Annotated in this window: 111 protein-coding genes, 3 tRNA genes and 1 riboswitch (2 of these 115 running past the window's edge); of the genes, 52 read left to right on the forward strand and 62 right to left on the reverse strand. The window is 43.1% G+C overall.

The features are described 5' to 3' along the window. Together EMP01_RS05205 and EMP01_RS05210 are read left to right on the forward strand one after the other, a co-directional pair. A protein-coding gene (locus EMP01_RS05205; protein WP_129020409.1) for a cob(I)yrinic acid a,c-diamide adenosyltransferase crosses the window boundary here: on the forward strand, positions 1–367 show its 3' portion. The gene continues 200 nt to the left of window position 1, outside the view; only the last 367 of its 567 coding nucleotides appear in the window; its start codon lies beyond the left edge, outside the window; its stop codon occupies positions 365–367. Between the two features lie 193 nt (positions 368–560). Continuing rightward, positions 561–1,487, forward strand: a complete 927-nt coding sequence (locus EMP01_RS05210; protein ID WP_129020410.1) for a hypothetical protein — start codon at positions 561–563, stop codon at positions 1,485–1,487. 244 nt (positions 1,488–1,731) lie between these two features. Here EMP01_RS05210 and fabD read toward each other — a convergent pair whose 3' ends face one another. Then, positions 1,732–2,613 carry an ACP S-malonyltransferase gene (gene fabD, locus EMP01_RS05215; protein ID WP_129020411.1) on the reverse strand — a complete coding sequence of 294 codons (882 nt, stop codon included), beginning with the start codon at positions 2,611–2,613 and terminating at the stop codon, positions 1,732–1,734. A gap of 29 nt (positions 2,614–2,642) precedes the next feature. Then, on the reverse strand, positions 2,643–4,001 hold the full coding sequence (locus EMP01_RS05220) for an FAD-dependent oxidoreductase (protein WP_129020412.1): 1,359 nt from the start codon (positions 3,999–4,001) through the stop codon (positions 2,643–2,645). A 186-nt stretch (positions 4,002–4,187) separates the two neighbouring features. Here EMP01_RS05220 and EMP01_RS05225 point away from each other — a divergent pair, with 186 nt between their 5' ends. Beyond that, positions 4,188–5,384 carry a sialidase family protein gene (locus EMP01_RS05225; protein WP_129020413.1) on the forward strand — a complete coding sequence of 399 codons (1,197 nt, stop codon included), beginning with the start codon at positions 4,188–4,190 and terminating at the stop codon, positions 5,382–5,384. Here EMP01_RS05225 and EMP01_RS05230 read toward each other — a convergent pair. From EMP01_RS05230 to EMP01_RS05240, 3 genes are read right to left on the reverse strand one after another with little or no spacing between them, the layout of a single operon-like run. Further along, positions 5,381–5,965, reverse strand: a complete 585-nt coding sequence (locus EMP01_RS05230; protein ID WP_129020414.1) for a HutD/Ves family protein — start codon at positions 5,963–5,965, stop codon at positions 5,381–5,383. The genes EMP01_RS05225 and EMP01_RS05230 overlap by 4 nt on opposite strands. 4 nt (positions 5,966–5,969) lie before the next feature. Further along, entirely contained in the window at positions 5,970–6,632 is a 663-nt protein-coding gene (locus EMP01_RS05235; protein ID WP_129020415.1) for an NAD-dependent epimerase/dehydratase family protein, read from the reverse strand. Between the two features lie 41 nt (positions 6,633–6,673). Then, positions 6,674–7,108: a GNAT family N-acetyltransferase gene (locus tag EMP01_RS05240; protein ID WP_129020416.1), complete on the reverse strand. Its 435-nt coding sequence runs from the start codon at positions 7,106–7,108 to the stop codon at positions 6,674–6,676. 80 nt (positions 7,109–7,188) lie between these two features. Next, positions 7,189–7,286: riboswitch (TPP riboswitch) on the forward strand. Positions 7,287–7,353: 67 nt separating this feature from the next. On the opposite strand from EMP01_RS05240, the gene thiS reads away from it, so the two are divergent. The 8 genes from thiS to EMP01_RS05280 all read left to right on the forward strand — a co-directional run bounded on the left by thiS (position 7,354) and on the right by EMP01_RS05280 (position 13,533). Continuing rightward, the gene (gene thiS, locus EMP01_RS05245) at positions 7,354–7,557 is read left to right on the forward strand and encodes a sulfur carrier protein ThiS (RefSeq protein ID WP_129020417.1); all 204 of its coding nucleotides are present in this window, start codon (positions 7,354–7,356) and stop codon (positions 7,555–7,557) included. A gap of 46 nt (positions 7,558–7,603) precedes the next feature. After that, a complete protein-coding gene (gene thiC, locus EMP01_RS05250; protein ID WP_129020418.1) occupies positions 7,604–9,421 on the forward strand; it encodes a phosphomethylpyrimidine synthase ThiC in 1,818 nt (605 codons plus the stop codon). A 12-nt stretch (positions 9,422–9,433) separates the two neighbouring features. After that, a complete protein-coding gene (locus EMP01_RS05255) occupies positions 9,434–10,021 on the forward strand; it encodes a thiamine phosphate synthase (protein ID WP_129020419.1) in 588 nt (195 codons plus the stop codon). Positions 10,022–10,023: 2 nt separating this feature from the next. After that, the gene (thiE, locus tag EMP01_RS05260; protein ID WP_129020420.1) at positions 10,024–10,650 is read left to right on the forward strand and encodes a thiamine phosphate synthase; all 627 of its coding nucleotides are present in this window, start codon (positions 10,024–10,026) and stop codon (positions 10,648–10,650) included. Beyond that, entirely contained in the window at positions 10,638–11,405 is a 768-nt protein-coding gene (locus tag EMP01_RS05265) for a thiazole synthase (RefSeq protein WP_129020421.1), read from the forward strand. Before thiE ends, EMP01_RS05265 begins: the two co-directional genes overlap by 13 nt. Positions 11,406–11,408: 3 nt before the next feature. After that, positions 11,409–12,527, forward strand: coding sequence for a 2-iminoacetate synthase ThiH (thiH, locus tag EMP01_RS05270; protein WP_129020422.1), 1,119 nt, complete (start codon positions 11,409–11,411; stop codon positions 12,525–12,527). Positions 12,528–12,539: 12 nt separating this feature from the next. Next, positions 12,540–13,259 (forward strand): HesA/MoeB/ThiF family protein, encoded by a 720-nt coding sequence (locus EMP01_RS05275; RefSeq protein ID WP_129020423.1) that lies wholly within the window; start codon positions 12,540–12,542, stop codon positions 13,257–13,259. A 67-nt stretch (positions 13,260–13,326) separates the two neighbouring features. After that, entirely contained in the window at positions 13,327–13,533 is a 207-nt protein-coding gene (locus EMP01_RS05280; RefSeq protein ID WP_129020424.1) for a hypothetical protein, read from the forward strand. A 55-nt stretch (positions 13,534–13,588) separates the two neighbouring features. On the opposite strand, the gene EMP01_RS05285 is transcribed toward EMP01_RS05280, so the two are convergent. Then, entirely contained in the window at positions 13,589–14,599 is a 1,011-nt protein-coding gene (locus EMP01_RS05285) for a helix-turn-helix transcriptional regulator (RefSeq protein ID WP_129020425.1), read from the reverse strand. Positions 14,600–14,697: 98 nt separating this feature from the next. Further along, positions 14,698–15,882: a TlpA disulfide reductase family protein gene (locus EMP01_RS05290; RefSeq protein ID WP_129020426.1), complete on the reverse strand. Its 1,185-nt coding sequence runs from the start codon at positions 15,880–15,882 to the stop codon at positions 14,698–14,700. A gap of 220 nt (positions 15,883–16,102) precedes the next feature. On the opposite strand from EMP01_RS05290, the gene EMP01_RS05295 reads away from it, so the two are divergent. Both EMP01_RS05295 and EMP01_RS05300 read left to right on the forward strand, forming a co-directional pair. Further along, positions 16,103–16,597 carry a DinB family protein gene (locus tag EMP01_RS05295; RefSeq protein ID WP_129020427.1) on the forward strand — a complete coding sequence of 165 codons (495 nt, stop codon included), beginning with the start codon at positions 16,103–16,105 and terminating at the stop codon, positions 16,595–16,597. Positions 16,598–16,639: 42 nt separating this feature from the next. Then, positions 16,640–17,491, forward strand: coding sequence for a VOC family protein (locus EMP01_RS05300; protein ID WP_129020428.1), 852 nt, complete (start codon positions 16,640–16,642; stop codon positions 17,489–17,491). A gap of 17 nt (positions 17,492–17,508) precedes the next feature. On the opposite strand, the gene EMP01_RS05305 is transcribed toward EMP01_RS05300, so the two are convergent. The 5 genes from EMP01_RS05305 to EMP01_RS05325 all read right to left on the reverse strand — a co-directional run bounded on the left by EMP01_RS05305 (position 17,509) and on the right by EMP01_RS05325 (position 25,314). Beyond that, positions 17,509–18,807 (reverse strand): chloride channel protein, encoded by a 1,299-nt coding sequence (locus tag EMP01_RS05305; RefSeq protein WP_129020429.1) that lies wholly within the window; start codon positions 18,805–18,807, stop codon positions 17,509–17,511. A gap of 169 nt (positions 18,808–18,976) precedes the next feature. Further along, on the reverse strand, positions 18,977–20,413 hold the full coding sequence (locus EMP01_RS05310) for a TolC family protein (RefSeq protein ID WP_129020430.1): 1,437 nt from the start codon (positions 20,411–20,413) through the stop codon (positions 18,977–18,979). Continuing rightward, positions 20,406–23,654, reverse strand: coding sequence for an efflux RND transporter permease subunit (locus EMP01_RS05315; protein WP_129020431.1), 3,249 nt, complete (start codon positions 23,652–23,654; stop codon positions 20,406–20,408). The genes EMP01_RS05310 and EMP01_RS05315 overlap by 8 nt, the downstream gene beginning before the upstream one ends. Before the next feature lie 25 nt (positions 23,655–23,679). After that, the gene (locus EMP01_RS05320; protein ID WP_129020432.1) at positions 23,680–24,762 is read right to left on the reverse strand and encodes an efflux RND transporter periplasmic adaptor subunit; all 1,083 of its coding nucleotides are present in this window, start codon (positions 24,760–24,762) and stop codon (positions 23,680–23,682) included. A gap of 135 nt (positions 24,763–24,897) precedes the next feature. Next, positions 24,898–25,314 carry a hypothetical protein gene (locus EMP01_RS05325; RefSeq protein WP_129020433.1) on the reverse strand — a complete coding sequence of 139 codons (417 nt, stop codon included), beginning with the start codon at positions 25,312–25,314 and terminating at the stop codon, positions 24,898–24,900. 230 nt (positions 25,315–25,544) lie between these two features. On the opposite strand from EMP01_RS05325, the gene EMP01_RS05330 reads away from it, so the two are divergent. Further along, entirely contained in the window at positions 25,545–27,137 is a 1,593-nt protein-coding gene (locus EMP01_RS05330; RefSeq protein ID WP_129020434.1) for a helix-turn-helix domain-containing protein, read from the forward strand. Between the two features lie 4 nt (positions 27,138–27,141). On the opposite strand, the gene EMP01_RS05335 is transcribed toward EMP01_RS05330, so the two are convergent. The 3 genes from EMP01_RS05335 to EMP01_RS05345 all read right to left on the reverse strand — a co-directional run bounded on the left by EMP01_RS05335 (position 27,142) and on the right by EMP01_RS05345 (position 30,304). Continuing rightward, positions 27,142–27,765, reverse strand: coding sequence for an HPP family protein (locus tag EMP01_RS05335; RefSeq protein ID WP_129020435.1), 624 nt, complete (start codon positions 27,763–27,765; stop codon positions 27,142–27,144). Between the two features lie 84 nt (positions 27,766–27,849). Continuing rightward, a complete protein-coding gene (locus EMP01_RS05340) occupies positions 27,850–29,178 on the reverse strand; it encodes an MFS transporter (RefSeq protein ID WP_161971227.1) in 1,329 nt (442 codons plus the stop codon). A gap of 118 nt (positions 29,179–29,296) precedes the next feature. Continuing rightward, positions 29,297–30,304: a bestrophin family protein gene (locus EMP01_RS05345; RefSeq protein WP_129020437.1), complete on the reverse strand. Its 1,008-nt coding sequence runs from the start codon at positions 30,302–30,304 to the stop codon at positions 29,297–29,299. A gap of 632 nt (positions 30,305–30,936) precedes the next feature. Between EMP01_RS05345 and EMP01_RS05350 the strand changes: the two genes are divergently transcribed. From EMP01_RS05350 to EMP01_RS05365, 4 genes are all read left to right on the forward strand, one after another. Next, positions 30,937–31,149: a hypothetical protein gene (locus tag EMP01_RS05350; RefSeq protein WP_129020438.1), complete on the forward strand. Its 213-nt coding sequence runs from the start codon at positions 30,937–30,939 to the stop codon at positions 31,147–31,149. 671 nt (positions 31,150–31,820) lie between these two features. Further along, complete coding sequence (locus EMP01_RS05355; protein ID WP_129020439.1) at positions 31,821–36,110, forward strand: T9SS type A sorting domain-containing protein; 4,290 nt, start codon at positions 31,821–31,823, stop codon at positions 36,108–36,110. Positions 36,111–36,534: 424 nt separating this feature from the next. Beyond that, positions 36,535–37,722 (forward strand): exosporium glycoprotein BclB-related protein, encoded by a 1,188-nt coding sequence (locus tag EMP01_RS15775; protein WP_129020440.1) that lies wholly within the window; start codon positions 36,535–36,537, stop codon positions 37,720–37,722. Positions 37,723–37,759: 37 nt separating this feature from the next. Further along, positions 37,760–38,536 (forward strand): T9SS type A sorting domain-containing protein, encoded by a 777-nt coding sequence (locus EMP01_RS05365; protein WP_129020441.1) that lies wholly within the window; start codon positions 37,760–37,762, stop codon positions 38,534–38,536. 86 nt (positions 38,537–38,622) lie between these two features. On the opposite strand, the gene EMP01_RS05370 is transcribed toward EMP01_RS05365, so the two are convergent. Both EMP01_RS05370 and EMP01_RS05375 read right to left on the reverse strand, forming a co-directional pair. Further along, positions 38,623–39,603: a T9SS type A sorting domain-containing protein gene (locus tag EMP01_RS05370; protein WP_129020442.1), complete on the reverse strand. Its 981-nt coding sequence runs from the start codon at positions 39,601–39,603 to the stop codon at positions 38,623–38,625. A 24-nt stretch (positions 39,604–39,627) separates the two neighbouring features. Beyond that, positions 39,628–40,371 carry a hypothetical protein gene (locus EMP01_RS05375; RefSeq protein WP_129020443.1) on the reverse strand — a complete coding sequence of 248 codons (744 nt, stop codon included), beginning with the start codon at positions 40,369–40,371 and terminating at the stop codon, positions 39,628–39,630. 439 nt (positions 40,372–40,810) lie between these two features. On the opposite strand from EMP01_RS05375, the gene EMP01_RS05385 reads away from it, so the two are divergent. The 4 genes from EMP01_RS05385 to EMP01_RS05400 all read left to right on the forward strand — a co-directional run bounded on the left by EMP01_RS05385 (position 40,811) and on the right by EMP01_RS05400 (position 44,507). Next, positions 40,811–41,314 (forward strand): hypothetical protein, encoded by a 504-nt coding sequence (locus tag EMP01_RS05385; protein ID WP_129020444.1) that lies wholly within the window; start codon positions 40,811–40,813, stop codon positions 41,312–41,314. Next, positions 41,314–42,498 (forward strand): hypothetical protein, encoded by a 1,185-nt coding sequence (locus EMP01_RS05390; RefSeq protein WP_129020445.1) that lies wholly within the window; start codon positions 41,314–41,316, stop codon positions 42,496–42,498. The genes EMP01_RS05385 and EMP01_RS05390 overlap by 1 nt, the downstream gene beginning before the upstream one ends. A 6-nt stretch (positions 42,499–42,504) precedes the next feature. After that, positions 42,505–42,915 carry a hypothetical protein gene (locus EMP01_RS05395; RefSeq protein ID WP_129020446.1) on the forward strand — a complete coding sequence of 137 codons (411 nt, stop codon included), beginning with the start codon at positions 42,505–42,507 and terminating at the stop codon, positions 42,913–42,915. Between the two features lie 68 nt (positions 42,916–42,983). Further along, positions 42,984–44,507, forward strand: coding sequence for a lipopolysaccharide biosynthesis protein (locus tag EMP01_RS05400; RefSeq protein WP_129020447.1), 1,524 nt, complete (start codon positions 42,984–42,986; stop codon positions 44,505–44,507). 57 nt (positions 44,508–44,564) lie between these two features. On the opposite strand, the gene EMP01_RS05405 is transcribed toward EMP01_RS05400, so the two are convergent. Together EMP01_RS05405 and EMP01_RS05410 are read right to left on the reverse strand one after the other, a co-directional pair. Then, positions 44,565–45,452 (reverse strand): pentapeptide repeat-containing protein, encoded by an 888-nt coding sequence (locus EMP01_RS05405; protein ID WP_129020448.1) that lies wholly within the window; start codon positions 45,450–45,452, stop codon positions 44,565–44,567. A gap of 322 nt (positions 45,453–45,774) precedes the next feature. Then, a complete protein-coding gene (locus tag EMP01_RS05410) occupies positions 45,775–46,272 on the reverse strand; it encodes a MepB family protein (protein ID WP_129020449.1) in 498 nt (165 codons plus the stop codon). A gap of 232 nt (positions 46,273–46,504) precedes the next feature. Here EMP01_RS05410 and EMP01_RS05415 point away from each other — a divergent pair, with 232 nt between their 5' ends. Continuing rightward, entirely contained in the window at positions 46,505–47,290 is a 786-nt protein-coding gene (locus EMP01_RS05415; protein ID WP_129020450.1) for a PhzF family phenazine biosynthesis protein, read from the forward strand. A 5-nt stretch (positions 47,291–47,295) separates the two neighbouring features. Here EMP01_RS05415 and EMP01_RS05420 read toward each other — a convergent pair whose 3' ends face one another. From EMP01_RS05420 to EMP01_RS05430, 3 genes are all read right to left on the reverse strand, one after another. Further along, the gene (locus tag EMP01_RS05420) at positions 47,296–47,805 is read right to left on the reverse strand and encodes an ATP/GTP-binding protein (RefSeq protein WP_129020451.1); all 510 of its coding nucleotides are present in this window, start codon (positions 47,803–47,805) and stop codon (positions 47,296–47,298) included. A gap of 69 nt (positions 47,806–47,874) precedes the next feature. Further along, a tRNA-Lys gene (locus tag EMP01_RS05425) sits at positions 47,875–47,947 on the reverse strand. Between the two features lie 39 nt (positions 47,948–47,986). Further along, positions 47,987–48,059: transfer RNA gene (locus EMP01_RS05430), tRNA-Lys, on the reverse strand. Positions 48,060–48,244: 185 nt separating this feature from the next. Here EMP01_RS05430 and EMP01_RS05435 point away from each other — a divergent pair. After that, complete coding sequence (locus tag EMP01_RS05435) at positions 48,245–48,880, forward strand: MBL fold metallo-hydrolase (RefSeq protein WP_129020452.1); 636 nt, start codon at positions 48,245–48,247, stop codon at positions 48,878–48,880. A 30-nt stretch (positions 48,881–48,910) separates the two neighbouring features. Here EMP01_RS05435 and EMP01_RS05440 read toward each other — a convergent pair whose 3' ends face one another. Next, positions 48,911–49,384, reverse strand: a complete 474-nt coding sequence (locus tag EMP01_RS05440; RefSeq protein ID WP_129020453.1) for a ribonuclease H-like YkuK family protein — start codon at positions 49,382–49,384, stop codon at positions 48,911–48,913. Between the two features lie 180 nt (positions 49,385–49,564). On the opposite strand from EMP01_RS05440, the gene scpB reads away from it, so the two are divergent. The 3 genes from scpB to EMP01_RS05455 all read left to right on the forward strand — a co-directional run bounded on the left by scpB (position 49,565) and on the right by EMP01_RS05455 (position 51,803). Further along, positions 49,565–50,203 carry an SMC-Scp complex subunit ScpB gene (gene scpB / locus EMP01_RS05445; RefSeq protein ID WP_129020454.1) on the forward strand — a complete coding sequence of 213 codons (639 nt, stop codon included), beginning with the start codon at positions 49,565–49,567 and terminating at the stop codon, positions 50,201–50,203. Between the two features lie 137 nt (positions 50,204–50,340). Continuing rightward, positions 50,341–51,093: an MlaE family ABC transporter permease gene (locus tag EMP01_RS05450; RefSeq protein ID WP_129020455.1), complete on the forward strand. Its 753-nt coding sequence runs from the start codon at positions 50,341–50,343 to the stop codon at positions 51,091–51,093. 74 nt (positions 51,094–51,167) lie between these two features. Beyond that, on the forward strand, positions 51,168–51,803 hold the full coding sequence (locus EMP01_RS05455; RefSeq protein ID WP_129020456.1) for a hypothetical protein: 636 nt from the start codon (positions 51,168–51,170) through the stop codon (positions 51,801–51,803). A gap of 168 nt (positions 51,804–51,971) precedes the next feature. Here the strand turns inward: EMP01_RS05455 and EMP01_RS05460 are convergent, their stop codons facing one another. Both EMP01_RS05460 and EMP01_RS05465 read right to left on the reverse strand, forming a co-directional pair. Continuing rightward, complete coding sequence (locus EMP01_RS05460; RefSeq protein ID WP_129020457.1) at positions 51,972–53,351, reverse strand: trigger factor; 1,380 nt, start codon at positions 53,349–53,351, stop codon at positions 51,972–51,974. A gap of 73 nt (positions 53,352–53,424) precedes the next feature. After that, a tRNA-Leu gene (locus EMP01_RS05465) sits at positions 53,425–53,506 on the reverse strand. Positions 53,507–53,688: 182 nt separating this feature from the next. On the opposite strand from EMP01_RS05465, the gene EMP01_RS05470 reads away from it, so the two are divergent. Both EMP01_RS05470 and EMP01_RS05475 read left to right on the forward strand, forming a co-directional pair. Next, positions 53,689–54,192 (forward strand): hypothetical protein, encoded by a 504-nt coding sequence (locus EMP01_RS05470; protein ID WP_161971228.1) that lies wholly within the window; start codon positions 53,689–53,691, stop codon positions 54,190–54,192. Positions 54,193–54,257: 65 nt separating this feature from the next. Further along, a complete protein-coding gene (locus tag EMP01_RS05475; RefSeq protein ID WP_129020459.1) occupies positions 54,258–54,914 on the forward strand; it encodes a carboxypeptidase-like regulatory domain-containing protein in 657 nt (218 codons plus the stop codon). On the opposite strand, the gene ruvB is transcribed toward EMP01_RS05475, so the two are convergent. Next, positions 54,915–55,943, reverse strand: a complete 1,029-nt coding sequence (gene ruvB, locus EMP01_RS05480; protein ID WP_129020460.1) for a Holliday junction branch migration DNA helicase RuvB — start codon at positions 55,941–55,943, stop codon at positions 54,915–54,917. Positions 55,944–56,036: 93 nt separating this feature from the next. Here ruvB and EMP01_RS05485 point away from each other — a divergent pair, with 93 nt between their 5' ends. Continuing rightward, on the forward strand, positions 56,037–56,501 hold the full coding sequence (locus EMP01_RS05485; protein ID WP_237559477.1) for a regulatory protein RecX: 465 nt from the start codon (positions 56,037–56,039) through the stop codon (positions 56,499–56,501). An 8-nt stretch (positions 56,502–56,509) separates the two neighbouring features. Here the strand turns inward: EMP01_RS05485 and EMP01_RS05490 are convergent, their stop codons facing one another. After that, positions 56,510–56,944 (reverse strand): DUF983 domain-containing protein, encoded by a 435-nt coding sequence (locus tag EMP01_RS05490; RefSeq protein ID WP_129020461.1) that lies wholly within the window; start codon positions 56,942–56,944, stop codon positions 56,510–56,512. An 88-nt stretch (positions 56,945–57,032) separates the two neighbouring features. Continuing rightward, on the reverse strand, positions 57,033–57,920 hold the full coding sequence (locus EMP01_RS05495) for an AraC family transcriptional regulator (protein ID WP_129020462.1): 888 nt from the start codon (positions 57,918–57,920) through the stop codon (positions 57,033–57,035). Positions 57,921–58,106: 186 nt separating this feature from the next. On the opposite strand from EMP01_RS05495, the gene apaG reads away from it, so the two are divergent. Beyond that, entirely contained in the window at positions 58,107–58,493 is a 387-nt protein-coding gene (apaG, locus tag EMP01_RS05500; protein ID WP_129020463.1) for a Co2+/Mg2+ efflux protein ApaG, read from the forward strand. A gap of 2 nt (positions 58,494–58,495) precedes the next feature. Here the strand turns inward: apaG and EMP01_RS05505 are convergent, their stop codons facing one another. The 6 genes from EMP01_RS05505 to EMP01_RS05530 all read right to left on the reverse strand — a co-directional run bounded on the left by EMP01_RS05505 (position 58,496) and on the right by EMP01_RS05530 (position 63,785). Further along, a complete protein-coding gene (locus tag EMP01_RS05505; protein ID WP_129020464.1) occupies positions 58,496–58,969 on the reverse strand; it encodes a 23S rRNA (pseudouridine(1915)-N(3))-methyltransferase RlmH in 474 nt (157 codons plus the stop codon). A gap of 21 nt (positions 58,970–58,990) precedes the next feature. Continuing rightward, positions 58,991–59,755, reverse strand: coding sequence for a L,D-transpeptidase family protein (locus EMP01_RS05510; RefSeq protein ID WP_161971229.1), 765 nt, complete (start codon positions 59,753–59,755; stop codon positions 58,991–58,993). 124 nt (positions 59,756–59,879) lie between these two features. Then, positions 59,880–62,144 carry a reprolysin-like metallopeptidase gene (locus EMP01_RS05515; RefSeq protein ID WP_129020466.1) on the reverse strand — a complete coding sequence of 755 codons (2,265 nt, stop codon included), beginning with the start codon at positions 62,142–62,144 and terminating at the stop codon, positions 59,880–59,882. Between the two features lie 131 nt (positions 62,145–62,275). Continuing rightward, entirely contained in the window at positions 62,276–62,674 is a 399-nt protein-coding gene (locus EMP01_RS05520) for an RNA-binding S4 domain-containing protein (RefSeq protein ID WP_129020467.1), read from the reverse strand. A gap of 135 nt (positions 62,675–62,809) precedes the next feature. Then, entirely contained in the window at positions 62,810–63,208 is a 399-nt protein-coding gene (locus EMP01_RS05525; RefSeq protein ID WP_129020468.1) for a DUF3276 family protein, read from the reverse strand. Positions 63,209–63,302: 94 nt separating this feature from the next. Further along, on the reverse strand, positions 63,303–63,785 hold the full coding sequence (locus EMP01_RS05530; protein WP_237559478.1) for a low molecular weight protein-tyrosine-phosphatase: 483 nt from the start codon (positions 63,783–63,785) through the stop codon (positions 63,303–63,305). Between the two features lie 120 nt (positions 63,786–63,905). Between EMP01_RS05530 and EMP01_RS05535 the strand changes: the two genes are divergently transcribed. From EMP01_RS05535 to EMP01_RS05555, 5 genes are all read left to right on the forward strand, one after another. Then, entirely contained in the window at positions 63,906–65,810 is a 1,905-nt protein-coding gene (locus tag EMP01_RS05535; protein ID WP_129020469.1) for a polysaccharide biosynthesis protein, read from the forward strand. 96 nt (positions 65,811–65,906) lie between these two features. After that, on the forward strand, positions 65,907–66,629 hold the full coding sequence (locus EMP01_RS05540) for an outer membrane beta-barrel protein (protein WP_129020470.1): 723 nt from the start codon (positions 65,907–65,909) through the stop codon (positions 66,627–66,629). Between the two features lie 120 nt (positions 66,630–66,749). After that, on the forward strand, positions 66,750–67,502 hold the full coding sequence (locus tag EMP01_RS05545; protein ID WP_129020471.1) for an isoprenyl transferase: 753 nt from the start codon (positions 66,750–66,752) through the stop codon (positions 67,500–67,502). Positions 67,503–67,551: 49 nt separating this feature from the next. Then, positions 67,552–70,290, forward strand: a complete 2,739-nt coding sequence (locus EMP01_RS05550; RefSeq protein ID WP_129020472.1) for a BamA/OMP85 family outer membrane protein — start codon at positions 67,552–67,554, stop codon at positions 70,288–70,290. A gap of 117 nt (positions 70,291–70,407) precedes the next feature. Next, positions 70,408–71,274, forward strand: coding sequence for a class D beta-lactamase (locus EMP01_RS05555; RefSeq protein WP_129020473.1), 867 nt, complete (start codon positions 70,408–70,410; stop codon positions 71,272–71,274). A 242-nt stretch (positions 71,275–71,516) separates the two neighbouring features. Here the strand turns inward: EMP01_RS05555 and EMP01_RS05560 are convergent, their stop codons facing one another. Next, a complete protein-coding gene (locus EMP01_RS05560; RefSeq protein ID WP_129020474.1) occupies positions 71,517–72,578 on the reverse strand; it encodes a ligand-binding sensor domain-containing protein in 1,062 nt (353 codons plus the stop codon). Between the two features lie 174 nt (positions 72,579–72,752). On the opposite strand from EMP01_RS05560, the gene EMP01_RS05565 reads away from it, so the two are divergent. Then, positions 72,753–72,974 (forward strand): hypothetical protein, encoded by a 222-nt coding sequence (locus EMP01_RS05565; RefSeq protein ID WP_129020475.1) that lies wholly within the window; start codon positions 72,753–72,755, stop codon positions 72,972–72,974. A gap of 60 nt (positions 72,975–73,034) precedes the next feature. Here the strand turns inward: EMP01_RS05565 and EMP01_RS05570 are convergent, their stop codons facing one another. Further along, the gene (locus tag EMP01_RS05570) at positions 73,035–73,322 is read right to left on the reverse strand and encodes a hypothetical protein (protein WP_129020476.1); all 288 of its coding nucleotides are present in this window, start codon (positions 73,320–73,322) and stop codon (positions 73,035–73,037) included. Positions 73,323–73,719: 397 nt separating this feature from the next. Then, a complete protein-coding gene (locus tag EMP01_RS05575) occupies positions 73,720–74,235 on the reverse strand; it encodes a hypothetical protein (RefSeq protein ID WP_129020477.1) in 516 nt (171 codons plus the stop codon). Positions 74,236–74,404: 169 nt separating this feature from the next. On the opposite strand from EMP01_RS05575, the gene EMP01_RS05580 reads away from it, so the two are divergent. Genes EMP01_RS05580 through EMP01_RS05590 form a run of 3 tightly spaced genes read left to right on the forward strand, consistent with a single transcriptional unit; the run spans position 74,405 to position 76,231 of the window. Next, complete coding sequence (locus EMP01_RS05580) at positions 74,405–75,322, forward strand: STAS domain-containing protein (protein WP_161971230.1); 918 nt, start codon at positions 74,405–74,407, stop codon at positions 75,320–75,322. Positions 75,323–75,351: 29 nt separating this feature from the next. Continuing rightward, positions 75,352–75,705, forward strand: a complete 354-nt coding sequence (locus EMP01_RS05585) for an STAS-like domain-containing protein (RefSeq protein WP_129020479.1) — start codon at positions 75,352–75,354, stop codon at positions 75,703–75,705. Beyond that, positions 75,692–76,231, forward strand: coding sequence for a hypothetical protein (locus EMP01_RS05590; RefSeq protein ID WP_129020480.1), 540 nt, complete (start codon positions 75,692–75,694; stop codon positions 76,229–76,231). The genes EMP01_RS05585 and EMP01_RS05590 overlap by 14 nt, the downstream gene beginning before the upstream one ends. 135 nt (positions 76,232–76,366) lie before the next feature. Here the strand turns inward: EMP01_RS05590 and EMP01_RS05595 are convergent, their stop codons facing one another. The 5 genes from EMP01_RS05595 to EMP01_RS05610 all read right to left on the reverse strand — a co-directional run bounded on the left by EMP01_RS05595 (position 76,367) and on the right by EMP01_RS05610 (position 79,410). Beyond that, complete coding sequence (locus EMP01_RS05595) at positions 76,367–76,924, reverse strand: DUF6705 family protein (protein WP_129020481.1); 558 nt, start codon at positions 76,922–76,924, stop codon at positions 76,367–76,369. A 14-nt stretch (positions 76,925–76,938) separates the two neighbouring features. After that, on the reverse strand, positions 76,939–78,216 hold the full coding sequence (locus EMP01_RS05600) for a hypothetical protein (protein ID WP_129020482.1): 1,278 nt from the start codon (positions 78,214–78,216) through the stop codon (positions 76,939–76,941). Positions 78,217–78,314: 98 nt separating this feature from the next. Further along, on the reverse strand, positions 78,315–78,476 hold the full coding sequence (locus EMP01_RS15505; RefSeq protein WP_161971231.1) for a hypothetical protein: 162 nt from the start codon (positions 78,474–78,476) through the stop codon (positions 78,315–78,317). 94 nt (positions 78,477–78,570) lie between these two features. After that, positions 78,571–78,924 carry a hypothetical protein gene (locus EMP01_RS05605; RefSeq protein ID WP_129020483.1) on the reverse strand — a complete coding sequence of 118 codons (354 nt, stop codon included), beginning with the start codon at positions 78,922–78,924 and terminating at the stop codon, positions 78,571–78,573. Between the two features lie 54 nt (positions 78,925–78,978). Next, a complete protein-coding gene (locus EMP01_RS05610; RefSeq protein WP_129020484.1) occupies positions 78,979–79,410 on the reverse strand; it encodes a hypothetical protein in 432 nt (143 codons plus the stop codon). Between the two features lie 692 nt (positions 79,411–80,102). On the opposite strand from EMP01_RS05610, the gene EMP01_RS05615 reads away from it, so the two are divergent. The 6 genes from EMP01_RS05615 (at position 80,103) to EMP01_RS15510 (ending at position 84,023) form a co-directional block, all read left to right on the forward strand. Beyond that, entirely contained in the window at positions 80,103–81,272 is a 1,170-nt protein-coding gene (locus EMP01_RS05615) for a zinc ribbon domain-containing protein (RefSeq protein ID WP_129020485.1), read from the forward strand. Then, positions 81,269–82,012: a hypothetical protein gene (locus EMP01_RS05620; RefSeq protein ID WP_129020486.1), complete on the forward strand. Its 744-nt coding sequence runs from the start codon at positions 81,269–81,271 to the stop codon at positions 82,010–82,012. Before EMP01_RS05615 ends, EMP01_RS05620 begins: the two co-directional genes overlap by 4 nt. A gap of 103 nt (positions 82,013–82,115) precedes the next feature. After that, on the forward strand, positions 82,116–83,066 hold the full coding sequence (locus tag EMP01_RS05625) for an IS1595 family transposase (protein ID WP_129020487.1): 951 nt from the start codon (positions 82,116–82,118) through the stop codon (positions 83,064–83,066). 97 nt (positions 83,067–83,163) lie between these two features. Further along, positions 83,164–83,532, forward strand: a complete 369-nt coding sequence (locus EMP01_RS05630; protein ID WP_129020488.1) for a hypothetical protein — start codon at positions 83,164–83,166, stop codon at positions 83,530–83,532. 19 nt (positions 83,533–83,551) lie between these two features. Then, positions 83,552–83,842, forward strand: coding sequence for a hypothetical protein (locus EMP01_RS05635; RefSeq protein ID WP_129020489.1), 291 nt, complete (start codon positions 83,552–83,554; stop codon positions 83,840–83,842). A gap of 16 nt (positions 83,843–83,858) precedes the next feature. After that, entirely contained in the window at positions 83,859–84,023 is a 165-nt protein-coding gene (locus tag EMP01_RS15510) for a hypothetical protein (protein ID WP_161971232.1), read from the forward strand. Positions 84,024–84,091: 68 nt separating this feature from the next. Here EMP01_RS15510 and msrB read toward each other — a convergent pair whose 3' ends face one another. Next, positions 84,092–84,523, reverse strand: a complete 432-nt coding sequence (gene msrB / locus EMP01_RS05640) for a peptide-methionine (R)-S-oxide reductase MsrB (protein ID WP_237559479.1) — start codon at positions 84,521–84,523, stop codon at positions 84,092–84,094. 245 nt (positions 84,524–84,768) lie between these two features. On the opposite strand from msrB, the gene dnaE reads away from it, so the two are divergent. Beyond that, positions 84,769–88,404 (forward strand): DNA polymerase III subunit alpha, encoded by a 3,636-nt coding sequence (gene dnaE, locus EMP01_RS05645; protein WP_202615993.1) that lies wholly within the window; start codon positions 84,769–84,771, stop codon positions 88,402–88,404. Positions 88,405–88,484: 80 nt separating this feature from the next. Here dnaE and accD read toward each other — a convergent pair whose 3' ends face one another. Further along, positions 88,485–89,333 (reverse strand): acetyl-CoA carboxylase, carboxyltransferase subunit beta, encoded by an 849-nt coding sequence (gene accD / locus EMP01_RS05650; RefSeq protein ID WP_129020492.1) that lies wholly within the window; start codon positions 89,331–89,333, stop codon positions 88,485–88,487. A 66-nt stretch (positions 89,334–89,399) separates the two neighbouring features. Next, entirely contained in the window at positions 89,400–90,092 is a 693-nt protein-coding gene (locus EMP01_RS05655; RefSeq protein ID WP_129020493.1) for a response regulator transcription factor, read from the reverse strand. Positions 90,093–90,410: 318 nt separating this feature from the next. Here EMP01_RS05655 and EMP01_RS05660 point away from each other — a divergent pair, with 318 nt between their 5' ends. Further along, on the forward strand, positions 90,411–92,702 hold the full coding sequence (locus EMP01_RS05660) for an OmpA family protein (protein WP_129020494.1): 2,292 nt from the start codon (positions 90,411–90,413) through the stop codon (positions 92,700–92,702). A gap of 88 nt (positions 92,703–92,790) precedes the next feature. Here EMP01_RS05660 and ftsZ read toward each other — a convergent pair whose 3' ends face one another. Genes ftsZ through mraZ form a run of 13 tightly spaced genes read right to left on the reverse strand, consistent with a single transcriptional unit; the run spans position 92,791 to position 108,669 of the window. Then, on the reverse strand, positions 92,791–94,422 hold the full coding sequence (gene ftsZ / locus EMP01_RS05665; protein ID WP_129020495.1) for a cell division protein FtsZ: 1,632 nt from the start codon (positions 94,420–94,422) through the stop codon (positions 92,791–92,793). A 53-nt stretch (positions 94,423–94,475) separates the two neighbouring features. Continuing rightward, entirely contained in the window at positions 94,476–95,933 is a 1,458-nt protein-coding gene (gene ftsA / locus EMP01_RS05670) for a cell division protein FtsA (protein WP_129020496.1), read from the reverse strand. Positions 95,934–95,958: 25 nt separating this feature from the next. Further along, positions 95,959–97,023 carry a cell division protein FtsQ/DivIB gene (locus EMP01_RS05675; RefSeq protein WP_129020497.1) on the reverse strand — a complete coding sequence of 355 codons (1,065 nt, stop codon included), beginning with the start codon at positions 97,021–97,023 and terminating at the stop codon, positions 95,959–95,961. Between the two features lie 12 nt (positions 97,024–97,035). Continuing rightward, complete coding sequence (gene murC, locus EMP01_RS05680) at positions 97,036–98,394, reverse strand: UDP-N-acetylmuramate--L-alanine ligase (RefSeq protein ID WP_129020498.1); 1,359 nt, start codon at positions 98,392–98,394, stop codon at positions 97,036–97,038. A 4-nt stretch (positions 98,395–98,398) separates the two neighbouring features. Further along, positions 98,399–99,493 (reverse strand): undecaprenyldiphospho-muramoylpentapeptide beta-N-acetylglucosaminyltransferase, encoded by a 1,095-nt coding sequence (murG, locus tag EMP01_RS05685; RefSeq protein WP_129020499.1) that lies wholly within the window; start codon positions 99,491–99,493, stop codon positions 98,399–98,401. Between the two features lie 3 nt (positions 99,494–99,496). After that, positions 99,497–100,699, reverse strand: coding sequence for an FtsW/RodA/SpoVE family cell cycle protein (locus EMP01_RS05690; RefSeq protein ID WP_129020500.1), 1,203 nt, complete (start codon positions 100,697–100,699; stop codon positions 99,497–99,499). A 34-nt stretch (positions 100,700–100,733) separates the two neighbouring features. Next, positions 100,734–102,083, reverse strand: a complete 1,350-nt coding sequence (gene murD, locus EMP01_RS05695; protein WP_129020501.1) for a UDP-N-acetylmuramoyl-L-alanine--D-glutamate ligase — start codon at positions 102,081–102,083, stop codon at positions 100,734–100,736. Between the two features lie 9 nt (positions 102,084–102,092). Then, positions 102,093–103,376: a phospho-N-acetylmuramoyl-pentapeptide-transferase gene (gene mraY / locus EMP01_RS05700; RefSeq protein ID WP_129020502.1), complete on the reverse strand. Its 1,284-nt coding sequence runs from the start codon at positions 103,374–103,376 to the stop codon at positions 102,093–102,095. Between the two features lie 12 nt (positions 103,377–103,388). Beyond that, positions 103,389–104,852 (reverse strand): UDP-N-acetylmuramoyl-L-alanyl-D-glutamate--2,6-diaminopimelate ligase, encoded by a 1,464-nt coding sequence (locus EMP01_RS05705; RefSeq protein WP_129020503.1) that lies wholly within the window; start codon positions 104,850–104,852, stop codon positions 103,389–103,391. Position 104,853: 1 nt separating this feature from the next. Beyond that, positions 104,854–106,968, reverse strand: a complete 2,115-nt coding sequence (locus EMP01_RS05710) for a penicillin-binding protein (RefSeq protein ID WP_129020504.1) — start codon at positions 106,966–106,968, stop codon at positions 104,854–104,856. A 4-nt stretch (positions 106,969–106,972) separates the two neighbouring features. Beyond that, positions 106,973–107,308 (reverse strand): FtsL-like putative cell division protein, encoded by a 336-nt coding sequence (locus tag EMP01_RS05715; RefSeq protein WP_129020505.1) that lies wholly within the window; start codon positions 107,306–107,308, stop codon positions 106,973–106,975. Between the two features lie 4 nt (positions 107,309–107,312). Further along, positions 107,313–108,221, reverse strand: coding sequence for a 16S rRNA (cytosine(1402)-N(4))-methyltransferase RsmH (gene rsmH, locus EMP01_RS05720; RefSeq protein WP_129020506.1), 909 nt, complete (start codon positions 108,219–108,221; stop codon positions 107,313–107,315). A 7-nt stretch (positions 108,222–108,228) separates the two neighbouring features. Then, positions 108,229–108,669, reverse strand: a complete 441-nt coding sequence (gene mraZ, locus EMP01_RS05725; RefSeq protein WP_129020507.1) for a division/cell wall cluster transcriptional repressor MraZ — start codon at positions 108,667–108,669, stop codon at positions 108,229–108,231. 295 nt (positions 108,670–108,964) lie between these two features. Here mraZ and EMP01_RS05730 point away from each other — a divergent pair, with 295 nt between their 5' ends. From EMP01_RS05730 to hutH, 3 genes are read left to right on the forward strand one after another with little or no spacing between them, the layout of a single operon-like run. Continuing rightward, positions 108,965–109,357 carry a group III truncated hemoglobin gene (locus EMP01_RS05730; RefSeq protein WP_129020508.1) on the forward strand — a complete coding sequence of 131 codons (393 nt, stop codon included), beginning with the start codon at positions 108,965–108,967 and terminating at the stop codon, positions 109,355–109,357. Between the two features lie 15 nt (positions 109,358–109,372). Further along, positions 109,373–110,080, forward strand: a complete 708-nt coding sequence (locus EMP01_RS05735; RefSeq protein ID WP_129020509.1) for a ComF family protein — start codon at positions 109,373–109,375, stop codon at positions 110,078–110,080. A 45-nt stretch (positions 110,081–110,125) separates the two neighbouring features. Then, positions 110,126–111,601, forward strand: a complete 1,476-nt coding sequence (gene hutH, locus EMP01_RS05740; RefSeq protein WP_129020510.1) for a histidine ammonia-lyase — start codon at positions 110,126–110,128, stop codon at positions 111,599–111,601. A 72-nt stretch (positions 111,602–111,673) separates the two neighbouring features. On the opposite strand, the gene EMP01_RS05745 is transcribed toward hutH, so the two are convergent. Together EMP01_RS05745 and EMP01_RS05750 are read right to left on the reverse strand one after the other, a co-directional pair. After that, complete coding sequence (locus EMP01_RS05745) at positions 111,674–112,642, reverse strand: electron transfer flavoprotein subunit alpha/FixB family protein (RefSeq protein WP_129020511.1); 969 nt, start codon at positions 112,640–112,642, stop codon at positions 111,674–111,676. Positions 112,643–112,705: 63 nt separating this feature from the next. Then, entirely contained in the window at positions 112,706–113,449 is a 744-nt protein-coding gene (locus tag EMP01_RS05750; RefSeq protein ID WP_129020512.1) for an electron transfer flavoprotein subunit beta/FixA family protein, read from the reverse strand. A 187-nt stretch (positions 113,450–113,636) separates the two neighbouring features. Here EMP01_RS05750 and EMP01_RS05755 point away from each other — a divergent pair, with 187 nt between their 5' ends. Further along, the gene (locus EMP01_RS05755) at positions 113,637–114,305 is read left to right on the forward strand and encodes a C40 family peptidase (protein WP_129020513.1); all 669 of its coding nucleotides are present in this window, start codon (positions 113,637–113,639) and stop codon (positions 114,303–114,305) included. Positions 114,306–114,421: 116 nt separating this feature from the next. Here the strand turns inward: EMP01_RS05755 and EMP01_RS05760 are convergent, their stop codons facing one another. Both EMP01_RS05760 and EMP01_RS05765 read right to left on the reverse strand, forming a co-directional pair. Then, the gene (locus EMP01_RS05760; protein ID WP_129020514.1) at positions 114,422–115,009 is read right to left on the reverse strand and encodes a carboxymuconolactone decarboxylase family protein; all 588 of its coding nucleotides are present in this window, start codon (positions 115,007–115,009) and stop codon (positions 114,422–114,424) included. Positions 115,010–115,096: 87 nt separating this feature from the next. After that, a protein-coding gene (locus EMP01_RS05765; RefSeq protein ID WP_129020515.1) for a peroxiredoxin crosses the window boundary here: on the reverse strand, positions 115,097–115,343 show its end. Its footprint extends 335 nt past the window's final position; only the last 247 of its 582 coding nucleotides appear in the window; the start codon falls outside the window, past its right edge — the gene reads right to left on this strand; its stop codon occupies positions 115,097–115,099.

Raw genomic sequence — 115,343 nt, forward strand, 5'->3', positions numbered from 1 at the left:
CACTGTAGGAGCCAGTCTGGCTACCGATCCGGAAAAAGCACCCAAACAAAAATTACCCGATCTGCATGCAGAAGACATCAGCTGGCTGGAACAACGCATTGATGAGATGGATGATGAACTGCCGCAGATGAAATCATTTATATTGCCGGGTGGCAGTATTGCCGCCAGCACCTTTCATATAGCCCGTTGTGTATGCCGCAGGGCAGAGCGCATATGTGTGCACATGCAGAACACTAATGAATTCGTAGCAGAAGATGTGCTAAAGTACCTCAATCGCCTGTCCGACTTCCTGTTTGTACTGGCACGCTATATTGTGCACAAACAAGGAGGGAAAGAGATTCCGTGGAGACCGAGACTGAATGCATAATCATTATATTCTAAAGAAAGCGGAGATCAATTTATTGGTCTCCGCTTTTTACATAACAAAAGTATGGGGAGTGAAGCTTATTATGCTAAGGCAAACCATAAAAACCGTACTTAAGTTAGCACGTCTGGTTGCACTTTTTTTTATTTGGTTGCTACTTTTGAAGTACAAATAAATTTTAAAATATAGAAGCTACATGAAAAAAGCAGTTATAATTATTGTTATGGGATCTTTATTTATATCTACAACGTTTACAAGTTGTAAGAGAGATAATCCTAGTATCACCGAAAATGGAGAGAAAACATATATTTTGTCCAAGAGTATTATTGAATATGATACTAACATTTCAAAAAATACAAATAAAAACCCTATACCTCTAGGGAAATGGGAAACTATGATAGATTATGCAATAGCAGATGGAGCATCCGCTTGGACAGTATTTAAAGTAGCAAGTAAGATAGTTGGTTTAGGGTATGGAGCCGCAGTCGGAATGTTGGGTGGGGTATGTGGCTCTATATACAAGTATGTACGTGAACATAAGGATTTCAAGCCATCCCCTACAAGTAATGGCAATATTATCAACTTCAATGCTTCTCGACAGCTAAGCTCAGCTACAAATAAACCATTTAAATTGCAAACTATCTCTGTAACAGCTAATTTCGGATATAACCTTGTTGGAGAATTACATAATAAATATCTAGACTCTTTAGTTGTGAAATTTGATGATCGAAGACTTGATATTGACCCTGATAAAACATATAATTATCTATGTAATGCAGCGTCTGTAGAATTAAATATTCCGACAGATTCAATAAAGAGTGCATTTAGTTTGGCTGAATACAATGAGGTGATTGATTTTGACGTAAGTGAAAAAACAAACCGGGAAATATATGATTACATGATTCGGAATAACGTGCCTAAATATTTATGTAGTTATATGAATGAATTTTTTGAAAGAATAAGAAAACCAGAAAACGCCAGTTATGATATAGCATTGAATTATGTGAATCTATTCATCGAAGATGTACAAAATCAAAGTTTTACAACTCAAGAAAAAAATGGAATTCTGTATTCTCTTTCTATATTCAAGAATAGTTTACAATATTGGAATCAAAAGCTTTAATAATTTACTATTTGGATATGATATTTGACTTTTCTATTCTTATTGTTCTGATTATCGGATCAATCATATATTGTTTGAAGTGGTATAAAGCACGTAATCTCAAATATAGTACGCTGGCTCTTCTCTTCCTTACCGCTTGTATATATTGGATATGGAGATTAAATCAACTTTAAACTAATAAAATAAGTTCCATAAAAAAGCCCGGCGACAATTAGTCACCGGGGCTTTTTATGGAAAGATAATATTAGTTAATTCCGGCAGTAGCCGCCTCTTTATGTATCTTCTTCACTAATCCCTGCAAAACTGCACCAGGACCTACTTCTGTAAACTGTGTAGCACCATCTGCCACCATATTCTGTACGGTTTGCGTCCAGCGCACCGGAGCCGTCAGTTGGTTGATCAGGTTTTCTTTGATTTGAGCCGGATCGGTATAGGGTTGTGCATCTACATTCTGATAAATCGCGCAGTTTGGTGTCTGGAACTGAGTTGACTCAATCGCCTCCTGTAATTCCAGTCTTGCAGGTTCCATTAAAGGAGAGTGGAATGCACCACCTACCTGCAGTACCAGCGCTCTTTTGGCACCAGCCGCTTTCAGTGCTTCGCAAGCTTTGTCAATACCTGCAATACTACCGGAGATCACTAATTGACCAGGGCAGTTATAATTGGCAGGTACTACAATTTCATCAATAATATTACCTACTACTTCTTCCACTTTAGCATCATCCAGACCCAGTACGGCAGCCATTGTAGATGGTTGTAATTCGCAGGCTTTCTGCATGGCTGCAGCACGTTTAGCAACAAGCTTCAGCGCATCTTCAAACTGTAATGCACCACAGGCAACAAGAGCAGAAAATTCGCCCAGGGAGTGGCCTGCAACCATATCCGGTTTCAGGTCCGGTGTGGTCAGGAAGGCAATCACAGAATGTAAAAATACTGCCGGTTGCGTTACTTTGGTTTGTTTCAGTTCCTCTTCAGAACCGGAAAACATGATATCGGAAATACGGAATCCTAAGATCTCATTCGCTTGTTCAAAAAGGGCTTTAGCCTGCTCATTTTGCTCATACAAGGCCTTCCCCATACCGGAGAATTGTGCACCCTGACCCGGGAATACAAATGCGTGCTTCATATTTATTGTTGTGTATTTATATTTATTGATTATGCGTGTACTTTTCCCTCATATTCTTTTACCCACTCTTCCAGTCCTGCTGCAAAAGTAGCATTTTCTATATTCTGGAAGTAATCGCCCTGCTCCATAATCTTGGCCAGTAACCAGTCCTGAGCAGCCATAGCATTTAAGGCAAAAGCATAAGGCGTATGACTGAAGCTCACCATTTCATATACAGAATTGAAGCGGCCGGCAAACCGGATACCCAGGTCTTTCTCGATCTTTTTACGCTCCAGGAATTTAGGATCTGCAACTTTATCACGCATTTCGATAAAGTTATTCAATGCCAGTTCGGCCACCGCATCCGCATTAGGTTTGCGTGATTGCTGGAAAGCCGGTAAGATCGCATCCCAGTTATCGCCATGCTGCTCCAGTAATTCGAATAATACCGAACAATCTTCAAAGCCCGCATTCATACCCTGTCCGTAGAACGGAACGATGGCATGTGCTGCATCTCCGATCAGGCAGGCAGAAGACTGGTACACCCATGGCGCCACCTTCACCGTTACCAGGGAAGAAGTAGGATTATTTTTATAATCTTCCATCAGGGTCGGCATCATAGGTACCGCATCCGGGAAGTGCTGTTCAAAGAACGCACGGATCTCCGCATCTGTTTGCAGGCTGTCGAATGAAGGCGTGCCCTCAAACGGGAAGAATAAAGTACAGGTAAAGCTTTTATCCGTATTCGGCAGACCAATCATCATAAAGTTATGACGCGGCCAGATATGCAGTGCATTATGCTCCATACAGAACTCGCCATTTGCAGATGGCGGAATACATAACTCTTTATAACCACTGTTGATATAGAATTGCTGGTAATCGGTACGATCCAGCACAGTCATGCTTTTACGTAAAGCCGAGAATGCCCCGTCAGCACCAAACAGCAGGTCATAATCTACCGTATGTTTATTGCCCGCCTCATCTTTAAGATGCAGTTGTTTATGTTGCAGGTCTACATGATCGCAAATCTGGTTGAAATAGATCTTTACACCATTGGCTTCGGCCAGGTCCATCAGTTTTTTATTCAGTTCGCCGCGGCTTACAGAATAGATGGCCTCTCCGTTTTTGCCATAAGGCTGAAATGCAGCAGAACCATCGTCCTGATGCAGGTAACGACCGGTCATAGGTATGGCAATCGATTCTATCTCTTCACGTAAACCCGCCAGTTCCAGGGCTTTCCAGCCGCGGGTACTCATAGCCAGGTTGATCGAGCGACCAGCACCGATCTGCGACACACGCAGGTCCGGACGGCGCTCATATATAGTTACTTCATAACCTTTTTTACGTAATAGTACAGACAATACCGATCCGACCAATCCGGCACCCAGTATAGTTATAGATCTATTCATATTATTTTTAATGTATGTGATTTGCGAACGCTAAGATACAGATAAAGGTCAGAGTTTTAAAAAATAGATTTTGTTTCAAATCGGGAGAAAGTTGGCTGCCGCACCTATTTATAACAGTATTATTACACCGTCCGGGGTATTGTTACCGTAAATTTGCGGCACGCTAAATTGTAAATCTGTTGTAATATGAAACGATATATCTTAGCCCTGAGCATGCTGATGCTTACGGGATCTGTGTTGAGCTTTGCCCAGTCTACTGTATTGAAAGAAGAAGGACGTGTATATGCCCTGCCGGCACTCTTCCAGAATAATAACAAAGAAGTGGTTATGTCCTGGACAGAGAAAGATGCAGATGGTATGGTATATTATTATTTTGCAACATCTAAAGACAATGGCAAAACATTCTCTGACAAACAACTGATCTATTCCTCACCTGGTATCGGGAACGGCCGACTGGCCAGGCCAAGGCTGTTGTTCAAAAAGAATGGTGATATGGTGGCCACGTTCTCTTTCAACCAGCAGGCCAAACTGGTGAGTGAAAGCGGAGAAGCTAAGCCTGGTCGTGCAAAAGATCTGCAGGTATTTGTTACCGAATCGAAAGATGGCGGCAAGACCTGGACTGTACCTAAATCGGTACACCAGGATGCACAACCGGGGGTGATTCGCGGTTTTTATGATGCTACACTGATGGCTAATGATGAGCTGGCGGTTGTATATTTAAAAGACATTCCGAACAAACCACATGAGCGTGATCTGCGCCTGGTAACCAGCACCAATGGTACCTTTGGTGAAGAAAGGGTAATCGATCCGTTTGTGTGTGATTGCTGTAACCTTGGGCTGCTGACCGATGAGCAAGGACGCCTGAATGTATTTTACCGAGAGAATGCAGATAATATCCGCGATATTTCCAAAATGGTATCAACCGACAATGGCCTTACCTGGTCTGCATCTGCAACCTTATTTCCCGATAACTGGAACGTAAATGCTTGTCCGCATACAGGTCCGGTTGCATTACGATATGGTAAAACCAACCTGATCACTTATTATTCCGGTGTGGAAGGTAAACCTGGCGTGCGTCTGGTAAACCAGGACGGTAAGCAAATGCTCATTTTAAAAGATGAAACGATCAAAACAGCTACCCTGGCCGGTGATGCCAAAAATGCAGTAATTCTTTATGGGCAAGGTACTGCAGAGTCTGGTATGAAAGTAGGTTATCGCACGATCAGCAAAGACAAAGTATCGAACGATAAATGGATTGAAAATTCCGCTACAGGAGCTAATCCGAACGGCTTAATCCTGGGTAAGGAAATGCTGGTGGTTTATGAACTGACCGATAAAGGTAAAGTGATCGGTATCAAAACCGATGTGGTAAAACTGAATTAATCATTGTCCAGGTACATATCTACCTGGAAGATAATCGCGGTTTTGTCCGCAACAATATCAATAGTGCTGTGCATCGTTACGCTTTCCGTGTGATGAAGTACAGCACTGTCTTTTTCTGCCAGCTTCATTGCCCCGATGGTTACCGGCTTTTCAGCCTCGGCTACAAACCATAACTGTATGCAATCAGGGTTCAGGTCTATCTTGTACTGTTCTTCATTGTGCAGTATGGTCAATTTTGCTTCAGTGCCCTTGCGCATCATGACATTGAAATCAGTGGTAGTACCTGTACTGCTTACAAAATCGGCCCCGGAAAAGGATAAAGGCACAAATGGTTTTAGCAGGAAAGATGCATCCTGGAAAGCCAGTTCTATAGGCTGTTCCAGGCTGACCAGTATACGATCATAATCTTCCAGTACCGTAAAGGTAGAAGGGCTTTCGCGTATAGTGGCAGAGCTGATGCGGAAAATGAAATCACGATCGGCATAACGGCAATGCTCGGGGTATATAAACATCTGGCAGGTCTGCCCACCGCCCCAGTCGCTCAGGATATAGTCATCGGCAGTAAGGTGTTGTACAGGCATGAATTTAGTTTTGGTTTCCGTATGCTTCTATCATTTCATTATGTATGATCTTATGTTCCGGTTTGGCATGCAGGCATAAGTAATACATGGCACGGGCCACCGTTTCCACTTTTATGGCACGGTATCGCGCCCACTTCCCTTTTAAGATGGGTTGCAGGAGCTTCATCATCACAGTAGCTACAGCTTCTCCTGTTCTTTTATCCTTGCGCTTACCCAGCAATAATCCCGGTCTGTATTTATACACAGAAGAAATGCTTAGCTGATCCAGTTCCTTCTCTGCTTTGCCTTTCAGCTGCTGGTAATGGTTGCTGCTGCTGGCTTTAGCTCCTAGTGCACTGATATAATGAAACTGTTGCACCCCTTGCTGCACACCCCATTCGGCAAGCTGCACCGGATAGGTTACTTCTATAGCATGGTATTGATGTTTGTCAGGAGTCAGGGCCTTTGTGGTACCCAGGCAGGAGAAGATTACATCAACTTTAGGGATATCCTTTAATACGGAAGATAAACTCTCGAAATCGGTCAGGACAAATTTTACTTTATCATACTTCAGATGAGGTATATGACGTACCAGCGCATATATGGTGCCGATACGATCGCTATTGGCGAGTAATGTCAGTAAGGCATTGCCCACCAGCCCGGAACTGCCTGCTATCAATACATCCATGGTGATTTTATTTTAGATTAAAGTTAAGGTATTCTGTATAATCAGGCCAGGCTGAGATGCAGTATAGGGTAATCTTTACCCATGCCGTCTTGCTCAGATCTCGACTGTATGGCGAAGCCCTGGCTCAGGTAAAATGCAGTAGCCCCTTCATTCTGCTCATTCACATCTACCTTGCGAATGCCTAAGGTATGAATGGCATACTGCAATAAGGTTTTACCATAGCCTTGTCCGTGTGCACCAGCCTCCACGAATAACATCTCCAGCATATCATCAGCAGTGCCCAGGAAAGCCTGTAACACACCATCCTTATCCCATAGGCCATACAACTGCACCTGAGGGAAAAACTGTTCTGCAATAATGCTTTTGAAATACAGAAAATCCTCTTCGGCAAGGAAATGATGCGTGGCTTTTACAGCCGATGCCCAAATGTGCATCAGCCTGTCGTAATCTGCGGTGGTTGCGGATTTGATAATCATATCGGAAATGAATTTGCGATTACCGCAAAGATATAAAATTGATACTGCTGATTGGTTTTCATAAAAATGTCTACCTTTGGCTTTCACTTTAGGGGTGTCTGCGGTATCGCAGGCTGAGATTTTACCCTCTGAACCTGATCTAGTTCATACTAGCGTAGGGAAAAGTAAGATATGTCTTCGTATGCCTTCATGGCATTATTGCAGCCATTCCTAAAGTATTGTTTATATACTTAAATCTTCAGGGAATGGAATTTTCTTTAAATGATGTTTTAATACAAGCCGATACCGAAAGTCTGTCTGTACAAAGCCTTCTGGATCGTGAAATGCAGCATCAGCAAGGTATTGCTGTGGCCATTAATGATATTGTCGTGCCCAAACCCCATTGGGCAATACAATATATACAACCAAACGATCGTGTCCTGATCATATCCGCAACACAGGGCGGGTAATACTACTTTTTATCCAATTTCATTCACATATCAAAATGTATTGTTCATGCAGCAATCTGAAAGTATATCACGTACTCCCTTTCCTGGCTCCAGGAAAATTTATGTAGACGGGACCTTACATCCCATTAAAGTTGCCATGCGAGAAATCTCCCTGCATGACACCCGCCGCAGTGACGGCAGTCTGGAGCATAATCCGCCGGTTACGGTATATGACACCTCCGGTCCGTATACAGATGAACAGGCGGTAATCGATATCCGTAAAGGCTTACCGCGTATCCGCGAGCAATGGATACTGGATCGTAATGATGTAGACCTGCTGCCGGAGATGAGTTCTGAATACAGTCGCAAGCGCTGGGCTGATCCTAAGCTGGAGGAGCTGAGATTTGCCTACCAGCACCAGCCGGTAAAAGGAAAAGCAGGAAAGATTGTAACCCAATTGTACTATGCAAAGAACGGTATCATTACTCCCGAAATGGAATACGTTGCGATACGCGAAAACCAGCGTATAGAACAGCTGGCTACTGCGACCAAAGGTATGGACCACCAGCATCCCGGCAATAGTTTCGGTGCCAATACCCCGAAGCACAGAATTACCCCGGAATTTGTACGGGATGAGATCGCCGCCGGTCGTGCCATTATCCCGAACAATATCAATCACCCGGAAAGTGAACCGATGATTATCGGTCGCAACTTCCTGGTTAAGATCAATGCTAATATCGGTAATAGTGCAGTGACCTCCAGTATTGAAGAAGAAGTAGAAAAAGCAGTATGGGCTTGCCGTTGGGGTGCTGATACCATCATGGATCTGTCGACCGGTAAGAATATTCATGAAACCCGTGAATGGATTATCCGCAACAGTCCGGTGCCGATCGGTACGGTGCCGATTTACCAGGCACTGGAAAAAGTGAAAGGCGTGGCTGAAGACCTTACCTGGGAAATCTTCCGGGATACCCTTATAGAGCAGGCAGAGCAGGGAGTGTCTTACTTTACCATTCATGCCGGGGTACTCTTGCGGTACATACACCTGACCGCAAATCGTGTAACCGGTATCGTTTCCCGCGGGGGATCTATTATGGCCAAATGGTGCCTGTTTCATCATAAAGAAAACTTCTTGTATACACACTTCGAAGAGATCTGTGCAATTATGAAGGAATATGATGTAGCCTTTTCGCTCGGAGATGGCTTACGTCCGGGTGCGATTGCAGATGCCAATGATGCCGCACAGTTTGCAGAGCTGGAAACTTTGGGAGAACTAACCAAGATCGCCTGGCAGCATGATGTACAGGTAATGATCGAAGGGCCGGGCCATGTGCCTATGAACCTCATTAAAGAGAATATGGACAAGCAGCTGGAGTGCTGTGATGAAGCGCCTTTTTATACACTGGGCCCCTTGACTACGGACATTGCTCCGGGTTATGATCACATTACCTCTGCCATAGGTGCCGCTATGATTGGCTGGTATGGTTGTGCCATGCTCTGTTATGTAACGCCGAAAGAACACCTGGGCTTACCCAATAAAAAAGATGTAAAAGATGGAGTAATTACTTATAAGCTGGCTGCACATGCTGCCGACCTGGCGAAAGGCCATCCTGGTGCGCAATACAGGGATAATGCTTTAAGTAAAGCCCGCTTTGAGTTCCGCTGGCAGGACCAGTTCAACCTCTCTCTTGATCCCGACACTGCAAGAGAGTTCCATGATGAAACCCTTCCGGCAGATGCTGCAAAAGTGGCCCACTTCTGCTCTATGTGCGGGCCTAAGTTCTGTTCTATGAAGATTACACAGGAGATCAGAGATACGGCAGAGAAAGGATTGAAAGAGCAGTCTGAAAAATTCATTGAGAGCGGTAAATCTTTATACGTATAAACCTGCAATATTATGATCGCTGTAACGCTTCCGCTATATGTGCCCTCAGAAGAGCGACTGATCAGTGCCTTTTTTCAGGAAGGCCTGGAGTTGCTGCATGTACGCAAACCCGGTATAGAACGGGAAGGTATGCAGCGATGGCTGGAGGGGATACCGGCAGATTTTCGTAGCCGGCTGGTATTGCATCAGCATCATGAGCTGGCAGAAGCGTATGGCATTCAACGATTGCATGTGCCGGAGTATCTGCGGTCTGGAGCAGGACAGACTTATCTGTTTCCGGAGTATACTTATTCCACTTCGGTACATGACATAGACACCTTCAACAGCCTGGATGAAGGCTATGCTTATGCATTCTTAAGTCCGGTACTGGAGAGCATTTCCAAGCTGGGTTATAAAAGCCCGGAACCTCTGCTGGATCAGGTTTCGCTTCGTGTGCAACAAGGCATTGCACTGGTGGCGCTTGGGGGCATTCATGCAGGTAATTTACCCAGCATTGATCACAATGGCTTTGATGATTTTGCGGTATGCGGAGGTTTGTGGTATGCTTCCGATCCCTTGCAGGCCCTCCGGAAATTATTAGCTTATCCGTTAAATAAATGAACATGATCGATTATCCCAAACTCCAATATGTCTCCCAGGGGACAACGGCCAATGATCAGTACCGCAATATAGTGAAGGTATTGAAGGAGGGCTGTACCTGGATACAGCTGCGCTGGAAAGGGGCGCCCATAAAAGATTTAAAGGCACTTGCGCAACGGGTGATAAAACTAAAACAGGAGTATGCTTACACATTTATCCTGAATGATCATACACAACTGGCATTGGATCTGGACCTGGATGGAGTACACCTGGGTCTTGAAGATATGCCGGTAGCAGAGGCCAGGCTTATGCTTGGGCCCGGCAAGATTATCGGGGGCACGGCCAATACACTGGCCGATGTGCAGCAACGTATAGCAGAAGGCTGTGATTATATAGGACTGGGGCCATATCGCTTTACCACAACCAAAGAAAAGCTCAGTCCCGTATTAGGGCTGGAAGGCTACCGTAATATACGGAACAGCATAGAACATAATCCTGTCCCGGTTTTTGCGATAGGGGGTATTGAGCAAGAAGATATTCCCGCACTGATGAATACAGGTATATATGGCATTGCGGCCTCTGGTTTACTGACCCATTCCGCCGTGCCGGAAATTGTGCAACTTATAAATTATTCAACATGTCCACATTAAATATTGCCGGACAGGCATTTCAATCCCGGTTGTTTCTCGGCACCGGAAAATTCGGTTCGGCCACACAGATGGAAGCTGCTGTACTGGCTGCGGAAACAGAAATGGTTACTGTCGCACTCAGACGCGTAGACCTGCAGCAAAAGCAAGACCCGATCTTATCGCATCTGCAGCATGATCATATCCATTTACTGCCTAATACCTCTGGTGCACGCAATGCTAAAGAAGCGATACTGGCCGCACAACTGGCCAGAGAGGCCCTGCAGACCAACTGGCTTAAACTGGAGATACATCCCGATCCCAAATACTTATTGCCCGACCCGGTAGAAACATTGAAAGCAGCTGAAGCACTGGCTAAAATGGGCTTTATCATTTTACCGTATATACATGCCGATCCGGTTTTGTGTAAACACCTGGAATCTGCTGGTGTAGCGGCGGTCATGCCTTTAGGCTCACCGATAGGGAGCAATAAAGGGTTAAAGACTATAGATTTCCTGGAGATTATTATCGAGCAAAGTAAGGTTCCGGTAATTGTCGATGCAGGAATAGGTGCACCTTCAGATGCCGCTAAAGCTATGGAACTGGGGGCCGATGCAGTGCTGGTCAATACAGCCATTGCTATAGCCGGCGATCCGGAAAGAATGGCTGCTGCATTTAAAGATGCCGTACAGGCGGGTCGTAATGCTTATGAAGCCAGACTGGCACCTGTTGCTCAGGTCGCCACGGCTTCCAGTCCCTTAACCGCTTTTCTGGATTAATGTATGTATACAAAAGACTTTCGTTCCGTAATGGACCGCTATGAGTGGGATCAGGTACAGGAGCAGATTTACCGTAAAACAGAGGCAGATGTAATCCGTGCATTGCAGCAGGAACGCCGCAGTATCGATGATTTTATGGCGCTCATATCACCAGCTGCCAAACCCTATCTGGAACAGATGGCCGTACAGAGCCAGAGGCTTACCCAGCAGCGTTTCGGCAAGACGATCCAGTTGTATGCACCTCTGTATCTGAGTAATGAATGTCAGAATATCTGTACCTATTGCGGTTTCAGTATGGATAATGGCATCCGGCGCAAAACACTGAGTACGCATGAAATGGACGCAGAGGCAAATGCCCTGAAAGAAATGGGATTTGAACATGTGTTGCTGGTAACAGGAGAGGCCAATAAAGCGGTAGGAATGCTGTATTTTCTGCAGGCTATTGAACAGCTGAAAACACAGTTTGCTCATATCTCTATGGAGGTACAGCCATTGGAGGAAGAGGGGTATCGATTACTGCATCAGGCCGGAGTTCAGGCCATTCTCGTGTACCAGGAGACCTATCACAGAGAGGTCTACAAGCAATATCACCCCAAAGGGAAGAAGTCAAACTTTGATTACCGGCTGGATACACCTGATCGTATAGGTCGTGCGGGCATTCATAAAATGGGGCTGGGCGTACTGCTGGGGCTGGAAGACTGGCGTACAGACAGCTTCTTCAACGCACTGCATATTGCTTACTTGCAAAGAACGTACTGGCAGAGCAAATACTCCGTTTCCTTTCCACGACTGCGGCCAGCAGAGGGTGTCATTGAACCTAATTTTATTATGGAAGATAAGGATCTGTTGCAGCTTATCTGCGCCTATCGGCTCTGGAATCCCGATCTGGAACTTTCACTCTCCACAAGAGAACGGGAACATTTCCGGAATCATGCCATTGGCCTGGGTATAACCAGCATGAGCGCCGGTTCCAAAACCAATCCCGGCGGATATACGGTAGATCCGCAATCCCTCATGCAGTTTGAAACCAGCGATGAGCGGCCGGTATCCGAGATCAGAGCCTTGATACAGCAAGCAGGTTATGATCCTGTATGGAAGGACTGGGATCCGGTATTTACCTAATAATGTATACAGATGAATCTTAAAATCACAAAAGAAAACTACCAGCGCTATCATCGCCAGATCATCGTACCGGAGATCGGTATAAACGGGCAACTGAAGTTGCAGGAAGCTAAAGTGCTGGTGATCGGTGCCGGTGGGCTTGGTAGCCCGGTACTATTATACCTTGCAGGAGCAGGCATCGGTACACTGGGCATTGCAGACCATGATACAGTAGCCATACATAATCTGCACCGCCAGATCCTGCACCGCGAATCTTCAGTAGGGCGATCCAAAGCGCAGAGTGCGCTTGAAGGTCTGCAGCAGCTTAACGGTACGATACAGTATCACATTCATGAAGAAGCGATCAGCACTGGAAATGCAATGGATATTATATCGGGCTATGACCTGGTTGTAGATGGCTCTGATAATTTTAGTACCCGTTACCTGGTCAATGATACCTGTGTCGCAGAGGATAAGCCATTGGTATATGGCAGCATACTGGGTTTTGAAGGACAGGTGGCCGTATTCAACCATAATGGCGGTAAACATCTCAGAATGCTTTTTCCCGAGCCGCCACCGGCAGAACTGGTGCCCAATTGCGGAGAGAACGGCGTATTGGGTACACTACCCGGTATTATCGGTACAATGATGGCGCAAGAAGCCTTGAAATTGCTTGCCGGTCTGCCGGTACTGCACAACCAATTGCTGATCTTTAATACCCTGCACTGGACGTTCAGAAAGATCACTTTTTAATGTCATAAATGTTAATATCCGTATTATTCAGCCCAGGCTTTGTACCTTGCAAAAAAATAATTGCGCGATGAAAGCATTACATAAAGAATATAAATGGATCGGTATGGCCATGGCGGCTGTACTGGCCCTGTTACTGGTGATTAATATTGTTCCGGGACTGCTGCGCAACAGTGACTTCTGGAAAGTTTCTGCCGCCCTGATGAGCATGGGCCTGTTGTACCTGGTATCTATGTTGTACCTGAACAGCAGAAAGGTGATTGAAGATCATCAGTAATTAAAAAAGAGGCTACATAATCATGTAGCCTCTTTTTTACTGTTTGGGGGATGTTTTACAGATAGCTGCCGGCAGCCTGCTGCAGTCTTTTGGCAATCGTTTGCTGTAGCTTTTTAGGACCCAATACTTTTATACATTCTCCGAAGCCCAGTAATTCCCGCTCCAGTTCAAAGTTGAGGGTGACATCCAGTCGGATGATGGTACCGCCTTCCTCTTCTTTAATAACCTGCTGAGAGTGGTGTATCGGCTTGGTGAGTACATAGGGTACATTGTATTTATTAACCCAGAGTATTACTTTCTGAGCCCGGCTTTTAATGTCTTTGGTGACCCCGATGGTATCTTCAAAATAGCGGTCAAAACCCACACCGGTATAGGGTACAAAGTCTTTCGGATTCATTTCCATAAAATCAATGATCCGGTCCAGTGCCAGTGTGATCAGTGCAGCACCTTTCTGTGGTTTGCAGATCAGGAACCAGCGATTGCGGTATTCTTTAAGCAGGTAAGGGTGGTAGACCGAAGCCCTGGCATCCTTTGCTTTGAAAGAGCGGTAATTAATCAGCAAGGGCACTTTCTTGCGGATGGCCTGATAGAGCGGGGTGATATGCTGAATGCCCTTGACCAGTGCATTGCCTTCCAGCTGAATATAATTATCCGATTTGTCAGTCGTCTTCCGCAATGAATTTTCCAACCGGGCAATGATATCCGTCATGTCATCAAAATAATCAAAGCCATTCATCTGGCGCAACACACTTACAATCTCCGACATCTTATCCAGGTCAGTATCGGTTATTTTGGTATGATTGATGCTGAAATTCGGATCCTCGTATGCATAGTATTTGCGGTCCTGTACAATGATTGGTGCATTATAGCCCAGTTTATCACTGCGCATCAGTTGTATATCGGCCTGAATGGTGCGCTTACTGACGCCTGATTCGATTCCTTCATAATCGTACAGAGCCTCAGATACCTTTTCGATCAGGTCTTCCAGCGTCCATTTACGGTAACGGTTGCGCAGGCATTTATCAATCGTCCGGTAGCGGATCAGGGCCAGTTTATTAATCGCCATAAAAAGGATTTGCGCTAAGATAAAATTATTGGTGCAGCAAAAAAATTAATTGCGCAATATGTTTGCGTAGTTGATCTGGAGTGCTAATATTCCCCTTTTTAAAGCTCCTTACTTATATACTCATCAAGATCGATAAGCCCTTGAAAGGCTTTGATTTCCTGCGTTTCCTGATTGATCAGTATATAATAGGGGATGCCCTCAATTTCAAAATATTGGTCCAGGTATTTGTCCTGATCATAAATTTGCGGGTATTTATTTTTATCCGCTTTGACTGCTTTTTCTGCGGGCTGGAATTTGTCTTTCACGACTACACCTATAATCTGTAACTGTTCCTGTGTATATTTTTTACTCAGGTAGGGAAGGTCAGTTTTTATACTTTTTCTGCAAGGGCTGCACCAGGATGCCCAAAAATCCAGAAGAATGAATTTTGAGGGAATACGCGGACTCAGGAAATTGAAATTTTTGCCCTCCATCAATATATAGGATCGATCAAACAAGAAATCAGGTTTGATGACTTTGCGGCTTTTTTGCAACACGATTAGCACTGTATGGAGCAAATTTGATGAGGTGCTTTTTTCAACATTATCCAGATGTGCGTTGATAAGATCGTTATCCTTATTATTAGCCAGCTCTACCTGGTACAAACCAGCAGCAAGTGCGAGCAGGTTGGGGTTGGTTTCTTTCAGAAGAAAAGGCAGTAACAATTTATTGTTGCTTTCTGTCACTGCTTTTGCTTCCCTGACCAGACTAAGCTGGTATGCTGCGATCTTAACCGGGTCCTTCAATGTTTGCAGTGGTGTTGGATCCAGGCTTTGCATTTTTGCATAGATGGGTTTACGCAGGTCGCGCAGGTATAATACCTTATTATTGACGGTAGCTAGTTCGGCTGTCGAGGATAGCATCGTGTAGCTGAGCCACAGTCGGGACATATCGGCCTCAATATGTACAGCATTTCCCTGATCTCCGGTAATCACAAATGCATAATTGTCCCGTTCGCCATCTTCAATAATCCCGGGTATGTCATTTGACAGATACCGGGTAGATAATCGATACAGGGTATTAGCCCTCAGATGATCAAACCTGAATATCCCTTTTTGATCGAGTTGTTGGGAATCCACGAGGCAATCACTACTCCCGGAAAGTATAAATTTATAGTCTGTAATCTCTGAAAGATAAACCGTATTTGCCCATTCCGAAGCCTGTTTTAAATGCCCGGTAATGGTGCTTGCAGATGCAATCGTAGTGAGTAAAAGGGCGAAAATTAGTGAACTTCTTTTCTTCATAATGAACCGAAAATAGTTATCGACAATGAGAATTGTAGTGATAATATCTTTGCCAAAATGTTAACATATGTATTTTTTGCATAAGTAATTGAAGGTGAATTTGCTTTACCTTTTATTTATTGCTACTATGATTTTAACATGAAATTCTTCCTCGCCTGAAGCACAGATATATATAAAAGTGTAACTTGTATGCTCTCTTTAACCTCTAAATTGCATACTTATGGACACACTGCAACAATTGCGGAATGAACTGGAACATGAATACCGCACTACACAAAATTTCTTCCGCATATACCCAGAAGGGAAAAACGATTATGCACCACACGAGAAAAGTATGAAGCTCGGACACCTTGCTACACATATAGCGGAGATCTTTTCCTGGCCTGGTGTCATGCTGGAAACAAATGACCTGGATATCGGTGCCGGAGACCGACCACAGATCTTATCTACCCCTGATGAACTGTTGACCAAAATGCAGGAGCACTATGATAAAAGTATCGCGGCACTGAATAAGGCATCTGAAGAAGACCTGAACCCGGACTGGGCTTTAAAGTATGGTGATAATGTACTGGCCAGCTGGAATAAATATGATGCCATAAGACACTCGCTGAACCAGGTGACCCACCATCGCGCCCAGCTGGGTGTATACTATCGCCTCAATGATATTGAATTGCCAAAGAGTTACGGACCTACGGCCGATCTGCAAAGTTTCTAGAGCTTATTTTATATTATTACCTCACTTTTATAATACAATACTATGAACAAAAATATTTATCCCTGCATCTGGTTTAATGGCAGAGGAAGTGAAGCAGGAAAATACTATGCTGAAACGTTTGACGGGGCTAAAGTGACCCATGACAGTGGCATGGTGGTGACCTGGCAAGCTGCGGACTGTAACTTTATGTTACTGGATGCAGGCCCGAACTTCAAACCCAATTTCAGCATCTCTTTTATGGTGATGTGTGAAACCGCCGAAGAGCTGGACCGCTATTGGGAAAGACTCTCAAAGGATGGTAAGATCATGATGGAACTGGCTGCCTATCCCTGGTCTGAAAAGTATGGCTGGCTGGAAGATCAGTTCGGAGTATCCTGGCAATTATACCTGGGTACCGGGGCGCCACAGAAATTCGTACCTACACTGATGTTTACCGGGGTCAATAATGGTAAGTGTATGGAGGCAATGGAATATTACACACGCGTTTTTCCTGACTCAAAAATTGACGGTGTCATGAAATATGAGGAGGGTGGAGACGATACTCCGGGCAATGTGGCCCATGCACAGTTTTATATCAATAATTATATGCTGATGGGTATGGACAGCTCTATGGATCATGGTGTACAGTTCGACGAAGGTATATCTATAGTGGTGACCACAAAGGACCAGGAAGAGACAGACTACTACTGGAATACCTTTACCAGCGAAGGAGAAGAAAGTATGTGCGGCTGGCTGAAAGATCGCTATGGCATCAGCTGGCAGATCACACCGGCACGCCTGATGGAACTGATGGCCGATCCGGATCGCGAAAAAGCGGGAAGGGTAATGCAGGCCATGATGAAGATGAGAAAGATCGTTATTGCCGACCTCGAAGCCGCATACGCCGAAGCATAAACCTGGATTGAGATTATTTACGATTGCCCTGTAATCGCAGGCACCTCATTTTTCGCAGCAGAAAGATGATAGGTGTACACGTTATAGGGCAATATTTTTGCCGCACATATTTTGCCCACATAACTGCCCAGCAGCACAGGTGTAAACAGATGAAACCCGTTAGGCACCAGGCTGCACACCAGAAATAATGAAGTAAGTGGTGCATGAATAGCCGCTGCAAGTGTAGCCGCTGCACCTACCAATGCAAAGTTGAGTAACACAAGCTGCGTGCCCAGCAGGTAATTACAGCATATCGCAAATAAAATGCCCAGGAATGATCCTGCCACAATGCTTGGAGCAAACACGCCACCATCGCCACCGGCACCCAATGTCAGTGAAGCAGCAACCGGCTTCAGGATCACCAGTAATAATATAATCCATAAGAAAGAAAGATCGAAGCTGCTTGTTGTTACGGTATTCAATACCTCTTTCAAGCCGTGATAGCTATCGCCGAAGAGATAGGGCAGACTATAGATCATTGAGCCTACCATAAGGGCACCCAGGTTTACCCGGATAAAGTTATTATGTATTGAAGCAAACAATTCTTTAACCCTGATCACTAAAATGGTAGTATACACCGCCAGCAATCCGCCTAGGGCGCCCAGGATAATGTAAAAGGGAATGGAGGTCACCTTCCAGGTATTTACGGCAAAGGGTAATAAAGGTACGGCATCGAAGAAATGCACCCATAAACCCGCTACCAGCGCAGCAGCTGTGCAGCTGATCAGGATTGTCTTGCTCACCTTTCTCGCGATCACTTCAACGGCAAATAACCAACCTGCTAACGGGCTGCCAAACAACACTGCCACACCAGCGGCTACGCCCGCGCAGACCAATTCTTTTTTATAGGCAAATGCAGTATGTCCTTTTTCATAAGCGGCATTACCTACCGTAGCGGTAGCTACAACAGTAGAGACTTCAATGCCGGTTGATCCGCCAAAAATGACCGTAAGAAAACCATTGATATAGTGAGAGGGAATTTTAAATAGAGGCAGGTGATCTTTGCGCTGATCCAGCGTTTTGTATATTTCCGTAATACCTTTATTCTTCCTGTTTTTGAATAGATATTTCCGGAGAAAATAAATGATGGTAATGCCTACAGATGGGAGAACGAACAGGAGCAAAGGTTCTGTCTCTTCAATCCGGTTATACATAAAATGTTCTGTATGCTCGGTAAGCCGCTTGAGCGATTCTGCCAGTATTGCACATACCAGACCTATAAACAGGGAGACAGTAAATAACCTTGTGTAATGGTATAAAAGAATCTTTTTACGCATAGCCGAAGAATAAAGAAGTTATTTAAGTATCACGTGAAGGGACTGCAAAGTTAGGTATAAATTGGCCTCGTCCGATAAAAAGAAAGTTGCGTAATGTTCCATTTCTGTTTGATATAAAAAAGTTCCGCATGTATAACATGCGGAACTTTTAAACCGGTTGCGGGCAAGGCTAGCGCCAGCCGCCGCCTAATGCCTGGTAAATATGTACCAGTGCATTCATCTGTTGCTTGCGGGTTTCGATCAGTTCAAATCTAGACTCCAGCGCATCTCTCTGTGTCATTAAGACCTCCATATAATCGGCTCTTGCAGATTTGAAGAGCTCGTTGGAAATATCGATAGACTCTGTCAAAGCCTTTACCTGCTTATTCTTCAGGTCATAGCTCTGCTCCAGGTTATGAATATTGCTCATCTGGTTGACTACCTCGAGATAGGCATTCAGTACTGTACGTTCGTAGTTATATACTGTTTGTACCTGTCTGGCATTAGCCATATAATAATGCGCTTTAATAGCATTACGATTAATAAGCGGTGCTACAAGATCTCCTGCCAGCGAATACAGCAAAGATTCAGGACTTTTGATCAGGTACGCCGGGTTGAAGGCCTGATACCCTACCGAAGCGGTGATGCCGAGTGAAGGGTAGAACTCTGCACGGGCAACCTTTACATCCAGTTTAGCCGCAGACAGCTGCAGCTCTGCCTGGCGGATGTCCGGACGGTTGGCCAGTAACTGTGACGGGATACCGCTCTGCACCATTTGTGGCATAGTCGTTCCGAAAGAAGCTTTGTTTCTTACAATCGGTTGCGGATAGCGGCCCAGCAGAAAATTGATCCTGTTCTCTGTTTCGGTGATCTGCTGGCGAATGCCGTACTGCAGGCTTTTCGTCTTGGCTACCTCGGCTTCAAACTTACGCACCGCCAGTTCGGTAACCCGTGTAGCCTCCTTCTGCAGTTTTACAATCTCCAGGGCATCGCTCTGGATATCGATATTCTGCTGAATGATGGATAACTGGTTGTCCAGGGCCAGTAATTCATAGTAAGCATTAGCAATTTCCGCTACGAGATTGGTCACTACAAAATTCTTACCTTCTATAGTAGAAAGGTATCGTTGTGCAGCCGCCTTTTTCGCATTGCGTAATTTATGCCATATATCCACCTCCCAGGTTGCATATGCTGCAATTTTAAAATCGCCCAAAGGTTCGGGCATAGCCTTGCCAGGCTTGATGTCTGTAGTAGCCTCGCTGGCGCCGATATTGGTATATCGTGCCACCTTATCTACTCCCATACCGGCACCGACACCTACCGATGGCAGGTATTCGCCTTTACGGATGCGTACCTCGTTACGGGCGATCTCAATCTCCTGTAAGGTAATATTCAGTTCCTGGTTACGATCCAGCGCAGTGTCGATCAGTGCAGCCAGGTAAGGATCGGCAAAGTAATCTCTCCAGTTGATGCCGGCCGTATTCGTACTATCTGTACTACCTGCTGTATAGGCCTCCGGTACTGCTTTGTTTTCCTGGCGGGATACGATAGCAGGAATAGAGCAGGAACTGTATACCACTGCTATTCCCGCAAGCGCTGCCCATGTATATATGCGCTGTTTAGTCATGTTGATCATTTTTATCCGTTATAGAATTGTCCGTTCTGCTTTTAAACAGTTTGAGCAGCAGTTTTTTCTTTTTCTTTTTCGATTGTACAAAATCCTCTGTCAGCGGGTTTTCATCCTCATCCCGTATCAGCTTGCGTTTAGAAGCAATGGTGCCGAATACGAAATAAAGCCCTGGTACGATAATCACCCCGAAGATGGTACCAAACAACATACCACCTGCTGCTGCGGTACCGATGGTACGGTTACCCAGGGCACCAGGACCATGTGCAAATACCAGCGGAATAAGACCGGCGATAAAAGCAAATGAAGTCATGAGGATAGGACGGAAACGCACTTTCGCTCCTTCGATAGCCGCATCCAGCACCGTCATTCCCTCACGCTGTTTCTGAACAGCGAATTCTACAATCAGTACGGCATTCTTACCCAACAGACCCACGAGCATTACTAATCCGACCTGTGCATAAATATCATTGGCCAGTCCCATTGCTTTCAGCAGCATAAATGAACCGAAGATACCGGCCGGTAAAGAGAGCACAACTGAGAAAGGCAAAATGAAGCTTTCATATTGTGCCGCCAGTACCATGTATACGAAGATCAGCACGATCAGGAAAATGTACAGTGCCTCATTACCACGGCCTACCTCATCTTTGGTCAGCCCTTCCCAGTCAATGCCATAGCCGCGGGGCAGGGTTTTGGCAGCCACTTCTTCTATGGCCTGAATCGCCTCACCACTACTATACCCTTTTGCCGGTTCGCCCCTGATCGCAGAGGATGGGTACATATTGTAACGGGTAATCTCATTCAGACCATGGGTTTTTACCATTTTCATAAAGGCAGAATAAGGCACCATTTCATCACGATTGTTCTTTACATATAAGTTCAGCACATCTTCCGGCAGGCGGCGGTATTCCGGTCCGGCCTGTACATACACCCTGTAGAATGTACCGAAGCGGATAAAGCCCAGTTCATAGGTACTACCGATCAGGATAGACAGGTTATCCATCGCGCGTTCGATCGACACCCCTTTCTGCATAGCAGCCTCGTTGTCGATCTGCAGTTCGTATTGAGGATAGTTGGCACTGAAGAAGGTAAATAAACCGGTCAGCTCTTTACGCTTGCCCAGCGCAGCCATAAATTGATTGTTGATCTGCTCCAGGGCTTTGTAGTCGCCGGTATTGCTCTTGTCCAGTAAACGCAGAGAGAAACCACCTGCAGCACCATAGCCCGGTACGGCCGGAGGTCCGAAGAATTCTATCGTTGCACCCGGTATCTCATGAGATTTTTCTTCCAGTTCTTCAATGATCTCTTTTACAGAATGTTTACGGTCTGCCCAGTCTTTAAGGTTGATGATACAGGTACCGGCATTGGAGCCACGACCCTCGGTCAGTACCTCATATCCTGCCAGTGCAGACACAGATTGTACGCCTTCTACTTTCTTAGCCAGGTCCTGCAATTCACGCGCTACATCATTGGTCCGTTCCAGTGTAGAACCCGGAGGGGTTTGAATGATCGCATAGATCATACCCTGATCTTCATTCGGAATGAAACCCGTGGGCAATACCTTATTAACACCTAAAATACCCAGGCTGAATACAATCAGTAATCCGAATGTAACCAGTCTGCGGTTCACAATTTTATTCAGTAAACCGGTATACTTTCCGGTCAGCTTTTCAAAGCCACGGTTAAATGCATCCAGGAATTTATCTATCGGAGTTTTTCGTTTTGGTTGTCCATGATTGTTTTTAAGAATCATAGCACATAATACCGGTGTGAGGGTCAGTGCCACAAAGCCAGAGATCACGATAGAGCAAGCCATCGTGATGGAGAACTGTCTGTAGAAGATACCTACCGGACCGGACATAAAGGCTACCGGAATGAATACTGCTGTCATCAGTAAGGTGATCGCAATTACGGCACCGCTGATCTCTCCGATTACTTTCTTAACCGCTTTGAATGGGGAGAGGTGCTCCTCTTCCATCTTGGCATGCACTGCCTCAACGACGACGATCGCATCATCGACCACCACACCGATAGCCAGTACAAGGGCAAACAGCGTGATGAGGTTAATCGTGAGTCCGAACAACTGCATAAACATAAAGGCACCAATGAGCGATACCGGCACCGCCAGCGTCGGGATCAGTGTAGAGCGCCAGTCGCCCAGGAACAGGAATACCACAATCGCCACCAGTATAAAGGCCTCGACCAGGGTGTGGATTACCTTTTCGATAGAGGCATCGAGGAAGTGCGATACATCATAGCTGATCTCATAATCCATACCCGGAGGGAAGGAACTTTCTTTGATCTCATCCAGTTTTGCTTTCACTTCTTTGATTACATCACTCGCATTACTACCATAAGTTTGTTTCAGGGTAATGGCTGCTGAAGGATGTCCGTCCATGTTGGAGTAGATATCGTAGAATTCAGAACCCAGCTCTACTTCAGCCACATCTTTCAGGTGCAGGATCTCCCCATCGGGGTTTGCACGGATAATTACATTTTCATACTCTTCCGGTTTATTGTACCGGCCTTTGTAGGTAAGTACATACTCCAGTGCCTGCGATCGCTTACCGGTGGCCTGCCCCAGACGTCCCGGCGAACCGATGATACTCTGCTGGGCCAGTGATTCCATAACCTCTTCGGTAGAAACATTATAAGCACGCATACGGTCCGGTTTCAGCCATATACGCATGGCATACTGACGGCTACCCAGGATCTTGGCACTACCTACCCCTTTCAGACGACTGATCTCGGGGATGAGGTTTACATTGGCAAAGTTGTAGAGAAACTTCTGATCGGCTTTGGGATCTTTACTGTACACATTCACATACATCAGCATGTTGGGAGAGGTATAGCTGATCACCAGACCCTCACGCTGTACCAGTGGCGGCAGACGGTTGGTTACCTGTTCGATCCTGTTCTTTACATTTACTACCGCCTGGTTAGGATCGGTACCCAGGTCAAATACAACCTGGATAGTTGCCTCACCGGCACTGGTGGCATCTGAGGTCAGGTATTTCATACCCGGTGCACCGTTAATGGCTTTCTCCATCGGGATCAATACAGACTCTACCAGTACATTGGCACTGGCCCCGGGATAAGCGATATTTACTACAACCACAGGTGGCGCGATAGACGGAAACTGTGATATAGGAAGCGTCTCTATGGCCAGAAGGCCCATAAAGACAATGACCACGGACATGATAATAGCCAGTACGGGTCTTTTTATGAATTTCTGGAACATTTAATTTCTTTTTTTGATCTTAGAATTATTCTGATGGTACTACGAGATGATTCATAACCTGGTGCGGATCGGCATATTTAAAGGAGATCTTCTCTTTATCCTTCACTTTATGCAATCCTTCCAGAAGTATTTTGTCAGATGCTTTCAGTCCGCTACCGATCACGAACAGGTCCGGCATCTCAGCGATTACCGTAACCGGGGTCAGGTGCGCCACTTTCTGATCATCTACTACATACACATACTTCTTATCCAGGATCTCGAATGTTGCTTTCTGAGGAATGATAATGGCATTCTTAATTGGCGTATGCATCAGTATGCTGCCGGTTTCGCCATGGCGCAGCAGCCCTTCCGGATTAGGGAATGTAGCCCTGAAAGCGATGTTACCCGTTTCATTATTGAACTCTCCTTCGATGGTTTCTACCACACCAGGGTATTTAAATTCCTCATTGTTGGCCATCAGCAGGTTTACCTGCAATTCTGCTTTGTTCTGCACACTGGTTTTGTAGTTCAGGTATTCTGCCTCAGAGACATTGAAGTACACCCACATCTGGCGGTTGTCAGACAGGCTGCTCAGGAGGTCGCCCTCATCTACCAGGCTACCCAGTTTTAAATTCAGGCGATTGATAATGCCATCAAACGGTGCACGGATTTCGGTGAAGTCCAGGTGTACTTTGGCCAGAGCCTGTTCTGCGCGGGCTTTATCCAGGCGGGCATTGGCCATCGCCAGTTCATTCTTGGATACTACATTACGGTCCGATAGTGATTTGGTATTCTGTACTTCGATAGAAGCTGCTTTGGTTTCGGCCTGAGCCTTCATCAGTTCGGCCTCGTACACTTTAGGCATAATCTTGAACAGCAGTTGGCCAGCCTTTACATACTTACCCTCATCTACATAGATCTTTTGCAGGTAACCTTTTTCCTGTGCCCTTAATTCGATGTTGCGTATAGAGCGTATCTGCGCTACATATTCTTTGGTAATGGTGGTGTCCATCTGGATAGGACTGGTGGCCAGGAAGGTAGTCTGGCTTTCTTTTTCTTCTTTGTGAGATGTGCAGCTTGTGTGGCATACGACAGCCCCCAAGCCCAGGATCATGAGCATTCTCTTCATAATAATTTGCATTTAAGCAACCGTGTTTTGTTGATGTGATATGAGTGTGAAAAATAGATCGTCTATCCGGCGGGTGCCGGAGATCAGTTCTCTTTGTAAGCATGGAAAGGCAGACCTAATGGCCTGCAGGTGAATTTATATTCTGAATACCCCGAGTAGTACATGCCTTCTGTAGGCAGGGGCAAACAAAAAATGCTTACCGTAGGGTAAGCGAAAGGCAGTATTGTGCTGATGTGCCGCAAGTCCCTTGCTGTAATAAACAGCATCATTGCGGTCGGCTATAGCTTTAGGGGCAGATGAGCTGTTGTCATCTTCGGTTTCGGAGTCCGGTGTATCGCCTTTTTCGTGATACTCCTGTGTGCCGGAAGAGGCAGCAAACTTCAGTGCTTCCTGTGAAGCGTCTGTATCCAGTTGCAGATAAGGCTGCACAACAGAAAGAGAAAGGGTGGAGTCGGGGTAAGTGACGGTAACCGTATGCGCATAATTACGGCCGCTTATACTTAATATAAGCAGGGCCAGCAGGCTGCACAATCTGATTACCCAATTTTTCATCTGACGGCCAAAATTATGTAAACTTAATTATTCCACCCAACTCCTTAATTAATTAATAACATAATTGCGGTAGAACGGTGGTCGCTGAGGGTTATTAAAACGAAATATATTATAAATGTTGAAATTACCTTATGGTTAATTGATTGTATTGTAGTTGTTTGATCTTACAAAAAACATAGTATTTTTATGCCGTCCGCTATTATATTTTTTGTACCTAATAATTTTTTATTGTGAAATACCTCTTCCTGTTGGTGTGCTTTACCGGCATGTACCTGAGTACTTCTGCTCAGGATCCTGAGTCTTATGAGAAAATATATACCAAAACCTTCCTGGAAACGTCTCATGCCGATTTCAATAAAGCATTGCAGATTGCCGACTCCCTGTATGAGCATTCCGAAACGGAAACGTACAAAGTGCGCAGCCTGATGCTGACCGCTTCTTTGTATCAGCAAGCCTCCGAATTGTCCCGTGCCGTAGAATATGCCGAAAAAGCACAGGACATTATCTTTCAAACCGATAATTATAACTGGCAGGCCCGCGTAGCCGGATTTTTGTCCACCCAGTACCGTTTGTTGAAATTATATAAGAAGTCCAGCGACTATGCCGGAAAAGCCCTGGAGGCTGCCCGGCAGATCAGTAACCCGGAGATGGCTAACGTTAATATGGGTATGATATACCAGGAGAAAGCCTGTGTAGCCCGTGATCAGAAGCAATACCGTAAAATGATTGATATGGCCCATAATGCACAAAAACATTTTGATCTGGGTCATAAGAATCTGGATTATTTTACTGCCGCTAATGCAGTGTTTTTGGGAGATGCATATGTTGGGTTAAAGCAATATGATTCTTCACTGGCGCACTATCAGAAAGGTGCAGAAGCGATGGCAAAACTGCCGGAAAGCAATATGAGGGGATTTCTGATTAACGGTGTTGCGGTTAGTTATATGGAACTGGGGAAACTGGAAGAGGCAAAACCCTACGTAGACAGTGCGAAGGCGATTGCAGACCGTTCAAAAGACCTGCAATTGAAACTAATCGTTTACGATGCGGTAAAGAAATATGCCGGTAAGGTAAAGGATGTAGAAAAACTAAACGAGGCACAGCAAAACCAGGATACCATAAGAACCGAACTGACAGAACGGAAAAATGCTTTTCTGAACCGAACCGTTACGGGCCTGGAGAACAATTATAAGAAGGAAGCGAAGTGGGGGAGCTATAAAAATATACTGATTCTTGCCGCCCTGATCATTATAGCCGGTACAATGACGTATGTGGTCGTAACAAAACGTCAGCAAAAAGCCCGGTTCAGAAAGGTACTGGCACGTCTTAAAGAAAGAGAGGAGCATAGACTGGCACTGGCTGCGCAGGCTGTACCTGCTGTAGAGGTGCATCAGTTTGCCGAAGCGGTTCCCGAAGTTGGTGAGGAGGCACAGAAAGAACCGGATGGGCCTATGATGACCCCTGAAACCATGCAGAAACTATTGCAAAGTCTTGATGAGTTTGAAGCAGGCACGCTCTTTACCGACCGTAATATGTCCCTGTCTTACCTGGCCACGCATATCAATACCAATACAAAATACCTGTCCCGTGTCATAAACCAGCACAAGCAGAAAGACTTTAACGGGTATATTAATGAACTGCGTGTAAATTATATTATTGTACAGCTGAACAGTGATCCGGTATGGCGTAAGTATAAGATCAGTACCCTGGCCGATGAGGCCGGATTCTCATCTCACAGCAAGTTTGCTACCGTGTTTAAATCCATAACAGGGCTATCGCCTTCCTTATTCATCCAATACCTGGAGAAAGAGGTACAGTCGTAAGGCATTAAGACCGGCTGTGCCTGCGGCCCGCGGTAAATCTGCTGCGGATCTGCTGCCTTCTCGATCTTCTGAGCCTGGAGGCCTTAACCGGATAGTGCCGTTTGGGGGTAATATTATTAAAGATAAGGGCCACCAAAAACAGGATCAGTGCTCCCGATAATACAGGGCTGAGTACATACCAGTAGCCCATAGCCGCAATCTTGGTGCCACCGGTAACCGCAATCAGTGCAGTAGCACCACCGGGCGGGTGCAGGGTTTTGGTAATCTGCATGGCCACAATAGAGCAAGCCACAGCAAGCGGAGCGGTGATCCAGATAATGTCCGGGCAGAGCAGCTGTACCGTAACGCCTACAAGGGCAGAGACCACATGGCCTCCTATAAGGTTACGGGGCTGGGCCAGCGGGCTCTGTATCGCACCGTACACCAGCACGCTTGAGGCCCCGAAAGAGCCTATCAGAAACACATTCTCCAGCCGGGGCAGTTGCAGGTGCTGCAGCCAGGCAATGATACCAATACCGAATATAGCCCCTATGAAGGACCAGAAATGCTCCCTGAAGTCGACCAGGGTTTCTTTATAGACTACATAACGATATAGCCTTATCTGTCTTTTGAGTTTATGCCTGATCATATCCTAATGCGGGGTGTATTGGTTCAGCATATGTAGTGAAGCCGGGTACAAAAATACTTTAATCAGATGAAACGGTTCCGGGCATCAGTCCTGCTTGCTGGTACGGCTGCGTTTGCGCGCCGGAGCAAAGACTTTGTAGCCACTGCTTAAGCGAGGCATCCTGGTGCGCACATTGCGGCTGATGCGGTATAGCTTCAGCACCGTCTTCAGTCGGCGACCCTGCACCAGCTTCTGCAGCATGACCAGGAAGCTGATGTTGATCAGCGCCAGTACACATAAGACATACAAGAGCATGCCGCTGTCATAATACTGGATGATGATGCCCCCGATCAGTGGAGTGGCCGCCTGTGCGACCAGTGGCGCCAGGGCCAGTTTACCGATGATGGTGCCATAATCTTTAGGGCCAAAGATCCACATAGGCATCGTGCCCCGCAGGATAGAGCGCACACCATTACCCATAGAATAGATAATGATGCCCAGAAAGGCAATGGCAGGACTGGTTGCTAATAAGATAAGCCCTGTGAGAATAGCGATGGCCGAGATAATGCCGGTTTTGACCGGGGTCTTGGCCGGGAAGAAGATGTCGAGCAGGCGCACACCCACCTGGCTGGGCCCGATGAGGGTGCCTATAAATATAGCATGCGTCAGGCCAATGCCTTTATGCGTGAGTATATCGATCAGGTATACATATATACCCGTCATGATGAAGGAGCCCAGGGTAAAGTTGCAGAGCAGGAGCAGGTAGGCACTGCGCGACCTGGCAGGGCTTAGCTGCTGTGCCATGACCAGGGTCTGCTCCGGCTGCTTTTCGTCAGGTTGCGGAGCTACATTACGGTCTTTGAAAAAGCTGAAGTAGTGTATGGGGAAGATGAGTACAATCAGTATTACAGCATAGATGAGTGCAGCACCCCTCCAGCCATAATGTGCCAGCAGGAAAGAGAGCAGGGGCCAGACCACCGTAGTGGTAAAGCCCGATATGAGGGTGATCTGTACAATAGCAGCCCTGGAGCGCATGCCATACTTTCTGCCCAGCGAGGCAAAGAGGGCATCGTACAGGCCCATGCCCATCGCAAAACCCAGCACCAGCCAGCCACCGAGGAACAGGATCTGGTTTGTGGTCAGGGCCAGTATGATCAGACCCAGACCCATGATGAGGCCCGAGACGGGTAGCAGGAAGTTGCGCCTGCTGTGCTGTATCAGCTTCCCGATGCGGGGAGAGATGAGGCCGGATAGCAGCAGCGCCAGAGACAGGCATCCGTATATGTACTGGTGTGACCATCCTGTATCTTTTATAATCGCATCGCCCAGTATGGCCAGCAAGAAGTAAGAGCCGCCCCATAACAATATCTGCGCAATACCCAGCAGCAGGCTCTCGCCGATCTGCCTTTTATTTATATGTCTTTTGCTGCTCAATGATGGATGTAAAATGGCTGCAAAGGTCTATGTAAATCCTATATCAAAAAAATACTTTGTGTAATAAGTCTAAAGGAGGCCGGTCTGCCCCGCTGGTGCCCGATTATCTTCGGGCCACTTAGAGTACAATATTGTTTTGAGGCACAATAGGTTCTGGCAGGGAGGGCTCATCCAGCATATCCCTCATATCGATCTCTATCGTACGGCTGATCTGTGTAATAGGAATATCGTTTGCACTGCCCTCGAAAGGATTTACGGCACTCTCACCGATCGTGTCCAGTATATTAAAGGCCCAGGCCACAACGGCAGAGAAGAGAATGTTGAACCATATGGTGTACCCTTCCAGCACAGTACCATCGCCCAGTTTGCTATACTCCTTCAGCAGGCCGAAGGGCAGCAGGATGATGAATATAAATAAGAGATACGTCGTTACCGAAGCAAAGTTGCGGGGATAGGGAAAGTTCTTGATGCGCTCGGCCCGGCCCTGGCTGTCGGTAAGGCGCATGATGCTGCCCTGCAGGGTCGTCCATTCAAAATCGTTCAGCAGGCCCTCCTGCCTTAGTGCCGCCAGCGCCTGCGATTGCATTGCCGTCAGCTGGGTAGCCTTGTTCTTTTTAGACAGCACATAACGGAGTTCCTCTCCGGTCAGGTAGGGTTTCAATGCCTCTTCCATAGTGCTTTCGCATTCCGGTATGATATACCTGCCCCGCAGAAAATCTTTATTGCTCGAGCGGCGCATGTTTTCCCAGCTGCGGGGCTCCCTCAGCTGGAAGCGCAGTGCCGTAAGCCAGGCAAAGTGCCGGTAGAAGATCTTTTGTACCGTCTCTGGCTGCTGGTTATGTATAACATCCCGCAGGGTATAGGCAAAGCTCCTGCTGTCGTTGATGATGGCACCGTATATCTGGCGGGCCTCCCATATTCTGCCATAGCTCGCATTGTTTTTAAAGCCCACGATAAAAGCCATGGCTGTACCCAGCACCGCTATGGGCTGCCAGGGTATGGCTATAAAGGTCAGGCCACATGCATATAATACAGTGGGTATGGTAGCGATCAGCAGTAGCAGTATGGTGTCTCTGAAGCTCCATCTGAAAAACTCCAGCGGGGTATATCTTCTTCCGGTATGCATAAATATTTACTTTTTTGAATAGGTATTGAACTATAAATATAATGCTTAGGATTTATATGCCGCACCTATTGCTAAAGTAGCAGTCAGGCCCAAACTGTTTTCTCCCAATTGTACGGGGTCTGTTTTTCCTTTTGGGTAATAGGCCGGGCACCGCTGCCCGGCCTATATGGCATGCAAACCTGTGGAATCATGAGATATCTCCATTTCGCTTCGCTTCAGTCGATATGACGATGAGCGTGTATCCGTCATTTCGGGCACAGCGTAGCGGCGTCGAGAAATCTCCTCCATGTTTCCTTCAATCATGAGATATCTCCATTACGCTTCGCTTCAGTCGGTATGACGAGGAGTGTGCATCATTGCGATCACATGCGAGGCACCTGTGCTAGCCAGGCGGTAAGCGGGTCTGTTTTTCACTTCGGTTAATGGGCGTCAGTTTTTTTAACTTAATGATGAAATAAGATTTTCGCGTATTACTTTCGTTAAAACCTTATGAGACAATACCCTATGAAAGTCTCACTCATTTACTTTATATAATTCACTTGCTTTTGATCAGAAGGTGATTCGATTTGTTAACCAATCAATCATTTATTATGAGAAAAGCATTACTCCTCTATTTGCTGCCGCTCATAGCTATGCAAGCCAGCGCGGCAGACTGTAATCCTGTACCCGGTGGCGATCGCCGCAGCGATCCCAACTACCGGCAACCGGGCAGCCATCATAACAGCATACCCCATGCTGTTGCTCCCCCACGTGCATTTATTGCCAGAGATCTCCACAACATGCATGCTTCTGTAAGTATGGCGAAGCCGGATAGGGCATGGTTGCGACGGCTCCAGAATCGATGATCTTGTACCGCGCATTACTCCGAGCGTGCTCCGGAGCGGGAGATGCTAATCTCCATATTCAGGGCATTGGTGTATAACAGCGCGTGCTCGCATTGTCGATGTGTATGACAGAATTGCATACTTGTTACATTTCTTTTTTATTTAATGCTTGCCGGTCCGGCTAGTCGATCTGGTGCAGCACACACATGTGGCGCTGCGCTGGTATGGGCTCATGTTGTATTCTTTTTTAAGATATATAGTACTGCTTTTGGGCAGAATCAGGCTTTTCAGAAGGCAGAAAATTTATCGGGTGCCGGCTTTTTTTCAATGGTAAACACCCGATTAGGCTTTTCAAATTCGGGAATACAGATACAGAAGCTTTAGGATGCTAGTGAGGCGCGAAATAATATTGTGCTCGCGAATATGAATTAATGATTTGCCCGCAAGTATGAAAACCCAAGTGTTATGATGATACGTTCCTGTGTGTGTACCAACCGGAGTGCAATAAGCAAGCTTCTGTTTTCTGTCATTCTGTCTACTGTTATTGCCGCAGAGGCACCACATGTTACCTATCTGTACCGACACGGGCAAGCCTGCAAATATTAAATAAAACACTCAAGCTTTGGATACAGCACACTGGCTATGCTGTCCGATCAACTATTTATTTTTTTTAACCAATCAATTATTCTTTTATGAGAAAAGTACTACTCCTCTCTGTACTGGCGCTCATGGCTGTAAACACAAATGCCGCTGACTATTATTGGGTCAACGGCGGCGGCAGCTGGAGCGACCTGAACCACTGGCGCCTGGGCAGCAGCTCGGGCAGCATCCCCAGCATTGTGCCTTCGGCCTCGGACAATGTATTTTTTACCAACCAGAGTGGCTTCGGTACTACCGTAGCCGATCGTACGGTAATCCTCGATGCTAATGGCTTCTGTAATGGCATGAGCTGGGTGGCTGTGCCCAACAGCCCGCTTTTTACTTCGTCCAATGCACTGTACTCTGTACAGGTTAGTGGTAACATGAGTCTGTCGCCTACCACCACCTACAACACTCGCTTTGTGTTTAAGGGGGCTACTCCGGCCAGCCTCACCGCTAATGGTAATGTGCTGGGCGAGCTGACCCTGGAGGTAGATAAACCGGGCGGCAGCCTTATACTGAACGATAACCTGAATATAGCGGCAACTACCACTACTTATGGTGCTGGTGGTGTAACGCTTACCTCTGGTATCCTGGACATATCCGGCAAAACGGTAAACCTTTACCAGCTGTACAGTGATAATATCAATGCCCGCGTGCTGACTATGAACAATGCTACGCTGACCACTGCATCGACCTTCCGCTATACGGGTGCCAATAAGTCGATGAATACTACGGGTTCTAACATTACTGCCGGTGGTATCGTGACCGATGGTGGTACCTATAATAAAGCGACATCGACACTGGCGGGCGGACCGAATACTAATATTATCAACGGGACCACATTCTCGGCTCTGTATTTTACACAAACGCTCCAGGCCTTTTCGGACATTACCAATAACAATACGGTAGATACCCTGGTATTTGCCGGACAAGGTTCTGTAAGCAGCAACAATACCATTGGTAGTATCTATTTTGGTGGTGTTGCATTCATCACGGGTACGAACACCATCCGTAAAGTAACGGCTACAAACAGAACGCAGATCACGGGTACCAACACCATCGACAGCCTGTTGCTGGCGGCCAATAAAGCCACTACACTGGCCGGTACGATCAATATCAGTAATTATATGAAGGCACAGGGTGGTACCTGTCAGGCCTTTACCGAGATTACGGCTACAGACTCTGCCCGATTAATGTTTGGCCCGAGTGCCACCACACTTATCGATAATGTGTTCCTGACCAATATCAAGGCATATGGGGTGATCACTCCTATTGCGGTATCTGGTGTAGATGGCGATGGTAATACTGGTTTTGATATTACTCCGCCAGCCTCGCTCACCGGTACTAATCTGTACTGGGTAGGTGGTGCCGGCGACTGGAACGATAATACGCACTGGAGCTATACCAGTGGTGGTGCAGGTGGTGCCTGTATCCCCTTCATTGCCGATACGGTTATCTTCAACTCGGCCAGTGGCCTGGGCAGCAGTCAGATTGTAGCGACCAGCGGTAACGCCTATTGTTATAATATGAACTGGATGACCGGTGTAGGTACGACTACCTTCAACGAATCGGGCACCGCTGCTATGAATGTATATGGTTCGGTGTCGCTTACGGCTGCTGTGACGATGAATGCGAGCCTGGATTTTATGGGTACCGAAACTACCTCTACCATAAACACAAACGGTAGTACTTTAGGTAGTCTGACCTTTTATGTACGTAAGAAAGGTGCGGGTAAAGTGACACTTATGGACAACTGGTCTAATGCTAATGGTATACTGACCCTGGTAAGCGGAAATTTAAGTACTGCCGGGCGTACACTTAATATTTATCGTTTTGCCGGAGCCTCTGCTACGGCTCGTTCACTGGATATCTCCAATGCCAATATTACCGTGGCTAACAACTGGATTTATAGCGGTGCTAACAAAGCAATCAACTCAACCGGTTCGTTTATCAGTAGTGGTTTTGCATTAAGTATTGATGGTCTGAGCTATCCTAAAATTGATGCGACCTATGCCGCATCTGGTAACCCTCTGGCATTCAATATCAGAAACACTACTATTGGCCAATTAACTTTTACCAGTACCAATGCTGCTTCCAGTGCCAATATCGACAGTTTCAATACTATCGGCCGCCTGGAGTTTAAGGGTTCGGGTGCTATTGAAGGCAGTAGCAACATCATCGATACTCTGCTGCTTGCGGGTGCGCGTGCATACCAGGTTACCGGTACCAGTACCATCAATAAATATCTCTTCGCACAGTCTGCACCTTGTACCGGTCTGCTGGAGATTCGTGGTGCCACAACAGGCGGCTTCCAGTTCGATCCTGCGGCCGTGATCAGCATGAATAATGTGTACCTGCAAAATATGGCTGCAACTGGTGTGCCTCCTGTAGCCGTTACCGGTGCTGATGCCGGTGGTAATACGGGTTGGAACATTACAGCCATCTCTGGTAGCCCTCGTTACTGGATCGGTGGTTCCGGCGACTGGAACGATAATGTACACTGGAGTACAACCAGCGGTGGTGCTGGCGGTGCTTGTATACCTACTCCGTACGACAACGTATTCTTTGACGCAAACAGTGGCTTTACTGCAGGTAGCAAGACGGTTACTGTAAATAATGGTAATGCTTATTGCCGTAACCTGAACTGGGGGGCTGCTACCAATGCCCCTATCTGGAACAAAGCTGCTGCCCTGGCGGTAGAGGTATGGGGTGATACTACAATCCTGAACTCAGCTGCGACCTTCACCGTATCTCCGCTTACCTTCATCAGCAATAATAATGCGGTGATCAGCGGCAGTGCACTGGGCAACTTTGACATCAGACTGGCCAAAGTAGGTGGTAGCCTGAAGTTCCTGAATAACTATTCTAACGTCCTGACCGATATCTATGTGAACAATGGTACCCTGGACCTGTCTGGCCGCACCATGTCGCTGTCCAGCATCAGCAATGAAGGTCTGGCCAATGCTATGGGTATGAACATCAGCAATGCTGTTATTACACTGGATACGGTATGGCAATACACCGGTACTGCTGCGGCTCACACGCTTAATGCTGCCGGATCTACCATCAACACCGAGGTGTTTAATGCACAAGGACTGACTTATAATAATGTAAATGTTTCTGACATCATCAATACCAGTGCGGTAATGAGCAATACTACCGTAGATGGCAAACTGACCTTTACCAATGCCAATACTGCCTCTCAGGCGGGCATTAACGGGGCCAGTAATACTATAGGTACTGTAGAGTACAAAGGTGGTGGTGGTGTATATGCTACCGGAAATGTAATCGATACGATGATCTTCTTCCCGGGTAATACATACACCTTTACTGCCGGAACCAATACTACCATCAATGATGCATGGTATGGCAGCGGTACTCCTTGCCGCCTGACCGAGATCCTGAGCAGCAGCACTACAGCTAATGCTACCATCACTAAACCAAGTGGTGATGTAACTTTTGACTACGTACGTCTGCGCCGCATTACAGCAGCAGGTGCGGCAGCACCATTTGCAGCACAGCAGCATTCGACTAACCTGGGCAATAATACCAACTGGAACATTGCAGCATACAACGGTGCAGCGCCTATCTACGGACTGGGACCTGATACTGCCCTGCTGGCCACTGCATTCCCGTACACCCTGCATACAGACGGCTTCTTCGGAGCACCTTCTTCTCAGTATACATGGAACAACAGCAGCACAGCCGATTCTCTGGTGATTACTGATACCGGTGTATATAGCGTTACCGTAAACTTCGTAGACGGTTGTACCATCAGTGATAATGTGCACATTACCCTGGCGGCACCACTGCCGGTAACCCTGCTGAGCTTTGATGCTGCAGTGGCTAACTGTCAGACCAACCTGGATTGGACCATTACCAATGCTGTAAACTTCAACAGATTTGTGGTAGAGCGCAGCAACGATGGCCGTGCTTACAATGAAATCGGACAGATCGCTTATACAAACGGTAAAGGTGCTTATGCTTATACCGATAAAGCTACCCCTAACGGAAAATCGTTCTATCGCTTACGCCTGGTTGATGCAGACGGTATGTATGCTTACAGCCAGACGGTAACGGCACAATCTGAGTGCAGTACACAAGCTATCGAAGTGTATCCTACACTGACCAAAGGTATGGTGTACATCAACTTACCAGTGGGTTATACCAATGCGAAAATCGAACTGACGACTATCATGGGTCAGGTACTGAACATTCCGGTGGGCACTAACGCTGCTCAGCAAAAAATCAACCTGGGAGGTATGGCTCAGGGTACTTACCTGCTGAAAGTAACCAGCGGTAATGAAACACAAACCTTTAAAGTGGTATATCAACCATAATATTGATTTCACACTTCCGGCCGGTACGTATTGCTTAGACATTGGTGAGTTGTATAAAAGCGATATCCTGTAATCTGATCGGCCGGAGGAGTCACTTTCTCATGCTTAGGTGAATAAATTGCATGAAAACAATCGTAAAATAATAATTTGTCATAAACAATATGTATAAATACAGGCTATGTCTATAGCATGTATTGCATGGAAAGCTCCGTTATAAAAGAGTGTTTACGGTCTTTGTCATTATTAATTGTTTGCATTTACATTAAATTACGGCCAAAGGTCTGTTGCGTCTGCAACGGACCTTTTTGTATTGGATACATTAAACAAAAAAACAAATATTGATTTTTATTAACATGTGTGAACATGTGTTATTTCTCATTTCTGTAAATTCGTGGTACACTCAATCCTCAAAATTTGAAACATTATGAGAAAACTTTACATTTTAGCCGCCTTGTGTCTGGCCTTCAGCATGAACTTGCTCGCCCAGGCACCACAAAAGATTAACTACCAGGCTGTCGTACGCAACAGTTCCGGTAATCCCGTAACCAACCAGGCCGTTTCACTACGCTTCAGCGTACTTGACGGCTCTCCTGTTGGTACTGCCCAGTATGTAGAGACGCAGTCTGTAACAACCAATGGTTTTGGCCTCGCCAATGTGCAGATCGGCACCGGTACGCCAGTCACGGGTACGTTCTCTGCTGTTACCTGGAACTCCGGCAGCAAATACCTGAAAGTAGATGCGGACATTACCGGGGGTACTACCTACACGAACCTGGCTACTTTAGAACTGATCAGCGTTCCTTATGCGCTCAATGCAGAAACCAGCAGCGACAATCGCTGGACCCTGGCCAGTGGCAACATTACCAACAACAACTCTGGTAATGTGGGTATCGGGGGCACGCCTAATGCTGCTGCACAACTGGATATTGCCGCTACCAACAAAGGTATCCTCATTCCGAGGGTTACGCTGGCCAACCGTCCTGCCGCTCCTGTAGCAGGTTTGCTGATTTATCAGACAGATAATACGCCTGGTTTTTATTACTACACCGGTGCAGCCTGGATCAGACTGACCAATACCAGCGATGCCGGTAGCACAGGTGCCATCATTCCTTATGCCTCGGGTTTACCGGTTACACTCACTACCATTGCCGGTGGCCTTGTAGGTACAACGGGTCTGGTCGGTTTCGGTAACTCCGTTTCCGGTGTTTCACTGGTTGGTTCTAACATTGACCTTACCGGTGCGGCAGGTACTTTACTAAACTTCTCTTTCGTATCTCCACGTTCCGGAACCATTACCTCTATTTCGGGCCAGTTCAGCACTACGGCTGCATTGTCCCTGATCGGTAGTACAGTAACCGTTACCGGACAATTGTATTCTGCACCGAGCGGTTCTAATACCTTCAGCCCCGTGGCCGGAGCAACCGTTACGATGGCACCAGCCCTGACCGGTATTATTTCATTAGGTACTGTATCATCTGGTATTACCACTGGTTTGAACATTCCGGTAACTGCCGGTTCCCGTTACCTGATGGTATACTCTGCAACAGCAACAGGTATTACCCTGATCAATACTGTAGCCGGTTATGCCAGCGGCGGGGTGAATATCAACTAAGTACGGCTCATTTTTTTAATTCCTAAAAGAAATTATTATGAAATATATACTTTCAGGATGGGCCGGATTGATGTTATTATGCTTAAGTACACAGGCGCAAGCCCAGTCTGCACTGCCTTATGTGGTAGCAGCAGGTGGTGGCTCTGCTCCGATAGTCTCTGTAGGTTATACTGTAGACTTCACTGTGGGCGAAAGCATCATCGCATCAGTTGGTACTAATCCGCAACTGACACAAGGGTTTCAGCAACCCAGTACCAGTGCCACTCCTCTTCCGGTAGATATGCTGGACTTTACAGGAACTGCGCGCGAAGGGTACAACCTCTTAAACTGGCGCACTGCCCAGGAAAAGAATAACAGTCATTTTGAAATACAACGCAGTACCGACGGTATAAGGTTTACTACAATCGGTACCGTGTACAGCAAAGCCCGGAACGGCAACAGCAGCGGGGAACTGGCCTATACTTACGATGACCGTAGCATTACCGAACCGGTTAATTATTATCGTCTGAAACAGGTAGATCTGGATAAGCACTATGCCTACACCGGTGTGATCAAACTGGTGAATGACGCAAGCCAGTCTTCCATAACCGTATTCCCTAACCCGGTTACGGATAAAGTAAGGGTATCTATAAAAGGAAACTTTGATGGGCTGACTTTACAGGTAGTGGATGTTACAGGTAGAGCAGTACTCAAAGCCATAAAGGTTACTGCTGCAGATACAGACCTTGACCTGTCTGTACTGAGCCAGGGTGCTTACTATATCAAATGCATCCGCAATAACCAGTCTGACGTAATCAAGATTGTTAAACAATAAAGAGTGAACCGACCTGATCCCCTCAGGATTAAAAGCCGACAGCCCCGGAATATTCCGGGGCTGTCGGCTTTTATGAAGAAAGCATGTTAAAGTTTGATTACTTTAAGCTGTTGGGCCGATTGGCCGTTTTGAATACTGAGGAAATAACTACCGGCTGCAATGTGCTGCAGATCCAATGTGCTCACCTGTTTTATGGTCTGGAATGTCCGCACCACTTTACCGGAAAGATCAATCAGGTCCATCGTTACCTTTCCTGAAGGTGCAATGCCCAGGTCTACTGTGATTGATTCCTTCGCAGGATTAGGATAGACATTGGCCTGAACCGGAGCAAGACAAGGATTGCCGCTTGTCAGTATGGTACTATACAATGTTGGCTCGCCCATTTCTCTGATCGCCAGGCGATAGAAATTCCGGCCCTGTAGCGGAGCTGCATCTGTAGCGGTAAACTGTTTGCCGGCCTGCATTACAGCAGCGGTTAAGGGTTGGAATGATTTGCCGTCTGCGCTGCGCTCAATAGTAAAATTACTAGCGATGGCATCATCTGCAGACCAGCTCAATTGTAAAGAACAGGAAGAACCTGCCGTTACTATTAAGTGATGGTATAAGATCGGTAGAGGAACCGAAGTACTGGTCGCCGTAACCCGGTTCAGTAATACATTGTTCAAGCCTGTTGCCGATACATAGTAAGTACCGGTACTTCCCGTACTACTCGTTACAGAGGTAAAGGTAGTCGTAGCTCCTGATTTGATCAGGGACAAGGTATTTTCCTGGTTACCGTTCAGCTCTCCTGCGGCATACCGGATACCTGCCGTACCGGAAAAAGTGATGGCCGGGGCAATGGTATATACATTAGCAATTGTTGCGCCACTGCCTACAGTCAGGGGTGTGGCCGATTGGCTGATGGTATTGTTCTGCAAGGTAATGTCCGCAGAAGGGCTCAATACCAGACCCTGGGTAGAAAATGCTGTACCGGATTTGACGGTAAGGCCTGTGCTGCCGGTGAATAGCTGTGCATGGGCAGCAGTAGTCAGGCCGGCAAGACATAATATGATAGAAATACTTCTCATGGTTATCTGTTTAGGTGGGTAGATTTATAAACCTTTTAATAACAGCGTATACGAGGTATTAGGGTCCTGATTGGTCTGCGTAAACTGGTAAGACAGTACATCTCCAGGCACTACCGATACTGTGCCGCTCACCTCAACAACCGCGGTAGTACCCACCGTAGTAGAAGTAGCGACTGTAGCTGCAACACCCGTACTCACTCCGTTTTTAAACAGGGTGAACGTCGCCGAATGGCTGCCAGATCCCACAACACCGCCAGGGGCTACACGTGCTACAATCCTTAATTTGTAAAAGGTACAGGCATTAGGTACTACATAGCTGGTAATCGGAGAGGTACCATTAACAGAGGTAGTTGCATCCTGGGTCTCATTCACACTGGACTGTCCACCAAGGGAGACAGGGCTGAAGAAAAGCGGCCCAAGCGCCGGACCGCCAGTTTGTTTGTACGCCGCAACTGCCCGGGTCATGATGATGGTTGAATCCTGACCGGCCGAAGAGGCATTGGAAACCGCTGTCCAGGCAGAACCATTATATACATAAAAGCCTGGCGTGTTATCGGTCTGGTAGATCAGCAGACCCGTAGCTGGTGACGCCGGACGGTTTGCCTGGTTCATACGGGGGATCAGTAAACCCTTTCCTGTTGCATTGATCTCCATCATGGCCGAAGAATGAGGTGTAGTAGTACCCACGCCCACCTGGGCAGAAGCCTCATTGGTATGCAGCAGAATGGCTGCAGTTAAAAGCAGCGCTGAAGTAAAGATTGTTTTCATGTTTATTGATTTATATATGGGGAATAAAATTAATGCTAAATGTGTAAAATCCGAATTATATTTTCACTAAATAGTGATAGTACGGTATTTTTTGAGGTTGAAGAGCATATTTTAAGGATAAGAGCACCCCATCGGAGTCCTCTCTATCATTTTATGTATTGTTGATTATTCTGTGATTATGCTGATGCCGCTTAAATCTGCTTTCCCGCTTTTCAGGAATTCATAAGTCAGCCGGTCGGCCTGGCAATTGATGAATTTGATTTTCTTTAAGCTATTGCTCTAAATGTGCGTAACAAAGTTTTTTTCTTATTTGATTGAAGATTATGGAAACTATAGATGTATTAAAAAAAATCTACATTTAATAACCTTTTTTTAACCTCATTTTCAATGCTCACTTTCGTTCTTTGTTTTTATAACTAACATTAAAATTATTACACGTATGAAAAAAATCTTAGTGCTTACCTCCGCTCTTGCAATAGGCTTTACAGCTTGTGACAAAAAGGAACCAAGTCCTGCATCGGCTTCTAATAAACACTCCAATGTAAATTTAAGGACCATAGTAACCGGTGCTCCTGCCACAAGAAGCTGGGATGCAAAAAGGGGAGACTGTTTTAATGGCGGTCAGGATTGCCTGGATGAGGTGGAATGTGTAGCTGCTGCACCAATTGGCCTCTGGGAATTAATTTATAAAGCGATCACAAATCCAAATACTGGTCCGGAAGACATTTTTCGGGTGTATTCAGACTATGCTAGTAATGATGCTAAAAAAGGACTCACAGAGATTTTAGGTACCGACAATTATAATGCTATTCTTTCTGGTGAGTTATTGTTGAAAATTCGTATGAACCCTGATAAGCCAAACACTATATTCTTAGGATTATTTGAAGGTTCCAATCCGGATAGACTTGTATTAGTTGTACCTATAACTAAAGTGCAGCAATAATGTTTTTTGACATAAAAAACCCTATCAACCTTTGCCGTAAAAAGGTCGCGAGAACCTTTTTTACGGTAAAGGTTTTTGCGATTGCAGGAGCCTTAAGCTCATGGATAGGCTGCAGCGATACCAGACATGATAGACACTCAGGTGCAGACAAGCAGATCAGCATAGAGGATTCCATTGTTATTGATGCGAGCAGTATATTTAAACTATATCCAACCACAATCACCAAAAAGAACAGTACAGAAGACTCTGTATTACTCATATTAGATAAAATCGCTTCAGTAGCTTATAAGATAGATACTGATAATAATATTTATGACACCAATGCTATGTCTAAGGCTTTAACTGCAGATATGATTGGTTTTACAATTAATAAACGAAAAATTTATTTCTTGTCTGAAAAGGGCGTAATGGTATTCTCAGGAGAGCCAAATGTTACACCAAAAGCATATGCTTTTGATGTAACTGATGTGAATGTGAATGGGTTTCATACTGCTGCAGGTGAATTTAAGATTATGGATGATGGCAGCTTCCTGATTTGTAAATTCCTGAATGGAGAACGGAATACCAGAGAGGGTTTTGAAAAGTACTTCAGTAGTAAAATAGTGTGTAAAGCGGTTATTGATGAGGGCAAACGATACCTGATAACCAAGGATTTGCAGGACATTACTTTCCCCATAGACTACAGGAAAAATGACTATAATGATGTATACCCCATATTTTATACTCATGGTAATAACATTCGATATGTTTTTCAATACTGGGATTCAATAGGTATTATTACTCCTGAGGGGAAGGAGCGATATGCTATTCCCAAACAATTTTCTGTAAAGACGGAGCCAATACCCGAAGGTGGAGAAAGTAGTAAAACGAAATCTGATGAATATACTTCTACCCGCAATGCCAATATATCGCTCCTGGAATTTAAGGATAAAATACTTGTTTTTCAGCAAATAGGAGCTGAGAAGTATGTAGATGAAGAAACCGGAATGCTTAACGATTACCTGTCTTTGGACAAAAGAATGCTTGTCTTCGATCTGGCTAAGAAACGGTTTGAGGACGTGGCGTATAAACTGCCTCCCAACTGTAATCCCGTAAAGTCTTGTGTATTTAATAACCATTTGTATTTGTTTACTGTAGACGAGGCAAGAGGAAAAATAAAAATTTATATTACAACTTTAAAATAGAAAGGTATGAAATACCTATATGTAGGATTGATGGCAATCTTATCGATAACTTCCTGTAAGGAAAAGGAGGGAAACAGAGACACTGAATTGCTGGAGCAGTACCTTCATAAACAATTTAATGCAGAAATTGCAAAGGATAACAGCACATACGTTTTGCTGTCAGATCAGGCCTGTTCAGGATGTGCAAGATACATTTTTAGAGAGGCCAAAGTTCCACATGATAAGTTCATATTCATTCTTCCTAGACCGTCTGATAACTATATCTATAATCATCCAAATGTTTTAATTGATAGTTCTGCTAATTTAGGAAGACTTAAGTTTCATAGGGGGAATGTCTGTACTATAAAAACTCATGATGGGTTGGTGACTGAAGTCCGGGTTTACGATCCTTCCGAGGTAAAAGATATATTTAAATAATCTGAAGGGAGTTTTTACTAAAATATCTTTCAAAATTAGCTTACTTTATTGGTTAAAATTAATATCCATTGTCAGAAGTAAAAAAACTAGCCGGGCAGACCATATGGTATGGCTTAAGTAGCGTAGTCGCTAAACTGTCCATTAACCTGCTTACTCCTATTTTTACTTATATCCTTAGTACTCCAGAGGGTGTGATTTCTTTAGGTAGAGTAAGTCTTATCTATTCCTATTTCGCTTTCTTGAATATACTGTTTACCTACGGGATGGAAACCGCATACTTTCGGTTTAATAATACCCATAAGGAAGATAGGCGTAATATATTCAATACAAGTTTTGGCTCCTTGCTGATCAGCACTGTGATTTTTTGTATCACATTATTCCTGTTTAATTCAGATATTGACCGGTTTCTGGAATTCGATAATCATGTGGAGTATATTAACCTTGCTATTATCATTCTCTTTTTTGATACCATACAAACGGTACCTTTTGCCAGGCTGAGGAATGAAAATAAGCCGCGAAAATATGCATTTATCAGGGTTACAGGCGTAGCTATAAATATTTTGTCTGTAGTCTTCTTTATGGTGCTGCTGCCCAAACTTGCCGTAAACAATACCGATAGTATCTGGGGAATGATGACCAGAAAGTATTCGGTAGTCACCTTTATCCTATTTAGCAACCTGATTCAGACTGTATTTACTTTTCTAGCCTTGTTTAAAGAGTGGAAAGATTTTACATTTAAGATAGACCGTACGTTATGGAAGAAGATGTTTCAATACAGCTCACCCATGATCATTATTGGCCTGGCAGGAATGGTTAACGAAGTCATTGACCGTCAGATGCTGATCAAATTAATTGACAATACAAAAGAATATGCCCAGACCGTTCAATCAATTTATTCTCAAAATTATAAGCTGAGTATTGTCGTCACCATGTTCATTACAGCTTTCCGAATGGCGGCCGAGCCATTCTTCTTTAGTAAAGCACAGGATAAAAAAGCTCCGGAACTGTATGCAAGAATTATGAAATGGTTTGTGGTCACGGTATGCATTGCCTACCTCCTTACTGCTCTCTTCTTAGATGACATCTGGATCAAATGGCTGGGCCCATCTTACCGCTCAGGTAAATTTGTTGTACCGATACTATTATTAGCAAACGTATTTACCGGGATATATTATAATTTATCTACCTGGTATAAGATTACTGATAAAATGCGCATCGGGGTCGTCATTACCCTATTAGGTGCTGGAATAACATTTGTGGGCAATTATCTTTTTATCCCAGAATTTGAAATGCTTGCTTCTGCATGGACAACTTTAGTATGTTATGCATCAATGGTTATAATCTGCTATTTCTGGGGTCAGAAATATTATCCTGTACCCTATCCGGTGAAAAGGGTATTAACTTACCTGACCACAATTGTTGTTTTATATTTTATTCAGCATAATTTAGGGATTCTGTTCCCTGACAAACATTATATTTTATTACGTTTATCATCAGGCTTGGCATTATTGCTCTTTTTTCTATTGCTGGTATTTAAATTGGAAAAGAAAGAATTGCAAGGAATGCCCCTGCTCAGGAAGTACTTTAAATAACTACGTGTAAATGGGGCTCTGATGGAGCCCCATTGTATGCTTTCCTGCATGCCTGAATTATTCTGTGATTATGCTGATGCCGCTTAAATCTGCTTTTCCGCTTTTCAGGAATTCATAGGTCAGCCGGTCGGCCAGGCAATTGATGAATTTGATTTTCTTCAGGCTATTGCTCTTGAAAAAGGTATTGGTTATGGTTGCATCCTGAAAAGTAACCCGGGTAAAGGTACACTGCTCAAAAGAGCAGTCTGCAATATGACCTCCTAAAACAAGATCTGCAAGGTGTGTGTCCGTGAAGGAAGTATGGTTCAGTACCACATCAGTCATATTGCTTTTTTCCAGTCCGCCGGACCTGATAATCATACCGGTAAAGTCAGCGCCGGAGAAATCACAGCCGCTGGCATAGCTTCCCTGCAGCTCAACGGAGCGCAGCACACAATTGTTGAATTGATTGCCGGATAAGTAGGTGCTTTGAAATTGACTGCCACTGAAGTCGGAACCTGAGAAATCGCAGCTGTCCACATTATTCCTTTTCAGCTGTAGGCCAGACATGTCTGAGCCAATGAATTTACAGCGTTGCATATTAGAAGAACCGAATTTTTCATGAAGGTTCTTTAGACCCGAAAAGTCAGCGTCTGCCCAGTTTCCGCGTGACATATCCCAGCTCAGTTTGCGTTCTGTCTTTACAGGAGTCTCCGCCGGAATGTTAATCGGTTCTGCTGCCGGAGAAGAGGTCGTTGTCTGAAATTGTGCGGAAAAATAATTAAGGTCTACCCCCAGTATTTCGGCCAGTCGGTTAACCGTAATGATATCCGGAACAGATTCTCCCCGTTCCCACTTGCCCACGGCCTGCGGACTGATAAATAAATGTTGCGCCAGTTGCGCCTGAGATAGATTTGCATTTTTTCTGGCCTCGGCAATTTTATTGCCCATGATCTTTGTATCCATAAGGACTGATTTTTATTTTTTATCGATACTGCAAAGGTATCTACGCCAATACCCGATTCGCTGAAAATGCCCTATACCCTTAGTTGTATACACGCTACTTGTGGTTGTATTATGGCAACTGAAAGTGGTATACCGGTTATCATAGACAAAAAAAGGGAAAAATAACTGATTAGCGAGAAAATGTCAGGCGCTGATTGCTACAGCGGTTCTATTAGTATTTCTATTCCTTTCCGAATTTAATGCACTTTGCTGTCTTAAGAAACGATGCCCGCGAAGTGATGCAATCATCAGAGCGAGCCTAAGTATTTTCTATTACTTCCTCTTAGTATTGATTTAAGTGTAAACTAAGTTTATCTATACCCTTTCCTTCAGGGTGAGTTAAGTCAATAAAAAATGCACTCTGCCATTCCTTGGTTCGTGTAGCCTGACTGTTTTCCGGGATGTCCCAATCCGGGTATACCCTGAAACCTCTTTTCCCTGCAACCTGTGCAGAAAGTATATGTTTATCGCATAGTACATGACGGGGGAATAAGAAAATACCAAACCGGGATGCTGTTTCCGTTGCGATAATATAGAAATCGAAATTGTCGCTGGCATGAAAGGGTTCTGTTTGCCCCTGACTGTTTCTTTTCCATAGCGTCACAAATTGCCCGATCTTCTTAGGGGTAATCTTTGCCTTTCTGAATTTGATATTCAGTTTTCCGATCAGAGCATTATAACCGGCATATTCTTCGCATTCCAGGTCTTTGCATATGCTTGTTAGGGCCTGACCATTTGCGGCAAATATTGCATTGGCTACTTTCTTTAGTGTTTCTTCCATTCTATTTCTGTAAGGTGCATGAATCGCAGAAGTGGTATATCCGTCCTGGCATATCCAAAAGTAGTACTAATTGTTTATCCCGCGGGGACTTGGATCTCACCCGTATATTAAAGACTACTGCTGCGGCTTTGGATTCTTGAACATTGAATTACTGTGTCCTATAGAAATAGCAGGTACTGTATCTGTGTCCATAGATATTAAGGGAGTACATTTGAATAAAACAAGCAAGCATATGAAACTTAAGATGTATCACGTAGATGCCTTTACCAGCGAAGTCTTCAAAGGTAATCCGGCAGGAGTCTGTCCATTAGTGGAATGGCTACCGGACGATGCGTTGCAGCATATTGCAGCAGAAAACAACCTTCCCGAAACGGCATTTTACCTCATCAGGGATAGCAAGGTGGAAATCCGTTGGTTTACTCCGACAGTTGAGGTCGACCTTTGCGGACACGCAACACTTGCTGCAGCATTTGTACTGCATCATTGTGAACAGTATGAACACAACATCATCGAATTCTATTCCCCGAGAAGCGGCGCTTTACCTGTAACCGTTCAGGAAGGCAGATTAGTACTGAATTTCCCTACAGATCAGTTTACAGCAATAGCGTTGACAGAAGAGCTGATATCTGCGACAGATAAAATACCGGTTGCGGCCTATAAAGGCAAGACCGATTATATGCTCATATTCAATAACCAGGAAGATATTGAAACCATGCGACCTAACCTGTCCATAATTGCCGGGCTGGATGCACGAGGCATTATAGTAACTGCTCAAGGGAATACCTACGATTTTGTTTCCCGTTTTTTCGGACCAGCTTCGGGTATAAATGAAGATCCTGTTACAGGATCGGCACATACCACATTGACACCATATTGGGCAACACAACTGGATAAAACAGAGCTGCATGCTTTTCAGCTTTCCGCCCGTGGCGGAGCAGTGCATTGCCGTTTGCTGGGAGATAGGGTTGAACTTGCCGGTAATGCAGTGTTGTATATGAAGGGGGAAATTTATATCTGATGCAATCAGGAAATCCTGGCCAGTACCTGGTTTATGCGGTTCTGTAAGGTACCGCTTACTTCGATTGCTTCTATACCAAAATCAGCAATCCAGTCATGAAGCAGATCATCTACCTGGGCCCTGAGTCTGGGCAGATCTGCCTGATGGCCGGGTATCGGGTCCGGCACTTCAATAGGAACAAATACAAAAAGATCTATTTCGGCAATAACCTTTTGAGCGGCTTCAAATAGCAATTGAATATCCCTGCCCGGTTCAATAGCATGGAGATAAGCTAAGATATCAAGGACACATCGGTCAAATATCACATCGTTTTCGCTTTTGGAAATCAGCCTGGCAGAGTAATTAAACTGCTCCATAAAATCATCGGCAGTGGGGATTTCTGAAAATTCATATCCAGATGATTCCATTTGGTAATATGGCTCCGCTTCTAATGCATAACCGGGAAGATGTTCCAGGAGCGCTTCTGCTAATGTGGTTTTACCAACATTGTGTGCACCCAATATGGCTATTCTCATAGTTAGTTCGATTTTGGAATACGACAAAAGTAAAACAGGTTCGCGTTTTGCGAACCTGTTTTACTTTTGTGATCCCGCTGGGACTCGAACCCAGGGCCCATACATTAAAAGTGTATTGCTCTACCAACTGAGCTACGGAATCAATCCGGGGTATTTATTAGAGATGTTTTCCTTCATCTTGTGATCCCGCTGGGACTCGAACCCAGGGCCCATACATTAAAAGTGTATTGCTCTACCAACTGAGCTACGGAATCAGCCCTTATTCACTTTCCGCCGTTGTGGCGTTCCGTAAATGGAATGCAAAGGTATGAAAAAGAAAGCGAATTCACCAAAAAAATTTTAAATAATTCTGAAAATAAATCCCTTAAGACCCTTTTACAATATAGAAGTGCTGAAAAATTACGTTCTTTGTATCCGCAAAACAGATTCTTTAATTATCATGTTACACGTAAAACAATTTACCTGCAATCCGTTCCAGGAAAATACCTATATCCTGTACAATGATCAGCGTCAATGCTGGATCATTGATCCGGGTATGTACGGTGTGGAAGAAGAGCAGCAGGTGTTTCAATTTATAGCAGAAAAGCAACTGGTACCACAGCAGATCATCAATACGCATGCGCATATTGATCACATCTTTGCGGTAGACAGTGTAAAGCAGCGATATAATATACCATTTGGAGTGCATCAGCTGGAAGAACCGATTTTACGCAATGCTGCAAATACAGCAGTAATGTTCGGCTTTAATTTTCCGGTGTCTCCTACCCCAGACTTCTTTATCGAGACCGGTACCATGACGCTGGGCGAAGATACGGTAGAGGTAAGACTGGCTCCGGGTCACTCTCCGGGTAGCGTTGTATTTTATAACGAAGCAGATAATTATGTGATTGCAGGTGACGTATTGTTTCAACGCAGTGTAGGGCGCAGTGACCTGCCGGGCGGTGATCACGATACCCTGATCAACAGCATTCGTACACAATTACTGGATTTGCCTGAAGAGACAGTTGTTCTGAGCGGACACGGTGCATCCACTACAATTGGGGAAGAGAAGCTGCACAACCCATTTTTACGATAGGCTGCGGTGAAGAAGTAATTTCAGTTGTCTTTAATGGATGATGCGGTCTGCGCAGGAAGTGCTGGCAAAGGCATCGGGTTTGGCTTTAAATGCAAAACCCATTCCCATAATGTAACCCATAGCTTCATGCAAGGCTACATTGCTTTTGAAATGAGGATCGGTATTGATGTCGGCATGGACCTCCATCGCTACATCATATGCCGTAAGGATCTCGCAGAGCTCATAAGCGATCTGTATGCTCCGGGTTACCTCCAGCAGCATACGCTCCCGGATCTGGTAAGTACATTTTTCGCTCTGGCGGTGGATAAACATAAATCCGCCTTTCTTTTCACGGAGAAAAACAATAACCGTTGCGAATTCAGTTGTACCGCCAAACACCTGTGAGTCTGTGCCGATGTACAGTTTAATACGATTGCCGAGGGCATGCTCAGCGATGATAGTTTCTTCAACTACTTCTGTAATGGGCTTCTTGAGCCGGGTACCATTTAAACGTTTCCATTCCATAATTAAAAAGTTGTGTATATAGATTCATTCCCTGAAATTAACAAAAAATATAATGTGAATGTATTATATTGTTGTTAAGTGTAATTTAATTACGCACACCTGTGCATTACTTTTAAATAAATATATTGTTATATATAGTACTTTCGGTACTCATTCCGGATTCAAAATGATCTCTAACATATGGAACTAGAACAGTTGATATTACATGTGGAAGCCCTGATATTTTCCAGTCAGCAACCGATAACTCAGGTAGAGCTTATCGAGCTGATCTCTAATGTTATTGAAGAACAGATACACGGTGACCGTATTGCCCTGGCAGTAGAGACCATCCGCGAGAAGTATGATACACCGCATTATCCTTTCGGCCTGGTGTCGTCCGGTGGGGGTTATCAGTTCCTGACCAAGTCCGTATATCATCAGACAATCATGCAGCTGAACGGTGATAAGTATATCAAGAAGCTTTCTGCGGCGGCCATGGAAACCTTATCTATCATTGCTTACAAGCAACCCGTGACAAAGGCAGAAATAGAATTTATCCGCGGTGTAAGTGCTGATTATTCTATCCAGAAATTGCTGGAAAAAGAACTGATCATCATTGCCGGACGCAATGAAGAGGCAATTGGCAAACCCCTGATCTATGCTACCTCTAAGCATTTTATGGATTACCTGGGCATAAACTCTCCACATGAGTTGCCAAAGCTGAAAGAAGTGGCTAATATGGAAATCGTATTGCCTACAGATGCAGCAGATGCGGTTCCGGAGCAGGAACAGCAGATGGCCATTGGCGACGACGGCCTGCTGAAAACAATGGAACAATAAGAACAACAATAATAAGTATACGCCTGCAGTATTCTTTATTGCAGGCGTTTTTGTATCGGAATACAAGCATCGTTAAGGTTTGCTCAGAGATAGGAAAATTTGTATTTAATCCACAATCTTTAATTACTTTTGTTGCTATGTTAACTAGATTCCTGTCACATCTGGGCCGGTTTATACTCATGCTTATGGGCATGCTGAATAAGCCGGAGAACCGTAAGGTATATTGGAAAGAATTCATGCATCAGTGTAATGATATCGGTTTTCGTTCATTGCCTATTGTGCTGATTATTGCTACCTTTCTGGGGGCAGTAATGACGCTGCAATCGGCCTATCAGCTGGTCAGTCCTGTCATTCCGCGTTATGTGATCGCGCAGATTGTGCGCGACTCCACCATCCTGGAATTAGCCCCTACCATGATCTGTGTCGTACTGGCCGGTGTGGTAGGCTCCAAGATTGCTTCTGAGCTGGGTAATATGCGTATCAGTGAGCAGATCGATGCCCTGGAGATCATGGGGATCAATACCAAAACTTACCTGATCATGCCAAAGGTTGTGGCAGCCTTGTTTATGGTGCCCTGCCTCATCATCCTGGCCATTGTCATCAGTATGGTTGGTGGTTATGCCGCAGGTTCTATGACCGGAACCGTATTGCCGGATCAGTTTCATTATGGCCTTACCACAGACTTTGTACCCTTTAATATGTATGTGGCGTTAGCCAAGTCTTTTACATTTGCCTTTATCATTTCTACTGTACCGGCATATTACGGATACCATGTAGAAGGTGGAGCTCTGGAGATCGGCCGCTCTTCCACAACATCGGTGGTAGTGAGCTGTATTACTATCCTGCTGGCCGACTATGGTATTACCGCGCTCATGTTGAGCAATGGTTAACAATACCTTATTGACATATTATTTAATTGCATAGAGAATAATTGCAGTTATTTTTGTGTAATAAAATCAGATTTATGTTCAAGAAAATATTAATGGCCTGTATAGGTTTTGGTGGTATTATGACCGCTGCAAGTACCCACACCTTTGCACAACAAGAAACTACTGTAAAGTACAACAGCATAGATGCAGCAGCATTTACCATGCCGCTGGAAGCGGATAAAGCAGATGTGTCTAACAGCATTGAAGATTATTTCAAAAATACATTTGCTGTAAAATCAGCAAGCAGTAAAGGATTCCGGGTATTTAAAGCCGTTTCCTGGCCGGAAGTTTCTACAGAGAAACTGGATGTATATTACAAAGTTGAGGGCAGAAAAGGAAAGAGTGAAGTAACGATGCTGGTGTCTAAAGGCTATGATAATTTTATCAGTAACCAGAGTGATGCGCAAGCTGCTGCAGGCATTAAAAATTTCCTTTCCGGACTGAATGTAAAAGTGAGTGAATATACTAAAGGTATTGCAGTTGCTGCCGGTACCAAGGGTCTGGAAGCAGCCCAGAAGGAGTATGATAAATATGTAAAAAAAGCTGAAGACCTCAATAAGCAAAAAACGAAACTGGAGAAGGAAATTGCTGAGAACCAGTCTAAGCTAGCAGAAAAAGAAAAAGATCTGAATAAAGCCAAGTCCGTACTGGATGCCGCTCAGAACAAATAAAAATATCATTTGATTACATAAATAAAGCAGGACCTTGGTCCTGCTTTATTTATGTCCCTATACACTTCTGTTGACGGAAAAGGTATAGGCGGTACTGTTACTGGATATGGTCGATACAAAAAAGCCCGGAAACAGTTCCGGGCTTTTCTATAATGAAATCAATTAAGATTAGTGTGCGTGAGCATCGTGTGCGCTAGGCAGGTTCTGGAATTCTTCCAGGGAAATAGCTTTTTCGCTAACTTCCATTTTCTCTGCGATAGTTGCAAACAGTTTATCCATCAGCAGTCGACGGTATGTTTCGTTCAGGGTGTTCTCATCGTTCACCATTTTGTCAACATACTCTTCTAACCAAGGAGCGTCAGCAGCAGTGTTACCGAAGTAAGCCAGTACGCGGGTTTTCATTTCTTCTTTAACTTCTTCCAGTGTTACATTGATCTGGTATTCGTTGATCAGTTTGTCAGAAATTAAAGTCCAGCGCAGCTGGTGTTCAAATGAAGGCCATTCTTTAGCAACTTCTTCATCAGATTTAACTTGCTCCTGACCTTTTTGTAACCATGCTTTCAGGAAGTCAACAGGCAGTTCGATCTCCGTTCCGTGAACCAGTGTTTCGAAGATATCGTTTTGTAAACGATCGCTACCGATACGGTTGATCTCTTTACCCATTTCTTCTTTGATACGAGCTCTGAAAGCTTCGATATCTTTTACTTCCTGACCTGGGAACACTTCTTCGAAGAAAGCTTCATCCAGTTCACGAGGAGCCAGGCGACCAACTTTAGTCAGGGTCAGGGTATAATATGCATCAGCAGCTTCTTTGCTTTCTGGATCTTGCTTTAAAGCATCCTTCAGTAATTCTTTCAGTTCATCACCTTCAGCAACAGCAGATGGCTGGAATGTAAAGGTAGCGCCGGTTGCAGCACCCTTCAGCATTTCCTGCAGTTTCTTAGGCATTTTGTCCAGAGTAACTACATCTTCGATTACAGCAGCATCAGCAGCGGCATTACCATCTTTATCAGTAGCCTGGTAAGAAGCATAAACGATATCGCTATCTTCTTCCAGTTTTTCCGGATTCTCAACTTTACCTGCACGCTTACGGATGTTTTCTACTTCTTCATCCAGCATTTTATCATCAACGTTGATCAGGAACTTATTCAGGTTACCTTTCTTATCGTTGATTGGTTTTACCTCAAACTCTGGTTTCAGACCGATCTCGAAATTGAATACGAAATCCTGAGGAGCATTCATGTCGAAGTTCATACCAGCGTTTTCCAGTGGTAATGGTTGCGCAAAAATGCTTGGTTTTTCAGTAGTTAAATATTGTTGTAACTGCTCGTTTGCTTGTTGGATTACTGCATCAGTGAATACAGACTGGCCGAACATTTTTTTAACCATACCAGCAGGAACGTTTCCTTTTCTGAATCCTGGGATGTTAGCTTGTTTGCCGTACTGCTTCAGGTTCTTTTCGAAAGAAGGTAAGTAGTCTTCTTTATTAATAGTCACGATCAGTTTATCGTGTAATTTTGCTATTGGTTCGCGTGTTACCGTTGCCATTGAGCTCAGTTTTATAGTTTATACAAATTTTTAAAATAACTAAAATGCTCCGCAGGTGCGGAGCATCGTGTTGTGCGGATGGAGGGACTCGAACCCCCAAGCCTCGCGGCACTAGATCCTAAGTCTAGCGTGTCTACCAATTTCACCACATCCGCATCCTCTTAAAAGGGAGGCAAAGGTAATGTTTTTTTATATTCAAATACATATTTCCTCATAATTTCTGAAAAAATTATATCTGTTCCGGAGACACTATACCAAACATTATAATATTTCCATTCTGTAAATGTGCACGGTGTCGAAAAATACCCTATCTTAGGACAGAGCAATAAATTATTTAATGAATATTAAGTCGTTTTGGGGGATATGCATTGTGCTCCTTATGCTGTTAAGCGGATGTTCCGAACGGAAATCACTGACGGTAGGAACCTTCGTGAATAACACATGTGCAGTAGGAAATATAGATAAAGTAAAGAACTACTGGAGTATGATCCTGGAGCATAATAAAATGGATGCCCGGTTAGAGAATTTTAAAATTATCGGCAAAGAAGATCTGCAGACAGGAGCGTCATACTATCTGCTGGTTGGGTCCAATAAGGACTACAGTTTTAATATTGCCACCCAGGTATTCCGTGAGGGTAATAATATTGTCCTGAACGATAGTTCCCTGGTCAAAGGTTCGGCAAGTTGTTTAGGGTGTACTACAGGTTGTTCTCCCGAACTGTCTAATGGTGCCTGGCTTTGTACCAATACCTGTGAGACGGCCTGTACCAAAGTCATTACGGTAGCCCACGAAGAGAATAACTATACTACTCCTATCCAGGCCTTTATCGAGCGCTATTAGTAGAGCACATGTCCCGTACCTATCAATTACACATCAGTAGCCCCTGCACTGAAGACTGGGCTGCTATGCTTCCCGAAGAAAAAGGAAAGTTCTGTTTATCGTGCCAGAAGTCTGTTATCGATTTCAGCAGTATGAGTGATGCCCAGATTGTACGTGTACTGGAACAAAGCAGTGGTGCTATTTGCGGACGCATGCGGGCATCGCAGCAGCAGAGAGATCTGAAGATGATCACGCCTAATTCAAATTGGTTTTTCGCGGTCTGTAGATCTGCAGTCGGACTGATGTTTGCTTTAGGAACTAATAATGCGATCGCTCAAGAAAAGCATTCCAACAAAATAGAATTAGTACCTATTAGTCCGGCAGATATGTCTAAAATTGATAGTGCGAAAGAATATCTAATGGGAAGGGTAACAGATCAGGATGGAAACGAGCTGCCCGGTGCTGTAATTCAGATAAAAGATATAGACGTGGTGATGCTTTCAGATGATTTTGGCATATTCTCCCTTCCTATACCTCTGAATCTACAACAGCAAACATTTACTATTGTGGTAAAATATTTTGGTAATGAACCGATAGAGAAAATAATAGCTCCGGTGCAATATCAACAAAATCAATTGCTAATTACCTTGTACTATGATATGTCAATTGGAGGTCAGGTCGGTGGCGTTTGCGCTACAAAGAAACGCCTTTGGTGGCAGTTCTGGAAACCAAAATATTTCTAACTAAAATAACATTCCCACCCCACCCTTATTATATCCTTCGCGGCCCAGGTGTTTGTACGCTTTCTCCGTTACCTCGCGCCCGCGCGGAGTACGGATGATATAACCCTCCTGTATCAGGAATGGTTCATACACCTCCTCAATAGTACCACTTTCCTCACCTACTGCAGTTGCAATATTGCTGATGCCTACAGGTCCCCCTTTGAATTTCTCAATAATAGTAGACAGGATACGGTTATCCATTTCATCCAGGCCATTGGCATCAACCTGCAATGCTTTAAGGCCATGTTCTGTAACCCCCAGGTCAATGATGCCATTTCCTAATACCTGTGCGAAATCACGCATTCGGCGCAGTAATCCGTTAGCGATCCTTGGTGTACCACGGCTGCGGCCGGCAATTTCAATAGCGGCATCAGAAGTTACCTTTACATGCAATAGTGTAGCAGAGCGCATCACGATATTCTGCAATACCTCTTTAGAATAATAATCCAGTCTTGATTTAATGCCGAAGCGCGAAAGCAAAGGCGCTGTCAGTAAGCCCGAGCGGGTCGTTGCTCCTACTAGAGTGAAGGGAGATAAGTCGATCTGAATAGTACGGGCGTTCGGGCCGCTATCGATCAGGATATCGATCTTATAATCTTCCATCGCGGCATACATATACTCCTCTACCACTACACTCAGACGGTGTATCTCATCAATAAACAATACATCCCGCTCCGCAAGATTGGTCAGGATACCAGCAAGGTCTCCCGGCTTTTCCAGTACAGGACCACTGGTTTCTTTAATATTCACCCCAAGCTCATTGGCTACAATACGTGATAGTGTAGTTTTGCCCAGGCCCGGAGGACCGTGAAAAAGGATATGGTCCAATGCCTCGCCCCGCATATTGGCCGCTTTGATGAATATACGCAGGTTCTCGATCAGCTGTGGCTGGCCGGAGAAGTCTTCTATAGACTGCGGTCTGATGGTATTTTCAAACTCACGTTCTTTATTAGTCAGGTTATTATTCGGGCGTACATTAGAAGGTTCCATATCTGTACAAAGATAAGGAGTAAAATGATTGTACCGCTTCCTGCAATTACAGGACCCTCGTGAAAAAGCATTATTTTTGACCTTAAAAAAACATTGGCAGTATTAGAAGCAACCATGGCCGCTATCAGGCATTATTGCGCTTACCAGGATCGTTGTCACAGCGAAGTCCGGAGCAAATTGCTGGGCATGGAATGTTATGGGGAAGATCTGGAGGAAGCCATCAGTATACTGATAGAAGAAGATTTTCTGAATGAGGAACGTTATGCACAGGCCTATGCCCGCGGCAAGTTTCGTATGAATAAATGGGGGCGCATACGTATAAAGCAACAACTGAAACTGAAAAAGGTATCGGACTATTGTATCCGGAAAGCCCTGGCTCAGCTGGATGAGGTTGAGTATGCCCATACCCTGCATGAACTCATGCAAAAGAAGCTGGCCACCCTTTCTGGTGAACGTAACGAATGGATACGCAAACAGAAAGTATACCAGCACCTATTACAAAAAGGGTATGAGTCGGATCTGGTACAGGATACCTGGAAGTCATTTGACCCCCAGTAATCATGAACTTAGGCTTTTTTCTGTTTCGCTTCCGGAACAAATAGTTTATGACGGAAAAAATACAGCCATATAGAACGGGATTGTCGCATCATTACCGGTTGCACAACAATCAGTAAAAGCGCTGTAGCGGCCAGCCAGTAATATAGACTGTTGCCTATAAAAGAAAGACCGAAAAACAAGTAAGAGATGATAAAGGAAAATATGGTCAATCCTACAGATAAGCCATAGCTCACATAACCAGTACCAAAGAAAAATCCTGGTTCGGCATCAAATTGTACGCCACACTCGGTGCATTGTTCCGGCATATCCAGCGTATGGGCCAGGTTATAAGGATTCCTGTAGGTAAATAGACGTCCTTTGCCACAATTGGGGCATTTACATTGAACGATCTGCAGCAGGCTTTGTTTATGTTCTGTCGTATTATATTCGGTTACGGTTTGCATAATATCGGGTATTTAATACTGCAAAGTTCCGACCCTTCCGATAATTTTAATGGTACGAACAGTAGCTTGTATGGTATGATTGTGACGCCTATTCCGGCTTATAGGCATTGCGGAATTGTTCCGGTGTCATTCCTGTATATTTCTTAAAGAACTTCCCGAAATTAGAGGCATCACTGAAGTCCAGCTCAAAGGCTATTTCATTGATATGCATACCGAAATTCACCAGCAGGCGCTTGGCTTCTAAAAGTAATCGATTGCGGATATAAGTGCCGGCAGGTAAGCCGCTGAAGGTTTTGCTGATGATATTGAGCTGGTGTGTGCTGACAAACATCATTTCGGCATACTCCTTTGGTAGTTTTTTCTGCCGGTAGTGCAGGCCTGTCAATTGTTCAAATTGTCTGAAAGCCGCGTAGTGTATATGTTCTGCAGTGCTGGCCGGATCTGTGGACTGCACTTGTCTGCCGGCAAGTATAAGGAACTGCAGCAGTAGTGTAGCCATGTATAGCGCGCTTTGTTTCCCCCCTTCCTGTTTCTCCCGGAGCATTTGTTCCAGTATAGACCAGGCCTTAGCTTTATCTGCATCAGAAAAGGATATTGTGCCGGAATGTATATCTTCCAGAACCGGCAATTGTACCAGCAGTGCAGATGAAAGTTTCAGTGTGTCGAAAAATAAAGGAGAGAAGTTAATTACAATACCTTCCGCCTCTTCTGCACTGAACTCCCAGTTATGCACCTGGCCGGGTTTCATGATATAAAAGGAATCATTACTAACAAGAAAGGTGTGAAAATCTATAGTATGCTGCCCGCTGCCTTTCCGGAAATAGGTCAGGTGATAGAAGCTATGGGTATGAATGCCCTGCAGGTGCGGATTACGGCTTACATATCCTCCGAAAGGCTCGATACTGATCAGGTCTTTCAGTATCTTATCTGTATTCAGGTTACAGATATCAAAACTGGGGTATACGTGTTGCGCCATGCTGCTAAAGAAAATCCGTAACAAATATACAGTCTTCCTCCGAGACAAGAGTCCGCTATGATGCTTTAGTGACCTGATCGGCAGGGAATAATACCTGGCAAAGCACCTTGATAAATTACCATTCTTTTTGCAAGGTACAGTACCATTTTATCAACCGATTGATTAGATTTGCAGTAACAAGGCTATATGGTAAAGAAAATTACAGAGGGGATTTGTGTTACGGTAGAAACATTTTATCAGGACGCGCAAAGCAGTCCGGTAAATGGGGAGTATATGTTTGCCTATCGAATCACCATCGATAATTATACCGAGGTGCCTGTACAGCTGCTTCGCCGCAGCTGGTATATTGTAGACAGCACATTGGGTCTGAGAAAAGTAGAAGGAGAAGGTGTAGTCGGACAAACGCCGATTATAGAGCCCAATGAAACCTTTCAGTATGTATCTGCTGCAAACCTGCGCAGCGATATGGGCAAGATGTACGGTTCTTACCAGATGCTGAACCTGTACTCCCATCAGAAATTTGATGTGGTTATTCCTGAATTTATGTTACTGGCGCCTTTTAAAAGCAATTAAGCCTATTCGTGATGATAAGGGGTATTGTTTAAAATACTAAATGCCCGGTACACCTGTTCTGCAATCATCAGGCGAACGAGCTGATGGGGAAATACTAATTTAGATAAAGACCATATCTGGTTGGCACGATCGCGTACTGCATCTGTAACACCAAAAGCACCACCGATGAGGATCACCAAAGTGCGCACACCCTGATTCATAAAAGATTGGAACTGGCTTGCCCATTGGGTTGAATCCAGCATTTTGCCCCGCTCATCCAGCAGTATCAGGTAATGTTGTGCCTGTAATTTTTTGAGGATCATTTCCTCTTCCAGCTTTTTGGTGCGCTGTACATCTGTACTCACCAGCTTTTTTGGAAGCTGAAAAGTGTCCAGTTTGATCTTGTTCCAGGGCATAGTCTTTTTGAAGTAATGTGCTATGCCGTTTTCAATAAAGCTGTCGTTCTCTTTTCCTATCGACCAGATCTCAATATCCATCTATTCTGTTGCTGCTTTTGATTAAAATACGTAACGGCCTTTTTCGTCATACATTACTGGCAGAATGTTGTGGTTACGCTCAAAGTAATCGTAAGCAGATTTCAGGTTCACCCAGAATTTTTGTTTATCTACCTCGTGGCGGTACTCACGACCGAGGAAGTTAAGTCCGGCTTTATCGAAGCGGGTCGGGAAGATATGGTAAGGAATATTTACCTGCCCATTTAAACGGGTAGACAGGCATAAAGTATAAATCTCCTGTATGCCCTCGTCCGTCATAGGGATACAACCAACGGTCAGACAGCCACCATGTACATAGATATCACCACCCGGCTTTTCCTGGTGGCTCAGGATCTGATCAGAATAGTTAGGATAGTTCACCAGCATAGACAGGTAGAAATCGCTTTTCGGGTTGAAATCGGCCAGGAAGTACAATCCTTCCGGCACCTGACGATCTCCTTCAGCACGCTTAGGGCCTAATACACCTGATAAGGCACAAACCTTATATTTTTTATACAAAGTAAACGTATCTGCATTCTTATTTTTTACCCAAACCTCCAGCTCATTCTGTGCCTTGAAAGAACGCAGGTAAATATTGCTGGCAGGATATTCCAGGCCTTTGCTTTTGAAATCATTGCGCAATGTATTGTCATATTTGGCATAAGCACTGACTACGCGAGGCATAGACATCTGGTAGCTTCTGAGCGTATTTACATCTGTAAACTGGGCTTGCGCTCCGGTAATGCCGAATGCAAGCAATAAAATGATATTTAGAAAGTATTTATTCATGTAAATAAGGCAATTATGAACATACAAAAATAACGAAAAAATTAGTGTACTTGTCCTAAACATATATTAAAAAAATAAAAGGAGTGAAACATCACTCCTTTTATTTTTTATATGATAAGCTATCTTATTTTAAGATCACCTGTTTCATTCCGTACTGGTTAGCTTTCAGGTTCTGGAAGTGCAGGTAATAAATACCTCTGCCCATTTCAGTTACCGGAATACTTAATGATTCTTTCAGATCACCAGACCATACGCGCTGACCCAGAGCATTCAGCATCTGTACCTGCAGTATCTCACCGTTATACTGGTCGTTTTTGATATTCAGGTTTTGTGTAGCCGGGTTAGGGAATACACTGATGTTATTATTCAGCTCCATATCACGAACGGAGTTAGGATTACCGTTGATCTTGAAGTTGGCATGAGATACATCGAAGAATACATTACCTACCGCTTTAATCTTGATGCGGGCTTCTGTAGTGAACAGGTCCGGTGCAGTAATATCGAAGTTACCATCATTCTGAACATTGGTAGCCAGGATGATCGGGAATGTTTTACCACCGTCTTTAGACAAGTAGATATTCACAAAACCAGCCATGATGCTATCTGCCGGAGTCATGGTATTACCAATGCTCCAGGTAACAGTATATTTCTGACCAGGAGTCCAGGTTACATTTGTACTAGGAGTCAGGACACGGAAATCACCGGTATTGCCTTTTACTACTTTAAGGCGTACAAAGCTGTCGATGATGTTGTGTGTACCCCATCCGTCAGTAGCAATGCTTCTTGCCGTTACTTTGAAAGACATATTTCTCGATACATTCGGCAGGCGTGCACCTGAAGAAGAGTATTGGTTATTGGATAATAACAGGTAAGATGGGAATACGCGGATTCTGCTGGTGTCCGGATCCAGACTGCTGAAGGTAGGACCAGTTGTTACTGAAGCACCATTAGCTTCTACCATGGTGATCGGTCCTTTATCGGACTGCTCCCAGCAATAAGTAGTGGTAGCATTGCTGGCCACTGTTTTAAATGCTTCAGGAGAGATCAGTTCAAATGGAGTATTGGCCGGGATAATATGACGAACAGACAGGTTAGCCATAGTAATCGGCGTCTGACCTACAGTAGTATTACCACAGGTCATACCTGTACTGGTCAGGAAAATGTTCATCTGCTGCAGATTATAACGGTTGTAGTAATCTGTGCTTACAGACGGTGTGTTATCTGCTGCGCAGGCACCATTGTAAGACATGATAGTGGTACCACTTCCCGGTTCGTAAGCAGATTCGTCCATACCGTTACCGCTACAGCCACCTGCTTCTGAAGTAAAGGTATGGCCGGCACCTAACTGGTGACCAACCTCGTGTATTACCGTACCGATATCGGAAGGGCCGCTGGAACCGCTCACCCCGCTGGCTTTAGAGCCATTGCTACAGGTAGAGGCCAGTGCAGCCAGACCACCACCGGCAGTATTGAATACGTGCCCGATATCATAATTGCCCGAACCAATAACGTTATTTACGTTGGTCTGGTTTTCATCAATCAGGATATCATTAGTATCATTAGTATAAGGATCGGAGTTGCCATCCAGGTAGATTACGCTGGTGGTGCTGCTCACCAGTTTGAGGGATACAGATACTTCTCTTTCCCAAACCGCGTTAGCATTATTGATTGTAGCAGTGATCACAGCCAGTACCTGAGATACGGTAGGCACCGGAGATCCGGTAACCGCCTGTGCATACTCGCCGGTACAAGCCATAGCCAGTCTGTATGTGTGACGGGAACTACCATTGGTACGTTGTGCCGTACTGCCTCCTGTTCCGTCCAGCTCTACCGGAGTCCCTTCTGTAAGGTTGCCCAGTTTTGCAGGATTACAAGCCGATGATACGGGTAAGCTATTGACATTCTTGCTGTAAGCAACAGTATAATATCCGTTGGCATCGTAGCCATATGGCTCAATAGCAAAAGACTCATTGTTGTTGTATGAGAATACTCTTGCGAAGAATCCCATTGGGGTAGCACTCATTTTAACCGTTACGCCACCGTCAGTAGTGGATATACCGGTATAGGTCTGGATATCCTGGTGCTGACTTTGCAAAGCCTCGTCCAGTACGGGTGTATTCCATACGGTAAATGTTCTGAAAGTGCCGTCCGGAGCCGGAATAGACACTTTTACACCAGTTTCCGGGCTGGTTCCGGCACCTGCCAGCAGTGCGTTGATACCTTGCTGGTTTAAGGTCACAATGGAATATTCAGACGGAAGAAACGATTTAGGGTTTGCTGTAGGCGCTGATTTTCCATAAAAGCTGCCCCATAAACCTTGCTGAGCAAATGATGGGCTGTAGGCGGCTATGCATATGCTAGCGAAAGCGAGGTATGTAAATTTTCTCATTTTTGAAAATTAAATATGTTTCAATTTAAAATTTATTAAGTTGCAATATAAAAAATGTAGGCGAGATTTCATAATTTCCATTTCACCTACTATAAAGACGATATTTAAGCGCTACAGGTTTGTATTATTTTTTAAGTTTCGTCCATAATGTCATCCCAGTCGCGACGTTGTTTCTTTGTAGGTCTGCCTACCTTGCTCAGACGCTTACCGGTATAGAAGCTGGATGACTCACTTTTTGTATTTGTTTTGTCCTCTTCCGGCGTCAGGTCTTCATAAAAATTGATCGCTTCACTATAGGCTTTGCGCTGCTGCAGCAGTCCGGTCACCTTAATAATCCATTTGCGGTCACTGGTCCGTATTTCATAAGTATCTCCGATAGCAACATTTCTGGATGGTTTTACTGCAGATTCATGCATTTTTACCCTGCCGGCATCGCAGGCATCAGTAGCCATACTTCTTGTTTTGAAAATACGGATACTCCACAGGTATTTATCAATCCTTAATTTCTCTTTTTCTGTTTTTTCTGCCATAATACTCAAATTGAATTTCTATTGTCAAATGTACGATTTTAGGCTTCAGTTATTTTAAATAAAAGAGCGCCCGTTTATATTATAAACGGGCGCTCTTAATATATTTTTATGAGTAGTAAGGTATTACTCAGCTAATTACATTTTCCATTCATCAACAGTAGTATCTTTCAACTCTACAGGAGTTGTATCGTAGCTTCCTTCCTGAGTTTCTGCAACAAATTGCTCTGTCTCATCATGGTTGAAAGCATCGAAATCAAAATCAGGCATTAAATCCGTTTTCACGAAGTCAATAGTTTCGGTCAGCGCTGCCAGAAATTTATTGAAATCTTCCTTGTACAAGAACATTTTGTGGCGATCGTAACCATCGTCGTTGAATCTCTTCTTGCTCTCTGTAATAGTGATAAAATAATCATTACCTCTCGTCTCGCGCACATCAAAGAAATAAGTTCTTCTTTTTCCGGCTTTGATCTTTTTACTAAAAGCTACCTCTGTGTTACGCTTATCATCGTAATTTTTGTTGTTTTCGTACGACACCGTTCTGTTGATTTTAATGTGAATGAGAATATGTATGCAAAAATAATAAAGTAAAGAATTTTACCAAATATTTGAAATTATTTTTTTATGATGGTTAACTCCGGTTAAAAATGGGTGTATTTCCCGTAAAAAAAGTCAACCAGGCATTGCAGCCACGCTGTATCAGATCAAATACAGGCGCGTATCCCGACTCATCTCCGTACCATGGGTCAGGTACAGATGCCTGCTTGCCGGGAGAGAGGCTGTCGAGAAAGAAATGGACCTTTTGCAGGGCTGTTTCAGAGGGTGCCAGACGGCTTACATCATCATAAACATCTGCTGCCATCACGAGGATATGGTCGTAGGTGTCAAAGTCGCTGCTGCGAAATTGCCTTGCCCGTTGATGACTGATATCGATTCCATATTGCCGGCAGACTTTCTGAGAAGAACGATGGGGGCTTTCTCCAGTATGATAGTTGTTGGTGCCTGCAGAATCAATCTGCCAGTCAAGGCCCTGTTCTCGTACGATATGTTGCATAACTCCTTCAGCAATAGGAGATCTGCAAATATTTCCGAGGCATACCATTAAGATTTTCATTTATATAATTGTGGTTTTTTTTCAACAAAAGGTAAATTAACATTGGAAAAACTAAATTATACTCGGACAATACAAGGCTTTTGCCTAGCTTTGTGATAATTTAACATAATTATACACTTTATGTTTAAAAAACTGGCGATTGCACCCAGATGGATTATCTTTTTAATTGATCTGACGTGTGTACTCATATCCATACTCATAGCCTATATCATCAGACTCAACTTTAACCTTAACCGATTCGTCGAGTTTGTAGACCTGCGTGCTTCTTTCGGCATTGTGGCCGGGGTAAATGTTGTTTTACTGCTGCTTTTCAAGAACTACAAAGGTGTTGTACGCTACACCACACTGGAAGACGCCAAGCGTGTGCTGCTGCTGAATCTTACGGCCAGCATTATTTTCCTGTCGCTCAATTACACCAGGCTGCACTCTGAAAATCTGCTGTTGTTCCCTTTATCGGTTACCGCGATTTACTTCCTTTGTGCCAACTTCTCGCTCCTTGCCTATCGTATCGTGATTAAGACAATTTACGAAGGGATGTTTACCTTACGTAAAAAGACGGTGAAAGCGGTTATCTATAATGCGAGCTATGAAGGTATGCTGGCCAAAAGAATGTTTGCCAATAATGAACGGTCTACTATAAAAATTATCTCTTTCCTGGATGATAATCCGCGTCTTATCGGTAAAAAGATCGAAAATGTACCGGTATTTAATGCAACCCGCCAAAACCTGCAAAAATTAAAAAAGGACGGTACCGAACTGCTGATCCTTGCAGAGCCGTTTATTAATAAAGAAAAACTGAACTTCCTGGTAGATGCCTGCCTGGAACTGAATATCAAGATACAGCAGGTGCCGCCAAGTGAAAAGTGGACCAATAATCAGCTGGATGATACACAGTTGAAAAATATCAATATTGAACAACTGCTGGATCGTGAAGTCATCTCTATTCGCAATGAAAGTGTAGTAAGGGAAATCAAGGGCAAGAAAGTATTGGTAACCGGTGCTGCCGGATCAATCGGAAGTGAGATCGCAAGACAGCTGGTTAAATATAGTCCTGCAGTAGTAATACTTTGTGATATTGCAGAAACACCATTGCATGAGCTGATGCTGAGCTTTGATGAAGGAGCCCCGGTAAGAAGTTTTATCGGCGATATCAAAGACAAGGTACGCATGGAGCAGATTTTTGAAATCTATGAGCCCGATATCGTGTACCATGCTGCGGCTTATAAGCATGTGCCCCTGATGGAGGAGCATCCTTCAGCGGCAATTGTAAATAATGTATCCGGTACCCGCATCCTGGCCCAGTTGGCAGTGGACTATGGTGTGGAAAAATTTGTAATGGTATCGACCGATAAGGCGGTGAATCCAACAAATGTAATGGGTGCCTCTAAGCGGATTGCCGAGATATATACACAATCTTTATACAAACATTTGTCTATGACATCGCAGCACAAAGGTGCGGCAAATGTATTACCACATACCCGTTTCATTACTACCCGTTTCGGAAATGTTCTGGGTTCAAATGGTTCGGTAATTCCAAGATTCCAGAAACAATTAGAAGAAGGTGGTCCGATCACGGTTACGCACCCGGATATTACCCGTTATTTTATGACCATACCGGAAGCCTGCCAGCTGGTGTTAGAAGCAGGATCTATGGGTAAAGGCGGTGAAATCTTCGTTTTTGACATGGGTCGTCCGGTTAAAATCGTTGACCTTGCTTATAAAATGATCCGCCTTGCAGGTAAAGTTCCGGATGTGGATATCCGCATTGTATATTCCGGTCTGAGACCTGGCGAGAAGCTCTATGAAGAACTGCTGAATAATTCAGAAAATACATTGCCTACTTATCACGAAAAGATCCTGATCGCTAAGGTGCGTGAATATGATTTCGTATGGGTTCAGACCCAGATAGAGGAGTTATTGAGACTGGCCGAAGGGCATATTGTCCTGGATACGGTAATTAAGATGAAAGAAATCGTGCCGGAATATGTCAGTAATAACTCCGTTTATTCCAAATTAGATAAGTAAGACTGCGGTAATATTATAAATATTTATTTTTCTGATTAGTATTTTGAAATCACAACTTCTCTATTATCTTTGTTGGATATAGATAAACAGTTTATTATGAAAAAAATAGTTACTACCATATTAGGCCTGGCATTAGGTGTAAGTGCCTTTGCACAGGTTAGTATAGGAGTAGAAGCAGGTGCCGCATACGGAGGAATGACTCAATATCTTAACAGCGCTGACCGCAATGCTACCGGTATGGTAGGATATAAAGGTGGCGTGAATGTAAATATTCCTTTGGGCAGCATGAGTCGCTTTCACCTGCAACCTGGTGTATTATACAGAGGTTTGCTGGGCTCCGAAAGTAGTTACTATAAACAATCTGCAACAGGAAGCGGTACTCCGACATATGAAAGCGATTACAGAAAATATGTACTGAACCAGGTACAGGTGCCTGTATATTTTGTATTCAAATCCGGAGATCCTGAGTTTGATTACAATCACTTCTTTGTAGGCGTAGGACCGTCATTATCTTATACCGTAGGAGGTCGTCTGCACCAGATTTATTCCAACTCACTGAACGGCAGTGAGCGGGTTCGTGATAATAATGACCCGTTGGTAATCGGTACCGGCGAGTATAAAGACATTGCCCCTATCAACGTTGATGCAGCAGTAATGCTGGGTTATGAAGATAAGTCAGGCTTCTATATTAAAGCTTATGGCCAGTTAGGTCTGCTGAACATTCATCCGCTTGCAGACTCCCGCAATCGCTTCAATACTTATGAAGCCGGCCTTAGTCTTGGTTTTTTCTTCAAAAAATTTGAGAAATACAAGTACTAACGCATTTCACACATACGTTTAAATAAATTGGATATCATATAAGGAATAGACGCAATACTGCGTCTATTTTTGTACCTTTGCCACCTTAATTTTATATTTTTTAAATATTCTATTGTCAGAATGGATATTAAAGCTGCAATACAGAGCGCTACTTTACCGGACCATATAGCTATTATTATGGACGGTAACGGCCGGTGGGCAAAAGAAAAAGGAGAGAGCCGTATTGTGGGCCACTATGAAGGCGTAGTGTCTGTAAGGGATATTGTAGAAGGGTGCGGAGAGCTGGGTATCAAATACCTGACCTTATATGCATTTTCTACAGAAAACTGGAATCGCCCCAAGGCAGAAGTGGATGCGCTGATGGAGCTTATGGTCAGTACCATACGCCTGGAAGCAGAACAATTGAAAAAAAATAACGTACGCCTGAGACTGATCGGCAACATGAACGATCTGCCGGAGACCTGCCAGAAGGAGATGCAGGAGGGAATGGATATTACAGCCGGTTGTACTGGTCTTACCCTTATCCTTGCCCTGAGCTATAGTGCCAAATGGGAGATCATCGAAGCAGCAAAGCGCATAGCCCGAGAAGTAGCAACAGGCACCCTGAAAGAAGAAGATATAAATGATGCCTATTTCAGCCAATGCCTGACGACAGCGGACTTTCCGGATCCGGAACTGCTGATCCGTACCAGTGGTGAGCATAGGATCAGTAATTTCCTGTTATACCAGATTGCGTATAGCGAACTGTATTTTACAGATGTACCCTGGCCGGCTTTCCGGAAACAGGAATTGTATGAAGCTATTTTGAACTATCAACAGAGAGAAAGACGCTTCGGAATGACCAGCGAGCAGTTAAATGCAGACGAAAAGTAATTATTTCACGCTTTTTGCGTTAAAACAATAAAATTATAAAACCATTTTAATGGATCTTAAGTATATAAAAAGTGTAGCAACCCTAACCTGTGCGGCTGTTACCTTTGCTATTACCTCGGCAGATGCACAGCACCTGAGCGATCCGGGCAATAACAACACTCAGACAAAGGAAGTCAATTTCGGTGAAACAGATATCGAAGGAGAGTTCCAGATTGCAGGAGTGAAGGTGAGCGGAGTCAAATTTGCCGATTCTGCTACTGTTCTGGAAGTTGCCGGATTGAAAGTTGGACAGCATGTAAAGTTGCCATATGATCAGGAGATTGCAAGATCCATCCGTGTATTATGGAACCAGGCCATGTTCTCTAATGTTGAAATCATCATCAACAAGATCGACGGGAATAAAATATACCTTACCATCCATCTCGACGAACGTCCACGCCTGACAACATTCAAGTTTACTGGAATTACCAATACTCAGCAAGCAGAAATAAAAGAAAAGCTTGGCCTGGTGAGCAATAAAATGATCACCAATGCCATGAAAAAGGATATTGAAAGCAGAACCCGTCATTACCTGATGGAGAAGGGCTTTCGCAATGCGAGTGTGAACATCATTGAATCGGTAGACCCTAAAGTGCTGAATGGTGCCAGCCTGACTATTAACGTAGAGAAAGGCAGCAAAGTGAAGATCAATAATATCAACTTTGTCGGCAATGAATCATTTTACGGTGCCCGCCTGAAAAGAAATATGAAAGGCACCAAAGAAATGGCCCGCATCTCTTTATATCCTGCAGATGAATTTACTGCTTACCCGAAACCGGAAAGAAAGTTCAGTAATTATATGAACCAAAGCGGACCGCTGTCTTTAAGCAAGACACTGGACGCTGTGAATCCGTATTTCCGTTACGGCATCATGTCTGCCTCAAAATTTGATGAGAAAAAATATGATGAGGATAAGGCAAGTGTAATCAGCTTTTACAATACTTCTGGTTACCGCGATGCACAGATCGTAAAAGATACCGTTTATAATGTAGAGAATGGTAATATCAATATTGATATTAAGGTAGATGAAGGACAGAAATATTATTTCGGTGACATCAACTGGAAAGGTAATACCAAACACAGCGACTCTGTACTGAATCAGTTACTGGGCGTTAAGCGTGGTGATGTATACAATAAAGAACTGCTGGAATCCAAAATCAGAGGTCAGGCTACAATGACCGGAGGTATTGACGTAGGTAGTATTTACCTGAACAATGGTTATCTGGGTTATCGTGCAGAAGCAGTGGAAAGAGCGATCCGTAAGGATACTATCGATTTCGATATCGTTGTAAATGAAGGGCCTCAGTTCCGTGTTAAAAATATCAATATCATCGGTAATGACCGTACCAATGATTATGTACTCAGAAGAGAGATGGAAACCATGCCTGGTGATATTTACAATCAGTCCAGCCTGGTAAGTTCAATCCGTCGTGTTTCTGCTCTTGGTTATATCGATGCAACCAAAGTGAATCCTATTCCTAAACCGAATATGCAGGATAAAACAGTGGACATTGACTTTAATATTGCAGAAAAGTCTTCAGATCAGCTGGAATTATCTGCCGGTTATGGTGGAGGTATCGGTTTCACCGGTACAGCAGGTATTACATTTAATAACTTCTCCCTGAAGAATCTGTTTAAAACAAAGAACTGGGATCCATTGCCAATGGGTGACGGACAGAAATTGTCTTTCCGCTATCAGTCCAGTGGTTTATGGTATAACTCCCTGTCCTTCTCGTTTACAGAGCCGTGGTTAGGTGGTAAGAAACCGATCGCATTGAGTGTAAGTGCCACTTATGGCCGTTATGCACTGAACGATCAGGGGTATAACAGTACTACAGGACGTCCGATCGCTTCTCCGTACGATAAATATATCCGTAACATCGGTGGTGGCGTAACATTAAGCCGTCGTTTGACCTGGCCGGATAATAACTTTATCCTTTCTGTAGGGGTAGACTATATGAACTTTAAGCTGAAAGATTATCCGCTGCTGCAAACAGAAATGCCGGAGTATCGTAACGGTTATTCCAATAACCTGGCTTTAAAATTAACACTGGCCAGAAATACAATTGATCAGCCAATCTATCCGCGTTCCGGTTCCAACATTATGCTGAGCCTGGCATTTACCCCACCGGTATCTGCATTCAGCGATAATGATTACAGCACGATGACGGCCCGTGAGAAATATAAATGGGTAGAGTATCATAAATATAAATTCACTGCTGACTGGTACCAGCGCATTGCCGGTAACCTGGTGTTGAAACTGAGTACTAAATACGGTTTCCTTGGCTACTACAACAAAAACCTGGGCTTCTCTCCGTTTGAGCGCTTCCAGGTGGGTGGTGACGGTCTTTCCGGCTTCAACTACTTCGTAGGTCGCGATATCGTAGCACACAGAGGTTATGATGTATACAGCAGCTTTGACGGAACCAGTACAACAACCAACAGTTATACGATCTTTAATAAATACACCGCGGAGGTACGTTATCCGTTCTCCCTGGATCCGAGTGCGACCATCTTCGGTCTGGCCTTCTTCGAGGCAGCAAACGGGTTTAACAGTATGAAGGACTATAACCCACTGCAGCTGAAACGCTCAGTAGGTCTGGGTTTAAGGGTTTACCTGCCAATGTTTGGTCTGTTAGGTCTTGACTACGGTATCGGTATCGATAACCTGACCGATGTAAATGGTAATAAAGTAAAACTGGGTTCTGCCGCGAAGTTCACCTTCATGTTAGGTCAGGAACCACAATAATATTTGCATCCGAATCGGATATAAAAAAGCTGCCGCGATACCGCGGCAGCTTTTTTATATGATACACAGTGATATTGATCGAATAAGCCGTAAATTTGCGGCAAAAATATACTGAGCATGATGATGCATAAAATAAAAGTAGCTGTTGCAGCATTAGGTATCGCACTGGGTCTGGCCTCCTGCAGTGATGTAAGGATCAATGATCATGATGAGTGGAAGCCTGTGTTTGATAAATATAAAGTCACAGAAGGATGTTTCGAGTATTACGATAATAACAAAGAAGAAGCTAACTATTATAATAAAGAGCGTTGTTCTAAACGCATGAGTCCGGCATCTACTTTTAAAATCTTCAATTCACTTGTTGGACTGGAAACCGGTGTAGCGCTGGATGAGCAGATGAAGATCAAATGGGATGGTGTAGCGCGCAGACCGGAATGGGACAAAGACCTGACTATGGCAGAAGCATTTAAAGTAAGTGCAGTGCCTTACTACCAGGAGCTGGCTCGTCGTATCGGGGCAAAGGAAATGCAGCATTACCTGGATACAGTGCAGTATGGTAATATGCAGATCGGCAATCAGATCGATCAGTTCTGGCTGAACGATACTTTGGAGATCACTCCGGACGAACAGGTAGGCTTTATGAAACGTTTGTATCATGATGAGCTACCGTTCTCTCCACGCAGCCAGCGTATCGTAAAAGGGATGATGCTTCAGGAAACGGCTAATGATTACCAACTGTATTACAAAACCGGATGGTCCAGCATTGATGGTGCAAAAGAAGACATCCTGTGGGTAGTCGGTTATGCAGAAACAGTACATCGCCTTAAAAATCCTAAAACAGGAGAAATGCAGGCCATCCCGCATCCTTACTTCTTCGCTTTGAACTTCAGTGTGCCTAAAAATAGTGATTCCAAGACCCTGGTGGAGACTAGAGTCAAATTATTACACGATTTGCTGAACGAAGCCGGTATTCATAAATACTAATATGCAGTAGTTTATAAAAAAGGAGTTGCGCGCCCCGCAGGGGCGCGCAACTCCTTTTTTATAAATAATAGCTTTTATTCTGGGGACGATCAAGGAGTTGGGACAAAAGCCCTACAACTAATTAATTATCAATTATATATAATAAATTTCACATTAAAAAGGAGCAGTCTGCAACTGCTCCTTTTTACACAAAGCCACCGCACTCATTGTTTTATCAAACTGTTGTTATGGGTTCGCATTTCTTAGAATTGCTGTTCAAAAACATTTCCATTAAACCTAAAAATATTTCCGTCAGCCATACCAAATAGCAAATTATTTTTGTTGTCTTTATAAATAGTCCAAATCATTGGTTTAGTGGGGTCGTCACTAATTGAATAATTTGTCAAAGCCTTACCGTCATATTTCCAAGCTCCTGTATCTCGATCTCCGAACCAAATATTGCCTTCTGAATCTTCTTCGATAGCAAAAACGTGTTCAAGTGTACCCGGTGGTGACTTATCACCTCTTCTTGTGCTTGTCGGATGGATTAGATTATTCTTGTCCGAAAAATTTATTATGGAATTGCCTTCCATAAGTAAAACGCCAATTCCATTATTTCCTATCCAAATTCGACCTTTTGAATCTGCTAATACACTTCTTATATGTAACAGCTCATTATCTTTAAGCTTTAAAGTTTTATGGTCAAAAATAGTTACCATGTTACTATCATAGCTAAATAGTGCTCCATAAGTTGCAATCCAAACTTTACCGTGTTTATCTTTTGAAATTCCCGTAACACCATAAGAATTATTAGGGCTTTCATTTACGGGTTTTGGAAAAATTAGATAATTCATATTTTTTCCGTCAAAACGATTTATTCCGCCTTCTTCTACACCAAAAAACCATAAATCCCCATTGGTGCTATTCCATTCGTATATCGGTTCGTTGGTTTTTGTTGAATAATTTGTAAATGTTCCTTTGTCATAAACACTTACCCCTTTTGCAGTTCCAAACCAAATTCTTCCATTCTTGTCTTCTTGAATGGAACGTATTTGATTATCGGATAAACCTTCGTTAGTTGTAAAGTATTCAAATGATTTTCCATTATAATAGCTTACACCTTCATTATGGCTTCCAATCCAATAATTACCTTTACTGTCTTGAAAGATAGCACGTATTCCCGAAGTAAATTTTAAGGTTTCGGCTTTTGAAGTTGCCATTAATTCTGGGTTGTAAGTTTCTTTGTCGGCTGAACTCTTTTCTACACAAGAAAGATTCAGTGTCAATGTGAGCATCAAGAAAATTAATTTTATTATTCTCTTCATTTCTTTCTTTTATGATCTGACACACAATTTTTTTTAGGTGGACAATAAAATTATGAAAATATTTCAAGTGCAGAATGGATTAGCTTACTGTTTAACTTTTCTACTTATGTGCTTCAAATGCAAATCTTCCAAATATCCCGCAAAATTGTATTAGTAGTCTTTAATATATACTACATGAAATATATTAAGACATTCAATGAACATTATTGGGACGAAATACCACTTGTAGGTACTACTTATAGAGTTGCTATGCCGGAAACTAGACATAAAGAAATGAAAGAAGAGGAAGAAGAAGAAAATGAAAATTCATTAAAGCATATTGCTGTAATGAAGAACATTGGTCAGATCATGCAGAAGCAAGATCAAAAGCAAATAAGGAAACATATGTTTGATTAAGCATGAAATTCATTTTATTAGAAATAGCTGTCAATTGATCAGTAAAGATTAAAAGCACCTTTATTTAGGTGCTTTTTCTACTAATTCTAATTCGGTTTCGTTTATCTTATAGGTTTCATCAGTACCAACCTTTTGTACTTTATATCTGAATACTTTTGCAATTATTTTACCCAGTATTATATAAGTATCTTTCTCACCAATTTTCTTAACTATATCCTTTGGCTTGAATTTAGGCTTGGGTGGTTTATACTGTGTCGCCATTCTTAATATTTCATCTGCCGAGTAATAGTAATAACCTTTGGGTTGAGGATCAACACTTGGTTTAGTATGTTTGGATGACTTAGCCATGAAACGAAATTACAAAAAATGGCTACCAAATTTAGGAGCCATTTCTATTAATTAAATATAAAGTTTATGAGTAGGGGACATTTTCTAGTTTTTTATAATGAGTTTTGAGTGCATTCAATACTCCTAAAACACGCCCACGCAACCTCGCCCCCAAAAAGCCATTTCTCGGACTTCTAACAATATGTAAATATTCATGGAATGAATAAACATCTAGCTCCTTCAATCTTTCCAATAGAAAATCTTTTGAATTAAATTTTACAAATAGATCATTTATTCTATTCAGATCATTAATACTAGCACTATTTGTTCTAACTCTATTCTCAATTTTCACCAATTCCTTGTAATTAATAGCCCTTCCAGATTGCATAACATTAATCATTTATTACTTATATATTAACTAACCACCAGCTCCATTAATCGTTTCATTAGCAACAGCGTTATTTTCTGCTAACTCTAACCTTTCAACGATTAAATCCACTCGTTCCTCGAAGTCAGATACAATTTGATCAAAGTCTCTTTTAATATATCTTTCTACTTCTCTTTCCGCCCTAACGTAAGTTGATACGGTAATCGCAATTAATAAAGTTACGATAAGTCCTCCAAATATTAAAATATCATCTACTCGCTTATTAGTTGAAAATATTCTTTCTGATAAAGTATTATCTAAAGATTTATTAATTAAAAATGCAGTTTTTGTTATTGTGGGATTATTGATTTCTTCTGTAAAATTAAGAAATTTTATTTTTGTTGAATTTGTATCAACGATATTGACACTAATATTTAACGGTTCAATAGGTGTAAGAATATATTTGTGGTAAAATAGAATAATACCTATACAAAGTAAAATTCCAATTATAATACCATAAGAGAAATGCCTTTTTAAAAAGAAATCTTTAAATCCTCGCCAAGTCATAGTTAAGCAATTTTAGAATTCACAAATTTATGTTTTATTCCAGAATATGTTTAATAATCAGTAATTTAATAATAAGTCTCATGGAGAATATTAATCGCAATACACTAATTTGATGTCTGTAGTCACGTCTTGGCTTAGGGCGCAACTACCTTTGTAATATCGTAACATTTTGTTACTATTGTGGGAATTATTTACCATGATTATCAATTTCCCAGATAAATTAAAAAGCAACATAGAAGGGTATCAATTTTTGTCCAACATTTATCATCAGGCATCTATTGCTAAAGGAAATGTAATTTATTTTAATTTAGAAAATCTTACATTTATTGAAGCAAATCTTTGTGCGGTAATCGGTACTTTAGTAGAAATGATTGAACGTATTAAGAAAACGGTTCTTTTCTCAAATATTTCTAAGCGCGTTGAAGAAATCTTACGAAAAAATGATTTTTTAATCAATTTTGGTTTCGATCCATTAGATGATAGATATAACACCACTGTTCGGTATAAAAGGTTTAACCCTAAATTAAACGCACATGATCAACTATTTCATAGCTATTTGCAGGATGAGCTTTTAGGTAAGAAAGATTTCCCCTCTCATAGTCAACAATTAGGAAAAAAACTTAGACAAAGTATTTTTGAATTATACGAAAATGCAAGAACACATGGGTCATGTAACTACATACATGCTTGTGGACAGTATTTTCCACAAACGGACAATAAAGGCTTGAATATGACGATAGTTGATACAGGTATAAATTTTGAAGATAACGTTTCCAAGTTTTTAAATGTTGAAATGGGTTCTGTACAGGCGTTAGAATGGGCGATACAACACGGAAACACAACTAAAAGCGGCCCAAGTCCAGGTGGGCTTGGCCTTGCTTTCATTATGGAATTTATTAAAAAAAATGGAGGAGAAATACAAATTGTTTCTTCAGATGGCTATTTACAATTAGCAAATAATGAGATATTTAGTACAAAGCTTAACTCAAAATTTTATGGAACGATTGCAAATTTGAAATTTAACTTAAATGATACATCTCATTACTATCTTTTAAGTGAATTAGATAATGAGAATGTGATATTTTAATAAATAAAAATTAACTTTGCAAATATATTATGAAAGACTTATTAATAAGACAAATTATCGGTAATGATTATGCAGTTGTTACAGAGGATGGCGATAAGGTTTTTCAGCTTCTTTCACACTATCTTATAGATAAGGAAACAGTAACGCTTGATTTTGAGGGTGTTGACCTCTTAACTACCGCTTTTCTTAATTCCGCAATTGGGCAGCTATATGGGAATTCTACTTTTACAAGCGAATTTCTTAATACTCATCTGAAGTTGAAAAACATTGCTCCAGAAGACAAACATTTATTTGTATGGGTCATCGAAAGAGCGAAGCAATACTTCAAAGATAAAAAGGGGTTTGATAATTCTGCGGACAAGGCAATTTATGGCGACAAATAACATTATTCCAGTAAAAGATTTCGAAATTAAGTCAGATCAGGTTTTCTTTCCAGACAATAACTTTTGGATGTTTTTGTACTGTCCTATTGCTGGATATGAACAAAAAAAGCAGGAGTCGGCCTCCAAGTTTTTTGCATATTTACTGTCCCGTAAAAATATGATAGCGATAAATAGCTTAATCATTTCTGAGTTTACCAATGCCTCGTTGAGATTAGATTATTCTTTTTGGAAAGAAGAGAATCAGAAATCAGGAAATGTATATAAAAAAGAATATTTTCAGACGGATCGAGCGAAAAATATGAGATTGTTAATTTCAGATTCAGTAAAAAAAATTCTTAGGGTAGCGACGAGATTTCCAGATTCGTTTAATAATTCAAATATGGATTCAATTCTATCAGTTTATCGCGATCATGTTGATTATAACGACTCCGTTATTTATCATGATTGTAAGCGACATAATTGGATATTAGTAACTAATGATAGAGATAGTGATTTTTTCACAGATATAGTGATAGCAAAAATTTAAGCCCCTCACAGAGGGGCTATTTTACTTATTTATTATTAAGGAAACGGATTCATACGAAAATGTACGAGGAAGAAGGTATTACTCAAACAATAACAAAATTAGAAGCTATAAAATACAGTTAATAGGTTAATTGAACTAACTAATCTTATGTAGTATCCAATCTCCACTTTTTATCACCTTGCTTTCCTCGGTAGGCTCTGGTGTTGTCTTGCCTTCTACCACTACTCTAATTTGCTCATTCTGACCAGACTTTATTTTGAAGCTAAGGGTATTGTTACTCAGAAGCTTTATTTCAGCTTTCCCATTCCCTAACTTTCTATTTGGATCACTTAATGCCATTATTGAACCACTATTTATATCAATCGGATAAAATGATACTAAGGCCATGTTAGCTTTACCATCATTATTAAGATCACCAAATGTGCTGCTTACACTAACTCCATTGATTTGAAAATCATGCCAGCCAATGATAGCATCAGTGTAAATCTTCCCAAATTGTTTTCTGGATTGAAGTTTTAACTTGATCGTCAATGTCTCATTGCCTCTTGTTGCTTGCCATGTTCCCTCTAATTTATGTAGATCGGACTGCTGAACATAAGTGCCAGCTTTGGGCAATTGTGCATTTAAGCTCATGGGTATATTGTTTGCTACAACAGCAATAAAGATTGTCTTAATTATGTTTTTGATGTTCATGTTTTAGATTTTAATTAGTCTACACAATTGCTTGTTGATGGGTTAGTTGTTGGATTGTCTACTTTTTGAATTCTTAATCCAGCATCAAGCATATCTAATATTTGTTGTAATGCAGCTCCGGCATTGGCTCCAGATGTTGGAATACCAGAACTATTTAGGATTCCATCTAATGAGTTTAACCCACTTGTTAAGTAAGACGCTGCAAAGTTATTGAATTTAGCAGAATTGGTTATTTTCATAAGGTATGTACCATCAGGCGTAGCAACCGCCGCCACTATTGCAAATTTATCAGTTGCCACAGTAGACCAATTATAAAATGCTAACAAGTCATTGGTACTAAAAATTGGCAGGTTAGAATTAGGCTGATTATTATGGCTATGTCCCCAGAATATATCGTTTGCATATAAACCCATTGTAACTGATCCACCATTAGGAGCCCCATTTGCAATTATTGAGGTTAAAGTTCCTGTTGAAGAAAATGCAGTCTCATATGTAAGATTAGTATTTAGAGCCAATTGTTTAAGCTTATCCTTAATAGCTTGATTTAATAGTCTTTCTGCAAAGGTTTGGCATGGTTTTTTGTCCTTTCCATTTTTACCGGGAATATATAGTCCACCGCCCGGAATAGGAGTATACGGGTTCGTATTAGGCCATATGACAATAACAGGTGGATAAGTATCATATACATATACATCATCTAATATACCACCATCCCAATCACCTGGTCCTGGTCCCGCATCGGAGCCACCATGACAAGCATTACAAACTGCTCCTAGAGATGTAAACACACCTGTTTTTAAAGGGGTTTCAAATATTGGGTTAAAGTCATTACCATTAAAGCTACCAATCCTAATCATTTTATCATCAGCCGTGAAGATTGACGTATAATTAGTTGGAGCACTGCTAACACGTAGGCTATACTTCCTAATTCCTTGCGCATCTTGTCTTACTTGGATGCTTGCTCTTACATCTGGCATCTCAGGATTAGCAAAGAAATCAAAAACCATAGCGATTTCGCCAGTTCCCTCATTCTCATCTAAGATTGCTCTACTCCAGTCAACTTGAGTATAAATGTCTTGAGTATGATAGTAAGGCTCAAGAAAGAATTGATATTCATCCTGTGCACCATACATTAATTCATAAAACCGATCTGGAATTTCACCATCAGCAAGGAATGCGCTTAATTTTTGTGTAGGTGCATTAGGTTTTTCAACAATAGCCTTTCGGCAGGAATAAAAGCCAACTATTATCGCGGATAAAGCAATAGCTAGGCTGAGTAATTTTGTTCTCATTCTTTTATTTTTATAAGGGATGCAAAATAAACTATTAACGTTGGGAGTAGCATTATTTTTTTATCAACACAGGGAATTATAAAAATGAGAGATATGAACTATAGTTCATATCTCTCTAATTGCTTACCTAATTGATATATCTTTTGTTTTGAAACTAGGATACATTTTTCAGCATTTATTTTCTCCTGTTCAAGATGATCTTTGATTTTACTAATGGTCTCCTTTTCTTTTTTAATCTGAGCTTTAATTTGATTTTTCATGGTGGTGGTGGGTTTACTTCTATATATTTTTCATGGAGTATAAATCCCTCTACTTTTAGAGGGATTTAACATTTGTTTAAGAGTCAGTATGCCATTATTTTTGAGAGTAAATAATACCTCTTTTATCTTTTATAAATGGTTTCTTTGAATGTTGTTCTTCAAACCAATAAATAGAACTTTTGAGGGTATTAATCATCTTACTATTAAAGTATAATTCAACTACACAATCAGTTAATTCATATTTATATCTTTTGTCCAACTTGTTATTTATGGCAACCTGTCCATTTTTATAAAAGGTCAGCGATTGGCCGTCTTTTCTATTTACATAGGTCTTGCCTATTATTTCATCAGCACAGGCTTCCATTATTTGCATTTGACCTGATTGTGCATGTAGGCCATTGAATACAGTTGTTGTAATAATACTGAGGGTTAATATTGCTCGTTTCATTTCTATATCTTTCTTAGTTATTATAATTGCTTAATATGGACTTTAAATGATCCTTTAATCATTTCCTGCGTCTTTGCACTTCTTGCTCGAAAACAGGGCATCAAACCCGTTAAACGCTACAGTGTTTTCTTCTGTTGTAGTCTCGATTTTTAGTTTGCCAGTTATATATTGTCCACCTTCACCGGAGCATTTACCAAAAGCAATATTGAAAAACGTAACTCTATAATAACTGTTAGAATACACCCTTTTTATACTGGTTGATCCTTGCTCCAGTTTTAAGGTATATTCCCTGCCTTTTATTTTCATTCTGATATTACCAGATTCGTCATCTAAAGCAACGAGTTTATTGGATACTTTGTATTCAAGCTCAGGCATACCATCATAGCTAATTGTTTGGGGCACTAATGCCTTGTTGATTGTTTTAGCAAATGCACTTATACTCATGCATACTGCGATAGATAAGGAAAGGATATGTTTGTATTTCATTTGTGAAAATTTAAAAGTGAGTGCCTGTTTCGTAGGCACTCACAGGGATTAATAATTACCAGCTTACAACTGATTTGATAAACCTTGATAGTTTATTCCAGATACATTTACCACCATCTTTACATGTACGGGTATATGCAGATGTTGAAATGTGACCACATTTGGTACATTGGTACTTCGACATGATTTTGAATTTTTAATAGTTCGGAAATAATTAAAAGAATGATTGTTAGGATAAATCATTAAGGTGGGAATGTAAGCGGCATGAGTGCCGCTTGAAAATGTGGTGGTTTCACTGACATTACGATGTGTTTAGTGATGCCAGAGGTTCCGAATGGCGAGGGGTGAAAAGAAAAGAGGGGCAGGAACCTCTATACAATCTGTTCAGAAGGAACCACCACAGTCCCACACATCCAGATGCAAGAAAATCCCATACCCCATAAGGTATAGTCTATCTTACATTTCCCGATGTGTTTTTCAGTGAAAAAGTGGTGGTTTTTCTGAAAGGAAAGTAAAATTACCGAACTCTTTATATATCTATTGTTGTCTAATCTATATTCGAATATTAATGCACAAAACTAATGAAATTATTCACAACCTTTTCAATCAAAATAAAACAATCCTTAATATTGTGAAAAATATAAAAGTTGAAACCAAAATATTATATTTGTTTAAATCATAACATTTGTTGAATGGAAACCATCTCATGTCGTAATTGTGAAGGCTCAATTAGAATTGATGCAAATTTTTGTAATCATTGTGGAGTAAAAGTAAAGTGTAAAGAATGTCAATCACCTATTATGAAAGGTGATAAATTTTGCAGTAATTGTGGTGTAGAACTAAATTCTTCATCATCAAATGGACAAACCCACAAGAATACAGTAAGCTATTATAAAAACAATGAAGAAACCAGATGTGAAGTATCACTAAGTGATGATGTAGCAAAAGATGGGATTCAATCTCTAATAGAAAATATAGTAGGTGTACCTAATAGATTAAGACTTGCTAATAGTGATATGAGTGAACAAGAGCAGTATATCACTCTTGATGATACTCAAGCCGAGGTTGTTCAGAGTACGCCTACCAACAGCAGCCCTAATCTTACTCAAGATGGCCAATTTATTGAAAGTGTAAATCAACAATATGAACATATTGATGATCTGATAATGAAAAAGGATTTTGGAGAATTACAATGGATTTTAATATTCGCATTTTATGAAAGTGATTTCGGTAAGAAAAATTTCACTTATGAAACAGTAAGGACAGCTTATTTAAGTAAAAGAAAAAGCGAATCAAGATTGAAAAATTTTAAAGAAAACTGGAACAAGGTTTTTAAGTCGTATTTCAAAACTATTACACAAAATGTGTTTGGATTTGAGAATAGTAAGTTAAGTGCTATACATAATTTAGCAATGGGCGACGATTCTCAAATTATATTTAAAGCAACCGGAACAGTAAAGAAGACTGTTAAGGCAAAAGAACAGAATCAGGATAAGTCAACAGATAAAAAGGTAACAAAATCAGCCAAGCATATACAATATGAAGAATTTGATACACTCAAAAGTGATACAAAACCATCATTAGAAGAATTTTATTCGACTTACCAACCACAAATAAATCAAGATATATTTGGACTAATTGCGTACTATATGCATCACTTCTGTAACAAAGAAAATTTCAATGCTGGAAATATTGATTATGCATTCCGTACCCTTAAACTTCAAAGAAAGAATAATCTTGTACAGGCGATAACAAATGCAAAAAATGATTCATTATGGTTTGATAGAACCTCACAAGGTGTTTGGTGTCTCAATAGAAAAGGTATCGTAGAATTAGAAACCAAGTTTAATATCGAGAAATGACAGAATCAAAGAAATTCATTAATAGAATAAAAGAGTTTTCTGATCTTAGTCCGAGTCAACAAATAAAGTATTTTATTTACTATTTACAAGTAGAGAAGAAAGCAGAGAATATAGAAGTAAAAGATATTAAGCAGTGTTATGATGAATTACATATAAATCCCCCGTCTAATATCCCTCGTGATTTAAAAGCCAGGATTACAAAAAACAGTAAGCAGGAGTTTATAAAAACAAAGACTGGTTATGTACTATTAGCAAAAGTTAGACATCAAATTGAAAGCGAGCTTAATATACCTGTTGAGCTTGATCCATCAGATTCGATATATCCTCAAGCGATTTTTGCTAAGACTCCTTCCTACTTAGTTGCATTTGCAAGTGAAGCAACGAGCTGTTATGATATGGGATTGTATAACTCATGCTTGTTTATGTTGCGGAAAATATGTGAAATACTGCTAATTGAATTATTTGAAAGTAAAGGAATTGAAAGCAAGATTAAGAATTCGAATGGAGATTACTTGCAATTGGCAGAATTGATTAAGGCAGCCATTACCGAAAATACATGGAAGCTATCAAGAATAGTAAAGGATAACCTGCCTAAAATAAAACAATTAGCGGATTCTAGTGTACATAGCAAACGTTTTAAAGCTCGAAAATCTGATATAGATCAGATGCAAGCTGATATAAGGGTAGTTTTTGAAGAGCTAATTAGTCTTATAGATTACCCAATAAAAAAACATAAATAGATCACAATAGGTTAGTAATTACTAACCTATTTTTAATTTAAACTATACGACATACTTTGGCGTAGCCTAACCTTTATTTTGCAATACAAGTAACAAAATAAAGATGAAAGCATTTAAACCATTATCGAAATTTAAAGGGATCGGTGAGATATACAGATACTTTAATACAGAAAAGAAATGTAAAGATTACTACGAGCAAGCTCGTTGGGGTGGAAATGTTACTTGTCCCCATTGTGGATCAGAGAATCCATATCGTACAAACCGAGGTTTCAAATGCTCTAATAAAGAGTGCCATAAAAAATTCTCTATTATCTCTGGTTCAATCTTTGAGAATACAAAGATTTCTTTATCAATTTGGTTCGCTGTAATCTACAAAATGGGTATCGCCAAGAAAGGTGTTAATTCACATGAATTAAGTCGTGAGATTGGAATATCTCAACCTACTGCATGGTTCCTTTTACAAAGAGTAAGAACATTTCTTAGTGTAGAAATTATGAATGTAATGCTTAATGGAATAATAGAAGCAGACGAGACATATTTTGGTGGTAGAGTTACTAATATGAAGGTCAATAAGAGAACAAAAGACTCTCAAGGAAGGTCATTAACAAAAAAGCCTGTAGTCGGTATGATCGAAAGAAATGGTAAAGTGAAAGCCTTTGTTACGGAAGATACTACAGCAAAAGTAATTAATCCTTTATTCAAAGAGCATGTTGTAGAAGGCTCTACCGTTGTTACTGATGGATATACTGGTTATGTTAATATACAAGAGAAATATAACCATAAATCAGTAAAGCATGGTAAATACAAATTTATACTTAAAGAAGGCGATAACAAATTCCATACTCAAAATATAGAAGGCTTTTGGAGCTTGCTTAAGAGATCATATGTGGGTATACATCACTACATGAGTCCTAAACATTTACAGAAATATGTTTCTGAACATGTTTACAGACACAATAATAGAAAGCTAACCAAATTTGGTTTATTTGAAAATTCATTAGCTCTGGCTGCTTCGACTAGGATTACATATAATCAATTAATTGGGAAATCTTAGTGAATTTACAATACTATTTCAATAAATTTGTAACATAATATCTTACATTTACTATATAATATAGGGGGCACATAACAAAATAAATATTTAACTACTAATGGAGAAAAGTATAAAAGCATATTGGTTTGTTTTAGCCACATCGTTAATAATTTTTCTTGCAATCTTTATACAACTTTCTAATGGGAATAAAACATTAGTTGAATATTTGGGGTTTGCAGGTTCTATAACCTCATTAGTTTTAGGAATTGTGGCAATTTTCTATTCTATAATATCAAATCAGCAGTCTACTGAAAATTTTGGCAAATTAAGTGAGGCTGTTAAAAAAATAGAGATTGGAGCAGATACTATTAGTAACCTTTCTGAAAATATTCATATTAAGCTTGATAAAATATCAAATGATATTGACAATATGAGTTCAAAATCCGATATGGATATTAGTCAAGATGCTAGGGTGGGAAAAGAATAAAAAATAAAAAATAAAAATTATGGAAAATTTCTTGCACGTTTATATAAAACCGAATTCATCACTTACTATAAAAGATATTGAAGCAAAATTAAATTTTGCTACTGACTGGTTTAGATACAGCTCAAATTTATTCGTTGTATATACTACTTATACAGTTGATGAATGTAGTAAAATATTACTTCCATTGGCTAATGAGAGTGGGCTACTTTTTATTTGTGAATTTAATATTGATAAAAGAGTTGGATGGATGCCACAGAGTTTCTGGAATTGGTTAAAATCCGACCATAAGGTTAAGGAAGGTGCTAGTTAGACTTAATATATACTTTATGAGAAAGTATATTAAATCCTTTAAAGAGCATATAGAATATTCATCGCCTGATAGTGTTAAACCTATTAAAAGTGAGGAGAAACTCAAACAGAAAATGAAAGAAGAAAAAGAGGAAGTTGACAACGAAATCAAAATCCTGAAAAAATTAAAGGAAGAAGAATAAAAAAAGGCATCATTATTTGATGCCTTTTTTGTATATTATAGCTTGTCCCAACTCCTTGATCGTCCCCTTTATTCTTCTATAGGTTCGAAATCCAGGCTTACGGCATTCATGCAATAACGCTTGCCTGTAGGTTCAGGACCATCATCAAAAATGTGCCCCAGATGGCTCTCGCAGCGGGCACAAAGTACCTCAACACGGTGCATACCATAAGAGTTATCTTCACGGTACAGCATATTGTCCTTTCTCAGGGGTTCAAAAAAGCTAGGCCACCCGCACATGCTCGTGAATTTGGCAGTGCTTTTGAATAAGGCATTACCACAAACGGCGCAGTAGTAATTGCCGATCGTTTCATCCTTCCACATATTTCCGGTAAACGAAGGCTCAGTAGCAGCCTGGCGCGATACGGAATAGAGTACAGGAGGTAAAATACGTTTCCACTCATCATTGGAAACATTCAGTTTGCTGGTGTCGGTTCTGGAATAATAAGGATTCTGGGACATAAATTTATCTTTTTGAGCCGGAGCGCTACAAGAGCATCCAACAATGATCAGAAGGCAGATACATATGTAATGAAGACGTAGCATAGCTCACGGAAATTGGATATATAAATGTACGACAAAATTCAGAGTACAAAAGTTAAGGGTCTTCAAAAATGGATGTCAGACAGCCCGTTGTGTAAAAAAAAAGAGCGCCCATCCCGTACAAAATTTGTTATTTTGTATGACTGAAATAGTGGCCAGAGATCATGCAATTTTCCCATTTACACAACCATACTCAATTCTCATTACTTGATGGAGCTTCCAACATAGGAAAGCTATATAAGAAGGCACAGAAGGATAATATGCCGGCTGTTGCCATTACCGACCATGGTAATATGTTTGGTGTATTCCAGTTCGTTTCAGAAGCCTGGAAGAATACTAAAGTTGTAGGTATGGATGAAAACGGGAAAGAAATTAAAGAGCCGGTAGTGAAGCCTATTGTGGGCTGCGAATTCTACCTGGTTGCAGATCGCCATAAGAATAAATTTACCCGGGAAGAGGGGAAGGATAAACGCTACCACCAGCTGTTCCTCGCTAAGGACGAAAAAGGCTACCAGAACCTGACTAAGCTCTGTTCATTAGGATTTATGGAGGGGATGTACGGGAAGTATCCGCGTATCGATAAGGAGCTGATATTAAAATACCATGAGGGTCTGATTGCAACAACCTGTTGTATTGGTGCGGAAGTACCTCAGGCCATCCTTTATAAAAGTGAAGAAGAAGCAGAGCAATTATTCAAATGGTGGCTCGATCTTTTCGGAGAGGACTACTATGTAGAATTGCAGCGTCATGACATGAAGGAGCAGGAAGCCGTAAACGAAGTACTGCTGCGCTTTGCGAAAAAATATAATGTACCGGTTATTGCCTCCAACGACTCTCACTATGTAGAACAGGAAGATTATAATGCGCATGATATCTTGCTGTGTATTAATACTGGTGAGAAACAGGCTACACCTACCAATAAAGAATTTACAGACGACGGAGACTCCAAAAAAGGCACCCGCTTCGCCTTCTGGAATGACCAGTTCTTCTTTAAAAATACACAACAGATGACCTCGCTGTTTTCTGATCTGCCACAGGCGATAGATAACACGCAGATGATCGTAGATAAGATTAAACCCTTGCAACTGAAGCGGGATATCCTGCTGCCGCACTTTAAAGTGCCGGAAGAGTTCAATGATGATCAGGATGCATATCTCATGCACCTGACCTGGAAAGGGGCCCATGAGCGCTATCAGGAGATTACCCCTGATATTGAAGAGCGTATCAACTTTGAGTTGTTTACCATCCGTACCATGGGTTTTGCCGGTTACTTCCTTATCGTATCTGACTTTATTAAAGCCGGTCGTGATATAGGCGTATTTATCGGCCCGGGCCGTGGATCGGCGGCCGGATCGGCAGTAGCCTATTGTATCGGGATCACCAACATAGACCCGATCAAATATAACCTCCTGTTTGAGCGTTTCCTTAACCCCGACCGTAAGTCCATGCCCGATATCGATACCGACTTTGATGATGAAGGTCGTCAGCGGGTAATCGATTATGTGGTAGACAAATACGGTAAAAATCAGGTGGCCCATATCGTTACATACGGTACGATGGCGGCTAAAATGAGTATTAAAGACGTTGCCCGTGTACTCGATTATCCTTTGCAGGATTCCAATGCGCTGGCCAAGCTGGTTCCGGATAAGCCCGGCACCAAGTTAAGCCGCGTACTACATGCGCCTATTACCAGTAAAGAAGCCAAAGACGGGGAGAAATCCCTGGATGAAAAAGAGGGTTACGGTCCGGAGGATATTGAAAATATCCTGAAGATCCGTGAGCTCTATAATGGAACAGACGAAGCTTCGCGTGTATTGCACGAAGCAGAAAAGCTGGAAGGATCGGTACGGAATACCGGTATCCATGCTGCAGGTATCATCATAGCCCCGAAAGACTTATCTGACCTGCTTCCGGTCTGCACTGCAAAAGATGTGAACTTACTGATCACTCAATATGAAGGTAAAATCATTGAAGATGCGGGTGTAATCAAGATGGACTTCCTGGGTCTGAAGACCCTGTCCATTATCCGTGATGCTCTGGAGCTGATCAAGATGAATCATGATCTGGAGATCGATATTGATGGCATTCCGCTGGATGATGAATTAACCTACCAGCTGTACCAGAGAGGTGATACCAACGCAACATTCCAGTTCGAGAGTCCCGGGATGCAGAAGCACCTCATCAACCTGAAACCGGATAAGTTTGGCGACCTTATTGCAATGAACGCCCTGTATCGCCCGGGCCCGCTGCAATACATCCCTAACTTTATTAAGCGTAAGCACGGAGAGGAAGAGATCTCTTATGACCTTCCGGAAATGGAAGAGTACCTGGCCGAGACCTACGGTATTACTGTATATCAGGAACAGGTGATGTTGCTGTCGCAGAAACTGGGCGGCTTCTCTAAAGGAGATGCCGACGTACTGCGTAAGGCGATGGGTAAGAAGGATCGTGCTACGCTGGATAAGATGAAGGGTAAGTTCGTGGATGGTGCCATAGCGAAGGGCATGCCTGCCGATAAGCTGGATAAGATCTGGACGGACTGGGAAGCCTTTGCACAATACGCCTTCAATAAATCGCACTCTACCTGTTATGCCTTCGTGGCCTTCCAGACTGCATACCTGAAAGCACACTACCCGAGTGAGTATATGGCTGCGGTGATGAACAATGCCAACAGCATTGAGAAGATCACCTTCTTCATGGAAGAGTGCCAGCGTATGGGCCTGAATGTACTGGGCCCCGATATCAATGAGTCATTGAACGGGTTCTCGGTAAATAAACAAGGTGTAATCCGCTTCGGATTGGGCGCATTGAAAGGTGTGGGTGAAGCTGCAGTATTAGATCTTATTGAAGAGCGTAAAAAGAACGGACCATACGAGAATATATTTGACCTGATCACGCGTGTGAATCAGCGTACTGTAAATAAGAAATCGCTGGAAAGCCTTGCCTATGGAGGCGCATTTGACAGCTTCTCTAATATGCATCGCGCCCAGTATTTCCATCAGATGATGGATGGCGAAACCTTCCTGTCTAAGATCATTAAGTTCGGACAACAGGTACAGGCAGATGTCTCTATGACCACAAGCAGCCTCTTTGGTGATATGGAAATGCCGGTGGTGAAACACCCTGATATTCCTAAACTGGAGCCCTGGCCACTTTCGGAGCGCCTGGCATTTGAGAAAGAGGTAATCGGTATCTACCTGAGCGGACACCCCCTGGATAACTATCGCTTTGAAATGAAACATTACCAGGTAACGCCACTGGCCGATCTGGAGGACCTTGTAGACAAGCAGGTAAGGGTAATGGGCTTTATGAGCGATCCTAAACACCTGCTGACGAAAAAGGGTGATAAGTATGGTAGATTTATACTGAATGATTACAGTGGCTTTAAAGAGATTATACTCTGGAGAGAAGATTATGTGAAGTTCGGCAACTACCTGTCCGAAGACCAGAAAATAATGGTGATAGGGCGCTACCAGGAGCAACGCTTCCGTCCGGGTACATTTGAGTTTAAAATCTCAGAGGTAATGCTGATGAGTGATGTGCGTAAACGCTTTACCAAAGCGCTGCGTATTCGCTGCCCATTAGAGCGCATTAATGCCGATTTTGTACAATACCTGTATGATAATTATGCCCACCAGAGTGGAGATTGCGAGCTGGAAATAATGGTTGTGAGTGAGCAGAGTGAAATCAAGCTGAAATCAAACGGCGCAAAAAGTGTATTGCTTACAGATACCTTGGTCAATCACCTGGAAGAAATGAAAGAACAGAATGTACTGGATTATAAAATTGTTTGTAATTAAACAGTATAGAGCATATAAAAAAGAGCAGCGTATCAAATTTGATACGCTGCTCTTTTTCTATGTTTAACTACAGTAAGTAATTATTTAGTTCCGAACCATTCGATGGTATCGGTCAGTTTTTGCTTCAGGTCATGACGATCTACGATGAAATCCAGGAAACCGTGCTCTACCAGGAATTCAGAACGCTGGAAACCTGCAGGCAGATCTTTACGGATTGTTTCCTTAATGATACGAGGACCCGCAAATCCGATCAGTGCTTTAGGCTCAGCAATATTAATATCGCCCAGCATTGCAAATGATGCGGTAACACCACCTGTGGTAGGATCGGTCAGTAATGAGATATAAGGCAGCTTTGCATTAGCCAGCTGAGTCAGCTTCGCAGATGTTTTAGCCATCTGCATCAGGGAGAATGCACTTTCCATCATACGCGCACCACCAGATTTACTGATGATCATGAAGGCGTGCTTGTGTTTGATCGCATAATCAATAGCACGGGAAATCTTCTCTCCTACAACAGAACCCATAGAACCACCGATGAAGTTGAAGTTCATACAAGCGATTACCAGTTTTTTACCGTTTACATCACCTACACCTACAGTCATAGCATCTTTCAGGCCAGTCTGTCTTTGTGCAGCACTCAATCTTGCAGAATAAGGCTTCACATCTTCAAACTGTAAGAAGTCTTTTGGTGCGATGTTGGCAAACAGTTCTTCAAATTTTCCGTCATCAAAAAGAATATCGAAATATTGAGGAGCATTTATTCTGTTATGAAACTGACACTTAGGGCATACAAACAGATTCTCTACCAGAACGTCGGTGGTATATGTTTCTTTACAGGAAGAACATTTATGCCATAAGCCGTCCGGTACTTCTTTTTTCTCTTTAGTATCTGTCGAAATACCTTTTGTAATTCTTTTAAACCAAGTCATATGATATCAGTATTCTGAACAATTAAAAATTTGGCCTGCAAAGATAGGAGTTTCTGCAATGGTAACCTATTTATCAAAAACTAATTTAAAACCAACACCATGCATGGTTTGTAACTCTACTCCCTCAATGCCTTTGATGTACTTTCTTACCTTAGTCATAAACACGTCCATACTTCTGCCCAGGAAATAATCGTCTTTCCCCCATACATTCATCAGAATGTCTTCACGCTTCAGTACCATGTTTTTGTTTTGTACCAGGTATTTAAACAGATCAGCTTCCTTTTGTGTTAATTGCTGAGCATGCCCCTGGTTTACCAGCAACAGATTTTCGTAATCGAAAGAACTGTTTGCGGCAAGGCCCACTATAGCATCCATCGGTTTTTCGTCCTTAGAACGTTTCAGGAATACCTCTATACGCAGCAACAGCTCTTCCATATTGAAAGGCTTTACAATATAGTCATCTCCTCCCGCTTTAAAACCGGCGATCTTATCTTCGTCCAGGTTTTTGGCAGTAAGAAACAGTATCGGAATTTTATCGTTTTTCTGTCTGATCAGGCTGGCCAGTGCCATACCATCTTTTTTAGGCAGCATAACATCCAGCAGACAAATGTCTACATTCTGGCGCATAAAAGTTTGCCAGCCATTCTCCCCATCGCTACACAATAATACTTCATAACCGCTATCCTCAAGATTGTCCTTTACCACAAAGCCTAATGATGCATCGTCTTCAACCAATAAAATCTTCGCTTTTGCACTCATACTTATAATTGAAAATGTTTGTAGCAAATTTAATTAAAAATAATATTGATTGAGTCTTTTTGGTCTGCGTTATTATAATAAGTATGTAATGGTGTTATAATAAGACAGTTATGACAAAAGTTAACGCTTTTTTGAGCAAATATTCGGCATTTATCTGTGTATTCTGGTATATCTGTGCTATATTTAGTATTGTGTAGCATGACCATGCAATACTTTCGTATTGTTTTTAGTTTGTTTTTTGGCGGGTATAGAAGCTCAAATTAATTTGCAGGCGTATTATATAATATACACTTACCATTCATTTAAAAACTAACAATTATGATGAAAAAATGTACACTTACCTTGCTGGCATTAGCTGCGCTGACGCCAACAATAACAGCCCAGCACTACCTGGGTGTAGCCACAGGCAACTACCTTCCTACAAAATCAGTATTTCTGAACCCTGCACTGCTTAGTGACTCCAGGGTAAAATGGTCCATTGATGTGATATCTGTTAATGGGGGTATTGATCAGAATTACGGTACTATTAACTCCTCAAACATCTTCAACAAACTGCTGAATGATGACAAAAATTACAATATCGGAGATATCGTTACTAAGGGTGACCGGCAGAAATTTGATATCAACGGTCCGCTGGTGAGCGTGAATGTGCTTAACATTTATGCAAGCTTTAAAGACAAGCATAATTTCGCACTGACCAACCGCGTGCGTTTTGCCAATCAACTGAGAGATTATAACAGTGCATTTTTCAACACCATATTTTCCAGCAATAATGGGAATATAGCAGTGAATGCACAAAACATGAACTTCAATATCAATGCCTGGACCGAAACCGGCCTGAGCTATGCAACCAATCTGTTTACCAAGCCTACCAGCTCCCTTTCATTGGGTGTTAGCCTGCGGTACCTTTCCGGTATTGGTTATGGCGGTAACAGTATACAGTCTATAGTAGGTAACTATAATGAATCCAATAAGACCATCACGGTGCAGAGCATGAGCCTTAATGCCTCTACCAACCTGTACAATTCCAATATCCTTAACGGCAATTTTAATGACCTGTTTAATTCCATGTTCAGTGGCAAGTCTTCAGGTATTGGCGGGGATATAGGTCTGGTATATCAGTGGGCGCCGGATGCAGCTAAGTATACTTATGAAATGGATGGAAGCCCTAATCGCAGAAACCCTGAAAAAAATATTTACAAACTGCGTTTCTCCGCATCCGTAATCGATATTGGGGCCATTGCTTATAAGGATTCCCGTAACTATGGTGTTTCGGGCATTGGTACCCTTAATGTAGATAGCCTTGGCGATAAGTTCAATAATTATGATGAGCTGAAAAGCTATATGGCTTCAAGAGGGTTTACTATAAACGATGGTGCAGCAACCAGGACACGCATCAATATGCCGACCAGCCTGGTGCTGGGTGCCGACTGGAATATTAAAAACGGCTTCTATGCCAATGCTACGTTTATTGGTTCGCTGATGAAACCTGCTTATGATAATTACAGCCCTTATAACTTCTCGCAGTTGACCATAACCCCGAGATATGAAAATAAGATCTTAACGGTAGGTTTGCCGCTGACTTATAATTTCACTTCAGAGAGCATGAAAGCTGGTTTGGGCATTCGGGTAAGCGGACTGTATTTCGGTACGGATGATGGTTTGGCTCTGCTGGGTGGTAACTCTGCAAAAGGAGCGAATTTCTACTTCGGACTGCAGGTGCCATTCCATAAGAAAAAACTGAAAGACAGTGATGGCGATAAAGTGTCTAACAAACTGGATAAATGTCCCGGAGAAGCCGGTATCTGGGCCAATATGGGTTGTAAACCTACCGACCGCGATAATGATGGTGTTGTAGACTCTGTAGATAAATGTCCTGATGTAGCGGGCCTGGCCAATACTCAAGGTTGTCCCGATGCTGATCTTGATGGTATAGCAGATGGTGAGGATTTATGTCCGAATGAGGCGGGTAGCGTAGCCACAAATGGTTGTCCTGACCGTGATGGTGATGGTGTTGCAGATAAAGACGACAAATGTCCTGATATAGCCGGCCTGGCACAGTTCCAGGGATGTAGCGATACTGATGGAGATGGTATTGCAGACTGGGAAGATAAATGTCCTAATAATGCAGGCCCTATAGCACAACAGGGTTGTCCGGATAGCGATAATGATGGTATCGCAGACCACCTGGATAAATGCCCTACAGTACCGGGAACGGTGAATAACCACGGATGTCCTGAAGTACGTGCCGAGGTTAAAAAACGCCTGGCCTTCGCTGCCACAGCAATCCAGTTCGAAACCGGTAAAGCGGTGATTAAGAAAACATCTTACAAACTGCTGGATGAGATCGTTGCTATACTGAACGAGTACACGGATTACAACATGACCATTGATGGACATACTGATAATGTAGGTACTGCAGAACGTAACCTGGAGCTGTCTAAACAGCGTGCTGCTGCGGTTAAAGAATACTTTGTATCCAAAGGTATTGCCGAAGGCAGACTGTCTACTAATGGCTACGGATTGGAAAAACCAAAAGCAAGCAATAAAACAGCCGCAGGCCGTGCACAGAACAGACGTGTAGAAATGGATCTCAAACTGGCTGACTAATACAATTTTAATAAGTCTTAAAGACGATAAAAGCCCCGGAATATCCGGGGCTTTTATCGTTTTGTTTTAGTTAGAGAAAGGGTAGTAATTAATCTGGCTTATTACCGTCCAGGAAAGTATTGATGGTGCTGATGTTTCCATTGCCACGCTCATCTACACGATAAGAAGATAAGAATGGTTTAGAGGATTCATCAATCGTCTCGTCTGTATTGCTGTTGCGGCGCATATACGCAGGTACATTCTCAATTTCCTCAGCATTATTGCCATGAAAGTTGAAGCTCATTCTTCTCAGGCGTTCTGCTCTTTCTTCCAGTATTTTCTTTTGCTCTTCGAAACGGTTGCGCTCTTCCATCTCATCAGGAGTCAGGTAGCGATCACCCATTTTCACACGGTTGTCAGCTGTAGGCTGCGCCGGTTGCGGCTGATATTGCGGCTGCGGAGCAGGAATCTCCTGGTTGCTTACTGTAGTAATGGCCTGTGGTACATAGTCTACAGATTCTTCCGCCATTTTATTCGGCAGTTCCAGTTCAAAAGTATGAATCTGTTGTTCCGGTGCCGGTGGTGCAGCAGGCATATCCTCCTGTACCAGGCGCGGAGCCATAGGATCAACTGCCGGAGCAGGAGGCGCTACAGGAGCTGGTTCCGGGGCAACGGTCGCTACCGGGCTTGGTTCCGGTTGCAGGTTCATGATTACTTTTTCAGGCTCAGCTGCTTTTTGTTGCTTGGCAAGCTGGGCCATATTATCTTTAATTTCATTCTGGTGAAATCCGGTTGCAATAATGGTTACAGCGATCTCATCTCCCAGGCTTGGGTCATGACCCATACCTAAGATAATATCACAGTTATTACCAGCCTGATCCTGAACATATCCCTGGATGATATCCAGCTCGTCCAGTGTGTGCTCATGCTCACCTTGAGAAGAAGTTACATTCAGCAGGATCCATTTAGCTCCGGAGATGTCATCATCATTCAACAGAGGAGAGTTTAATGCTTCGGTTACCGCAGTATAAGCACGGTTTTCACCGCTTGCCTGTGCACTACCCAGAATGGCTACACCACCATTTTTCATAACGGTTTGCACATCGTTAAAGTCAAGGTTTACACGACCGTCTACAGTGATCAGGTCCGTAATACACTTTGCAGCAGTAGCCAGGATATTATCCGCTTTTGCAAAGGCCTGAGTAAACGGCAGGTTGCCGAACTGCTGGCGCAGCTTGTCATTAGAGATGATCAGGATAGTGTCCACATGTTCTCTCATCGAAGCGATACCGTTCTGAGCCTGGTTCAGGCGCTTACGACCCTCGTAAGTGAAAGGCGTTGTCACGATACCTACGGTAAGGATACCCAGGTCACGACAAGTCTTTGCAATTACAGGAGCCCCACCAGTACCAGTACCACCACCCATGCCGGCAGTAATAAATGCCATGCGCGTATTTACACTCAGGATTTTAGAGATCTCATCTATAGACTCTTCACCTGCTTGCTTGCCGATTTCAGGATTTGCACCTGCACCAAGTCCCTGTGTCAGGTGTGGCCCCAACTGGATCTTGTTTGGAATCGGGCTTTGCGCCAATGCCTGTGAGTCGGTATTACATACGATAAAATCTACGCCTTCTATTCCAAGAGTGTACATGGAATTCACCGCATTTCCGCCGCCTCCGCCTACACCAATCACCTTGATGATGGAGGACTGATTTTTTGGAATTTCAAAATGTATCATAATAGATTTTTTTAATGGGGGTTAAGTAAAGTTGCTCTTTATACTACGATGGGTTAATTTAATTGTTGATCTTCATTTTCACTAAACAGCTCTTTGATGCTGTTTTTCAGCGTTCCGAAAATAGAAGCAACGCGTTGCGATACTTTTATTCCAGGGTTTTCTTTAGCTTCTTTAGGCTCTTGCAGCAGATCATCTTCTGCCTCAAATGCTTCTTCTGAAACAATATTGCTTGCAGCTTGTCTGGCTACAGGGTCCTGTGGCACCGGTGCGACTGGTGCTTCTGGTTGTACGGGCAGTTCAGTATTCTTCTGTCTGATCACGTGCGTAGTACTGTTGCTCTTCTCCAGATCCAGGTATCCTTTCAGGATAAGGCCGATACAGGTTGAGTACATAGGGTTATTCAATACCTCATCATAACCGCCGGACAGGTGTTCGGTAGGATAACCAATACGGGTATTCAGACCGGTTTTGAACTCAGTCAGTTGTTTCAGGTGTTTCAGGCTGCTACCACCACCAGTCAGGATAATACCGCCATGCAGTTTCTTATCCAGATCGTGTTGCTTCAGGTGATATACAACATATTCCAGGATCTCTTCCATTCTTGCCTGGATAATGTTAGACAAGGTTTTGGTAGAAAGATTTCTTGCAGGGAGTCCTTTCAGGCCAGGAATAGAAATATACTGGTTGCCGCTTGCTTCTTCAGCAATAGCAGAACCGAATTGTATTTTCAGTTGCTCGGCCTGTGCCTTCAGTACGCCCAGCCCGTTTTTAATATCATTCGTGATATTGGTACCGGCAAAAGGGATTACTGCAGTATGTTGCAGAATACCATCTACAAACACCGCCATATCCGTAGTACCACCACCGATATCCACAATTGCTACACCCGCTTCCAGGTCATCATCAGCCAGTACAGCCGATGCTGATGCCAGTGGTTGCAGTACCAGATCTTTAGTATACAGATCTGCGCTTTCTACGCAGCGCTGTATATTTTTGATCGCCGTTTTATCACCGGTAATGATATGGAAGTTGGCACCAAATTTAGTACCGTTCATACCGATTACGGAGCGCTCCGGGATATTGGTAATATTGTCTACAGAGAATTCTGTAGGAATAATATCAATAACCTCATCGCCTGCAGGGATATGTGTCTTGCGCTGGTCGCTCATCAGCATTTCAATCTCTTCTTTAGTGATAATCTGTTCAGAAGAGGTACGTACCCTGTCACCGCGTGAAGGGATACTTTTGATATGCTGACCTGCGATGCCTACATAAACATTATGTATATCCAGGTTAGGATTATTTTCATGCAGGTTATCAATTGCTTTCTTAATCGATGTGATACACTGATCCAGGTTCAGCACTACACCGTGACTCACGCCGTTTGACTCTGCTCTGCCGAATCCTATAATCTCGATTTTCCCAAAGTCGTTCTTTCTGCCTGCAATCGCTACGACTTTGGTGGTACCAATGTCCAGGCCTACAATGATGGGGTTCTCATTCTTATTCATATCACAAAGATTTTTTTATGCTAAACTATTTTTTATTATTAGGTTTATTTTTTTCGTTGGTATACTCGTACTTAGGTTTCGATGTGGTCGTCTTCGCACTTGGTTTAGTCAAGGGTTTCACTGCTTTTGGCTTTTCCGGAGCAGATTTCTTTACTGCTGCAGTTACAACTGGTTTCGCTGCTGCTTTTACAGGTGCAGGTTTGACCGGTTGCGGTTTTACGACAGGCTTTACTGCATCCGTGTGTTCTGCAGGTGCAGGAACCGGTTCTGTAATAGCTACCGAATTGGTATCTTTAGGTGGTACCCATCCAAATGTAGGACTGGCGACAACCTGGTTTCTGTAACGTATATCCAGGACTTCATATTTATTCCATCCTATCTTATTCGATACTTCACGGTAAAAAGAATACAGGTTCTTCAGTTTATCCGCTACACGTGTAGTATCTCCTATGATAATCTTCTGTTTGCCTATAGTAGTGTATGCATTGAAGTGATGTTCATTCACCACATCCAGTTGTGTAATCTGGCTGTTCCAGAAGCTGTCTGCTTTCAGTACCTCACTCATGTACACGATTTTCTTTTTCATTCCGGCATAAATACTGTCATTGGCAGCATGCGGCACATTGGTGAAAACCGTTACCGGATATGCATATCGTTCGCTCAGTGGCATTTCAAAGCCCGCAGAATCAATATAGAAACTACGCCCTTCGCGGGTAAATAATCTCGCTACCGGTAAACGTTGTGTTACTTCTATATTCAGCTTACTGTTATTGTCCACATATACTTCTGCGCTTTTTACCCAAGGGTTCTGTTCTGCCAGTTCTTCTATATGGTTCAGGTCCAGGTCGGCAATGCTCTTGTTGAGAATATTGATATTCGTATTCGTTACAAAAAGCTTTTCTACATCCTTTTCCAGTAAAAAGTTTTCTTCTTCGCCCTGGTTCTGGAGGGTGACCTTAACCCCTTCAATCTTACGCTCCGCCTGCTTCTTCGTCGCGGCAAACAATACGCATGAGAAAGTAATCAACACCAGTGATCCCACGATGAAGCGTTTTACTTTTCTTGCCGATATTTTTTTACCTGTTGACATGTATGCTTATAACTATTTCTCTGATAATATTTTTCCTATAGGGGCCACCAGCTTATCAATATCACCTGCACCGGCTGTTATAAACAAATCCAGCGGAGCATTAGTTACATAAGACATTAATCCTTCCTTGCTCAGTATAGTTACATTAGGATTGCCCATTTTACTTTTAATCATTGCTGCATCAACACCCTCGATCGGTAATTCTCTCGCAGGATAAATATCCAGCAGGATAATCTCATCAGCCATATCCAGTGCATGCGCAAATTCTGTAGCGAAATCGCGTGTACGGGTGAATAGGTGCGGTTGGAACGCAATGACGATTCTGCGTTTAGAGAACAGCGTTTTCGCACTTTTAATCAATGCGGCCAGCTCTTCGGGGTGATGCGCGTAATCGTCTATATAAACAATCTTATCATTCTTAACGATATATTCAAAACGACGTTTAACTCCTTTGAAATTAGCTACTGCACTTTTAATCGCTTCATCCTCAATTTCCAGTTGCTTGGCAACCGCTATAGCCGCAATACAGTTCTCTACATTATGCATACCACCAATATTCAGATGCACATCAGTCATGAAAATGCCATTTCCTTTTACATCGAAAATGTAGCTGCCGTTTTTCATCTGGATGTTATCTGCATAGGCATCTGCACCAGTATTCTGTAAGCTATAGCTTTTTTTATGCGCCCCTTTTAACTGAGCACCTTGTTTCAAACCATGTTTTTTGATCAGGGTGCCGTTCGGTTTAATGTTGGCAGTATATTGTATATACGCTTCCTGCACCGCTTCCGGGGTACCGTAGATGTCCAGGTGATCAGCATCCATAGCCGTCAGTACTGCTACATCCGGTTTCAGCTTCAGGAAGCTTCGGTCATATTCGTCTGCTTCTATCACTGCTACTGCATTGTCGGAGCTCCAGTAATTGGTGTTATAATTTACTGAAATGCCACCCAAAAATGCATTACAGCCATAACCGCTATCTCTCAGTATGTGACCAATCATAGTGCTGATCGTCGTTTTGCCATGGGTACCGGCAACAGTGATGGCAAACATAGATTCTGTAATCCATTGCAATGCATCAGAGCGCTTGTACACAGGGTAATTATTAGCTCGGTACCAATTCAGGATTACATTATCCTGTGGTATGGCCGGTGTATAGATCACGACATCTACCTCTTTCTTCAGTTCTGTCTCTGAATCAGTATAAGTCACACCAATCTCTTCCTGCACCAGCTGACGGGTAAGATCGGTTTCTGTTTTATCATAACCGTTTACCTCCACGCCTCTTTGCTTAAAGAAGCGGGCCAGGGCACTCATGCCTATACCACCTATACCTACAAAATATACTTTCTTTATTGAGTCGATGTTCATGATCTTAGTTTTTTTGATTTACTATATCTATCACAATGCGGGCAATGCGTTCGTCAGCATCTTTGATCGCTTCCTCTTTCAGGTTGCGGTGCATCTGCTGCTGCAGTGCTTCGTTGTTTAATAGCTGTAACAAGGTTCCTGCCAGTTGCAGCTGGGCTTCATCGTTTTTAATCATCAGGGCTGCATCTTTCCGGGTCAGGGAAAGGGCATTGCTGGTCTGGTGGTCCTCAGCCGCAAACGGATAAGGAACAAAGATTACCGGTTTGGCCACAATACAGAGTTCAGCAATAGCTAAGGCACCTGCACGGGATATCACCATATCTGCTGCTGCGTATGCCTGTTCCATCTGGCGGATGAAAGCATGTACCTTCACCTGCGGATAATCGGCTGCTGCATTTACTGCTTCCTGATAGAATGGCTCTCCTGTCTGCCAGATGATCTGCAAGCCTGCGCTGGTCAGTAATTCCAGGTTGGCAGCAATCGCTTCATTAATCGCTTTCGCCCCCAGGCTACCACCTACAATCAGCAATGTCTTTTGATGCTCGTTCAGTTCGAAGAAGCGTTTCGCCTCAACCGGATCTATATTGGCTTGTGCAATGCTGGCACGCACCGGGTTTCCGGTCTTTATGATGGCATCCTTCGGAAAGAACTGTTCCATCTGGTCATAAGCCACGCAAATGGCCTTTGCCTTTTTACCTAATATCTTATTGCTCTTCCCGGCAAAGGAGTTTTGCTCCTGGATCAGTGTCGGAATACCTGCTGCCTGTGCTGCATTCAGCATAGGAAAACTGGCATAGCCACCAACACCAATCACGATGTCCGGGTTGAATGTTTTAATCAGTTCATTGGCCTTGCGGCGGCTCTTCCATAGCTTGAACGGAAGGGATAAGTTTTTGAGCCAGTTGCTTCTGTTGAGGCCGGCAATATCCAGCCCTACAATTTTGTATCCGGCCTGCGGCACCTTCTCCATCTCCATCTTGCCCTTTGCGCCTACAAACAAAACTTCCGTATCGGGACGTAAGCGCTGCAAGGCATTAGCAATTGCTACTGCCGGAAAGATATGTCCTCCTGTGCCTCCACCTGCAATGATTACTTTCATACGTTAATTGTTTTGAGCCGCAGCCAGGGCTTCTTTATCCCGCTGCTCTTTTTCAATTTGTTTTACCAATTGTTGTTTACCTTCCATCTCATCTACGTAGCGGCTTACGCTCAGTATTACGCCTACTGCCATGGCCGTGAATACGATGGAAGATCCCCCTTTACTCACAAAGGGTAAGGTCTGACCGGTTACCGGCACCAGGTGCACGGCTACCGCCATATTGATCATGGCCTGGAAAACCAGGGTAAAACTCAATCCTATAGATAGAAATGCGCCGAATGCATAGGGGCATCTCCTGAATATATTAATACTTCGCCAGAGGAACAGCAGATAGCAGAACATCAATGCACTTGCACCTATGAGGCCGTATTCTTCGATCACAATGGCAAATACGAAGTCGGAATAAGGGTGCGGCAGGAAGTTCTTTGCATAACTGTTACCTGGTCCGCGACCGGTTAATCTTCCGTTCGCAATAGCAATATTTGCCTGATCTGTCTGATAGGTATCATCAGCATCGGCATTCTTGCCCATAAATACTTCTATACGCTTCTGCCACGTACCGCCACGACCTTTACCGGTAAGCTTGGATATGGCAAATATGCATAATACCAGTCCCAATCCGGCGACAATCAGCAGCAGGATGAACTTCATGGGTATACGGCCTATGAAGAACATAAAGCAGCAGGTAGCACCTAATAGCAATGCTGTAGACAGGTTTGCCGGAGCAATCAGTCCGCAGATAATCAGTACCGGTAACAGAACCGGGAAGAATCCTTTCCAGAAATTGCCGATTACTTTTTGCTTCAGGCTCAACTGGCGGGCCAGGAAGGTGAAAATGGCCAGCTTTGCTAAGTCTGATGTCTGTATCGTAACACCTACAAAAGGAATGGCGATCCAGCGTGACCCACTGTTCAGTTCTGTACCGAAGAACAGGGTATAGAGCAGTAAGGGTATACTCGCCAGGAACAGGTATACCGACCATTTCATAAATCGGGTGTACTTGATCCGGTGAAAGATATATACCGTGGCTAAACCCAGTACTAAGTAAAATATCTGTGACAGTAAGAATTTGAACGGAGTTGTATTATGCTCCAGTGCCAGCCTGTCGGTGGTACTGTAGATCAAAAGCAGGCTGAACAGGGATAGAATGACTACCACTGACCAGATTACTTTATCTCCTTTTACTTGCTGCAACAACGCTTTCATTCCTTACGGGCTTTATTTAATTTCTTATATTTTTTTACAAACCTTTTACGGCTTCTTTGAATTGATCTCCTCTGTCTTCATAATTTTTGAAGAGGTCAAAGCTGGCACAACCCGGAGACAGCAATACGATATCTCCTTTATCGGCCAGGGCATAGCTTGCATTTACAGCGTCTTTTGCACTTGCAGTATCTACTATTGTAGCGACCACACCATCAAATGCTTTATGAATAGGACTATTGTCAATACCCATACAAACAATTGCTTTCACTTTTTCCTGTACCAACTCCATAATTTCATTGTAGTTGTTACCCTTGTCCTGTCCGCCCAATATCAGTACCACCGGCTTTTTCATGCTTTCCAGTGCAAACCATACAGAGTTCAGGTTAGTACCTTTGCTATCATTGATAAACTCAACACCACGCACAGTAGCTACATATTCCAGACGATGCTCCAGCCCGTCAAAGGTTTCAAAACAATCTCTGATCTTTTCTTTACGAATACCTGCTGCTCTTGCAGAAATACCTGCGGCCATAGAGTTGAATTGATTGTGTTTACCTTTTAATGCCAGATCATGCACAGTAGTCTTCATATCATCTCCCTCCCATTTAATGTGCATTTCATCATTATTCATATATGCTCCGTCCTGATTGTTAAGTAGGTGATCGCTCATTGTGATATAAATTGTTCGTGGGTTAATAGTATTTTGTTCTAAGTATTTTATAGTTGCTTCGTCTTCCTGGTTCAGTATGAGGATATCATTTTCTTGCTGGTTTTCTGCTATCCTGAACTTGGCTGCGGCATACTTGTCGAAATTGTATTCGTAGCGGTCCAGGTGGTCTGGTGTTATATTCAGAATCATGGCTATATCCGGTCTGAAGGTCTTAATATCATCCAGCTGGAAACTGCTGATCTCTGCTACATACCATTCGGTAGGCTGCTCTGCAATCTGCTTGGCAAAGCTGTAACCGATATTACCGACCATTGATACATCCAGTTTGTTTTGCTTCAGGATGTAATAGACCAGGCTCGTTGTGGTGCTTTTTCCGTTACTGCCTGTTATAGCAATGATCTTACTGTCTCCCTTATGGCGGTAGGCCCATTCAATCTCACTGATCAGCTCTATACCTGCGGTCCTGATGGCTTTTATGATCGGTGCCTTTTCCGGTATGCCGGGACTCTTGACGATCAGGTCAGCATTCAGAATCAGATCCTGTGTGTGCCCTCCGGATTCGTAAGCGATGTTATGTGCCTCCAGTTCGGCCCGGTAGCTTTCCTTGATCTGGCCAAAATCCGAGACGAACACATCGTACCCTTCTTTCTTAGCCAGGATTGCTGCGCCGTTTCCGCTCTCGCCTGCTCCTAATACAACAATACGTTTCATCATTCTTTATACTTATTGCAGTTTCATCGAAACGATACTCAGTACAGCCAGTAAAATACCAACGATCCAGAAGCGTGTTACGATTTTAGTTTCATGATATCCCAGTTTCTGGTAGTGATGGTGCAATGGCGCCATTTTAAATAAGCGGTTCTCCTTTGCATATTCAAGACCATTCTTTCTTTTCTGATATTTAAAGTATCCTGTTTGCAGCAGCACTGAGAGGTTTTCTACCAGGAAAATGCCACAGAAAATAGGAATCAGTAATTCTTTTCTGATAATGATGGCCATACAGGCAATGATACCACCGAGTGCCAGGCTACCGGTATCACCCATAAATACCTGTGCCGGGTAGGTGTTGTACCAGAGGAAGCCAATACAGGCTCCCACAAAGGCACCCATGAAAATGGATAACTCACCCAGGTTAGGAATATGCATGATGTTCAGATATTCGGCAAATACATAGTTGCCGGAGAGGTAGGCGAAAATACCTACGCAAACCCCTATGATTGCCGATACCCCTGTGGCCAGACCATCCAGACCATCGGTCATATTCGCGCCATTACTTACTGCAATGATGATGAAGGTGACAAATATGATATATAATAACGGTGTGGTCCAGTTGATATTTTTATCTCCGAAAACCGAAGCGATCTTAGCAAAGCTGATCTCGTGGTTTTTATTAAACGGAACGCTGGTTACAGCCGATTGCACTTTCACATATTTTCTTACCCTGCCGTCATTTTCCTTGCGGAAGGTAGGCTCACCAATGATCTTCTCTGTATTGTTGTATAATGTAGGTCTGCCATCCACTACTTCGCGGGTAGTCACTACGTGGCTGTTGAAGTACATCATTGACCCTATAATTATACCCAGACCTAATTGCCCGATTACTTTAAACTTACCTTTCAGGCCTTCTTTATTCTTTTTGAATACCTTAATGTAATCATCCAGGAACCCGATAATGCCAAGCCATACCGTACTGATCAGCATCATAATGATATATACATTGCTGATGCGTGCAAACAGCAGTGTTGGTATCAGTATACCGGCAATGATGACCAGACCGCCCATTGTAGGCGTACCTTTCTTGGATGTTTGTCCATCCAGGCCCAGCTCACGGATGGTTTCACCGATTTGCTTCTTTTGCAGAAACTTGATCACCTTCTTCCCGTAGATCATCGTAATGACCAATGACAGGAGAATGGCCATCGATGTACGGAAGGTAATGAACTGAAAGACACCTGCGCCGCTCAGTCCGAATACTTCCCTTAGGTATGTGAATAAGTTGTAAAGCATTTTTCTATATAATTATTTTTCCAATAGTTTAAACATTTCGAGGAGTACCTCACGGTCATCAAAATGATGGCGTACTCCTTTGATCTCCTGGTAGGTTTCATGACCTTTGCCGGCCACGAGTATTACATCATCTGCATGGGCCATACTTACTGCCGTTTTGATTGCGGCTTTCCGGTCACTGATGCGTAATGCTTTGCGCATCATACCTGGTGTAAGACCCGCTTCCATATCATCCAGTATCGCTTCAGGGTCTTCACTTCTCGGGTTGTCGGAAGTCAGGATCACCTTTGAGCTCAGTTCGCAGGCTACCTGTGCCATTTCTGGTCGTTTCAGTTTATCTCTGTCTCCGCCACAGCCAATCACGGTAATGATATTGGCCTGCTGACCGAATTGTTTTATCGTAGACAATACATTCTGTAAAGCATCCGGCGTATGGGCGTAATCTATAATACCCAGTATTTTTTCGGTAGCAGAATGGTAGGTTTCAAACCTGCCTGCTGCTCCCTGCATATTGCTCAGGGCTGTCAGTACATCAATCTTATCCTGTCCGCATAATACTGCTGCACCGTATACGGCCAGCAGGTTATAGGCATTGAACAGGCCCGACATACGGAAATGAACATCCTGTCCGTCCACATTCATCAGGAGGCCGGTCAGGTTATTTTCAAATACCTTGCCTTTGAAATCGCAGGGTACTCTTAAACCATATGCTTTCTTTGCCGCCTTAGTATTTTGCAACATCACCATACCGCGTTTATCGTCGATATTGGTCAGGGCAAATGTGCCTTTCGGCAAGTGGTCAAAGAACTGTTTCTTAACCCTTATATACTCATCAAACGTCTTATGATAATCGAGGTGATCATGCGTAATATTGGTAAAGATGCCTCCGCGGAAAGTGATACCTGTAATACGGTGCTGATGCACTGCATGGGAGCTCACTTCCATAAAAGCATACGTACAGCCGGCATCCACCATCTGGCGGAACAATGCCTGCAGACTTACCGGATCGGGAGTAGTATGCGTAGAAGGAATAACATTTTCCCTTATCCTGTTCTCCACTGTAGATACCAATCCTGAAGGCTCATCCAGTTGATTAAATAATTTATATAACAGTGTCGCAACACTGGTCTTTCCGTTCGTTCCCGTTACGCCCACCACCTGCAATTTGCGGGTAGGGTGGCCGTAAAATGCCGATGCCATCAATCCAATAACCGGGGCTACCTCATCCACCTGTATATAACATACTTCCAGATTTAAAATTTCCGGGAGCTCTTTACATACTATAGCTATTGCACCGGCTTCGATGACAGCTGGTATATACTGATGTCCGTCTGTTACCGTACCCTTCTGTGCAAAGAAAAGCATACCAGGAGCGGCCTTACGGGAATCAATCGTAAGACCATCTATAACAAGATCAGTACGGCCATGTATAGCCCGTACCGGAATGTCTTGTATGATTGCTGCTATGTTCTTCACTTTAGCTGAGTTCTAGGTTAATGGTTTGTCCTTTTTTATAATTACTGCCCGCAGGTATAGACTGCCGGTTTACGCTTCCTGCGCCACTGATGTGTACTTTAAGGCCGGCATTCTCTAACAGGTAGAGCGCCTCTTTAATACCCATTCCCACTACATCCGGTACTATATTTGTCTTCACTTCTTTCGAAGCAATTTTTAATTTATGTTGTGCATCATTCTGCAGGAACGAGAGCATTGCATTGCTGTTTTCCTGGTAAGCAGTATAACCCAGCATCTTCAGCAGGTACTGCAATTGGCCCGGAGGTGCTGCTTTTGCAACCAGCATTTTATCCTTGCCCAGTGAGTCAGCATCCACTTTCCAGCCACCGATCTTGGTGGTATAAAGCTTATCTGCAATGGCTTTAAATACCGGTACACCCAGTGCTGCACCATAATAAACACCATGTGGTTTAGAGCGGATCACCACTGCTATTGTATAGCGGGGCTTTTCTGCCGGGAAATATCCTACAAAAGAACCTTGCTTTACACCATCGGCATAGCTATAAAAAACATCACCGATCTTATCTGCTACCTGTGCGGTACCCGTTTTGCCTGCTGCGGTATAGAACGGAGATTGCGCTGCCTTGGCAGTACCCTCTCTCACCACGGCGCGGGTTACTTGCTGTAACTGCTTTATGGTAGATTCTTTACCTATTTTTTCAATGAGCACCTTTGGTTCGATCTGACGGATCACTTTCCCATCTTCTTTAACCGCACTTACGAGGTAAGGTTGCATCATCTTACCATTATTGGCTACTGCATTGTACACCATACAAGTATGTAGTGGTGTGATCATGCTTTCATAACCGTAACCGATCCAGGGCAGAGAAGTGATTTTATTCCAGCTTTTGCTTTCCGGTGTTTTGATCAGCGGTTTGCGCTCGCCGGCCAGATCTAAATTCGTTTTTTGGTTTAAGCCCAGATGTTGCAAATGCTTGATATACTTCATCGGGTTATCATGATAATATTTGTTGACCAGGGAGGCAAAAGCCACATTGGACGACTGTGCAAAGGCTTTTTCTACCGTGATAGAACCTAATCCGCCATGATCGTCACGTACCGTCTGGGTACCGAAGCGCATTTGCCCACCGTTACAGTTTACCATAGTATTGGCATTGACATAACCGTCTTCCAGTAAGGCATAGAGCGACATCAGTTTGAATACCGATCCCGGTTCAGAAGGAATCATGGCATAGTTAAAGTCTTCCCAGTATTCGCCATTCTTCTGGCGACCCAGGTTAGCAATAGCCCTGATCTTTCCGGTCTCCACCTCCATCACAATAGCCGTACCCTGCAGACACTCATACTGAGCCATAATATCATGCAGTGCATGTTCTGTTACTTCCTGTATGTCTATATCAATGGTTGATACAATATCATGTCCTTCTACCGCCTCAATCTCAGAACCCACAAGCGGAACCCACTGACCACCTACTTTGTGAATGATGCGGGTGCCTGTTCTGCCCGACAGGTCTGTATCGTAGCTCTTTTCCAGACCAATGATCTGAGCATTCTCTCTCCACAAACCAATGGTACGGTAAGCCAGCATACCATAAGGGTTCATTCGCTTCATCTGCGGTTCCGGCATAAAACCACCTTTATTTTTTGGCTTGCGCAATAAAGGCAGGTTGCGGATCAGCTGATAGTCATAATAGGCCACTTTGTTTTTAAGTGTCCAGTATCGGCTTTTCCGGCGGAAACCCTCTTTCATTCTCTGTTTCAGCGAAGCGGCAGTCTCATCTTTGAGGATGGTAGCCAGTGCATCGCACAGTGTATCAACATTATTGTAGAAGGTGTCTTTATTGATCACCGACAGGTCCATCTTCAGATCAAACTTCGGAATGGTTGCCGACAGGATCTTTCCTTCTTCTGTATATATATTACCGCGGTCAGGATATAAGGTTTCAATATCAGAAAAAGAGCGGTTGGCCTGCGCCCTTAGTCGCTCTCCGTCATTGGCCTGAGTCATGCCCGCTTTAATGACAATGGCAGCTCCCAATAGCACAATAGCACCAAAAGACAGGTTAACCCGTCTGCTGATGTCTCTTTTTACACTTGATTTTTGTTGTGCTGCCAATGTTTTACTTTTTTTCTACTGCTTTTATTTCAAAGGCCGGTTTGGATAAAGGAGCAATACCCAGGGATTTAGCCTGTTCGCTGATCTGTCTTTCCGAAGTGTAATAGATCAGGCTGGCCTGTGCGTCCTTATAGCGCCAACGAACCTCTTTTAATTCTTTTTTCTTTTTTTCGATTTCTCTTGCCAGCGACAGTCCTTTATTGCTGTTAGAGATATACATTACTGCAAGTAAAGCCAGGAAGATCAGGTAGGGCACATTGAGCACCACCCCCCGGTAGGAGATGTTATCAAAGCGCTCTTTGATCGCATTTATTCTGTCTCTGACATTTGCTTCAGTCATATTTTTATTTATCCATGTACTCCGCTATACGCAGGCGGGCACTTCTTGATCGGTTATTGTGTTCCAGTTCCTCTTCTGATGGCAGTACATCCTTCAGTACTTTGAAAGGATTCTCCATCGTCTTGCGGCCGAAAGCATCAGTAGTCACTTCGCTTAAGGTGCCGTTTTTCATCATCTTTTTAGTCAGGCGGTCTTCCAGTGAATGGAAGGTGATGATCGCCAGGCGGCCACCAGGTTTCAGGCAGTCTTTGGTCTGCTCCAGAAACTGGCTCAATACCTCCATCTCCTGGTTTACCTCGATACGTAAAGCCTGGAATACCTGTGCCAGGTATCGGTTAGGCTTACCTTTGATGCAGGAGTCGATGGCATTTTTAAAACCCTCAATCGTTTTAATATCGCTGCTTTTTCTCTGCTCTACAATTGTTTTGGCCAGCGTACGTGCATTTCTGACTTCCCCGTATACTTCAAACATCTTATGCAGCTTTGCCTCACTGTAGTCACGGATAATGTCTGCAGCTGTTGTGTCCAGACGGTCATCCATACGCATATCCAGCGGGGCATCGAAACGGATCGAAAAACCGCGGTCTGCTGTATCGAACTGGAAGGAGCTCACCCCGAGATCGGCCAGTATACCATCTACTTTAGAGGCCTGGTGTAACCTCAGGAAACGTTTCATATACTGAAAGTTTTCCTTTACCAGTATAAAGCGTTTATCATCTATTGCATTTTTCCATGCATCTTTATCATGGTCAAAAGCAATAAGTCTTCCGTTTTTGCCCAGTCGTTCCAGGATGGCCCGGCTGTGGCCGCCCCCGCCGAACGTACAATCGACGTAAACGCCATTGGGCTTGATGTCCAAGGCGTCAATACTCTCCCGGAGCAATACGGAAATATGATGATAAGCCTGCTCCATATAAATATTAATTAAATAATTCGTTTGCCAGATCCTCTTCTTCCTGTTGCTGCGCGGCGATATAAGCTTCTTTACTTGCCTTATCCCAGACTTCTACTTTATTGCCTTGTGCCCAGAAGATGATTTCTTTATTCAGTCCCGCATATTCCTGTAATGGTTTAGGGATCAGTATTCTGCCTGCGCTGTCAACTTCCAGAAGGTTAATGCCGTCCAGAAACAGGCGCTTGAATTTTTGTACTTTAGGATTGAAGGCACTCATTTCGTCCAGTTGCTGGCTTAATTTCTCCCATTCGCTCAAAACATACAAAGTCAGGCAGTTGTCTAATCCACGTTTTACGACATAGGTATGCACGTCCGATTCCGGCAATTGCTTGCGGAAGTCAGCAGGGACGAGTAAGCGTCCTTTTGCGTCCATAGAAACCTTATATTCGCCGTAAACTGAGGCCATTCAGGGTAATTTGAGAATTATGCTACAAAATAACACAAATTCCCACAATTTACCACTATACAGTTGTGTCTATTTTATCCACAATTTGGCATTGTTTAACATATTGCAAATCAGCTAATTAACATTGAATATGAAAATGTGGAAAACACAAATGTGGATAATATTGTGGATAAAATAGGGCGTTTTTAACACTGCTTTTACAAACGGTGGTATTTTGTGTCTGTAGCTTGGTGGTAAATGGTGTTTTGCGGCCTCTGCAGGAATAAATCCGTACCTTTATAGGCAAAAAAATAGCATGAAACCTGATATAGCAGTAGTAGAAGATATATGTTTGTTTGTAGATGAATTTTATGCCCGCGTAGGAAAGAATGAGCTGATCGGGCCTATTTTTAATGAAAAGCTGGAAGGCCATTGGGATGCGCATTTGCAGAAAATGTACCGTTTCTGGCAAACCATACTGTTACATGAGCATACCTACAGCGGCAGCCCTTTTCTGCACCATATGAAACTGCCTATATATAAAGAGCATTTTAGTATCTGGCTCGATTTATTTCATCAAACAATTGACACGCATTTTGAAGGTCCTGTGGCAGAAGAAGCCAAGAGCAGGGCAGGCAAAATGGCGCTTATGTTTGAAGCAAAACTCGACTACCTGAGGAGCAATCCGGATACGATACCCCTCGTATAAGCTACACTACCTAATATGAAAAAACTAAAACACCACCTTTTACACCCTTTATTAGACATTCTTTTTCCTCAATATTGTACCGGCTGTGCGCAAACCTTGCATGCCGGAGAGGAGCTATTGTGCCTTTCCTGCTTTGATAAGCTGCCCTTCACCGGCCTGGAGCAGATACCGGATAATGAAACGGATGTCCGTCTCTATGGAAAACTGGCTCATATGCACGCAGCACCGCTGCTATACTTTATAGAAGAAGGACTGGTGCAGGAGCTGATGCATCAGTTGAAATACCGCAACCGACCCGACCTGGGCATATTCCTCGGGAAGCTCATTGCTCATCGCTATGCCCGTACAGAATGGTTTAAGTCTATCGATATAATAGTACCTGTTCCGCTGCACCGGAAGAAAATGTATCGCCGTGGTTATAATCAGTCTGCGAGTATTGCAGCTGGTATATCGGCTGTAAGCGGCATCCCTGTTGCCGAAAAAGCGATTAAGCGAAGCATCAATACGGCATCTCAAACGCATATGACTAGACTGGAGCGCCTGGAAAATGTTTCTGGTGCATTTGTTGCCGGACGACAAGTGCAGGCTCTGGCTGGTAAGCATGTATTGCTGGTCGATGATGTGCTGACTACAGGGGCTACGCTGGCCGCCTGCGGCAATGCTATCCTGCAGCTACCGGATACAAGACTGAGTATCGCTACAGCTGCCCTGGCGATAACATAGTCATCTGGTTTTTTCGATTATCTTTGCGCAAAAAAAAAAGACCTGATGAGAACACTTCCTCAACATTTGGAAATCAAAGATATTCCGCAATACCTGTCCGATACCATCACCCTTTCAGAAGAAACACTTCAAAAGGTAAGAGCCAACAGAGCTTTCCTGGACAAGAAGATTGCCGGCGGGCAAACCTATTATGGTATCAATACCGGATTCGGTAGCCTGTGTAATGTGCGTATTGATGATGACCAGTTGAGCCAGCTGCAACAAAATCTGGTATGCTCTCATGCAACAGGATTTGGAGATGAAGTGCCTCAGGAGATTGTAAAAATCATGCTGCTGCTGAAGATTATGGGCCTGGGTCAGGGTTATAGTGGTATACATGAAGATACCATTCAGCGACTGGTTTATTTTTATAATAATGATATTTTACCGGTAGTATATGAGCAAGGCTCCCTGGGTGCATCCGGAGATTTAGCTCCTTTGGCACACCTGAGCCTGCCGTTGATCGGACAAGGCCTGGTATGGTATAAAGGCGAAAAGAAAGAAGCAATTGAAGTGCTGAACAGTCTGGGTGTAACACCGCTGACATTGAAAGCAAAAGAAGGCCTGGCTTTATTGAACGGTACACAGTTTATGAGCAGCTATGCAGTATATAATATGCTGGAAAGCCTGAAACTGCAGGACTGGGCTGATATGATCGCGGCCATGTCACTGGATGCATTTGATGGTAAGATTGAGCCGTTTGCACATCCGGTACACCGTGTGCGCCCTCATGCAGGACAGATCAAAACTGCAGAGCAGGTACGTGCTATCCTGAAAGATAGTCCTATTCAGCAGGTTGCAAAAGTACAGGTGCAGGATCCGTATTCTTTCCGTTGTGTACCGCAGGTACACGGCGCTACAAAAGATACCGTAACCCATATTTATAATGTATTTGAAACAGAGATTAACTCTGTAACCGATAACCCTATTGTGTTTGAGGAAGAGGACATGATCACCAGCGGCGGGAACTTCCATGGACAGCCTCTCGCACTGAACCTGGATTTCCTGGCTATTGCTATGGCTGAGCTGGGTAATATCTCTGAGCGCAGAACATACCTGCTGATCAGCGGACAGCGCAATCTGCCGGCTTTCCTGGCTAAGGATGCCGGACTGAACAGTGGTTTCATGATCGCACAATACAGTGCAGCAGCTATTGTGAGCCAGAGCAAGCAATATTGTACACCTGCTTCTGTAGACAGCATCGTGAGCAGTAACGGACAGGAAGACCATGTAAGCATGGGTGCAAATGCGGCTACAAAACTGAAAAAAGTGATCGATAATGTGCGTCGTGTATTGGCAGTAGAACTGATGTGTGCTGCACAGGCACTGGAGTTCAGAAGACCATTACAGTCATCTGCAGCCGTAGAAAACTTGTTCGCAACATACCGTAAAGATGTAGCCTTTTATGATACTGATCGTTTGCTGCATACCGATATGATCAAATCAGAACAATTCTTGAAAAATAATACCGCGCAATGGTAATATTGGGATATGAAATACTAAAAAGGGCGATCATTGCGATCGCCCTTTTATTATGTATAAACTATAAGGAAATTATCCTTTAGCTTTTTTAACTGCTTCAGTTAATTTAGGTAATATCTCGAATGCATCGCCGATAATACCGTAATCAGCCGCTTTGAAGAACGGCGCTTCCGGATCTTTGTTGATCACAACGATCGTTTTAGAACTGTTCACACCCGCTAAGTGCTGGATAGCACCAGAGATACCAACAGCTACATACAGGTTAGGACGGATTGTACCACCGGTCTGACCCACGTGTTCGTGGTGCGGACGCCAGTGTGCATCAGCTACCGGACGGCTACAAGCCAGGGTAGCATCCATAGCCTTAGCCAGATCTTCCAGGATACCCCAGTTTTCAGGGCCTTTCAGACCACGGCCACCAGATACCACGCGCTCTGCTTCGCTCAATGGAACTTCACCTTTCACTACATCTTCAGATACAAATTTCACACCGAAATCAGCATCGTTTAAATCAGCAGAAAGCGCTTGTACGCTTGCAGTACCACCAACTTCTGCAGGAGCAAAAGTGTTTGGTGTCAGCCCGATTACTTTGATATCAGAAGTAATTTGTACATGAGCAAATGCCTTTCCGGAGAATACTGATTTCTTAACTGTAAATCCGTTGGCAGTGCTTGGGTAATCAACTGCACCAGCAACTAAACCAGCTTTCAGCTGAGCCGCAACCATTGGAGCCAGCGCTTTACCGTTGTTATTTGCAGAAGCGATGATCACTTTTGCACCGGTTTGGTTTGCCGCAGCGATGATCGCTTTGGTATATGCTTTAGCGTTGAAATGATTCAGACGCTCATCATTTACATGTAATACTTGCTTAGCACCATATGTACCCAGTGCAGCCAGTTCACTTTCCGCAGCAGCACCCAGTACTACAGCGATCACATCGCCACCTACCTGCTCTGCAGTTTTTGCGGCATAATTGATTGCTTCAAAGGCATTCTTTTTGAATGTACCCTGAGCATGATCTACAAATACTAAAACAGACATTTTATATATAAGTTTTTTTAGTTTGGATAATTAAGGCCGGCGGCCCTATAACAAATTTAATAATTACAGAACTTTAGCTTCGTTTTTCAGCGCAGCTACCAGCTCATCCATCTGATCGATAGTGAACAGTTTCACACCTTGTTTTGCAGGAGGCAGTTCGTAACTTACAATGTTAGTCAGTGTATCAGCAGCTACTGCCGGTACCACAGTCAGTGGCTTGGTACGGGCAGCCATAATACCACGCATGTTAGGGATACGAGGTTCCGCCATACCTTTCTGGCAAGCGATTACTACAGGGAAAGATGCCGTAGACGTTTCTTCTCCGCCTTCAATCTCACGGGATACAGTTGCAGTGCCACCGCTTACTTCCAGTTTAGAAGCACTTCCGATATAGTTGTAGTCCAGTATACCAGCGATGCTGGCACCTACTGCGGAGTTGTTATAGTCGATAGACTCTTTACCAGTCAGTACGATATCATAACCGTTTTTCTGAACCAGGTCAGCGATCTGTGCAGCAATTGCATAAGGATCTGTGCTCTCAGCATCGATTCTGAATGCGCTGTCACCACCTAAGGCCAGGGCTTTACGGATGATGGCATCTGTAGACGCGTCACCAACGCTTACCAGGTGTACTTCGCTGGCTGCACCACTTTCTTTCAGTTCCAGGGCACGTACCAGGGCATACATTTCATCATAAGGGTTAATGATGAATGTTACTCCTGCTTCATTAAATTTACTGTTATTGTCCGTAAATGAAATCTTAGAAGTAGTATCCGGAGCTTTCGCAATACAAACTAATATCTTCATATTTCGTTGTTTAGAATTATTAGATTTAAATTAAATTTTGTGCAAATATAGCACTTAGCCTATAATTAAACGGAGATAGTTTGCTATAAATGGCCGTGTTAAGGTATTGTAATGAAATTTTTACATTAACATTTATTTTACGCTTTTCCTCTTATCTTCGCCTCTTATCAAAAATAAAACCGAAAAAATGCGTCAATTTTTAACCATTCTATCGGCTTGTATTATCGGGTCAATAACAACAGCAAACGCGCAGCGTGCGCATCGAAATAATAACCAGATCGCTAGTGCGGAAGTTGAAGTAAGCAATGAGTCTTCAAGATTTATCGAAGGCATCAGCATCAACACACCGACAGCAAAAAAGAATATATCTGTTAAAAATACGGTAGCAGTTAAAGACAAAACAACTCCTGCTCGTGTTACAACAGACGAGCCGGAACCTACGGTTAAAGAAAAAAGAGAAGCAGCAGAGAAGATCAAAGACGGTCTGCGCAAAAATACCGGTTTGTATTCCTTCATCCAGGATTGGTATGGTACGCCTTATCGCCTTGGAGGTACCACAAAGAAATCTATCGACTGTTCTGCATTCACCAGACAACTGTTTGCCGATGTATATGGTAAAACACTGGATAGAACTGCAGCGATGCAGTATATGATGACCAAACGTATTTACGAAAAAGAAGAACTGAAAGAAGGCGATTTAGTGTTCTTCAGCATCCATACCAAGCGCATCTCTCACGTAGGTGTATATTTAGGCAACGGAATGTTTGTACATGCTTCTTCCAGCCGTGGTGTAATGATCAGCGATCTGGACCAGGCTTACTGGACCCGCTTCTATGCCGGAGCCGGACGTTACTAATCAAAGAAATTTTAGCAATAAATAAAAGAGACACCAATTTGGTGTCTCTTTTATTTATTGCAATATCTGGTTTTTGATAAACATGCCGATATCGCCCAATGAAAATAAAATAAGATTTACAATACCTCAATAAGGCTCTTGATCACACCCACCAGGCGCACGCTTTCAAAGATCTTATGCTCTGTAACACCATGCTGTTTTACAGATGCTTCATGCGATTTGATACACATTTCACAGTTGTTCAGTGCAGAGACCATCAGGCTGGCCAGTTCAAAAAATGCCTTACCGGTTACCGGGTTCATCATGATGTTCATGCGTAATCCGGCCGGAGTATTGTTATAAATAGTGTTGTCCTGGAAATAATGCTTGAAGCGATAGAAGATGTTATTCGTATTCATCAGCGAAGTCAGCGCATACATTTCCGAGATTTCCTCCATAGTCGCTTCATTGGCCAGGGCCAGTTGCTCCAGTCCTGCCGCCAGTACCTCGTTACGATCGTTTGCTGCAACACAGATCGCCAGTAATAAAGCTTCCTTTTTAGTCAGGCTGGTATTCTTGTTCAATACTGTCAGTACATTCAATTTCAGATCCTTCAGATACTTACTGTCTGTAGCGGCCAGTTTATGCAGGGCAAAAGAACTATGATTGGTATCGATATTTAATTCGGTAAACAGGCTTTGTACTGTTTCGTGTACTATACTCATATTCCGTATTTTAAAAAGTTAGTGTATAAGAATGGCTGTAAGATGTGCTCTTACAGCCATTCTTTGGTATTTAATCTATTATGGAGATTAGTTGTTTGCCATTTGTGTGGTTAAGGTTTCTTCACCTTTTTTCCAGTTACAAGGACACAGCTCATCAGTTTGTAAAGCATCCAGAACACGCAGTACCTCGTCTACATTACGGCCTACGCTCAGGTCGTTGATGTTTACCCAACGGATTATACCTTGTGGGTCTACGATATAAGTAGCACGGTAAGCGATTTTCTCATCAGCCTGCAGGATACCCAGCTCATCAGCCAGAGATTTAGAAGTATCA

The sequence above is a fragment of the Edaphocola flava genome (assembly GCF_004118155.1).
Taxonomy (GTDB): Bacteria; Bacteroidota; Bacteroidia; order Chitinophagales; family Chitinophagaceae; genus Edaphocola; species Edaphocola flava.

Excerpts from the sequence above, each read along its gene's own strand:
- EMP01_RS05210 (WP_129020410.1), top strand. The coding sequence starts at position 561 with ATGAAAAAAGCAGTTATAATTATTGTTATGGGATCTTTATTTATATCT.
- fabD (WP_129020411.1), bottom strand. The coding sequence starts at position 2,613 with ATGAAGCACGCATTTGTATTCCCGGGTCAGGGTGCACAATTCTCCGGT.
- EMP01_RS05220 (WP_129020412.1), bottom strand. The coding sequence starts at position 4,001 with ATGAATAGATCTATAACTATACTGGGTGCCGGATTGGTCGGATCGGTA.
- EMP01_RS05225 (WP_129020413.1), top strand. The coding sequence starts at position 4,188 with ATGAAACGATATATCTTAGCCCTGAGCATGCTGATGCTTACGGGATCT.
- EMP01_RS05230 (WP_129020414.1), bottom strand. The coding sequence starts at position 5,965 with ATGCCTGTACAACACCTTACTGCCGATGACTATATCCTGAGCGACTGG.
- EMP01_RS05235 (WP_129020415.1), bottom strand. The coding sequence starts at position 6,632 with ATGGATGTATTGATAGCAGGCAGTTCCGGGCTGGTGGGCAATGCCTTA.
- EMP01_RS05240 (WP_129020416.1), bottom strand. The coding sequence starts at position 7,108 with ATGATTATCAAATCCGCAACCACCGCAGATTACGACAGGCTGATGCAC.
- thiS (WP_129020417.1), top strand. The coding sequence starts at position 7,354 with ATGGAATTTTCTTTAAATGATGTTTTAATACAAGCCGATACCGAAAGT.
- thiC (WP_129020418.1), top strand. The coding sequence starts at position 7,604 with ATGCAGCAATCTGAAAGTATATCACGTACTCCCTTTCCTGGCTCCAGG.
- EMP01_RS05255 (WP_129020419.1), top strand. The coding sequence starts at position 9,434 with ATGATCGCTGTAACGCTTCCGCTATATGTGCCCTCAGAAGAGCGACTG.
- thiE (WP_129020420.1), top strand. The coding sequence starts at position 10,024 with ATGATCGATTATCCCAAACTCCAATATGTCTCCCAGGGGACAACGGCC.
- EMP01_RS05265 (WP_129020421.1), top strand. The coding sequence starts at position 10,638 with ATGTCCACATTAAATATTGCCGGACAGGCATTTCAATCCCGGTTGTTT.
- thiH (WP_129020422.1), top strand. The coding sequence starts at position 11,409 with ATGTATACAAAAGACTTTCGTTCCGTAATGGACCGCTATGAGTGGGAT.
- EMP01_RS05275 (WP_129020423.1), top strand. The coding sequence starts at position 12,540 with ATGAATCTTAAAATCACAAAAGAAAACTACCAGCGCTATCATCGCCAG.
- EMP01_RS05280 (WP_129020424.1), top strand. The coding sequence starts at position 13,327 with ATGAAAGCATTACATAAAGAATATAAATGGATCGGTATGGCCATGGCG.
- EMP01_RS05285 (WP_129020425.1), bottom strand. The coding sequence starts at position 14,599 with ATGGCGATTAATAAACTGGCCCTGATCCGCTACCGGACGATTGATAAA.
- EMP01_RS05290 (WP_129020426.1), bottom strand. The coding sequence starts at position 15,882 with ATGAAGAAAAGAAGTTCACTAATTTTCGCCCTTTTACTCACTACGATT.
- EMP01_RS05295 (WP_129020427.1), top strand. The coding sequence starts at position 16,103 with ATGGACACACTGCAACAATTGCGGAATGAACTGGAACATGAATACCGC.
- EMP01_RS05300 (WP_129020428.1), top strand. The coding sequence starts at position 16,640 with ATGAACAAAAATATTTATCCCTGCATCTGGTTTAATGGCAGAGGAAGT.
- EMP01_RS05305 (WP_129020429.1), bottom strand. The coding sequence starts at position 18,807 with ATGCGTAAAAAGATTCTTTTATACCATTACACAAGGTTATTTACTGTC.
- EMP01_RS05310 (WP_129020430.1), bottom strand. The coding sequence starts at position 20,413 with ATGACTAAACAGCGCATATATACATGGGCAGCGCTTGCGGGAATAGCA.
- EMP01_RS05315 (WP_129020431.1), bottom strand. The coding sequence starts at position 23,654 with ATGTTCCAGAAATTCATAAAAAGACCCGTACTGGCTATTATCATGTCC.
- EMP01_RS05320 (WP_129020432.1), bottom strand. The coding sequence starts at position 24,762 with ATGAAGAGAATGCTCATGATCCTGGGCTTGGGGGCTGTCGTATGCCAC.
- EMP01_RS05325 (WP_129020433.1), bottom strand. The coding sequence starts at position 25,314 with ATGAAAAATTGGGTAATCAGATTGTGCAGCCTGCTGGCCCTGCTTATA.
- EMP01_RS05335 (WP_129020435.1), bottom strand. The coding sequence starts at position 27,765 with ATGATCAGGCATAAACTCAAAAGACAGATAAGGCTATATCGTTATGTA.
- EMP01_RS05345 (WP_129020437.1), bottom strand. The coding sequence starts at position 30,304 with ATGCATACCGGAAGAAGATATACCCCGCTGGAGTTTTTCAGATGGAGC.
- EMP01_RS05350 (WP_129020438.1), top strand. The coding sequence starts at position 30,937 with ATGCAAGCCAGCGCGGCAGACTGTAATCCTGTACCCGGTGGCGATCGC.
- EMP01_RS05355 (WP_129020439.1), top strand. The coding sequence starts at position 31,821 with ATGAGAAAAGTACTACTCCTCTCTGTACTGGCGCTCATGGCTGTAAAC.
- EMP01_RS15775 (WP_129020440.1), top strand. The coding sequence starts at position 36,535 with ATGAGAAAACTTTACATTTTAGCCGCCTTGTGTCTGGCCTTCAGCATG.
- EMP01_RS05365 (WP_129020441.1), top strand. The coding sequence starts at position 37,760 with ATGAAATATATACTTTCAGGATGGGCCGGATTGATGTTATTATGCTTA.
- EMP01_RS05370 (WP_129020442.1), bottom strand. The coding sequence starts at position 39,603 with ATGAGAAGTATTTCTATCATATTATGTCTTGCCGGCCTGACTACTGCT.
- EMP01_RS05375 (WP_129020443.1), bottom strand. The coding sequence starts at position 40,371 with ATGAAAACAATCTTTACTTCAGCGCTGCTTTTAACTGCAGCCATTCTG.
- EMP01_RS05385 (WP_129020444.1), top strand. The coding sequence starts at position 40,811 with ATGAAAAAAATCTTAGTGCTTACCTCCGCTCTTGCAATAGGCTTTACA.
- EMP01_RS05390 (WP_129020445.1), top strand. The coding sequence starts at position 41,314 with ATGTTTTTTGACATAAAAAACCCTATCAACCTTTGCCGTAAAAAGGTC.
- EMP01_RS05395 (WP_129020446.1), top strand. The coding sequence starts at position 42,505 with ATGAAATACCTATATGTAGGATTGATGGCAATCTTATCGATAACTTCC.
- EMP01_RS05405 (WP_129020448.1), bottom strand. The coding sequence starts at position 45,452 with ATGGATACAAAGATCATGGGCAATAAAATTGCCGAGGCCAGAAAAAAT.
- EMP01_RS05410 (WP_129020449.1), bottom strand. The coding sequence starts at position 46,272 with ATGGAAGAAACACTAAAGAAAGTAGCCAATGCAATATTTGCCGCAAAT.
- EMP01_RS05415 (WP_129020450.1), top strand. The coding sequence starts at position 46,505 with ATGAAACTTAAGATGTATCACGTAGATGCCTTTACCAGCGAAGTCTTC.
- EMP01_RS05420 (WP_129020451.1), bottom strand. The coding sequence starts at position 47,805 with ATGAGAATAGCCATATTGGGTGCACACAATGTTGGTAAAACCACATTA.
- EMP01_RS05435 (WP_129020452.1), top strand. The coding sequence starts at position 48,245 with ATGTTACACGTAAAACAATTTACCTGCAATCCGTTCCAGGAAAATACC.
- EMP01_RS05440 (WP_129020453.1), bottom strand. The coding sequence starts at position 49,384 with ATGGAATGGAAACGTTTAAATGGTACCCGGCTCAAGAAGCCCATTACA.
- scpB (WP_129020454.1), top strand. The coding sequence starts at position 49,565 with ATGGAACTAGAACAGTTGATATTACATGTGGAAGCCCTGATATTTTCC.
- EMP01_RS05450 (WP_129020455.1), top strand. The coding sequence starts at position 50,341 with ATGTTAACTAGATTCCTGTCACATCTGGGCCGGTTTATACTCATGCTT.
- EMP01_RS05455 (WP_129020456.1), top strand. The coding sequence starts at position 51,168 with ATGTTCAAGAAAATATTAATGGCCTGTATAGGTTTTGGTGGTATTATG.
- EMP01_RS05460 (WP_129020457.1), bottom strand. The coding sequence starts at position 53,351 with ATGGCAACGGTAACACGCGAACCAATAGCAAAATTACACGATAAACTG.
- EMP01_RS05470 (WP_161971228.1), top strand. The coding sequence starts at position 53,689 with ATGAATATTAAGTCGTTTTGGGGGATATGCATTGTGCTCCTTATGCTG.
- EMP01_RS05475 (WP_129020459.1), top strand. The coding sequence starts at position 54,258 with ATGCTTCCCGAAGAAAAAGGAAAGTTCTGTTTATCGTGCCAGAAGTCT.
- ruvB (WP_129020460.1), bottom strand. The coding sequence starts at position 55,943 with ATGGAACCTTCTAATGTACGCCCGAATAATAACCTGACTAATAAAGAA.
- EMP01_RS05490 (WP_129020461.1), bottom strand. The coding sequence starts at position 56,944 with ATGCAAACCGTAACCGAATATAATACGACAGAACATAAACAAAGCCTG.
- EMP01_RS05495 (WP_129020462.1), bottom strand. The coding sequence starts at position 57,920 with ATGGCGCAACACGTATACCCCAGTTTTGATATCTGTAACCTGAATACA.
- apaG (WP_129020463.1), top strand. The coding sequence starts at position 58,107 with ATGGTAAAGAAAATTACAGAGGGGATTTGTGTTACGGTAGAAACATTT.
- EMP01_RS05505 (WP_129020464.1), bottom strand. The coding sequence starts at position 58,969 with ATGGATATTGAGATCTGGTCGATAGGAAAAGAGAACGACAGCTTTATT.
- EMP01_RS05510 (WP_161971229.1), bottom strand. The coding sequence starts at position 59,755 with ATGAATAAATACTTTCTAAATATCATTTTATTGCTTGCATTCGGCATT.
- EMP01_RS05515 (WP_129020466.1), bottom strand. The coding sequence starts at position 62,144 with ATGAGAAAATTTACATACCTCGCTTTCGCTAGCATATGCATAGCCGCC.
- EMP01_RS05520 (WP_129020467.1), bottom strand. The coding sequence starts at position 62,674 with ATGGCAGAAAAAACAGAAAAAGAGAAATTAAGGATTGATAAATACCTG.
- EMP01_RS05530 (WP_237559478.1), bottom strand. The coding sequence starts at position 63,785 with ATGAAAATCTTAATGGTATGCCTCGGAAATATTTGCAGATCTCCTATT.
- EMP01_RS05535 (WP_129020469.1), top strand. The coding sequence starts at position 63,906 with ATGTTTAAAAAACTGGCGATTGCACCCAGATGGATTATCTTTTTAATT.
- EMP01_RS05540 (WP_129020470.1), top strand. The coding sequence starts at position 65,907 with ATGAAAAAAATAGTTACTACCATATTAGGCCTGGCATTAGGTGTAAGT.
- EMP01_RS05545 (WP_129020471.1), top strand. The coding sequence starts at position 66,750 with ATGGATATTAAAGCTGCAATACAGAGCGCTACTTTACCGGACCATATA.
- EMP01_RS05550 (WP_129020472.1), top strand. The coding sequence starts at position 67,552 with ATGGATCTTAAGTATATAAAAAGTGTAGCAACCCTAACCTGTGCGGCT.
- EMP01_RS05555 (WP_129020473.1), top strand. The coding sequence starts at position 70,408 with ATGATGATGCATAAAATAAAAGTAGCTGTTGCAGCATTAGGTATCGCA.
- EMP01_RS05560 (WP_129020474.1), bottom strand. The coding sequence starts at position 72,578 with ATGAAGAGAATAATAAAATTAATTTTCTTGATGCTCACATTGACACTG.
- EMP01_RS05565 (WP_129020475.1), top strand. The coding sequence starts at position 72,753 with ATGAAATATATTAAGACATTCAATGAACATTATTGGGACGAAATACCA.
- EMP01_RS05570 (WP_129020476.1), bottom strand. The coding sequence starts at position 73,322 with ATGGCTAAGTCATCCAAACATACTAAACCAAGTGTTGATCCTCAACCC.
- EMP01_RS05575 (WP_129020477.1), bottom strand. The coding sequence starts at position 74,235 with ATGACTTGGCGAGGATTTAAAGATTTCTTTTTAAAAAGGCATTTCTCT.
- EMP01_RS05585 (WP_129020479.1), top strand. The coding sequence starts at position 75,352 with ATGAAAGACTTATTAATAAGACAAATTATCGGTAATGATTATGCAGTT.
- EMP01_RS05590 (WP_129020480.1), top strand. The coding sequence starts at position 75,692 with ATGGCGACAAATAACATTATTCCAGTAAAAGATTTCGAAATTAAGTCA.
- EMP01_RS05595 (WP_129020481.1), bottom strand. The coding sequence starts at position 76,924 with ATGAACATCAAAAACATAATTAAGACAATCTTTATTGCTGTTGTAGCA.
- EMP01_RS05600 (WP_129020482.1), bottom strand. The coding sequence starts at position 78,216 with ATGAGAACAAAATTACTCAGCCTAGCTATTGCTTTATCCGCGATAATA.
- EMP01_RS15505 (WP_161971231.1), bottom strand. The coding sequence starts at position 78,476 with ATGAAAAATCAAATTAAAGCTCAGATTAAAAAAGAAAAGGAGACCATT.
- EMP01_RS05605 (WP_129020483.1), bottom strand. The coding sequence starts at position 78,924 with ATGAAACGAGCAATATTAACCCTCAGTATTATTACAACAACTGTATTC.
- EMP01_RS05610 (WP_129020484.1), bottom strand. The coding sequence starts at position 79,410 with ATGAAATACAAACATATCCTTTCCTTATCTATCGCAGTATGCATGAGT.
- EMP01_RS05615 (WP_129020485.1), top strand. The coding sequence starts at position 80,103 with ATGGAAACCATCTCATGTCGTAATTGTGAAGGCTCAATTAGAATTGAT.
- EMP01_RS05620 (WP_129020486.1), top strand. The coding sequence starts at position 81,269 with ATGACAGAATCAAAGAAATTCATTAATAGAATAAAAGAGTTTTCTGAT.
- EMP01_RS05625 (WP_129020487.1), top strand. The coding sequence starts at position 82,116 with ATGAAAGCATTTAAACCATTATCGAAATTTAAAGGGATCGGTGAGATA.
- EMP01_RS05630 (WP_129020488.1), top strand. The coding sequence starts at position 83,164 with ATGGAGAAAAGTATAAAAGCATATTGGTTTGTTTTAGCCACATCGTTA.
- EMP01_RS05635 (WP_129020489.1), top strand. The coding sequence starts at position 83,552 with ATGGAAAATTTCTTGCACGTTTATATAAAACCGAATTCATCACTTACT.
- EMP01_RS15510 (WP_161971232.1), top strand. The coding sequence starts at position 83,859 with ATGAGAAAGTATATTAAATCCTTTAAAGAGCATATAGAATATTCATCG.
- msrB (WP_237559479.1), bottom strand. The coding sequence starts at position 84,523 with ATGTCCCAGAATCCTTATTATTCCAGAACCGACACCAGCAAACTGAAT.
- dnaE (WP_202615993.1), top strand. The coding sequence starts at position 84,769 with ATGCAATTTTCCCATTTACACAACCATACTCAATTCTCATTACTTGAT.
- accD (WP_129020492.1), bottom strand. The coding sequence starts at position 89,333 with ATGACTTGGTTTAAAAGAATTACAAAAGGTATTTCGACAGATACTAAA.
- EMP01_RS05655 (WP_129020493.1), bottom strand. The coding sequence starts at position 90,092 with ATGAGTGCAAAAGCGAAGATTTTATTGGTTGAAGACGATGCATCATTA.
- EMP01_RS05660 (WP_129020494.1), top strand. The coding sequence starts at position 90,411 with ATGATGAAAAAATGTACACTTACCTTGCTGGCATTAGCTGCGCTGACG.
- ftsZ (WP_129020495.1), bottom strand. The coding sequence starts at position 94,422 with ATGATACATTTTGAAATTCCAAAAAATCAGTCCTCCATCATCAAGGTG.
- ftsA (WP_129020496.1), bottom strand. The coding sequence starts at position 95,933 with ATGAATAAGAATGAGAACCCCATCATTGTAGGCCTGGACATTGGTACC.
- EMP01_RS05675 (WP_129020497.1), bottom strand. The coding sequence starts at position 97,023 with ATGTCAACAGGTAAAAAAATATCGGCAAGAAAAGTAAAACGCTTCATC.
- murC (WP_129020498.1), bottom strand. The coding sequence starts at position 98,394 with ATGAACATCGACTCAATAAAGAAAGTATATTTTGTAGGTATAGGTGGT.
- murG (WP_129020499.1), bottom strand. The coding sequence starts at position 99,493 with ATGAAAGTAATCATTGCAGGTGGAGGCACAGGAGGACATATCTTTCCG.
- EMP01_RS05690 (WP_129020500.1), bottom strand. The coding sequence starts at position 100,699 with ATGAAAGCGTTGTTGCAGCAAGTAAAAGGAGATAAAGTAATCTGGTCA.
- murD (WP_129020501.1), bottom strand. The coding sequence starts at position 102,083 with ATGATGAAACGTATTGTTGTATTAGGAGCAGGCGAGAGCGGAAACGGC.
- mraY (WP_129020502.1), bottom strand. The coding sequence starts at position 103,376 with ATGCTTTACAACTTATTCACATACCTAAGGGAAGTATTCGGACTGAGC.
- EMP01_RS05715 (WP_129020505.1), bottom strand. The coding sequence starts at position 107,308 with ATGACTGAAGCAAATGTCAGAGACAGAATAAATGCGATCAAAGAGCGC.
- rsmH (WP_129020506.1), bottom strand. The coding sequence starts at position 108,221 with ATGGAGCAGGCTTATCATCATATTTCCGTATTGCTCCGGGAGAGTATT.
- mraZ (WP_129020507.1), bottom strand. The coding sequence starts at position 108,669 with ATGGCCTCAGTTTACGGCGAATATAAGGTTTCTATGGACGCAAAAGGA.
- EMP01_RS05730 (WP_129020508.1), top strand. The coding sequence starts at position 108,965 with ATGAAACCTGATATAGCAGTAGTAGAAGATATATGTTTGTTTGTAGAT.
- EMP01_RS05735 (WP_129020509.1), top strand. The coding sequence starts at position 109,373 with ATGAAAAAACTAAAACACCACCTTTTACACCCTTTATTAGACATTCTT.
- hutH (WP_129020510.1), top strand. The coding sequence starts at position 110,126 with ATGAGAACACTTCCTCAACATTTGGAAATCAAAGATATTCCGCAATAC.
- EMP01_RS05745 (WP_129020511.1), bottom strand. The coding sequence starts at position 112,642 with ATGTCTGTTTTAGTATTTGTAGATCATGCTCAGGGTACATTCAAAAAG.
- EMP01_RS05750 (WP_129020512.1), bottom strand. The coding sequence starts at position 113,449 with ATGAAGATATTAGTTTGTATTGCGAAAGCTCCGGATACTACTTCTAAG.
- EMP01_RS05755 (WP_129020513.1), top strand. The coding sequence starts at position 113,637 with ATGCGTCAATTTTTAACCATTCTATCGGCTTGTATTATCGGGTCAATA.
- EMP01_RS05760 (WP_129020514.1), bottom strand. The coding sequence starts at position 115,009 with ATGAGTATAGTACACGAAACAGTACAAAGCCTGTTTACCGAATTAAAT.